General features: G+C 60.7%; 117 protein-coding genes (2 of these 117 running past the window's edge). 58 read left to right on the top strand and 59 right to left on the bottom strand.

All coding sequences use genetic code 11. The features are described from left to right. The 19 genes from FGKAn22_RS08150 to FGKAn22_RS08060 all read right to left on the bottom strand — a co-directional run. On the bottom strand, positions 1 to 1,189 hold the 5' portion of the coding sequence (locus FGKAn22_RS08150; RefSeq protein ID WP_212785158.1) for an esterase/lipase family protein. The gene continues 140 nt to the left of window position 1, outside the view; 1,189 of the gene's 1,329 nt are visible here — the first part of the coding sequence; the start codon lies at positions 1,187 to 1,189; the stop codon falls past the left edge of the window. Between the two features lie 55 nt (positions 1,190 to 1,244). After that, positions 1,245 to 1,901, bottom strand: a complete 657-nt coding sequence (locus FGKAn22_RS08145; protein WP_212785157.1) for a hypothetical protein — start codon at positions 1,899 to 1,901, stop codon at positions 1,245 to 1,247. Positions 1,902 to 2,055: 154 nt separating this feature from the next. After that, positions 2,056 to 2,571 (bottom strand): hypothetical protein, encoded by a 516-nt coding sequence (locus FGKAn22_RS08140; RefSeq protein ID WP_212785156.1) that lies wholly within the window; start codon positions 2,569 to 2,571, stop codon positions 2,056 to 2,058. A 2-nt stretch (positions 2,572 to 2,573) separates the two neighbouring features. Continuing rightward, the gene (locus tag FGKAn22_RS08135; protein ID WP_212785155.1) at positions 2,574 to 3,107 is read right to left on the bottom strand and encodes a glycoside hydrolase family 108 protein; all 534 of its coding nucleotides are present in this window, start codon (positions 3,105 to 3,107) and stop codon (positions 2,574 to 2,576) included. Between the two features lie 320 nt (positions 3,108 to 3,427). Continuing rightward, positions 3,428 to 6,709, bottom strand: coding sequence for an EAL domain-containing protein (locus FGKAn22_RS08130; RefSeq protein WP_212785154.1), 3,282 nt, complete (start codon positions 6,707 to 6,709; stop codon positions 3,428 to 3,430). 127 nt (positions 6,710 to 6,836) lie between these two features. Continuing rightward, positions 6,837 to 7,622 carry a peptidylprolyl isomerase gene (locus FGKAn22_RS08125; protein WP_212785153.1) on the bottom strand — a complete coding sequence of 262 codons (786 nt, stop codon included), beginning with the start codon at positions 7,620 to 7,622 and terminating at the stop codon, positions 6,837 to 6,839. A 34-nt stretch (positions 7,623 to 7,656) separates the two neighbouring features. After that, positions 7,657 to 7,920 carry a BolA family protein gene (locus FGKAn22_RS08120; protein WP_212785152.1) on the bottom strand — a complete coding sequence of 88 codons (264 nt, stop codon included), beginning with the start codon at positions 7,918 to 7,920 and terminating at the stop codon, positions 7,657 to 7,659. Then, complete coding sequence (locus FGKAn22_RS08115; protein ID WP_212785151.1) at positions 7,917 to 8,219, bottom strand: YciI family protein; 303 nt, start codon at positions 8,217 to 8,219, stop codon at positions 7,917 to 7,919. The genes FGKAn22_RS08120 and FGKAn22_RS08115 overlap by 4 nt, the downstream gene beginning before the upstream one ends. Continuing rightward, positions 8,220 to 8,762, bottom strand: a complete 543-nt coding sequence (locus tag FGKAn22_RS08110) for a septation protein A (RefSeq protein ID WP_212785150.1) — start codon at positions 8,760 to 8,762, stop codon at positions 8,220 to 8,222. Positions 8,763 to 8,787: 25 nt separating this feature from the next. After that, positions 8,788 to 9,180 (bottom strand): peptide-methionine (R)-S-oxide reductase MsrB, encoded by a 393-nt coding sequence (msrB, locus tag FGKAn22_RS08105; RefSeq protein ID WP_212785149.1) that lies wholly within the window; start codon positions 9,178 to 9,180, stop codon positions 8,788 to 8,790. Continuing rightward, positions 9,177 to 9,791, bottom strand: coding sequence for a glutathione S-transferase N-terminal domain-containing protein (locus tag FGKAn22_RS08100; protein ID WP_212785148.1), 615 nt, complete (start codon positions 9,789 to 9,791; stop codon positions 9,177 to 9,179). The genes msrB and FGKAn22_RS08100 overlap by 4 nt, the downstream gene beginning before the upstream one ends. Before the next feature lie 5 nt (positions 9,792 to 9,796). Continuing rightward, positions 9,797 to 11,212: a PhoH family protein gene (locus FGKAn22_RS08095; protein ID WP_212785147.1), complete on the bottom strand. Its 1,416-nt coding sequence runs from the start codon at positions 11,210 to 11,212 to the stop codon at positions 9,797 to 9,799. Positions 11,213 to 11,221: 9 nt separating this feature from the next. Next, a complete protein-coding gene (locus FGKAn22_RS08090) occupies positions 11,222 to 11,686 on the bottom strand; it encodes a peroxiredoxin (protein ID WP_212785146.1) in 465 nt (154 codons plus the stop codon). A gap of 81 nt (positions 11,687 to 11,767) precedes the next feature. Next, positions 11,768 to 12,298 carry a cyclic nucleotide-binding domain-containing protein gene (locus tag FGKAn22_RS08085; protein ID WP_212785145.1) on the bottom strand — a complete coding sequence of 177 codons (531 nt, stop codon included), beginning with the start codon at positions 12,296 to 12,298 and terminating at the stop codon, positions 11,768 to 11,770. A 309-nt stretch (positions 12,299 to 12,607) separates the two neighbouring features. Further along, a complete protein-coding gene (locus FGKAn22_RS08080; protein WP_212785144.1) occupies positions 12,608 to 13,042 on the bottom strand; it encodes an SRPBCC domain-containing protein in 435 nt (144 codons plus the stop codon). A 16-nt stretch (positions 13,043 to 13,058) separates the two neighbouring features. Beyond that, complete coding sequence (locus tag FGKAn22_RS08075) at positions 13,059 to 13,664, bottom strand: DJ-1/PfpI family protein (protein ID WP_212785143.1); 606 nt, start codon at positions 13,662 to 13,664, stop codon at positions 13,059 to 13,061. Positions 13,665 to 13,726: 62 nt separating this feature from the next. After that, positions 13,727 to 14,080 (bottom strand): nuclear transport factor 2 family protein, encoded by a 354-nt coding sequence (locus FGKAn22_RS08070; protein ID WP_212785142.1) that lies wholly within the window; start codon positions 14,078 to 14,080, stop codon positions 13,727 to 13,729. A 21-nt stretch (positions 14,081 to 14,101) separates the two neighbouring features. After that, positions 14,102 to 14,674: a cysteine hydrolase family protein gene (locus FGKAn22_RS08065; protein WP_212785141.1), complete on the bottom strand. Its 573-nt coding sequence runs from the start codon at positions 14,672 to 14,674 to the stop codon at positions 14,102 to 14,104. 81 nt (positions 14,675 to 14,755) lie between these two features. Then, a complete protein-coding gene (locus FGKAn22_RS08060) occupies positions 14,756 to 15,187 on the bottom strand; it encodes a GNAT family N-acetyltransferase (protein ID WP_212785140.1) in 432 nt (143 codons plus the stop codon). Between the two features lie 105 nt (positions 15,188 to 15,292). On the opposite strand from FGKAn22_RS08060, the gene FGKAn22_RS08055 reads away from it, so the two are divergent. Next, on the top strand, positions 15,293 to 15,691 hold the full coding sequence (locus FGKAn22_RS08055) for a hypothetical protein (protein WP_212785139.1): 399 nt from the start codon (positions 15,293 to 15,295) through the stop codon (positions 15,689 to 15,691). 103 nt (positions 15,692 to 15,794) lie between these two features. Here FGKAn22_RS08055 and FGKAn22_RS08050 read toward each other — a convergent pair whose 3' ends face one another. Beyond that, entirely contained in the window at positions 15,795 to 16,376 is a 582-nt protein-coding gene (locus FGKAn22_RS08050; RefSeq protein ID WP_212785138.1) for a peroxiredoxin, read from the bottom strand. A gap of 310 nt (positions 16,377 to 16,686) precedes the next feature. Between FGKAn22_RS08050 and tadA the strand changes: the two genes are divergently transcribed. From tadA to FGKAn22_RS08035, 3 genes are read left to right on the top strand one after another with little or no spacing between them, the layout of a single operon-like run. Next, a complete protein-coding gene (gene tadA / locus FGKAn22_RS08045) occupies positions 16,687 to 17,163 on the top strand; it encodes a tRNA adenosine(34) deaminase TadA (RefSeq protein ID WP_212785137.1) in 477 nt (158 codons plus the stop codon). Continuing rightward, positions 17,160 to 17,639: a L,D-transpeptidase gene (locus FGKAn22_RS08040; RefSeq protein ID WP_212785136.1), complete on the top strand. Its 480-nt coding sequence runs from the start codon at positions 17,160 to 17,162 to the stop codon at positions 17,637 to 17,639. The genes tadA and FGKAn22_RS08040 overlap by 4 nt, the downstream gene beginning before the upstream one ends. A gap of 45 nt (positions 17,640 to 17,684) precedes the next feature. Next, positions 17,685 to 18,113, top strand: coding sequence for a GNAT family N-acetyltransferase (locus tag FGKAn22_RS08035; RefSeq protein WP_212785135.1), 429 nt, complete (start codon positions 17,685 to 17,687; stop codon positions 18,111 to 18,113). A gap of 42 nt (positions 18,114 to 18,155) precedes the next feature. Here the strand turns inward: FGKAn22_RS08035 and FGKAn22_RS08030 are convergent, their stop codons facing one another. From FGKAn22_RS08030 to FGKAn22_RS08020, 3 genes are read right to left on the bottom strand one after another with little or no spacing between them, the layout of a single operon-like run. Continuing rightward, positions 18,156 to 18,824, bottom strand: coding sequence for an energy-coupling factor ABC transporter permease (locus tag FGKAn22_RS08030; RefSeq protein WP_212785134.1), 669 nt, complete (start codon positions 18,822 to 18,824; stop codon positions 18,156 to 18,158). Beyond that, on the bottom strand, positions 18,821 to 19,852 hold the full coding sequence (gene ygfZ, locus FGKAn22_RS08025) for a CAF17-like 4Fe-4S cluster assembly/insertion protein YgfZ (RefSeq protein WP_212785133.1): 1,032 nt from the start codon (positions 19,850 to 19,852) through the stop codon (positions 18,821 to 18,823). The genes FGKAn22_RS08030 and ygfZ overlap by 4 nt, the downstream gene beginning before the upstream one ends. Then, positions 19,852 to 20,139: a hypothetical protein gene (locus FGKAn22_RS08020; RefSeq protein ID WP_212785132.1), complete on the bottom strand. Its 288-nt coding sequence runs from the start codon at positions 20,137 to 20,139 to the stop codon at positions 19,852 to 19,854. Before FGKAn22_RS08020 ends, ygfZ begins: the two co-directional genes overlap by 1 nt. A 185-nt stretch (positions 20,140 to 20,324) precedes the next feature. On the opposite strand from FGKAn22_RS08020, the gene FGKAn22_RS08015 reads away from it, so the two are divergent. From FGKAn22_RS08015 to FGKAn22_RS07985, 7 genes are all read left to right on the top strand, one after another. Then, complete coding sequence (locus tag FGKAn22_RS08015; protein WP_212785131.1) at positions 20,325 to 22,136, top strand: extracellular solute-binding protein; 1,812 nt, start codon at positions 20,325 to 20,327, stop codon at positions 22,134 to 22,136. Next, positions 22,133 to 23,188 carry a microcin C ABC transporter permease YejB gene (locus FGKAn22_RS08010; protein WP_212785130.1) on the top strand — a complete coding sequence of 352 codons (1,056 nt, stop codon included), beginning with the start codon at positions 22,133 to 22,135 and terminating at the stop codon, positions 23,186 to 23,188. Before FGKAn22_RS08015 ends, FGKAn22_RS08010 begins: the two co-directional genes overlap by 4 nt. Before the next feature lie 71 nt (positions 23,189 to 23,259). Continuing rightward, positions 23,260 to 24,306: an ABC transporter permease gene (locus FGKAn22_RS08005; protein ID WP_246487370.1), complete on the top strand. Its 1,047-nt coding sequence runs from the start codon at positions 23,260 to 23,262 to the stop codon at positions 24,304 to 24,306. Then, positions 24,303 to 25,898, top strand: coding sequence for an ABC transporter ATP-binding protein (locus FGKAn22_RS08000; protein ID WP_212785128.1), 1,596 nt, complete (start codon positions 24,303 to 24,305; stop codon positions 25,896 to 25,898). Before FGKAn22_RS08005 ends, FGKAn22_RS08000 begins: the two co-directional genes overlap by 4 nt. Positions 25,899 to 26,132: 234 nt before the next feature. Then, positions 26,133 to 26,462, top strand: a complete 330-nt coding sequence (locus tag FGKAn22_RS07995; protein ID WP_212785127.1) for an ElaB/YgaM/YqjD family protein — start codon at positions 26,133 to 26,135, stop codon at positions 26,460 to 26,462. 2 nt (positions 26,463 to 26,464) lie between these two features. Then, positions 26,465 to 26,848 (top strand): phage holin family protein, encoded by a 384-nt coding sequence (locus FGKAn22_RS07990; protein ID WP_212785126.1) that lies wholly within the window; start codon positions 26,465 to 26,467, stop codon positions 26,846 to 26,848. Then, positions 26,841 to 27,149, top strand: a complete 309-nt coding sequence (locus tag FGKAn22_RS07985; protein WP_212785125.1) for a YqjK family protein — start codon at positions 26,841 to 26,843, stop codon at positions 27,147 to 27,149. Before FGKAn22_RS07990 ends, FGKAn22_RS07985 begins: the two co-directional genes overlap by 8 nt. Before the next feature lie 185 nt (positions 27,150 to 27,334). Here the strand turns inward: FGKAn22_RS07985 and FGKAn22_RS07980 are convergent, their stop codons facing one another. From FGKAn22_RS07980 to FGKAn22_RS07950, 7 genes are all read right to left on the bottom strand, one after another. Beyond that, positions 27,335 to 29,710, bottom strand: coding sequence for a DNA internalization-related competence protein ComEC/Rec2 (locus FGKAn22_RS07980; protein WP_212785124.1), 2,376 nt, complete (start codon positions 29,708 to 29,710; stop codon positions 27,335 to 27,337). A gap of 66 nt (positions 29,711 to 29,776) precedes the next feature. Continuing rightward, positions 29,777 to 30,364, bottom strand: coding sequence for a hypothetical protein (locus tag FGKAn22_RS07975; protein ID WP_212785123.1), 588 nt, complete (start codon positions 30,362 to 30,364; stop codon positions 29,777 to 29,779). Beyond that, complete coding sequence (locus FGKAn22_RS07970) at positions 30,352 to 32,430, bottom strand: S9 family peptidase (RefSeq protein WP_212785122.1); 2,079 nt, start codon at positions 32,428 to 32,430, stop codon at positions 30,352 to 30,354. The genes FGKAn22_RS07975 and FGKAn22_RS07970 overlap by 13 nt, the downstream gene beginning before the upstream one ends. Continuing rightward, the gene (locus FGKAn22_RS07965) at positions 32,379 to 33,065 is read right to left on the bottom strand and encodes a hypothetical protein (protein WP_212785121.1); all 687 of its coding nucleotides are present in this window, start codon (positions 33,063 to 33,065) and stop codon (positions 32,379 to 32,381) included. The genes FGKAn22_RS07970 and FGKAn22_RS07965 overlap by 52 nt, the downstream gene beginning before the upstream one ends. A 7-nt stretch (positions 33,066 to 33,072) precedes the next feature. Continuing rightward, on the bottom strand, positions 33,073 to 33,399 hold the full coding sequence (locus FGKAn22_RS07960; protein WP_212785120.1) for a transcriptional regulator: 327 nt from the start codon (positions 33,397 to 33,399) through the stop codon (positions 33,073 to 33,075). Positions 33,400 to 33,409: 10 nt separating this feature from the next. Further along, positions 33,410 to 33,805 carry a hypothetical protein gene (locus FGKAn22_RS07955; protein ID WP_212785119.1) on the bottom strand — a complete coding sequence of 132 codons (396 nt, stop codon included), beginning with the start codon at positions 33,803 to 33,805 and terminating at the stop codon, positions 33,410 to 33,412. A 17-nt stretch (positions 33,806 to 33,822) separates the two neighbouring features. Then, the gene (locus FGKAn22_RS07950) at positions 33,823 to 34,866 is read right to left on the bottom strand and encodes a hypothetical protein (RefSeq protein ID WP_212785118.1); all 1,044 of its coding nucleotides are present in this window, start codon (positions 34,864 to 34,866) and stop codon (positions 33,823 to 33,825) included. Positions 34,867 to 35,057: 191 nt separating this feature from the next. On the opposite strand from FGKAn22_RS07950, the gene FGKAn22_RS07945 reads away from it, so the two are divergent. The 7 genes from FGKAn22_RS07945 (at position 35,058) to FGKAn22_RS07915 (ending at position 39,648) form a co-directional block, all read left to right on the top strand. Then, positions 35,058 to 35,627 (top strand): DUF2062 domain-containing protein, encoded by a 570-nt coding sequence (locus FGKAn22_RS07945; RefSeq protein WP_212785117.1) that lies wholly within the window; start codon positions 35,058 to 35,060, stop codon positions 35,625 to 35,627. A 369-nt stretch (positions 35,628 to 35,996) separates the two neighbouring features. Continuing rightward, entirely contained in the window at positions 35,997 to 36,398 is a 402-nt protein-coding gene (locus tag FGKAn22_RS07940) for an RrF2 family transcriptional regulator (protein WP_212785116.1), read from the top strand. 106 nt (positions 36,399 to 36,504) lie between these two features. Beyond that, on the top strand, positions 36,505 to 37,053 hold the full coding sequence (locus FGKAn22_RS07935) for a hemerythrin domain-containing protein (RefSeq protein WP_212785115.1): 549 nt from the start codon (positions 36,505 to 36,507) through the stop codon (positions 37,051 to 37,053). Positions 37,054 to 37,095: 42 nt separating this feature from the next. Next, complete coding sequence (locus tag FGKAn22_RS07930) at positions 37,096 to 37,356, top strand: DUF2249 domain-containing protein (RefSeq protein ID WP_212785114.1); 261 nt, start codon at positions 37,096 to 37,098, stop codon at positions 37,354 to 37,356. Positions 37,357 to 37,364: 8 nt separating this feature from the next. Then, the gene (locus tag FGKAn22_RS07925) at positions 37,365 to 37,769 is read left to right on the top strand and encodes a hemerythrin domain-containing protein (RefSeq protein ID WP_212785113.1); all 405 of its coding nucleotides are present in this window, start codon (positions 37,365 to 37,367) and stop codon (positions 37,767 to 37,769) included. After that, complete coding sequence (locus FGKAn22_RS07920) at positions 37,766 to 38,926, top strand: NnrS family protein (RefSeq protein ID WP_212785112.1); 1,161 nt, start codon at positions 37,766 to 37,768, stop codon at positions 38,924 to 38,926. The genes FGKAn22_RS07925 and FGKAn22_RS07920 overlap by 4 nt, the downstream gene beginning before the upstream one ends. Continuing rightward, positions 38,842 to 39,648, top strand: a complete 807-nt coding sequence (locus FGKAn22_RS07915) for an HPP family protein (protein WP_425513843.1) — start codon at positions 38,842 to 38,844, stop codon at positions 39,646 to 39,648. Before FGKAn22_RS07920 ends, FGKAn22_RS07915 begins: the two co-directional genes overlap by 85 nt. 9 nt (positions 39,649 to 39,657) lie before the next feature. Here the strand turns inward: FGKAn22_RS07915 and lolD are convergent, their stop codons facing one another. Then, entirely contained in the window at positions 39,658 to 40,350 is a 693-nt protein-coding gene (lolD, locus tag FGKAn22_RS07910) for a lipoprotein-releasing ABC transporter ATP-binding protein LolD (RefSeq protein WP_212785110.1), read from the bottom strand. Further along, positions 40,343 to 41,587, bottom strand: coding sequence for a lipoprotein-releasing ABC transporter permease subunit (locus FGKAn22_RS07905; protein ID WP_212785109.1), 1,245 nt, complete (start codon positions 41,585 to 41,587; stop codon positions 40,343 to 40,345). The genes lolD and FGKAn22_RS07905 overlap by 8 nt, the downstream gene beginning before the upstream one ends. 79 nt (positions 41,588 to 41,666) lie before the next feature. Between FGKAn22_RS07905 and FGKAn22_RS07900 the strand changes: the two genes are divergently transcribed. Genes FGKAn22_RS07900 through tilS form a run of 4 tightly spaced genes read left to right on the top strand, consistent with a single transcriptional unit; the run spans position 41,667 to position 46,543 of the window. Beyond that, positions 41,667 to 42,665, top strand: a complete 999-nt coding sequence (locus FGKAn22_RS07900) for a hypothetical protein (protein WP_212785108.1) — start codon at positions 41,667 to 41,669, stop codon at positions 42,663 to 42,665. 24 nt (positions 42,666 to 42,689) lie between these two features. Then, positions 42,690 to 44,228 (top strand): mechanosensitive ion channel family protein, encoded by a 1,539-nt coding sequence (locus tag FGKAn22_RS07895; RefSeq protein WP_246487369.1) that lies wholly within the window; start codon positions 42,690 to 42,692, stop codon positions 44,226 to 44,228. Positions 44,229 to 44,265: 37 nt separating this feature from the next. Further along, positions 44,266 to 45,234 (top strand): acetyl-CoA carboxylase carboxyltransferase subunit alpha, encoded by a 969-nt coding sequence (locus FGKAn22_RS07890; protein WP_212785107.1) that lies wholly within the window; start codon positions 44,266 to 44,268, stop codon positions 45,232 to 45,234. Next, entirely contained in the window at positions 45,203 to 46,543 is a 1,341-nt protein-coding gene (gene tilS / locus FGKAn22_RS07885; RefSeq protein WP_212785106.1) for a tRNA lysidine(34) synthetase TilS, read from the top strand. Before FGKAn22_RS07890 ends, tilS begins: the two co-directional genes overlap by 32 nt. 29 nt (positions 46,544 to 46,572) lie before the next feature. On the opposite strand, the gene FGKAn22_RS07880 is transcribed toward tilS, so the two are convergent. Further along, positions 46,573 to 48,210 (bottom strand): methyl-accepting chemotaxis protein, encoded by a 1,638-nt coding sequence (locus FGKAn22_RS07880; protein ID WP_212785105.1) that lies wholly within the window; start codon positions 48,208 to 48,210, stop codon positions 46,573 to 46,575. Positions 48,211 to 48,461: 251 nt separating this feature from the next. Between FGKAn22_RS07880 and FGKAn22_RS07875 the strand changes: the two genes are divergently transcribed. The 11 genes from FGKAn22_RS07875 to FGKAn22_RS07825 all read left to right on the top strand — a co-directional run bounded on the left by FGKAn22_RS07875 (position 48,462) and on the right by FGKAn22_RS07825 (position 58,422). After that, complete coding sequence (locus FGKAn22_RS07875) at positions 48,462 to 48,746, top strand: hypothetical protein (protein ID WP_246487368.1); 285 nt, start codon at positions 48,462 to 48,464, stop codon at positions 48,744 to 48,746. Between the two features lie 55 nt (positions 48,747 to 48,801). Beyond that, complete coding sequence (ndk, locus tag FGKAn22_RS07870) at positions 48,802 to 49,227, top strand: nucleoside-diphosphate kinase (RefSeq protein WP_212785103.1); 426 nt, start codon at positions 48,802 to 48,804, stop codon at positions 49,225 to 49,227. A 15-nt stretch (positions 49,228 to 49,242) separates the two neighbouring features. Beyond that, positions 49,243 to 50,325, top strand: a complete 1,083-nt coding sequence (gene rlmN, locus FGKAn22_RS07865; RefSeq protein ID WP_212785102.1) for a dual-specificity RNA methyltransferase RlmN — start codon at positions 49,243 to 49,245, stop codon at positions 50,323 to 50,325. Continuing rightward, the gene (gene pilW, locus FGKAn22_RS07860; RefSeq protein WP_212785101.1) at positions 50,325 to 51,092 is read left to right on the top strand and encodes a type IV pilus biogenesis/stability protein PilW; all 768 of its coding nucleotides are present in this window, start codon (positions 50,325 to 50,327) and stop codon (positions 51,090 to 51,092) included. The genes rlmN and pilW overlap by 1 nt, the downstream gene beginning before the upstream one ends. Beyond that, positions 51,089 to 51,997, top strand: coding sequence for a RodZ domain-containing protein (locus FGKAn22_RS07855; protein ID WP_212785100.1), 909 nt, complete (start codon positions 51,089 to 51,091; stop codon positions 51,995 to 51,997). Before pilW ends, FGKAn22_RS07855 begins: the two co-directional genes overlap by 4 nt. Before the next feature lies 1 nt (position 51,998). Beyond that, positions 51,999 to 53,234 carry a flavodoxin-dependent (E)-4-hydroxy-3-methylbut-2-enyl-diphosphate synthase gene (gene ispG, locus FGKAn22_RS07850; protein ID WP_212785099.1) on the top strand — a complete coding sequence of 412 codons (1,236 nt, stop codon included), beginning with the start codon at positions 51,999 to 52,001 and terminating at the stop codon, positions 53,232 to 53,234. A gap of 71 nt (positions 53,235 to 53,305) precedes the next feature. After that, positions 53,306 to 54,574: a histidine--tRNA ligase gene (gene hisS, locus FGKAn22_RS07845; RefSeq protein ID WP_212785098.1), complete on the top strand. Its 1,269-nt coding sequence runs from the start codon at positions 53,306 to 53,308 to the stop codon at positions 54,572 to 54,574. A gap of 14 nt (positions 54,575 to 54,588) precedes the next feature. Further along, complete coding sequence (locus tag FGKAn22_RS07840; protein ID WP_212785097.1) at positions 54,589 to 55,227, top strand: YfgM family protein; 639 nt, start codon at positions 54,589 to 54,591, stop codon at positions 55,225 to 55,227. After that, a complete protein-coding gene (gene bamB, locus FGKAn22_RS07835; protein ID WP_212785096.1) occupies positions 55,224 to 56,387 on the top strand; it encodes an outer membrane protein assembly factor BamB in 1,164 nt (387 codons plus the stop codon). Before FGKAn22_RS07840 ends, bamB begins: the two co-directional genes overlap by 4 nt. Before the next feature lie 14 nt (positions 56,388 to 56,401). After that, positions 56,402 to 57,799, top strand: a complete 1,398-nt coding sequence (gene der / locus FGKAn22_RS07830) for a ribosome biogenesis GTPase Der (RefSeq protein WP_212785095.1) — start codon at positions 56,402 to 56,404, stop codon at positions 57,797 to 57,799. 2 nt (positions 57,800 to 57,801) lie between these two features. Further along, a complete protein-coding gene (locus FGKAn22_RS07825; protein ID WP_212785094.1) occupies positions 57,802 to 58,422 on the top strand; it encodes a cation efflux transmembrane domain-containing protein in 621 nt (206 codons plus the stop codon). A 116-nt stretch (positions 58,423 to 58,538) separates the two neighbouring features. On the opposite strand, the gene FGKAn22_RS07820 is transcribed toward FGKAn22_RS07825, so the two are convergent. Further along, positions 58,539 to 59,540: an MBL fold metallo-hydrolase gene (locus tag FGKAn22_RS07820; RefSeq protein WP_212785093.1), complete on the bottom strand. Its 1,002-nt coding sequence runs from the start codon at positions 59,538 to 59,540 to the stop codon at positions 58,539 to 58,541. Next, positions 59,537 to 60,109, bottom strand: a complete 573-nt coding sequence (locus FGKAn22_RS07815; RefSeq protein WP_212785092.1) for an alpha/beta hydrolase — start codon at positions 60,107 to 60,109, stop codon at positions 59,537 to 59,539. Before FGKAn22_RS07815 ends, FGKAn22_RS07820 begins: the two co-directional genes overlap by 4 nt. Before the next feature lie 109 nt (positions 60,110 to 60,218). Between FGKAn22_RS07815 and FGKAn22_RS07810 the strand changes: the two genes are divergently transcribed. The 14 genes from FGKAn22_RS07810 (at position 60,219) to FGKAn22_RS07745 (ending at position 77,312) form a co-directional block, all read left to right on the top strand. After that, positions 60,219 to 60,611, top strand: a complete 393-nt coding sequence (locus FGKAn22_RS07810; protein WP_212785091.1) for a DUF2946 family protein — start codon at positions 60,219 to 60,221, stop codon at positions 60,609 to 60,611. 172 nt (positions 60,612 to 60,783) lie between these two features. Further along, the gene (locus FGKAn22_RS07805; RefSeq protein ID WP_212785090.1) at positions 60,784 to 62,049 is read left to right on the top strand and encodes a TolC family protein; all 1,266 of its coding nucleotides are present in this window, start codon (positions 60,784 to 60,786) and stop codon (positions 62,047 to 62,049) included. After that, entirely contained in the window at positions 62,046 to 63,617 is a 1,572-nt protein-coding gene (locus FGKAn22_RS07800; RefSeq protein WP_212785089.1) for an efflux RND transporter periplasmic adaptor subunit, read from the top strand. The genes FGKAn22_RS07805 and FGKAn22_RS07800 overlap by 4 nt, the downstream gene beginning before the upstream one ends. 1 nt (position 63,618) lies before the next feature. Beyond that, positions 63,619 to 66,783 (top strand): efflux RND transporter permease subunit, encoded by a 3,165-nt coding sequence (locus FGKAn22_RS07795; RefSeq protein ID WP_212785088.1) that lies wholly within the window; start codon positions 63,619 to 63,621, stop codon positions 66,781 to 66,783. An 11-nt stretch (positions 66,784 to 66,794) separates the two neighbouring features. After that, positions 66,795 to 67,145, top strand: a complete 351-nt coding sequence (locus FGKAn22_RS07790; RefSeq protein ID WP_212785087.1) for a copper-binding protein — start codon at positions 66,795 to 66,797, stop codon at positions 67,143 to 67,145. Between the two features lie 65 nt (positions 67,146 to 67,210). After that, complete coding sequence (locus tag FGKAn22_RS07785; RefSeq protein WP_212785086.1) at positions 67,211 to 67,666, top strand: DUF411 domain-containing protein; 456 nt, start codon at positions 67,211 to 67,213, stop codon at positions 67,664 to 67,666. Between the two features lie 117 nt (positions 67,667 to 67,783). Next, positions 67,784 to 69,109, top strand: coding sequence for an SAM-dependent methyltransferase (locus tag FGKAn22_RS07780; protein ID WP_212785085.1), 1,326 nt, complete (start codon positions 67,784 to 67,786; stop codon positions 69,107 to 69,109). Further along, positions 69,109 to 69,663 carry a heavy metal-binding domain-containing protein gene (locus tag FGKAn22_RS07775; RefSeq protein ID WP_246487367.1) on the top strand — a complete coding sequence of 185 codons (555 nt, stop codon included), beginning with the start codon at positions 69,109 to 69,111 and terminating at the stop codon, positions 69,661 to 69,663. Before FGKAn22_RS07780 ends, FGKAn22_RS07775 begins: the two co-directional genes overlap by 1 nt. After that, positions 69,657 to 70,070 carry a hypothetical protein gene (locus FGKAn22_RS07770; protein ID WP_212785084.1) on the top strand — a complete coding sequence of 138 codons (414 nt, stop codon included), beginning with the start codon at positions 69,657 to 69,659 and terminating at the stop codon, positions 70,068 to 70,070. Before FGKAn22_RS07775 ends, FGKAn22_RS07770 begins: the two co-directional genes overlap by 7 nt. Then, positions 70,060 to 72,456, top strand: coding sequence for a heavy metal translocating P-type ATPase (locus FGKAn22_RS07765; protein ID WP_212785083.1), 2,397 nt, complete (start codon positions 70,060 to 70,062; stop codon positions 72,454 to 72,456). Before FGKAn22_RS07770 ends, FGKAn22_RS07765 begins: the two co-directional genes overlap by 11 nt. A 29-nt stretch (positions 72,457 to 72,485) precedes the next feature. Beyond that, positions 72,486 to 72,725: an SHOCT domain-containing protein gene (locus FGKAn22_RS07760; protein WP_212785082.1), complete on the top strand. Its 240-nt coding sequence runs from the start codon at positions 72,486 to 72,488 to the stop codon at positions 72,723 to 72,725. Positions 72,726 to 72,989: 264 nt separating this feature from the next. Then, positions 72,990 to 75,161, top strand: a complete 2,172-nt coding sequence (locus FGKAn22_RS07755) for a sensor domain-containing diguanylate cyclase (RefSeq protein ID WP_212785081.1) — start codon at positions 72,990 to 72,992, stop codon at positions 75,159 to 75,161. 279 nt (positions 75,162 to 75,440) lie between these two features. Then, positions 75,441 to 76,373, top strand: a complete 933-nt coding sequence (locus FGKAn22_RS07750) for an OmpA family protein (RefSeq protein ID WP_212785080.1) — start codon at positions 75,441 to 75,443, stop codon at positions 76,371 to 76,373. A 108-nt stretch (positions 76,374 to 76,481) separates the two neighbouring features. Next, positions 76,482 to 77,312 carry a DUF3025 domain-containing protein gene (locus FGKAn22_RS07745; protein WP_212785079.1) on the top strand — a complete coding sequence of 277 codons (831 nt, stop codon included), beginning with the start codon at positions 76,482 to 76,484 and terminating at the stop codon, positions 77,310 to 77,312. A 12-nt stretch (positions 77,313 to 77,324) separates the two neighbouring features. Here FGKAn22_RS07745 and FGKAn22_RS12595 read toward each other — a convergent pair whose 3' ends face one another. From FGKAn22_RS12595 to dapC, 10 genes are all read right to left on the bottom strand, one after another. After that, positions 77,325 to 77,456 carry a hypothetical protein gene (locus FGKAn22_RS12595; protein WP_281411862.1) on the bottom strand — a complete coding sequence of 44 codons (132 nt, stop codon included), beginning with the start codon at positions 77,454 to 77,456 and terminating at the stop codon, positions 77,325 to 77,327. 115 nt (positions 77,457 to 77,571) lie between these two features. Further along, positions 77,572 to 78,858, bottom strand: coding sequence for a hydroxysqualene dehydroxylase HpnE (gene hpnE, locus FGKAn22_RS07740; RefSeq protein ID WP_212785078.1), 1,287 nt, complete (start codon positions 78,856 to 78,858; stop codon positions 77,572 to 77,574). Positions 78,859 to 79,017: 159 nt separating this feature from the next. Beyond that, entirely contained in the window at positions 79,018 to 79,851 is an 834-nt protein-coding gene (gene hpnD / locus FGKAn22_RS07735) for a presqualene diphosphate synthase HpnD (protein WP_212785077.1), read from the bottom strand. Between the two features lie 6 nt (positions 79,852 to 79,857). Further along, positions 79,858 to 80,670 carry a squalene synthase HpnC gene (gene hpnC / locus FGKAn22_RS07730; RefSeq protein ID WP_212785076.1) on the bottom strand — a complete coding sequence of 271 codons (813 nt, stop codon included), beginning with the start codon at positions 80,668 to 80,670 and terminating at the stop codon, positions 79,858 to 79,860. Then, on the bottom strand, positions 80,671 to 81,588 hold the full coding sequence (prmB, locus tag FGKAn22_RS07725) for a 50S ribosomal protein L3 N(5)-glutamine methyltransferase (RefSeq protein WP_246487366.1): 918 nt from the start codon (positions 81,586 to 81,588) through the stop codon (positions 80,671 to 80,673). It lies immediately after the preceding gene. Between the two features lie 19 nt (positions 81,589 to 81,607). Continuing rightward, on the bottom strand, positions 81,608 to 82,741 hold the full coding sequence (gene dapE, locus FGKAn22_RS07720; RefSeq protein ID WP_212785075.1) for a succinyl-diaminopimelate desuccinylase: 1,134 nt from the start codon (positions 82,739 to 82,741) through the stop codon (positions 81,608 to 81,610). An 11-nt stretch (positions 82,742 to 82,752) separates the two neighbouring features. Continuing rightward, a complete protein-coding gene (locus FGKAn22_RS07715; protein WP_212785074.1) occupies positions 82,753 to 83,100 on the bottom strand; it encodes an ArsC family reductase in 348 nt (115 codons plus the stop codon). Further along, a complete protein-coding gene (locus tag FGKAn22_RS07710; protein ID WP_212785073.1) occupies positions 83,097 to 84,266 on the bottom strand; it encodes a PilT/PilU family type 4a pilus ATPase in 1,170 nt (389 codons plus the stop codon). Before FGKAn22_RS07710 ends, FGKAn22_RS07715 begins: the two co-directional genes overlap by 4 nt. A gap of 108 nt (positions 84,267 to 84,374) precedes the next feature. After that, positions 84,375 to 85,196, bottom strand: a complete 822-nt coding sequence (dapD, locus tag FGKAn22_RS07705; protein ID WP_212785072.1) for a 2,3,4,5-tetrahydropyridine-2,6-dicarboxylate N-succinyltransferase — start codon at positions 85,194 to 85,196, stop codon at positions 84,375 to 84,377. An 18-nt stretch (positions 85,197 to 85,214) separates the two neighbouring features. Continuing rightward, a complete protein-coding gene (gene dapC, locus FGKAn22_RS07700; protein WP_212785071.1) occupies positions 85,215 to 86,408 on the bottom strand; it encodes a succinyldiaminopimelate transaminase in 1,194 nt (397 codons plus the stop codon). A gap of 64 nt (positions 86,409 to 86,472) precedes the next feature. Between dapC and FGKAn22_RS07695 the strand changes: the two genes are divergently transcribed. The 4 genes from FGKAn22_RS07695 to FGKAn22_RS07680 are packed head-to-tail and all read left to right on the top strand — an operon-like array spanning position 86,473 to position 89,901. Beyond that, a complete protein-coding gene (locus FGKAn22_RS07695; protein WP_212785070.1) occupies positions 86,473 to 87,366 on the top strand; it encodes a DMT family transporter in 894 nt (297 codons plus the stop codon). 6 nt (positions 87,367 to 87,372) lie between these two features. Beyond that, complete coding sequence (locus tag FGKAn22_RS07690) at positions 87,373 to 87,765, top strand: SirB2 family protein (protein ID WP_212785069.1); 393 nt, start codon at positions 87,373 to 87,375, stop codon at positions 87,763 to 87,765. Between the two features lies 1 nt (position 87,766). Beyond that, positions 87,767 to 88,669 (top strand): cupin domain-containing protein, encoded by a 903-nt coding sequence (locus FGKAn22_RS07685; RefSeq protein WP_212785068.1) that lies wholly within the window; start codon positions 87,767 to 87,769, stop codon positions 88,667 to 88,669. Next, the gene (locus FGKAn22_RS07680) at positions 88,666 to 89,901 is read left to right on the top strand and encodes a TIGR03862 family flavoprotein (RefSeq protein ID WP_212785067.1); all 1,236 of its coding nucleotides are present in this window, start codon (positions 88,666 to 88,668) and stop codon (positions 89,899 to 89,901) included. Before FGKAn22_RS07685 ends, FGKAn22_RS07680 begins: the two co-directional genes overlap by 4 nt. A 52-nt stretch (positions 89,902 to 89,953) precedes the next feature. Here the strand turns inward: FGKAn22_RS07680 and FGKAn22_RS07675 are convergent, their stop codons facing one another. Then, positions 89,954 to 90,349 carry a hypothetical protein gene (locus tag FGKAn22_RS07675; RefSeq protein WP_212785066.1) on the bottom strand — a complete coding sequence of 132 codons (396 nt, stop codon included), beginning with the start codon at positions 90,347 to 90,349 and terminating at the stop codon, positions 89,954 to 89,956. A 68-nt stretch (positions 90,350 to 90,417) separates the two neighbouring features. Then, a complete protein-coding gene (locus tag FGKAn22_RS07670; protein ID WP_212785065.1) occupies positions 90,418 to 91,467 on the bottom strand; it encodes a class I fructose-bisphosphate aldolase in 1,050 nt (349 codons plus the stop codon). Between the two features lie 121 nt (positions 91,468 to 91,588). Here FGKAn22_RS07670 and purT point away from each other — a divergent pair, with 121 nt between their 5' ends. Next, positions 91,589 to 92,797 (top strand): formate-dependent phosphoribosylglycinamide formyltransferase, encoded by a 1,209-nt coding sequence (purT, locus tag FGKAn22_RS07665; protein ID WP_212785064.1) that lies wholly within the window; start codon positions 91,589 to 91,591, stop codon positions 92,795 to 92,797. After that, complete coding sequence (locus tag FGKAn22_RS07660; protein ID WP_212785062.1) at positions 92,797 to 93,174, top strand: VOC family protein; 378 nt, start codon at positions 92,797 to 92,799, stop codon at positions 93,172 to 93,174. The genes purT and FGKAn22_RS07660 overlap by 1 nt, the downstream gene beginning before the upstream one ends. Here FGKAn22_RS07660 and glgP read toward each other — a convergent pair. Both glgP and FGKAn22_RS07650 read right to left on the bottom strand, forming a co-directional pair. After that, the gene (gene glgP / locus FGKAn22_RS07655; protein WP_212785060.1) at positions 93,158 to 95,680 is read right to left on the bottom strand and encodes an alpha-glucan family phosphorylase; all 2,523 of its coding nucleotides are present in this window, start codon (positions 95,678 to 95,680) and stop codon (positions 93,158 to 93,160) included. The genes FGKAn22_RS07660 and glgP overlap by 17 nt on opposite strands. Before the next feature lie 125 nt (positions 95,681 to 95,805). After that, entirely contained in the window at positions 95,806 to 96,840 is a 1,035-nt protein-coding gene (locus tag FGKAn22_RS07650) for an NADP(H)-dependent aldo-keto reductase (RefSeq protein ID WP_212785058.1), read from the bottom strand. Positions 96,841 to 96,943: 103 nt separating this feature from the next. Between FGKAn22_RS07650 and FGKAn22_RS07645 the strand changes: the two genes are divergently transcribed. Further along, entirely contained in the window at positions 96,944 to 97,732 is a 789-nt protein-coding gene (locus FGKAn22_RS07645) for a DODA-type extradiol aromatic ring-opening family dioxygenase (protein ID WP_343214979.1), read from the top strand. Between the two features lie 45 nt (positions 97,733 to 97,777). Here FGKAn22_RS07645 and FGKAn22_RS07640 read toward each other — a convergent pair whose 3' ends face one another. Both FGKAn22_RS07640 and mnmH read right to left on the bottom strand, forming a co-directional pair. Continuing rightward, positions 97,778 to 98,497 carry a ZIP family metal transporter gene (locus FGKAn22_RS07640; RefSeq protein WP_212785056.1) on the bottom strand — a complete coding sequence of 240 codons (720 nt, stop codon included), beginning with the start codon at positions 98,495 to 98,497 and terminating at the stop codon, positions 97,778 to 97,780. Positions 98,498 to 98,589: 92 nt separating this feature from the next. Further along, a complete protein-coding gene (gene mnmH, locus FGKAn22_RS07635; RefSeq protein WP_212785054.1) occupies positions 98,590 to 99,630 on the bottom strand; it encodes a tRNA 2-selenouridine(34) synthase MnmH in 1,041 nt (346 codons plus the stop codon). 14 nt (positions 99,631 to 99,644) lie between these two features. On the opposite strand from mnmH, the gene selD reads away from it, so the two are divergent. Beyond that, positions 99,645 to 100,691: a selenide, water dikinase SelD gene (gene selD, locus FGKAn22_RS07630; RefSeq protein ID WP_212785052.1), complete on the top strand. Its 1,047-nt coding sequence runs from the start codon at positions 99,645 to 99,647 to the stop codon at positions 100,689 to 100,691. Between the two features lie 64 nt (positions 100,692 to 100,755). Here the strand turns inward: selD and fliD are convergent, their stop codons facing one another. The 8 genes from fliD to FGKAn22_RS07590 all read right to left on the bottom strand — a co-directional run bounded on the left by fliD (position 100,756) and on the right by FGKAn22_RS07590 (position 108,836). Further along, positions 100,756 to 102,270: a flagellar filament capping protein FliD gene (gene fliD / locus FGKAn22_RS07625; RefSeq protein WP_212785050.1), complete on the bottom strand. Its 1,515-nt coding sequence runs from the start codon at positions 102,268 to 102,270 to the stop codon at positions 100,756 to 100,758. A gap of 329 nt (positions 102,271 to 102,599) precedes the next feature. Then, positions 102,600 to 102,950, bottom strand: coding sequence for a nucleotide pyrophosphohydrolase (locus FGKAn22_RS07620; protein ID WP_212785048.1), 351 nt, complete (start codon positions 102,948 to 102,950; stop codon positions 102,600 to 102,602). After that, on the bottom strand, positions 102,944 to 103,354 hold the full coding sequence (locus tag FGKAn22_RS07615; protein WP_212785046.1) for a hypothetical protein: 411 nt from the start codon (positions 103,352 to 103,354) through the stop codon (positions 102,944 to 102,946). Before FGKAn22_RS07615 ends, FGKAn22_RS07620 begins: the two co-directional genes overlap by 7 nt. A 17-nt stretch (positions 103,355 to 103,371) precedes the next feature. Continuing rightward, positions 103,372 to 103,989, bottom strand: coding sequence for a ParA family protein (locus FGKAn22_RS07610; protein WP_212785044.1), 618 nt, complete (start codon positions 103,987 to 103,989; stop codon positions 103,372 to 103,374). 90 nt (positions 103,990 to 104,079) lie between these two features. Then, positions 104,080 to 105,129, bottom strand: a complete 1,050-nt coding sequence (locus tag FGKAn22_RS07605) for a glycosyltransferase family 2 protein (protein WP_212785042.1) — start codon at positions 105,127 to 105,129, stop codon at positions 104,080 to 104,082. Then, the gene (locus FGKAn22_RS07600) at positions 105,110 to 105,541 is read right to left on the bottom strand and encodes a GtrA family protein (protein WP_212785041.1); all 432 of its coding nucleotides are present in this window, start codon (positions 105,539 to 105,541) and stop codon (positions 105,110 to 105,112) included. Before FGKAn22_RS07600 ends, FGKAn22_RS07605 begins: the two co-directional genes overlap by 20 nt. 167 nt (positions 105,542 to 105,708) lie before the next feature. Further along, a complete protein-coding gene (locus tag FGKAn22_RS07595) occupies positions 105,709 to 107,316 on the bottom strand; it encodes a DUF2079 domain-containing protein (protein ID WP_212785039.1) in 1,608 nt (535 codons plus the stop codon). After that, positions 107,313 to 108,836, bottom strand: a complete 1,524-nt coding sequence (locus FGKAn22_RS07590) for a hypothetical protein (protein ID WP_212785038.1) — start codon at positions 108,834 to 108,836, stop codon at positions 107,313 to 107,315. The genes FGKAn22_RS07595 and FGKAn22_RS07590 overlap by 4 nt, the downstream gene beginning before the upstream one ends. 301 nt (positions 108,837 to 109,137) lie before the next feature. Between FGKAn22_RS07590 and FGKAn22_RS07585 the strand changes: the two genes are divergently transcribed. The 3 genes from FGKAn22_RS07585 to FGKAn22_RS07575 form a co-directional block, all read left to right on the top strand. Beyond that, positions 109,138 to 109,338 (top strand): Flp family type IVb pilin, encoded by a 201-nt coding sequence (locus FGKAn22_RS07585; RefSeq protein WP_212785037.1) that lies wholly within the window; start codon positions 109,138 to 109,140, stop codon positions 109,336 to 109,338. A 128-nt stretch (positions 109,339 to 109,466) separates the two neighbouring features. Beyond that, entirely contained in the window at positions 109,467 to 109,664 is a 198-nt protein-coding gene (locus FGKAn22_RS07580; RefSeq protein WP_212785035.1) for a Flp family type IVb pilin, read from the top strand. Between the two features lie 99 nt (positions 109,665 to 109,763). Further along, positions 109,764 to 109,791: the beginning of an A24 family peptidase gene (locus FGKAn22_RS07575; protein ID WP_212785033.1), read on the top strand. It continues 551 nt past the right edge of the window; the window shows 28 of its 579 coding nt (coding positions 1-28); it begins with the start codon at positions 109,764 to 109,766; its stop codon lies off the right edge, out of view.

The following is a 109,791-nucleotide window of genomic DNA, read 5'->3' as shown; positions in this document are numbered from 1 at the left end:
ACAGCGAAAGGTAACCGACCGGCGTCTTGGGCGGGTTGTACAGAGGTTGAGCGGTCAGGCTGATAAACAGGTTGTTGATGCCCAGCTGTTTTTGGATGTCATCAAGTTCGTCGAGGTTCAAATACATGGAACGGTAGGCCGGATTGTCTTCATAGGGATGGACCGCATCGATGAAACGCTCGTAGAGTTCCTTCTCGAAATGCTCGTCCGGCTTTCCCTTTCTATAGAACTCGACGAAATAGTCCCTGACGTCCTGATTCAAATCGTCCCGCAAGTAAGTGACGGTATTCTGGAAGCGGTCGCTCTGCTCATTAACGGTAGTGGCGTCTATCGTGGTTTGCCAGGGAAACGACGTGCCTGTCTCGCTGAAGGAATCATCTGTGGTGGTCAGGGCGCCGATGATCAGATCGACGGTATTCGGGTTGCGCGGCCCCTCATCCCTGAGGGTGATCGTGCTGTGGTTTTCCTGCTCCAGGATGCCGAAGGCGATGGAGCCGTTGACATCCTTGCGCTTGATGGACGTGACTCGCTGTCCTTCGTCCAGAACCATTTCCAGCTTGCTCGCATTCAGGTTGGCGGTACTGATGCGCACCGTACCGTCCGAACCCTCCTCGTTTGCGATCGCTGCAACGCCGCTGTAGCCGGTGTTACCCACCAGGACGGTCCCCAGTATCCGGCCGCGCCCATACCATCTGGCCTGATCGTCAAAGAGGTCGCGTTCGGCGAGGTTGAAGGTGTAGGGCGAGCCGAGCTCCAGTCCCTTCAATATCTGAGTCCCGGTCTGGAAATCGGGTTGTCCCCAGCCCTTGATGACCCGGCCGATGAAACTGCGTCCTTTGTGCGCAAGCGGCGAACCGAAGTTGGCCGGCGCAAGCATGAGAAAACGTTTGATGGGGACGGATTCCGGCGTGAAGTACTTCGTCATCCAGTCACGAGTGACCAGCGTGCCGGTGCTGTGCACCACCACGTTCACCGAACGCGGCGACGTCGGCAATCCGGACGCTGACCAGGCTCGTTGCATCGCCACGGCAAGATCGGCGTAGGTCACGTCGTTTTGCATGGAAAGCCAGTCGGCGAGCCGGATCGTGATAGGCGGAGTCCCCAGTCTTTGGCGAAGGACCGATGCCAGATTGATAAAGGATGCTGAATCGTCACTCCAGCCGTGGATGATTACCGTCGGTTCGGACATAAAGCCTCCTTTGCTGTTCACCGGGTCAAGAAGCTACAGGGGGGAGCATGAGGGATCAGGTAGAGAGGGCGACAAGCGCCACCATGATCATGCTGACCATGGACATGGAGGTTGTAAAGCCCAGGTTCCTAATGATCCCCAGATTGCCTGCCCGGCCAATGCCCCACAGCAGATAGAGAGGCCAAACCACGAAGAAGCAAAGCATCGCCGTAAACATGAAGATCACCTGACTTTGCAGCAGGTAGAATTTCGTCGGGGTCAGTTGCTCTGGAGTCACTATATGCGAGAGGGCAGCTTTGGATTCGGTCAGCAACGGCATACAGATCGAATAGACGACGGCCAGGAAGATGAAAGCGGCGCTTATGAAGTAAATCGCACTGGTCAGACATTGATCGTGGGTCAAGGCGCTGCGGAATGCGTGAAGCAGCATGTAGATGACAATGGCGATCAGCGTTATCGCGAACAATAGGGTTATGACCGAGTCCCAGCGGAGTTTCGATTCCATCTCCGACATCGAGGCGAACTCTCCGTAGAGTATGCGGGCGGTGGCAACGATGAAGCTGGCACAGAGGAACATCATCGCCTCCTTCGTCGCCCTCTTCTTGGAAAACTCGGACGCAAGGAAGGAGCTCGGCTGAGTTAACAGACGCATGAGCGAGCCGATGTATTGCGGTGCGTATGAAATAATCTGGCGAATCTCTGTGTTTGCCATCTTGCCCTCCTATCAGATGAGAATCGTTGTGATGCTAAGTCTGTGTACGGTCAGGACGAATGGCCTTTGCCGGCTGCATTCCTGTTTTTCCACCACCAGGCTATGGCGCTCGCCACCGTAAGAACGCAAGGCTTCAGGCCGCGCCGGCTTCCGCTCAGGTCTCGCTTTTTTTCACCAGGGCGTTGAGCGCCTTGCTCTTGTCAGCGCTGCCCGAGCTGGAACCGAAGAAATAGGACACCACCTGGGTGGCGACGGTGGTGAGCGCGCCCAGGATATAGATGACGATGTCTTTCATCGGCGAGTTCGGCGCCATGATCTTGTTGGCGCTTTCGTCGCTGAACGCGATGTACCAGTACATGAAGAAGGTAAGGCCGATGATGCTGATGGCCAGGAAAGAATGGACGTTCTTCGCCAGCCAGCTTGAATGTTCGGACTCCTGTACCCGGCTCTGGTTTACCCGCGCGCTGTCCAGGTCGGCCAGATAAGCCTGTTTCTCCTGCAGCCCGAGCGAGGCCATTTGTGCCTCGTGTTGCATGGTCGCCCTGGCGAGTTCGTTGTCGAGCTCCTTCCTTTCCTCGTCGGAGGTGATGACCTTGTCGATGGCGTCGCCGACGGCGGTAACGAGGGAGCTTGCGCCGGAACTGAAAAGATTAGTCAGGAAGTTTGCCATGATTACACCGCCTCCAATGTCCGTTTGACCCAACCGAAGAAGAATTTCTTGCTGTCCTGCCGCTTGTCGCAGATGTTCACGTAGCGGGCGATCTTGTTCAGTGCGAAGAGTGCGAGGAAGGCGCGCGGGTCATCGGCATTGATCTTCTGCAGCGTGACGGGGCCGATGACTCCATCAGGTTCCACGCCCACGGTGATCTGCGCCAGCTTCGCGCTGGTGATGGGACCGGCGTTGACGGCAAAATCGAAGATGGATTCGGCGATATGCTGGTTCGCGATCTCGTCACCGCGAACCTTGTCCCAGTAGTTGATCTCATAGAAGGTCCTGATCTTCTCCTGCAGTTGGGCATTGCTGTCCAGGTTGGCGGGGAAGTTCTTTTCTTTCTTCATCATGTCGATGATGATCCAGCCATCCCATTTCGAGTTCAGCTTGCGGGCAACGCCTTTGTAGGTCTCCCCGCCGGGATCCTGCGGATCGTTCACGTATCCGCCCTCGGTTTCCATGGTGGCGGCAAATGCGGATGCGAAGTCGGCCATATTCCCTCCTGAGTTGATTTGTCGTGATGATTAAAAATGGGGGGCTGGAAAGGACATGACATGGCTGCCGGAACGGTGCGCAGGAAAAGCGGCAAGGCATGCAACCATGGGAAGCTCCCTATTTTGAATGCGGCAATATCGCTTTCGCTTTATTTTTGTTCTAACTGACTGCTGGATTCAGCCTGCGAAAGGCTATGGCGGAGCATTCTAGGTGCCTGATTAGATTCGAACAATAGGCCGAAATGCATATATATTTCGGCCTATGTGGCAGACGTGGCCTTTGGGGGCAGGATGCTGCCGCGGTATCGGTTGGTGCAGGTTTATTGCGCCAGCGACTTCCCGCTGCGCAACAGTTCGGCAAAGTCATCCGCAGGGAGCGGTTTGCTGAAGTAGAAGCCTTGCAGTTCGTCGCAGCCGTTGGTGCGCATGTAGGCGAGCTGGTCTTCGGTCTCCACGCCTTCGGCGACGACGCGCAGTTTCATGCGGTGCGCGAGGCCGATGATGGCCGAGGAAATTTCGGCAGAGTCCGGGTCGGTGACGACGCCGCGCACGAAGGACTGGTCGATCTTCAGCGTGTCGATCGGGAAGCGGCTCAGGTAGGCGAGGCTGGAATAGCCTGTGCCGAAGTCGTCGAGCGAGATCTTGACACCGATCTGCTTGAGTTTGTGCATGGTCGCCACGGCCTGTTCCGGTTCATGCATCAGCATGCTTTCGGTCAACTCCAGTTCCAGATGGTGTGCTTCGATGCCGTGTTTTTCGAGCGCCTGTTCCAGCTGTTTGTCGAGGTCGCTGCTGCGGAACTGGCGGGCAGAAATGTTGAGGGCGACGCAGATGTCTTTCAGCCCCGCATCCAGCCAGGTACGTACCTGCATACAGGCCTCATCGATCACCCAGGCTCCGAGGTTCAGGATCAGGCTGGATTTTTCCGCAAGCGGGATGAATTCCGCGGGCGACACCATGCTGCCGTTCGCCAGCCGCCAGCGCGCCAGGGCTTCTGCGCCGCAGATATGTCCGCTGCGCAAGTCGACCTTGGGCTGATAATGCAGGGTCAATTCGTGCTTCAACAGGGTGCGGCGCAACTCGTTTTCCATCGCCAGCTTGGCGCGCGCATCGGCGTTCAGTGCCTTGGTGTAGAAGGAGAACTGGTTGCGGCCGCTTTCCTTGGCGAGATACATCGCGGCGTCGGCGTTCTTCATCAGCTCCGAGACGGTTTCGCCGTCCTGCGGGAACAGGCTGATGCCGATGCTGCCGCCGATGAACACCTCGCTGCCATCGGAGAGGTTGAACGGCTCGTTCAATGCGGCGATGAAATCGCGCGCTACCACCGCGGCATCCTGCGGGTCGCGCAGGGGCGAGATCAGCAGGATGAATTCGTCGCCTCCCAGACGCCCCAGGGTGTCCCCTTGGCGCAAGCGGGCCCCGAGGCGTTGTGCTACCGCGCACAGCAACTCATCGCCGATCAGATGGCCGAAGCTGTCGTTGACCTGCTTGAAGCGGTCCAGGTCGATGAACAGCACGCCGGCCTGATGGCCATGGCGATGCGCCTGTTCGACTTCCTGCTCCAGCCTGGATTCGACCAGCGCGCGGTTGGGCAGCTGGGTCAGCGGATCGTGGTGCGCCATGAATTCCAGTTGCGCCTGATTTTCCTTGAGCTGGGTGATGTCGGCGAATACACCGACGTAGCGTATCGGCTCGCTCTTTTCGTCATAGACGGTGCTGATGGTCAGCAGCTGCGGGTAGATTTCGCCGCTCTTGCGCCGGTTCCATACCTCGCCCTGCCAGTAACCGTCCTTCAGCAGGCTCTTCCACATCGCCTCATGGAACAATTTGTCCGCGCGCCCGGAACCGATGATGTTGGGGTTCCTGCCGATGACCTCGTCCGGGCCGTAGCCGGTGATGGCAGAATAGGCTGAATTGACGGCGAGGATGGCCGGGGTGGTGTCGGTGATTACCACGCCTTCATGGGTGCTTTGCATCACGGCGGCGGCTTCGAGCAACTGCTCCTCCGCCTCCATGCGCTCGGTGATATCACGGCCGATGATGACCAGTCCCTTGCGCCGGTTCTCGGCATCGAACACGGGCACCTTGCGTACCTCGAAATGGCGCGTCTTGCCGTTTTCCTCATGGACCGTTTCGGAAAACAGTGTCAACTTTCCGGCCTGCCAGGCAGTTTCATCGTCGACCAGGCAGGCCTCGTGGGCGGGGCGGAAAGCGGGATGCAGTTCGGCAAGCTCCATCTCGGTCTTGCCTTGCCAGTCGATCTCATGCAACCGGAACAGCTGCTTGGCCGGCTCGTTGGTGATCAGCCAGCGGCCTTCGCCATCCTTGAAGAAGATCGCATCGGGGATGGCTTCGACGAGCGCATTCAGGCTGTCATGGGTTTCCTGGATCGCCTTCTCGGCCTGACGGATGTCGGTAAGGTCGCGCGCGACGGCAACGAGGTAAGGCCGGTCGCCTTCCTCGATCAGGCGCCCGTTGATCTCTACCGGAAACAGGCTGCCATCGTAGCGGCGGTGCTGCGATTCGATGATCTGCGGCTTGCGGCGCAATGCTTCGACGATGTCCCGCCAGGCATCCGGGGAGTGTGCCGCTGTGGAGATGTCGAACACGCTGAGTTTCAGCAACTCGTTGCGGGTATAACCGAGGTTGCGGCAGGCCTGGTCGTTGGCGTTCAGTATCTTGCCGGTTTCGGCATCCAGCAGGTAGATGGCGTCGCTGATCTGCTCCATCAGGCTGTGGTAGACCAGCTGCTGGCGGGACTGTTCGATCTGGGCCTTTACCTTTACCAGTTCCTTGTGTTGCCGCTCCAGAGTCTCATGCAGGAATTCGATATAGCGTCCCTGCATGGTCTTGACGATATCGTGGCGGGTGATGATACCGGCGAGTATCTCGCCTTCTACCACCACGAGCCGGCGGATAGAGGCATGCTTCATCTGCTTCATTGCCTGTTGCACTGGCAGGCCGGCTTCGATGGTTTGCACAGGGGACTGCATCACGCGGGTGATGTGCACCTGTGCCGGGTCGCTGACGGTACGAGCAAGAGCAACGGTATCGCGCTCGGTGAGGATGCCGACGGGCTTGCCGTCGTTGGCGACGACCACGCAACTGATCTTGTTCCGTGCCATCAGCTCCACCGCATCCGCCAGCGTGGCGCTCTCGGCCAGGGTGGAGACACTGCGCGTCATGGTCGATCCGACGGTCTTGAGCTCCACCAGGTACTCCATGCCCATGTGGTGCATGAAATCGGCCTCGCTGACCACGCCGGCCAGCCGTCCCTCATCATCCACCACGACCAGGTGGCGGAAACCCTTTTCGGAAATGAGGCGGTAGCCCTCGCGGAAATCCGTATCGAGCGGGGCGGTCAGCGGCGACGAACTCATGACATCCGCCATGCACGATGATTCGACAGGCTTGCGTTCCGCCATCAGGCGGATGGCGTCCTGTTCGGTGAAGATGCCTAGCGGGATGCGGGCCTCATCCACGGCCACGATGCAGCTGACGCGCATCGATTCCATGCTCGCGAGCACGTCGGCGAGTGGCGCGTCCGGTGAAACGGTGAACACCGAGGGGGCGATTATCGAATGTAGTGTCAGGTTTTGCATGTCAGCGATAGTACAGCGAAGCCCCATGGTAGCCAAAGGGAGGCGGGAAATTGATGATTTAAATCAAACAGGCAAAAAAAAGGCATCCGCACAGGGATGCCTTTTTGGGTCTGCATGGAGGCCAGACTTACTCGATCTTGGCCTTGGCACGCAGGTCGTCGATCGCCTTCTTGATCGATTGCTGTTGCAGGCGCTGTTGCAGTTGCGGCTTGAGTTCTTCGAACGGCGGCACTTTCAGGTCGCGCACGTCGTCCAGCTTGATGACGTGCCAGCCGAACTGGGACTGCACCGGCTCCTTGGTGTACTCGCCCTTCTTCAGGCTGAGCAATGCATTGGCGAAGGGAGGCACGAAGTTGCCGGGAACAGCCCAGCCCAGCGAGCCGCCGCGTTCGGCAGAGCCGGCATCCATGGATTTCGCGGCGAGCTTCTCGAACTTGGCCTTCTTGCCCAGTTGCGCGATGATGTCCTTGGCCTCGGCTTCGGTTCCGACCAGGATATGGCGCGCGTTGAATTCTTTGTCGCCGAGCTTGGTCTTCAGCTTCTCATACTCTTGCTTGAGCTGGTCTTCGCTGATCGGGTGGTTCTTGGCGTAGTCCTGCACGAATGCGCTGACCAGCACCGATTGCTTGGCCAACTCGATCTGCTGCACCACTTCCGGATTCTTGTCCAGGCCGAGCTTGCCGGCTTCCTGAGCCATCACTTCGAGGTTGATCATGTCCTCGCGGATCGCCTTGCGCAACTCGGGGCTGTCCGGTTGGCCCTGCATGGTTGCGGCCTTGACGCGCATGTCGATGCGGGCCTGCGGGATGGAAATGCCATTCACCAGCGCGGCGGATTTCTCTTCGGCGAAGGCCGGATTGATCGCCAGTAAGCCCAGAATCGCCAGTGCCGCAAATTTTCCAGATTTCATCATGCTGAATCCTCTTCAAGAAATTAATAAACGATGGTCAAATTTCATCCGGCGTTTTCGCCTGTATGTTGAGGGCGTGGATGTCGCGCCTCATCAAATCTCCCAGCGCTGAATATACCATACGGTGGCGCGCCACCGTGTTCCTGCCGATAAATTGCGCCGAGACGATACGCAGCGCAAAGTGCCCGCCGCCTCCGCTCGCCCCGGCATGTCCGGCGTGCTTGTGGCTGTCGTCGATGATGTCCAGCGAGACGGGATCGAGCGACGCGAGGCCGGCGTGAATCGCCTCGATGCGGTTCATGTGGGCAGCACTTTCCTGAATGGCTGTACGGTGATCTGCTTGAACACGCCGGTGGCGACATACGGGTCGGCATCCGCCCATTCGTGCGCGGCATCGAGCGAGGCGAATTCGGCGACGATCAGGCTGCCCGCGTATCCCGCGGCGCCCGGGTCGACGGCATCCACGGCGGGGAAGGGGCCCGCCAGCAGCAAACGGCCGTCCTCCTGCAACGCCTGCAGGCGCGACAGATGCGCCGGGCGAGCTGCCATGCGCTTGTCCAGGGTGCCCGGGTTGTCCTGTCCGATGATCGCGTAAAACATTTAATTGTTCTCCTTCTTCTCGTCCACATACTTCGCCAGCCAGGCGCTCTGCGCCAGGATGAACACCACCATCATTCCGGTGAAGCCGAACAGCTTGAAGTTCACCCAGGCATCGGTGGAGTAGTTGAAAGCCACATACAGATTGATGAAGCCCAGCACGGCGAAGAACAGGCTCCACATCAGGTTGAGTCGGTGCCACACATGCACCGGCAATGCGATCTTCTCGTGCAACAGCGCGCGCATCAGGTTCTTGTTGAACAGCACGCTGGAGAACAGCAGGATGGCGGAGAACAGCCAGTACAGGACGGTCGGCTTCCACTTGATGAAGGTCTCGTCGTGCAGCAGCAGCGTCGCGCCGCCGAACACGGCAATGATGGCGAAGCTCACCCACAGCATCGTATCGACCTTGCCGTGCCGCCACTTGGTCCACGCGATCTGTACGACGGTCGCGGCGATAGCCACACCCGTGGCGACATAGATGCCCGCGAACTTGAAGGCGATGAAGAACAGGATGACGGGGAACAGGTCGAACAGCAGTTTCATGGGAAGCCGATAAGGTTGGTGGAAATCAGGAACGGTCCAGCGCCAGCGAGGTGGAGTTGATGCAGAAGCGCAGCCCGGTGGGCGGCGGGCCGTCCGGGAATATATGACCGAGGTGCGCGCCGCATTGCTTGCAGACCACTTCCACGCGCTGCATGCCGTGGCTGGTGTCGGCGCGTGCGGTGACGCTCTCCGGTTTGTGCGGCTTGGTGAAGCTCGGCCAGCCGGTGCCCGAATCGAACTTGTCCTCGGAATCGAACAGCGGGGCGCCGCAGCACACGCAGCGGTAGATGCCGGGGTCTTTGCAGTCCCAGTACTCTCCGCTGAATGCAGCCTCGGTATCCGAGCAGCGGCACACCGCATACTGTTCCGGCGTCAGTTCCTCGCGCCACTCGGCATCGGTCTTTTCGATCTTGTTCATGGTTGTGCACTCAGGGTGGCACGCACGCTGGGGCGCGCGGCCATCCGTTCGAACCAGGCGGCCAGGTTGGGATGGGCGCCGCGCCAGTCGCGTTCGGGCTGGCGCAGGTTCAGGTAGACCAGGGCGCTGGCCAGCGCCAGGTCGGCCAGCGAGAGGGCCGATCCTTCGCACCATTCGCGCTCGCCCAGCAGTTCGGCGGCGTGTGCCAGCGCGCGGGTGACGGCATTGTTGTGGAGCGAGATATTGGTCGGCTCCTGTTTTTCTTCCGACCGGACGCACTCATTGCGCACCGCCACCGCCGAGTCCATGATGCCGTCCGCCAGAGCCTCCCAGCGTCGCACCCGCATCCGCGCCAGCGCATCATTGCGCGGAATCAGGACGGGCGTGTCGTTCAGGGTGTCGAGGTATTCCGCGATCACCGGCGAATCGAACACGCAGGTCTCGTCGTCCAGGATCAGCGCCGGGATCCGTCCCAGCGGATTGACCCGCGCCACCATACTGCCGGGTTCGCGCGGGGGATCGACGAGGTAGGTGTGGGCGATGTTCTTTTCCAGCAGCACCAGGCGCACTTTGCGCACGTAAGGGCTGGTGTCGGTACCTAGCAACTTCATGGCGGTTACAGCACTTCTGCTGCGTGATCGGCCAGACGCGACCGCTCGCCGCGCATCAACGTGACATGGCCGCCGTGCTCCCAGCCCTTGAAGCGGTCCACCACGTAGGTCAGGCCGGAGCTGCCTTCGGTGAGGTAGGGCGTGTCGATCTGCGCGATATTGCCCATGCACACCACCTTGGTGCCGGGGCCGGCGCGCGTGACCAGCGTCTTCATCTGCTTGGGCGTCAGGTTCTGCGCCTCGTCGATGATCAGGTATTTGTTGAGGAAGGTGCGGCCGCGCATGAAGTTGAGCGATTTCACCTTCACGCGCGAGCGGATCAGGTCGCGCGTCGCTTCGCGTCCCCAGTCTCCGCCTTCCTCGTTGGTCTTGTTCAGCACGTCCATGTTATCTTCGAGCGCCCCCATCCAAGGGGTCATCTTCTCTTCCTCGGTGCCGGGCAGGAAGCCGATGTCTTCGCCCACCGGCACCGTCACACGGGTGATGATGATCTCGGAATACAGCTTGGTCTCCAGCGTCTGCAACAGGCCCGCCGCCAGTGTCAGCAGCGTCTTGCCGGTGCCCGCCTGGCCCAGCAGCGTGACGAAATCGATCTCCGGATTCATCAGCAGGTTGAGCACGAAGTTCTGCTCGCGGTTGCGCGCGGTGATGCCCCACACGTTGTTCTTGCTGTGGGTATAGTCGGTCAGCGTGCGCAGCAGGGCGGAATCGCCGCTTTGCTCGCACACCACGGCATAGAACGGCGAGGCGTCGTTCTCCAGATAGACGAACTGGTTGACGAACATCGCGCCGCATAACGGGCCGCTGACCTGGTAGAAGGTGTGGCCTTCCTTCTGCCACGACTTCATGTCCTTGCCGTGGCGCTCCCAGAAATCGCCGGGCAATTGCAGGACGCCGGAGTAGAGCAGGTCGGTGTCTTCCAGCACCTTGTCGTTGAAATAGTCCTGTGCCTCCAGCCCCAGCGCGCGCGCCTTGATGCGCATGTTGATGTCCTTGGAGACCAGGATCACCGCGCGCTCCGGCTGCTGGTGATGCAGATGCATCACCACCGCGAGGATGGCGTTGTCCGCCTTGCCGTGCGCCATGGTCGCCGGCAGCTCGCGGCTGATGGACTCGGTCTGCAGGAACAGGCGGCCGGTGCAGTTCTTGCGGCTGTCCGAGGTGAGCTCGATGCCCTCCGCCATGTTGTGCGGTGCGTCGCTGACGATCTCGTCGAGGAATCGGCTGGCCTGGCGCGCGTTGCGGGCCACTTCGGTCATGCCCTTCTTCTTGTCGTCCAGTTCCTCCAGCACGAACATCGGCAGGCAGATATCGTGTTCCTCGAAGCGGAACAGGCTGGTCGGGTCATGCAGCAACACATTGGTGTCCAGCACGAACAACTTGGTGTCGGTCTTATTCGCCGCTTTCTTGCGTGTGGGCATGACGTTCCTTTATTGGTTGAGGGAGTTGACGAAATCCAGCACTTCCTGCGCGTGCCCGTCGGCCTTGAGCCCGCGCCATTCGCGGCGCAGCGCGCCGTCCTTGTCGATGACGAAGGTGCTGCGCTCGATGCCGCGCACCTGCTTGCCGTACATCATCTTCTGCTTCATCACCCCGAACAGGTTGCACGCGGTCTCTTCGGCATCCGACAGCAGCTCGAAGGGCAGGGTGAACTTCGCCTTGAAGTTCTCGTGCGACTTGATGCTGTCGCGCGAAACGCCCACCACCTCGCAGTTTGCCTTCCGGAACCGGTCATACAGGTCGCGGAACTGCTGCGCTTCAGTGGTGCAACCCGGCGTGTTGTCCTTGGGGTAGAAGTAGATCACCAGATGCTTGCCGCGTGCGGCGGAGAGGGTAAAGGTCTGACCGCCGGTGGCGGGAAGGGTGAAATCTGCGATGCTGTGATGCTGTGACATGAATGGACTCGCTGAACGTTGGCGACATTCTTGTCAAAAAAGCCGGCGAAGGCAAGCGTCATGCAAGGGAATCGTTCGTGGTCAGCTGCGCCTGACGATGTATTCGTCCTGCGCCGTTGGCGATGGGGTGGATTCCGGATGAAAAGCGGGATATTTTCCGGTCTTGTGCAGGATGACCTCGTTGTCGACTGAAACCAGCCGTTGAGCCATCAATTGCGCCATGTTGCGGAACAGCAGGGCGGCGGCGCGGTGCTCAGACATGATTGCGTGTTTCGACAGGCGGATCACCGAACTGGAGAGGGTCGCGCGCACCGAGGCGCTGCGCGGCCGGTTCACCAGCAGCGCGATCTCGCCGAAGTGCTCGCCGGGCTCGATGCTGGCTATGTAGACGGGATTTCCCGCGACGTGCCGATAGACCTCGAACATCCCCTTGGTGACGATGTACATCGAGTGTCCCTCGTCGCCTTCTCCGAACACCTGTTCGTCTGGCTCGAAATCGATGCGCATCGACTGGCGCAGCAGCGCGGCGACATCGTCCGGCTCGATCTTTCTGAACAGATCCACAGCGCTGATGAAGCGCACCAGCAATTGATCGATTTCAGTGACGGACATAGCGACTCCCTGGGATGGTTGCTACCGGACATACGCCGATTCTTCCAGCAGGCGTGGACGCTTGGCGCTTTGGGCGTCTCGCTTGATGGGCGGGTATTCTGGCGCGCAGTGTTTCAGCATTCCTGTAGAGGGTCAATATGCCGAACGGCCTATATATTTTCTGCATCGAAGCAATGGAAGTTGGCGTGGTTGTTAATAGCCATATCAGGCATGGGGCTAACCCATTGTCTATTCAGGGGGACGGATGGAGAGGGAGGACGTTGAGGCCAAGTCCACCTTGGCTGTAGTGCCTGATCGCTGCGGCGGCCATCATGGTTTCTCCGCCTCGCGTTTGAGCGCCTCGTTCATGGCGATGAACCCTTGTCTGGTGGCCCCGTCCAGCGCGCGTGCAAACAGCGGCACAAGGATTCCCGAGAACGTTTCTCCCTGGTGGAAGGTCAGTCCGCCTTCGGGTCTGCGCTCAAGCCGGAAGTAGTGTTCGCCATCGAACAGTCCGGGCAGGAGGAATCTGCCTTTCCACCGAAGCTCACGATTCGGCTCCACCGTGAGCACGGTCGGCCGGAAGCGCATGCCGCTCGCGCCCGGCGGCTGGATGAACACCGTCAGCGACCGGCCAACTTCTAGGGGGCCCTCGATGGATCGAATGAAAGGGTTCCACCGGGAATACGATGCGAAGTCGGTGAGCAGCGACCAGACCCGCTCGGCAGGGGCCGCGATTTCTATCTGGGTTTCGAGTCGGTGCATATGAAGATGGCTAACGTTAGGCGTTGTCATGCCATTCGACTTCCAGCTGACGGGCCGTTGCGAGGGCTAGCTCTCGGCTGGCAAGGCGCTCGACAAGGTGAAGACACATGTCGATGCCAGCAGATATCCCTGCGGAAGTAACGACGGCGCCCTCGTCGATCCAGCGCCGATTCTCTCTGACCGGAAGGTCCGGGAACATGGCACGAAGATCGGGGATGTCTTCCCAATGAGTTGTGGCAGACTTCCCCCGCAATAGTCCCGCTTTTGCGAGCAAGAAGGCCCCTGTGCACACTGAGGCGGTCAGCATGGTCTTGGAATGTTGGCTGGCGATCCAGTCGATCACTTCGCGTCGTTCCAGTTCGGCGGTTATCACGCCGCCCGGCACGATCAGCACATTGATTACCGGATGAGACTCGATCGTGAAATCTGGTTTCACCTCCAGTCCGGCCCGTGCACGCAGTAACCCGGAGTCGCGGGCAACGGTGAACACTCGAAAGATGTCCTCAGCCTCAGGGTGCAGTCGTTTGAATACGCGGTTGGCGCAAGTGAAGACCTCGTAAGGTCCCGCGAAATCTAGAACCTCGGAATCCGGAAATAGGTAGATCGCAACCGCAACAGTCATATGAACGTCTAAAGTGGGGCTAATGGGCTGCGCGCTTTTGCGCAGTCAGTTTGAGCGCAGGGTCAGACGTAATGTGCATATGCGCTCGTAACCTTGCCATCTTGGTTGAAGTGAAACACCTCTGCGGATGGGCCACGGACACCATTGTAGTAAAGAGTGATGCTGTTAACTCCGACAAGCGTGGTAATCAACTCAAAATGAAGATTCGGAACCAATTGAAGCGCTTTAGCCCAATAGGCACCCACAGCCTCCTTGCCCTTTAGTGTTCCTGATGGTTCGCCGGCCACCTTGATGATTACAGGAGATGACATTTCAAAATCGTCGGTGTAATGCGACAGAACACGAGCAAGGTCATGCTGATTCCAGGAATCTATCCAGTCAGCTGCGAAATGCTCGGCGAACACATTGTCGATCATGATTACCTCTAACGTATCGAATTAGCCCCGATTACTGACATGCCGCTCAAGGTCCTCAAGCACTTCGGCAGTGATCAGAACTTTGCAGAATTCCCTATTGAGACTCGCCAAATGAATTCTTTGGATTTCATGGGCCGGTATATTTACTCCGTTAATGTCATTCCTATCAAATGTTGCCGTGGCATCGGAAACCAAAATAACGGAGTAACCTAGATTCCCCGCCATTCGGGTCGTAGTCGATACACAGTGATCCGTGGTAAACCCGACAATTACGAGGCTAGATATACCGTGTTCACGGAGGTATGTTTCTAAAGAAGTCCCGATGAAGGCGCTATTCGTATTTTTCCTGAAAACAACTTCGCCAGGTTCCGGCATGGCTTCCGGCTTAAATTCAAAACTAGGACGATCGGGTCGCAAAGGTGAGTCGGGCTCGGTTGATCGGTGCTGTATGTGGATTATCTGCTTCCCGGATTCCCGCCATTTTTCAAGAAGCAAGCTGATGTTTTTCTCGGCATCCAGATTGTTCCGGACACCCCATTGGGGGGCATCAAACCCTTTTTGTACATCGACCAAAATAAGTGCAGTCGTTTGCATTGATGGCTCTTGAGACCGGCTAACGTTTGAATTCAATGGCCTTGAACGGCTTTTCGCGCAAGGTCCGTGTTGACCGTAGGGTTAGGTTTCATTGACATACCCCCGCTCCAGCGCCCCAGCCTGATTTTCAAAGATGGCCATTGCGGTGCTCATGCGCTTAAACCCCAGCTTCTTGTAGAACGACTCCTTGCCGGGTACCGAGTAGAGAATGATCTTCTTGTGCCCTCTGGACAACTCCAGAAGTTTGGCAACGATCTGCTTACCGAGGCCAAGACCTTGATGGCTCGGAAGCAGCGCCACGTCGCAGATGTAAGAGCAGTCGACTCCATCAGCAAGTGCTCTCCCAACACCAACAAGCTTTCCATCTTCGCACACGAAACACTTGAACATGCTGTTGGTGAATGCGGTCTTCAGATCGCTCGGATTCTTGTTTCCGAGCGGCGCCGCATCATAAAGGGCAGAGAGTTCATCCCAGTCGAGACCGTCGATTGAATACGACCAAACTAGCGTCACGGTGTGCTCCTATGAACGTAAAGTTGAGGAGCTGCCCCGCTTTTGGGCAGTCCCTCTCGAATGACAGGTTAGCCCGCTCATATTGGCGCAAACGAAATTGTGGCTATGATTGTTCCGGCACTGCCAACGAAGAAGCCAAGCGTCGTTTTGACCAAACCACCTGCTCTCGCGACTCTTTTAGCATTGGATGAGAATAAAAACACTGGTAAAGATATAAGAAGAACAAGAGCCGAGATTGCCGCCGCAACAGAGCAAAATGCAATACCGAAAATTACAGCGGGTTTATTTGCGATGCCTCCCGCACTAAATTCCAACACTGTAGGCGAAGGCTTTGATGGTTCAACTGATGCAGGGTCGCGACCATCGTGTTCAGAAGAGACAGAAGCGCTTGGTGCTATTACCATCTTGGGGCTTTCTGAACTTAAAAAGTACAGAGAAAAGCCCGCCAATAGGAATCCTGCAACAAGGAGTGCAACAAACCATCGTGGCATCACGGCTTTGTAAGCTAACAAGTTCCGACTAATTTCTGCCATATCATCCCCTGGATTGGGCTAACGTTCAAATTGAGGGGCAGGCCGCTTCTGGCCTGTCCCTCTCGAATGCAGGGTTAGGCTTGGTTTTCGGAGAGCCAAGCTATCACCTCAACAACATTCTTATCTGGTGGAAATACAGGGTAGAAGCACTTTTTGACCACGCCATCCTTCAGAATGAGCGTCAGCCTTTTGATCAGTCTTAAACCGTCAACTTCAAGCAGAGGCAATTTCAAAGCTGTGGAAAAAGAATGATCGGCATCGCTCAAAAGCGGATAAGGCAACCCTAGACGATTAGAAGCTTCTTTTTGTGCTTCTGATGTTTGAGTGCTTATGCCGTAAACGCCAACGCCATTACGTTTTAGTTCGGCGTGATTGTCACGATACGAACATGCTTGTGGCGTACACCCAGCAGCACCGGGAATTTGAACCCAGCCTTCGGGGATGGAAACTCCTGGGCGACCTGTCATTGGATAACAGAAAATTACGTTCCAACCGGGCAAGCTGAATAGATTGATTTCTTGATCATCGGTTGACCATAGGGAAATGTTGGGTATCCGCATGTTTTTCAAATGCTCACACGCACCATCATCTGAAGGAATTGGCAAATCCGCAGGAATGGAAAATATTACATCTGGAGGAGATTTAGTATTTTGCATTTTGATTATCCAAAGAGCCTAACGTGTAGCTAAGGGGCGCGCCGAAGGCGCGTCGTAAATAATGAGGTCGATGTCTTTAGCCGCGAGTTCAAAATCCACCAGTAAGGAATAAATGGGGACAGACCACGGTTTCTCTGGTAACGCATTTCGCCATTTGCCCTATGGCGCAGTGTTTCAGTAATGCGGCTAAGGGTCAATATGCCAAACGGTCTAGATATATTCTTTGTTCAAGGCGAGGAATGGCGCAGGTCGATGGCCGTATAATTTGCACCATTCTGATATTACTTCCAGGACAACGGGTGTCGGTCCGATGACTGATGAGATGAACGACGAGATTTTCATGCGGGAAGCGCTGGCGCTGGCGCGCCAGGCCGAGGCTGCGGGCGAGGTGCCGGTGGGGGCGGTGGTGGTGAAAGACGGCGAGATCGTTGGGCGCGGGTTCAACGCGCCGATCTCGCGCAGCGATCCTTCCGCCCATGCCGAGATGATGGCGCTGAGAGACGCTGCCAAGCGGCTGGGAAACTACCGGCTGGTAGGCTGTGAGCTGTATGTGACGCTGGAGCCGTGCATGATGTGCGCGGGGGCGATCATGCATGCACGCGTGGCGCGCGTGGTGTACGGTGCGCGCGACCCGAAGACCGGGGCTTGCGGCAGCGTGCTGGATGCGTTCGCCGAGTTGCGGTTGAACCATCATGCGTCAGTGACAGGGGGCGTGCTGGCGGAGGAGTGCGGCGCGATGCTCAGCAATTTCTTTGCGATGCGCCGTGCGCAGCAGAAGGCTCAATGAAGATCGACATCCATATTCCGGCGCAGACCCTGACCCTGTTCGACGATGAGGGCAAGGTGTTGCGCCGTTATTCCGTTTCTACCGCGCTGCGCGGGGTGGGAGAGGAGAACGGAAGTTATTGCACACCGCGCGGCAAACATGTCGTCCGGGCCAAGATCGGCGCGGGGCAGCCGCCGAACGCCGTGTTCATCCGGCGCCGCCCGACCGGCGAGGTCTACGCGCCGGAACTGGAAGAGCGGTATCCTGAACGCGACTGGATACTGACGCGCATCCTGTGGTTGTCGGGTCGGGAGCCGGGCTATAACCGGTTCGGCTCTTGCGATACCATGCGCCGCTACATCTACATCCACGGCACGCCGGATTCGGTGCCTATGGGCGTGCCGGGTTCGCACGGCTGTGTCAGGATGCGCAACACCGAGCTGGTCGAACTGTTCGATCTGGTGCCGGCAGGAACGGAAGTCGAGATCTTCGCTTGACGGTGGTTCCGACACGAGGACCATTTCAGATAAAGGAGAAGCAGCATGAGCAATCCTTTTACGGTTAGCCTGATTTCCTGGCACGACGGCGAGCCTTTGCTGTGTGCGGTGCGCGAAGCGGTGTTCATGCGCGAGCAGGGCGTTCCGGAAGAGCTGGAGTGGGACGGCCAGGACGAAGGTTGCCGCCACGCCCTGGCGCTCAGTCTTCAGGGGGAGGCTGTGGGTTGCGGGCGGCTGCTGCCGGACGGACACATCGGGCGCATCGCGGTGCTGCCGGAGTGGCGCAACCGGAAGGTCGGCACGGCGATCATGGAGATATTGCTGGCCGAGGCGCGTGCGCGCGGATTGCCGCAGGTGGCGGTGGATGCGCAGACCCAGGCGGTGCCGTTCTATCACGGTTTCGGTTTCGTCGAGCGGGGTGATGTATTCATGGATGCGGGCTTGCCGCATATCAAGATGGGCTTGAAGCTCTAGGAGAGTTCCATACACAAGCGCTCCGTTCGGAACTGCCTTGTGCTATTTGCCGTTGATGTATTCCTCGTCGCTGAAATTCAGCACCGCCTGAGGCTGGAACACAGTGAAGGCGGTGATCATCATGCCTGTGGTGAAGGCTTCGGTCAGCATGATGATGGGCGTGGCGATCAGGTAATTGTGCTGGATCGATTGCCAAGTGTGAGGAGTCAGCGCGACCATCAGCAGGGTGGCGGCTGCCACGGTGAGCATGATGGCAAGGCCGCCGCACAGGAAGCCGTTGCCCAGCACATACAGGAACAGGTTCTTCGGGAAACGCTTCCGGCTCAGGCGCAGCACCCATTCGCTGAACAATACCGGGATGACGATCATTATCAGGCCGTTGATGCCGAGCGAAATCGGCGTGATGCCCATGCGTATCCAGGTGGCGAACATTATCAGCGAGATGGCCGCGATGGCGATCTGCCAACCGAACATCAGCACGAACAGCGTCGCGCCGAGGATGTGATGATTGAAGCCGGGGCGGAAGCCCGCGTTGAGTTGCCACAGGACGAACGCTCCCATGGTCAGCGCGACCAGCGCATTGGTGCGAGCCGCGTTGGACAGCAGGTCGCGCCATGGCGCGAACCAGATGGCGCGTCCGAGCAATGCAACGAATATCAGGTTGCCGAGCCACAGCCAATCGCTTGGAAATAGCTGGGCTGGCAGGTTCATGGCAGCGGGTAGGGCGGCGGCTGGAATTGCAGGCGTGCGCCTGCGGGGGAGCCGAGATGCACCTGGTGCGCATCATGGCTGGCGATCTGCACCACGGCCAATACGTCGTAGCCTCCGCCTGGCGCGGTTGCGGCGTTGGCGACCATGCCGCTGGACTGGCCTTCCATGTCCCCGCTGAACAGGGCATCGCCCGGCTGCGGCACGGCGCCGCCGTCGATGTGCGCGAGGTACATGCGGCGCTTCAGCTTGCCGAGATATTGCATGCGCGCCACGATCTCCTGTCCGGGGTAGCAGCCTTTCTTGAAATTCACTCCGCCGATGACCTCGAAGTTCGCCATCTGCGGCACGAACTGTTCCTGCGTGGGGGGAAGGATAACGGGGACCCCGGCGCGGATGTTGAGCCAGTCCCAGCAGGCGCTGCCGGCGGGGTGCGCGTGCTGTGCGAGAGTCTGCCAGATGGTGGGTGCGTATTGCGCGGCGGTGGCGATCTGGAATCGGGTGTCGCCCAGCCTGATCACGCAGGCCTCGCCGGTGGCGGTGAGGCTGTTGGGCGTCTGCGGCAGTTCGCCGAACAGCCTGGACAGCAGTTCCTGCGCCGCCGGACCGGACAGCCCCAGCGCAACGATCTCGTCGCTCGCGTCGGCGATCTTCACCTTGGCGCGCAGCACGTACATGGAAAGTTTCTTGCGAATAGTCTCGCACAGCGGGCGCGGCAGTTGCAGCAGGTAGCCGCTGTCGTCGCGCCAGATCAGCATGGTCGCGAGCATGCGGCCCTTGGGATCGTTCAGGCTGCTCAGCTGCGCGCGGTTGGAGGCGACCTCGCGGATGTCGTTGCTCAGCAGGTTCTGCAGGAAGGACTGCGCCTCCTCGCCGGAAACGCGCAGGACGCCGAACTGCGACAGGTCGCATAGCACGGTGTTGTTCTGCGCGGCGAACAGCTCGGACGGAAGGTCGCCGAAGTGCTGCACGACGCCGCCATCCAGTACGGCGCCTTGCTGCTGCAGGAATTGTTGCCAGGTGAGATTCATCAGGCGTAGGTGTTGATGCGACCGTTGCGCTCTTCGCCGGCCATGAACTGGATGCCGGGAGGCTCCTTCATTTCCTGCGGGCGGGTTTCGGCGCGTTCGGTGTTGATGTTGGTCTGCGTCTCGGCACGATTCATCTGTTGCGCCTGGGCGGACAGCTTCACCACGCTGGAATCCTGTTGTCCCTGTGCCGGTTTGGCGCTTTGTGGCGCGGGAGTCCGCGAGGCTGCGGGTTGCGGGGTATTGACCGGTTGGCTGAGCGGGGTGGCCGTGGCGTTGTTGATGACCATGATCGGGCTCCTGAGTAATCGATATTATTTATGCGCGCAACAGTACTTGTTTTTTGCGCCAGCAGCAAGGCGGGGAAAGCAGTAGTTGAGGGCTTGTGCCAACGTAACTGCTGCGGCGTGGAGACTGCATGCCCTATAATCCGGAAAAATATCGATTCTCATCCCGTTCAATGCCAGCCTGCCTGTTGCGTCGCCTCCTGCTGCTCGGTCTGACCTGCTGTTTCTCACAGGCAGCGTTGGGGGCGCACGCCATTGCCCTGCACGGGCAGCCCAGATACCCGGCCGATTTCCGCCATTTCGACTATGCCGATCCGCAGGCCCCGCAAGGCGGAGAGTTGTTCACTTCGAGCATGGGCAATTTCGAGAAGCTCAATCCCTATACCCTGAAGGGGCGTGCCGCAGACGGTCTGCAGGACCTGGTGTTCGAGACCCTGGCGGTGCCTTCATGGGACGAGCCCGACACCATGTACGGCCTGCTTGCCGAGGACATCGCGCTGGCTCCGGACGAGCTGTCAATGACCTTTCGCCTGGACCGCAAGGCGCGCTTTTCCAACGGCGACCCCGTGACGGCCGCGGATGTGAAATATTCCTTCGACCAGCTGGTGAGCAAGCAGGCCGCGCCGCTGTATCGCCAGTACTGGTCCGATGTGAAGCAGATGGTGGTGGTCGACGATCACACCGTGCGCGCCGAGTTCAGGCGCAAGAACCATGAGCTGCGCATCATCGTCTGCCAGTTGCCGGTGTTCTCGCGCAAGTGGGGCGGCGGCAAGTCCTTCGACAAGATCACGCTGGACGCGCCCATCGCATCCGGCCCGTACGTGGTGGAGTCCTTCGATCTCGGCAAACGTATCACCTATCGGCGCAACCACGACTACTGGGCGAATGAACACCCGGCGCGCAAGGGCATGTTCAACTTCGAGCGCATCACCTACCGCTATTACCGGGACACGCTGGCGCGCATGGAGGGCCTGAAGGCCGGTGAGATCGATCTGATCCAGGAGAACTCGTCCAAGAACTGGGCGCGCAACCATCAGGGCAAGCACTGGGATGACGGCGATTTGATCAAGGCGCTGTTCCCTCACCGGAACGGGGCCGGGTGGCAGGGCTTCGCGATGAATACGCGCCATCCACTGTTTCAGGATCGGCGCGTGCGACAGGCGCTGGGGCTGGCGATGGATTTCGAGTGGATGAACCGCCAGCTGTTCTTCAACCTGTATACCCGCAGCCCCAGCTATTTCACCAACACCGAGATGGCGGCTACCGGCAAGCCCGATGCGAAGGAATTGGCCGTGCTGCGCGAGCTGCAGGCGCGCTTCGGCGACAAGGTGCCGGCTGAGGTGTTCGACGAGATCCCTCCGCCGCCTACCACGCTGCCGCCGCATTCGCTGCGCGACAACCTGCGCAAGGCGCGCGAGCTGCTGGCCCAGGCCGGCTGGACCTACCGCGACGGCGCGTTGCGCAATGCGCAGGGTGAGCCCTTCCAGTTCGAGATGATGCTGGAGGACCGCATGCAGGAGCGTGCATCGGCACCCTATGCGCGCAACCTGGAAAAGCTGGGCATCGAGATGAACTACCGCATTTACGACCCCGCGCTATACCAGCGCAAGGCCGAGAACTTCGATTACGACATGGTATGGGCGCTGATGCCCGGCTCGCAGAGCCCCGGAAACGAGCTGTTCGATTACTTTGGCTCCGCCAGTCGCGACCAAGCGGGCTCGAACAACGCCATGGGTGTGGCCGATCCGGTCATCGATGCGCTGCTGGCGCGCATCGTCCAGTCCGAGCACCGCGACGAGTTGGTGACGCTGGTGCGCGTACTCGACCGCCTGCTGCGCTTGGGCTATTACATCGTGCCTCATTTCTACAGCAACGCGCACCGTGTCTCCTATCGCAGCACCTTGGCGTATCCCAAAGTGCTGCCCAAGTTCTACCGCATCGAGGACTGGTCGGTGGCGACCTGGTGGAAGAAGCCTGCGGGAGAGGGGAGCCGCCGATGATCCATTACGTGGCCAAGCGCCTGCTGCTGATGATCCCCACCTTGCTGGGCATCCTCCTGCTGACCTTCACCGTCATCCAGTTCGTTCCCGGCGGGCCGGTCGAGCAGATGGTCAGCGAGTTGCGCGGCAAGGGGCACGGCAGCCAGGAGGCGGGCGGCGGTGGGCAGAGTTTCTATCGCGGACAACAGGGTATCGATGCGGAGCGTATGGCCGAGATCAAGGCGCTGTACGGTTTCGACAAACCCGCGCCCGAGCGTTTCTGGATCATGCTCAAGGGCTTTGCGACCTTCGACCTGGGCACCAGCTTCTTCCACCAGAAATCGGTGTGGGAGCTGATCAAGGAAAAGATGCCGGTGTCGATCTCGCTGGGCTTGTGGACGCTGGTCATCACCTATCTGGTGTCGGTTCCGGTGGGCATCGCCAAGGCGGTGCGTGAAGGCTCGCGCTTCGATACCGCGACCAGCTTCCTGATCCTGAGCGGTTACGCCATCCCCAGCTTTGTGCTGGGCGTGGTGCTGCTGGTGCTGTTCGGCGGCGGCAGCTTCCTGCAATGGTTCCCGCTGCGCGGGCTGACTTCGGATAACTGGGAGCAGCTCTCGCTGGTCGGCAAGGTGACCGATTACCTGTGGCACATCACCCTGCCGGTGTTCGCCGAAGTGGTCGGCGCTTTTGCTGTCATCACCATGCTCACCAAGAACACCTTCATCGAGGAGATCCGCAAGCAATATGTGCTCACCGCGCGCGCCAAGGGATTGCCGGAGCGCGCCGTGCTGTACCGGCACATCTTCCGCAACGCCTTGCTGCCGCTGCTGACGGGTTTTCCCGCCGCCTTCATCGGCGCATTCTTCACCGGCAGCCTGCTGATCGAGACGCTGTTCTCGCTCGACGGTCTGGGGTTGCTGTCGTACAACGCCATCATGCAGCGCGACTATCCGGTGGTGATGGGGATGCTGTTCATCTTCACCCTGGCCGGTCTGTTCGCCAAGCTGGTATCCGACGTCAGCTACGTGCTCGCCGATCCGCGCGTGAAGTTCGAGGGAGTGGGGCAGTGAGCGGGAAAGACGTAGACGTAGGTCGGGTTTCAACCCGACAGGCAGTCCAAGCGCCTGAGGAGATGGTCGGGTTGAAACCCGACCTACCGGCGCTGTCGCCAAACCAGCAGCGCTGGCGGCGTTTCCGCCGGAACCGCCTGGGTTATGCCAGCCTGCTGATCTTCTCCGCGCTGTTCGTGCTCAGCCTGTTCGCCGAGGTGCTGTCCAATGATCGCCCGCTGGTCGCCTCCTACGAGGGCGAACTGTATTTCCCGCTGTGGAATGATTACCCGGAAAGCACGTTCGGCGGCGACTTCCCGACACCCGCCGATTACCTCGATCCCTTCATTCGCGAGCAGTTTTCCCGTCCCGGCAACTGGGCGGTCTATCCGCCGAACCCGTACCGTTACGACACGCTCAATTATTTCGCGACACGGCCCAATCCGGCTCCGCCCAGCTCGGAGAATTGGCTGGGCACGGATGATCGCGGGCGCGACGTGCTGGCGCGCTCTCTCTATGGCTTCCGCGTGTCGGTGCTGTTCGGCATGGCGCTGACCATCATCGGCGTGGTGTTGGGCGTATTGGCCGGCGCCATCCAGGGCTACTTCGGCGGGCGCGTCGATCTTTACCTGCAGCGCTTCAGCGAGATATGGGGGTCATTGCCCGAGCTTTATTTGCTGCTCATCTTCGCTTCCTTGTTCCAGCCCAGCATCTCCCTGCTGCTCATCCTGCTTTCGCTGTTCGGCTGGCTGGCGCTGGCCGACTACGTGCGTGCCGAGTTCCTGCGCAACCGCCAGCTCGACTACGTGCGTGCGGCGCGCGCACTCGGGCTGGGCAACCGCCAGATCATGTGGCGGCACATCCTGCCGAACAGCCTGACGCCGGTCATCACCTTCCTGCCGTTCCGCATGAGCGTCGCCATCACCGCGCTGACCAGCCTCGACTTCCTCGGTCTCGGCGTGCCGCCCTCGACCCCCAGCCTGGGCGAGTTGCTGGCGCAGGGCAAGGACAATCTCGATGCCTGGTGGATAGGACTCGCCGCGTTCGTCGTGCTGTTCGTCACGCTGCTGTTGCTGGTGTTCATTGGCGAAGCGCTGCGCGACGCATTCGACCCGCGCAAATCGGGGAGCGTGAGATGACCGACTTACTTGAAGTCCGCAATCTTGATGTCAGTTTCGGCGATCAGGCTGATGCGCCACGCGCCGTCGACGGCGTTTCGTTCACGCTGAAACCGGGCGAGAAGTTCGCCCTGGTCGGCGAATCGGGTTCGGGCAAGAGCGTCACGGCGCTCTCGTTGCTGCGGCTGGTCGCCAACGCGCGCTCCAGCGGCGAAGTGCTGTTCGAGGGCGAGGATCTGGTGAGTGCCAGCGAACGGCGGCTGCGCGGCATACGCGGCAAGGACATCGCGATGATCTTCCAGGAGCCGATGACTGCGCTGAATCCGCTGATGCGCATCGGCGAGCAGATCGTCGAAGTGCTCTCGCTGCACGAGGGGATGGACTACACCGCCGCGCGGGCGCGCGGCATCGAATTGCTCGGCCACACCGGCATCACCGAGCCGGAGCGGCGTTTCTCAAGTTACCCGCACGAGCTCTCCGGCGGCCAGCGGCAGCGTGCCATGATCGCCATGGCGCTGGCCTGCCGCCCGAAACTGCTGATCGCCGACGAGCCGACGACCGCGCTGGACGTGACCATCCGCACCCAGATCATGGATCTGCTCGATGGGTTGCAGCGCGAATACGGCATGGCCATCCTGCTCATCACCCACGACCTCAACCTGGTGCGCCGCTTCGCCGACCGGGTCGGTGTGATGCAGTCCGGGCGCCTGGTCGAACTGGCGGAGACCGGACAATTGTTCGCCTCGCCACAGCATCCCTATACCCAACGGCTGCTCGATAGTCGCCCAAGGAAGATGGTGCGGCCGCTTTCGGCAGAACAGGAGGCCGCATCCGATCTTCTGCGCGGCGACAGTCTGCGAGTCGAATTCTCCTATCCGGTCGGCTGGTTCAGGAAAAAGACATTCACCGCGGTCGACGACGTCAGCTTGACCCTGAAACGCGGCGAAACGCTGGGTATCGTCGGCGAATCCGGTTCCGGCAAGTCGACACTGGCGATGGCTTTGCTGGTCTTGCAGTCGCTCGCCCAAGGCGACTGTTTCTTCGACGGGCAACCCATGCCGCGCGTACCATCGGCAAAGTTGCGCGCACTTCGAGCCCGCATGCAGGTGGTGTTTCAGGACCCCTTCGCCAGCCTGTCGCCGCGCATGACCATCGAACAGATCGTCGGGGAGGGCTTGGCGCTGCACCATCCCGGCATGCCGGTTTCCGAGCGCCGCTGGCGCATTGCGCAGACGCTGCAGGAAGTGGGGATGGGGGCTGAGGTGCTGGTGCGTTATCCGCATGAATTCTCCGGCGGCCAGCGCCAGCGTATCGCGATCGCGCGCGCCCTCATCCTCGAGCCGCAACTGGTCGTGCTCGACGAGCCGACCAGTGCGCTCGACGCCTCGGTGCAAAAGCAGGTGCTGGAACTGCTTGCCGGCCTGCAGGCCCGGCACGGCATGAGTTATCTCCTGATCAGCCACGACCTCGAAGTGATCGCCGCCATGTCGCACCGTATCGCCGTGATGCAGGCCGGTCGCATCGTCGAACAAGGGCCGGCCGAAACCATCATCAACTCTCCGCATCACGACTACACCCGTCAGTTGCTGTCCAGCGTTTCTCCGCAAGACTGAACGTCCGCCGGCCTTGCCCGCATCTCACCGATGCTTGCCGTTGCAGCTTTCCTTGATCGGCCACCCTCTGCGTGGCTTTGCCATGGCTATGGAGGGAAGGAACGAATAGGCAATAGTCCTGATTGACGTTCCGGGTTTTTAGGAATACAAAGGTGATAAGTTATCCGGAAGTCGCCGGGCAGCTGAGCAGCATCCAATCGCAGTTCTTAATTTACTGTTCTAAAGGAGTCGATCATGAGCACAAAATTGGCAGGCGTGGAAGGTGAAGTCAGCAAGGAAAGACTCATGCAGGATTTGCGCGTGATAGTGGCGGATGCTGAGGAGTTGTTGCGCGCAACGGCCGGTCAGGCTGGCGACAAGGTCGCCTCGGCGCGCGAGCGCATCCAGGAAAGTCTGGATGTCGCCAGGGAGCGTCTCGCTTCCGCTGAACAAGCGGTGGTCGAGAAGACCAGGCTGGCGGCCAAGGCGACCGACGAGTATGTGCACGAGAATCCGTGGAAGTCCATCGGCATCGCAGCCGGGGCGGGCCTGCTTATCGGCATGCTGATCTCGCGTAGCCGCTAACGATGCAGGAGACCGGTGCAGGTCTGCTGGGGTCAGCCAAGCGGTTGTTGTGCACGCTGACTTCGATCGTTTCGACGCGGCTTGAACTGCTGGCGAACGAGTTGCAGGAAGAGCGTCTGCGGCTGACGCAGATGCTCTTTTTTGCTTTGGCCGCCTTGTTCTGCTTCGGCATGGGCATACTGCTGCTCACCGTATTCATCGTGGTGCTGTTCTGGGACGATCACCGCCTCGCGGTAGTCGGGGGGCTCACTGTGCTCTTTTTTGCATCGGGTACGGTGATGGCGATGCTGCTGCGCAGCAGGGCGAAGGCCAAACCCAAGCTGTTCTCCGCCAGCCTCAGTGAACTGGCCAAGGATAGAGCCCATCTGGGGGCGAACCATGAATAGGCAATTGTTCGCCGTGATGCAACGTCGCGGCGAGCTGCTGGCGAAGATCGATGCGCAACGCGAGCAGGTTGCCCAGATCGGCGCTCGATGGCAGGCGCCGCTGGCGCTGGCCGATCAGGGAATGGGAGCGTTGCATTTGTTGATCTCCAGGCCGGTGGTGGTCGCCAGTGTGGTTGCGTTGGTGGTATGGCGGAGGCGCAGCCTGACGGGGTTGGCAAAAACCGGCTGGAAATTGTGGAAGGGATATCGCTCGCTATCGGCGCTTTCAGCAAGGCTGTCGTCACGGCAATCCGGATCCTGAATCCCGTGGGCAAAAAAATGCCCCTGAGCCAAAGGGGATCAGGGGCAAAGGTCTTAACCAACAGAGAGAAAGTTAAGACTACACGCTCAGGGAGGAGAAACGTGTGGCAGCTTTCGCTACCTGTAGCTGAAGACAGGGGCATTTCGAAATAGTTCCGGACTAACTCAAAAAATTTCAGTTGAGGCTCATACCCCCTCGCCGGGATGGTGCTGCCAGTATCTCGCGTGAGTCTTGCGGTAGCGTTCTACCTTGATTCCCCGTGTATCCATCTCGACCAAGATCGCTCCGTCCTCGTCCGAGCGCAGCAGTTGCGCGCCGGTATCGGTGTAGCGTTGCAGCACTTCTTTCCGGGGATGGCCGAAGCGGTTGCGGTAGCCGACGGTGAATACCGCGTAGTCGGGCAGCGTGGCCGCGATGAAATCGTGACCGGATGAACTCTTGCTGCCGTGGTGGGGCACGACCAGCAGACTGGTAGCAAGCTGGTCGGCATGCAGCCTGAGCAGTCGTTGTTCGGTTTCTTTCTCAATATCCCCCGCCAGCAGGATGTGTTGACGGCCGGCGCTGATGCGCAGCACGCAGCTCTGGTCGTTGTCGTGAGGCTTCGAGCCGGTTCCGCCGGGCTCCGGGTGCAGCACCTCGAACCTCACCCCGTCCCAATCCCAGCGCAGGCCGTCCTGGCAAGGCCGGGCATCCGTTGTTTGTTGCAACAGCGCATGGTTCGGGTTCATGGGGGCGGAGATCCAGCCGATTGGTATGGCCTGCATGACGGAAGCCGTGCCGCCTGTGTGGTCGAGGTCGTCGTGGCTAAGCATCAGGCCGTCCAGTTTGGCTATGCCTGCCGCTCGCAGGGCTGGGACCAATATGCGGTTCCCGCTGTCGGCTTCGCCGCTGAAATCCGGGCCGGTGTCATACAGCAGCGCGTGGTCGTTTGTCTGGGCGGCGACGGCGAGTCCCTGTCCGACGTCGAACACGATCAGGCGCAACATGCCGGGCGGGGGCGGCTCGGGGGCATTGAGGAACATCGGCAGCATCAGGGGCGCACCCAGCCAGCGCGCCGGAAAGCCTCGCGGCAGCAGCAGCCAGAATACGCCCAGCATGGCTGCGGCGATGGTCCAAGCCGGCGGCGCGTGTTGCGTCCACACCGCTTGCGGCAGGGCATTGAGCCATTCGAGAAAATGCATCGTGCCGTCCATCGCGATGTGTGCCAGCCATAACGGCATTTCAATGGGCAGCGCTGCGCCGAGCAGGGTGAGCGGCACGACGATCAGGCTTACCAGCGGGATAGCGAGCGCGTTGGCCAGGGGCGAGACCAGAGATACCTGCTGGAACAGTGCGAGCAGCAGCGGGGTGAGGCCGACGGTCATGGCCCATTGCACCGTAGCGTATTGCGACAGCCAGTGCGGCGGGCGGACACGGTGTGCCGTCACGAGGAGGATGAGCGCAACCGCGCCGAACGACAGCCAGAAACCGGCCGATAGCACTGCCCAGGGATCGGGAATGAGAACGCCGATCAGCGCGATGGAGAGCAACTGCCCGAGCGAGAAGTTGCGGTTCAGCCACAGCGCGGCGGCGACTGCGCCGACCATGTACACGGTGCGTTGGGCGGGGACGGCGAAGCCGGATAATAGCGCATAGGAGAAGGCGGTGAGCAGTGCGGCCAATGCCGCGACCTTGCGTGCGGGCAGCCACAGGGTCAGCCGCATGCTGCGCCGCCACAGCCAGCAAACGACGGCGAAGGCAAGGCTGGCGAGCATGGTGATGTGCAGGCCGGAGATGGACATCAGGTGGTTCACCCCGGTGCGGGTGAATACCTGCCATTGATCGGGCGGGATACTGTGCTGGTCGCCGACGGCCAGCGCGGTCAGCACGCCGGAATAGGGCGCGCTGCCCAACGTGGCTGCGAATTTGTCGCGCACCGCTTCGCGCCAGGTCTCGAGGCGATAGCCAAATCCTTCCGCCAACTCGTCGAGCCGCACGTTGTCGCCCTTCGGGTGCCCGGCCACAAGCTTTTTGGAGTTGTGCACATAGCCAACCGCGCGAATGCCTCGTTCCAGTGCCCATGCCTCGAAATCGAAACCCGACGGGTTCGCCGTGCCGTGCGGTTGCTTGAGGCGCACGGTGAAGTGCCAGCGTTCGCCGGCATGCAGGATCAGTGGCGGTGTCTTGTCGTCCTGATAGGTGCTGAGAAGGATATGCGGCGGCACGACGGCTTGCGGCGTGAGCGTGCGTTCGACATCGAAGGTGAAGCTCAGTCCTCGCTCATGGGCGCGCGGCAAGTCGGCGATGACGCCGCTCACCACGATGTCGCGCCCTTGCCATTCGTCCGGCAGGCTAATAGCCAGGCGTTGTCCGGCTTGCCAAGCCGAGTAGTAGAAACCGATCCCGCCGGCGAAGGCCGCGATCAGCAGGGCATGGATCATCCGTGCGGTGACGTTTCGGCGCGGCACGAACAGGACGAGCGGAGAAGCGGCCAGCAGCCATGCCCAGGCAAAATCCGGCAGCACTGCCTGCTGTTGCAGCAGCCAGATGCCGAACGCGAAGGAGATGGCGAAAGTAGCCATGACGCATAGAGTAACGCCGAATCGGCATGGCGTTAACAGCCTGTTAATGCGGATGACCTGAAGTCATCAAGGACAGGTCATGGGAATGCCGTACAAACCCGCCTGGTCGCGCGCGAAATACGGGACAGGTTGAAAGCAGACCGAGCCCGCCTCGGTGGTGATCTTCAGCATGCCGTTGGCGAGGCGTTGTTCCTTGTGGGATTGCCGCAGATATTGCTCCAGCGAGCCGAGCGGTGTGTTGAGATTTTTCTTTTCCTGGGCGGCAAGTTGCTGCTCGGTTTTTCTGGCTTCGTCACGCGCCATGCTTTTGGCCGACTCGATCAATTGCTGCGGGTTGAAATCCGGTTGATCGACAGTATTTTTCGCAGCGGAAGGCGATGCCGAACCCGCTTGCCCGGCAAACCGGGCAACATGCGTCCGGGCTGCGTGGTAGCGAGGTTCTGTGGCGGGCACCGTGTCTGCGCTACGGGCCGGTACGATAACGGCGGGCAAGGTGAAGTAGACTTCCAGCGGATGCGGCTTGGCGATGGGGTTGTTGGTCGGCGGACGCACGACCAGCAACAGCGCGCCATGCAGCAACAGCGACAGAAAAATGAAAGGCGCGAGTTGGCGTAGTGCGGGGCGCGATGGTAATTCGCCTGCTAAAAAAGCCATGCCCCTAACTGGTAGAAATCGAAACCGCCGCTTCTGCCGCCCAGGCAGCCGGACAGGAAGTCTTCCGTCCGCCTGAACTGTTCCAGTCTGTGCGGCCAATGCGTGATGCCATGGCCTTCGTCGGGAACCAGCCAGAAATCGACTGTTTTGCCGGATTGCCGCAACTTGTTTACCAGCATGATGCTTTGCTCGGGTTTCACCCTGACATCCCGTCCGCCCTGGATAACCAGCAACGGTTTGGTGATGCTGTCCGCCTTGTACAACGGGGACTTTTCCTGCATGGCTAAACGATCTGCCGGTTTGCCCGGGTCGCCCACATAGCGATGCCAGAGATTCATTTCGAGTTTCCAGTAAGGCGGGAAATCTTCGACGAGTTTCGCTAAATCGGTCGGGCCGAAAAGGTCGATGCCGCAGGCAAAAGTTTCTGGCGTAAAGGCCAGTCCGACCAAGGCCGCGTAGCCGCCGTAGCTGCCGCCCGCAATGGCGATTTTGTCCGGGTCGGCGATGCCTTTATCGATCGCCCATTTGATCCCGTCCAGCAGGTCGTCGTGCATCTTGCTCGCGAACTCGCCGACAGCCAGTTCTTGAAAGCGGCGGCCATAACCGGTCGAGCCGCGATAATTGATTTGCAGCACCGCGTAACCGCGATTGGCGAGGAATTGCACCTCGCTGTTGTACTGCCACTCATCGCGCCACCAAGGGCCGCCGTGTACCAGCAGCACCATGGGCAAGCGACCCGGAGGCGCACCTTTGGGCAGCGTCAGGTAACCGCGCAAGGTTACGTTATCCCGGCTGGCGATTTCGATGGGCGTCATGTCCGCCAGCGTGTCCCTGAAGGCCATGCTCGGCGTGGCTCCCAGCTTTTCAAGCCGATCGCGCTCTACATCGTAGAGATACCATTCGGTGCCTTTGTCGGTGGACGAAGCGAGCGTCAGCCGGTGAAACCGGGCGTCGCTGCCAAGTATGTCGAATCGCGCGGAAGGATGGTTATTCAGGAAACCGAAAGATGCCTTCAGGGACGGAGCGAGTATCGCCGCCTCGGGGTAGCCCGGTTCGGTGCTGGCGATCAGCGGCTCTCCCGTGAGCGGATGCGCGTATATGCCCGAGACATCGACCAGCGGGGCGTCGTAAACCAGTTTCTCTTCGCCCGATGCGGTGGCGAGTTCGATCAGGGCCAGCCGGTCCCGGTTTTTATTGGAGAGCAAATAGAGTTTGGCGCCCGCATCGGCGATGCTGACGAACCGCACCTCGTCGCGTGCCGACCATCGGTAGAGCGGCTGGTAGCTTGCCGTGTCCGGCTGCCGGAATTCGAGTGCGGATGCGTCCTCCTGTTTGACGATGCGCCCCTTCAGTTCGCCGTGCGGGTCGGTCAGCCATTCGGACACATTGCCGGGATTTTCCGCAATCAGGGTTTGCTGGAAGGTATCGATGTTGACCCGGAATAAATCGAACACGGTCTTGTCGCGCTGATTGTGGGCGATCAGGACATGCGCCGGATCGTTGGGGATGGTGCGGGCGAATTGCGCCTTCACGCCATGCCCCGGCGAAATGAACACGACCTGCGGATTGTCATCCGGTTGTTCGGTGTCCAGCGTGACATACATCATATTTTCATCGCCTTGATGCCGGGCGAAAATAATGCGGCGGCTGTCCTGCGCCCATTCGAACTCGCCATAAAAATTGCCTGCCGGCAAGGTGCGCGTGGTGTCGCGCTCGAGGTCTTTGATGAAGATGTGGAGTGAAACGCCTTTGACGGCAATCCATGCCAGCTTCTTGCCGTCCGGCGAAATTCTATAGCCGAAATTGCTGCCGCGATTTGCGACAAAGTCCCGCACCGGAATCAACTCCGGCAAATTGCCTGCCGCATTCAGTGCCGGGTGTACGGCGGTCGTCGAGCATCCCGAGATCAATAGCATTCCGGAAAATATCAGTGCCGAAATTGTCCTGTGCGAAGCGAAAGATGGGTTCTTTTCCATGATCGATGTGTCGATGGTTATGAGTCTGATGAGCCGGTCTACTCGTGACGTCCCGCAAACGAGCCGCGGCCTATGCCTGCCGCCGACCATGTGCCGGTCACTTCACGGGTTTTGACATTGAGTTGACCATCGAATCTGGCTGCGCCGGCCATTCCCTTGCCGTACATTTGTACGTGTCCGTCCCCGGTTGCGTTGCCTGCAATGACAAAGCTGATGCCGTGGATGCCGGATTGTCCTGTTCCGGAAGCATGTCCTTCTTCATTGAGATGGAAGAAGAATGTGCCGCTATCGTCTCCGGTGTAAGTGCCGTAATAATCGCCATTCGGCATCCGTGCGGGTGCTGAGCCATGGTATTCATGGGCGGCATACTCGCGGGCCTGGCTGAGCAATTGACTGGTGTCGAGATGGTTCGCGGCTCGGGGCGGCGTGTGCGCTTCAGGCATTTCGATTTTTGGTGTGGCAGGTTCTGATGGGGGGCGGGAGATCGCTTTGAGCGTGGTTTCTTGCGCGGGTCGCTCCTCACGCTGATTCCGATGGGCCGGGGCCACGGACATGGAATCTAAACTGATCGTCAAGTCGGGCTTGTGACTTGCGGGACTTGGGACGCTATTCCAAATCACTGGCACCAGCACGATGCTGTGCAACAGCAAGGAAAGCGCGAACGGCCAGGCGAGGCGGCGCACGCCGGAATTATTCACTTCCGAGGTCGAGGCGTGTTCCATCAATACCGTCTCAGGTCGTGCGCAGCACTGGTTTCGAGATGTTGGTTTTCTTGTCATCGAACGGCAGCAGCTTCTGCAAGGCCACGACGTAGACGTGCAATGCCTCCCGCCCCGCGGGGGTGAGCGCATAGTACGACTGGGTGCGTCCGCCGCTGTCGTCCTTGCGGACTTTCACGTAATCGGCGGCAATCAGTTTCTTCAGGTGCGAATCCAGGTTGCCGTCGGACACATCCAGTTGCCGCTTGAGTTCGGTGAACGTGACTTCACCCGCGCCCGCCAGGAAGGCGGCGAGCTGGGTGCGTAGCGGCTGGTGTAGCAGGGGGTCGAGTATGTCCATGATTGGGGGGCTATTTCTGATCCATTTGGATGTGCAGGTATCCGGCATTGCTGCCGTCTTTCTGCGGAATCCGGAGTTCCAGGTGAGTTTCGATCAATTTGCGAGCGGGCTGCCAGTTCTGCCCATCGAAGCTGGCGAACTGCCGGAACATATACACATCGCGCTTGAGCGTGACATGCAGCGTTGCCTGTCCTTCATGCTCGAACAGGTTGCCGTCTACCACGGTGGATACCGGCAGCGGCGTGCCTGCCGGGAAATGCAGGACGTAGTTGTCGCCTTCCGGGAGCGTCTGGCCAAACTGGATTTTCGGCGCTTTGGAAATTTCGGCAGTGCTGGGCGGTAGCCCGGCGCAGGCGGTGAGGGTGGCGCAAGTGGCGGCGGCGAACAAAATGCGGGCGAGTTTCATGCGTGTCTCCTTGGCGGTTAGTGGGTGGACTGATGATGAGTCTCGACGACCAGGCTGGCGCGTATTTCCGGACCGGTTTGCGGAAGCAGTTCTGCCTTGATCCAAGGTATGCGAATCCAGTTGGTTTCGTGCGCCAATGCCCAGCTATCGCCGGGAAAGCGCCAGTCGCCGGTGGGCTGGCCGTTGTTCATCATGATTTCGAGCGGCTCGTTCAGCACCAGCGGCAGTACCGATGCGTTGCTGGCGCGGAACACGTTGCCGGAGACTTCGACCTTGACCGGAATGCTGCTGCCGGCGGGCAGGAGGATGACCTGTTGCGCGACGGGCTGTTTGCGGAACTCTTCCAGCGACACCAGCGGCGCCTCGGTCGGTACGCTGGCGCTGGCTAGTCGTTGCGCCAGCAGCGGCGGGATCAGCACGCACAGCAGCCAGCCCACGGATTGCACCATCCGCAGCCACGCGGGGCGTTCCCGTCCGCGATCCAGCATGGCGGCCAGCAACGGCAGCCCCAACCCCAGGGTGGAGGCTGCGACCCATTGCGAGGCGATGAAGTTCAGGCGGAAGGCGAGCATTCCGATGCCGATGGCGATGATGAGCGCGCCCGACCACTCCAGTAATTCTTCGGAAAACAGGCCGTGGACGTACAGGCCGAGTCCGGTCAGCACCACCCATGCGGCGAAGATCATGTAGCCGCCGCCGTAGAAGAATGTGGCGAAGGTCAGCAGCACGCCGACCGACATCAGCAGCCACCACACCTTGAGAACTTGCCTGTGGATGAACGACCAGGCTTCGTCGCGTGCCTGCTTGGCGCGGCGGGTGAGATGCCAGTCGAACAGGCTGACGCCGGAGAGGGTGAGCGCAAGCAGGATCAGCCATGCTATCGCCCGTTGCTCCAGCACCGGGAATTGTTCGGGGGTGAGAATGCTGTTGCTGGCCAGAATCAGCCCACCGCTGCTCGCGCCCCATAGCACCAGGCTATGCCGTTCGATGCGCAGGTTGCGGTGTCCGGCGGACAGCATGGCATGGATGGAGTCGAGTTGTTGCGTGGCAAGTTGCGGCATGTAACCCCCTGTTGGTAACTCTGTTTTGCAGAGTGTACTTCTCTGCAAAACAGAGTGTCAACGTCGGCGAGGTTCGATGCCGCGTATGGAGAGCGGGGCTGGCCCGGCGGGAACTGCATATGGAAGCCGAAAACGCAGATAAGGTAACCATGGCATGGCTAGCTGCGAAGCGTCTGCCGTAGAATGGCGCCATGCGCAAATTCTTCCGCAAGCTGTTGCCGCATCACGATACGGTGAAGGAACATCGTTGGCTGAAACCGTTCGGCGGCTGGCTGCACCATCCAAACCTGTGGCACCTGCACCGCCGTTCGGTGGCAGGCGGCATCGCGGTCGGGCTGTTCTGCGGCCTGATTCCCGGGCCGTTGCAGATGGCCACCGCGGCATTGCTGGCGGTGCTACTGCGCGTCAACCTCCCGCTGGCGTTGCTCACCACGCTCTATACCAATCCCATCACCATCGTGCCCTTGTATCTTGCGGCCTACGAGATCGGAGCCTGGGTGATCGGCGCACGCAACGGCGGGGCAGCCGAGCATCCGGCTTTACCGGAATTCCATTGGGGTAACTGGCTGGGCGAGTTATGGACATGGGTGGCGACGCTGGGCGAGCCGCTGCTGGTCGGCTTGCCGCTGCTGGCGATGGGGTTGGCGCTAGGCGGCTATCTCGTCGTGCGCCTGGCATGGTATGTGGCGGTGGTTTACAAGTGGCGCAAGCGGCGGCGCAGCAGGGCGACCTCTTCGCGCCGCAACGATTCGGGAATGTGAAGGTTTTGTTAACGACGGAACTCGGTTTCGGCACCTCGGTCTGAAGTAACGTTCGGTCGCAGGGATGGCCGAGCGCTTGTTTCAACTTCCACGAGGTGACAAAAATGAAAAAGGCTTATGACAGTATCGCAAAGTTTGTTCGTTGGGTTGTAGCGGCCGTGGTGTCATTCATCGTCGCGCTGCCGGTGTTCACGTCCTTTACTGCCAGCCATATGTAGTTTTTCGGAATCATGCGCCCCAGTATTTGTGCCGTCAGGCACGGACACTGGGGCGTTTTCATTGGGCTTTCGCTCAAAAAATGCCCAATGCGCCTTACCCCTAAACCTTATAATCAGCCCCGGTTATAACCCTCTTCGGGATATCGTTTTCATGCAACTGATGGTCTCTACTGACATTGCTCTGCGCACCCTGATCTACCTTGGTCAGAAGAATGCAACCGCCACGATCCAGGAAGTCGCTACCGCGTGCAACATCTCCAAGACCCACCTGATGAAGGTCGTCATGACGCTGGTCGGCGCCAATCTGCTCGTCAGCGAGCGAGGCAGAAACGGCGGCGTCCGACTGGCGCTGGAACCCCGCGACCTTTCCATCGGCACAGTCGTCCGGCTGATGGAAAACAACCTTGCGTTGGTCGTATGCATGAAGGGCGACGCCCCAACCGATTCCTGTCCCCTGTTGCCCCGTTGTCGCCTGAAAGGGGTGTTCAGTCAGGCCCAGGATGCTTTCCTCGCCTCGCTCGATCAAAGCTCCCTGGCCGATCTTCTCGCGTAATCATTTATCAACCCTTCAAGGGCAAGGGTTGAGTTTAATCGTTGTCGCCAATATGATTCGCAAATAATGAATGTATATATCCACGAACAATCCGGGAGAGCAGCGCATGAGTGAAATTAACGCCAATCAATCTGACAGCAACTGGAACGAAAGCAGTCTGAATGCCTTGATCGACCACCTGCTGCAGAAGCATCACGCCTATACCAAGACTGCTCTCGAAGAGTTGTATCCATTGCTCGAGAAGGTGGTGCGCGTCCATGGCGGAAGCCATCCGGAGTTGGCCGAACTGCGCGATCTGTATGTCAGGTTGCGTGACGATATGCACATGCACCTGATGAAGGAGGAGAATATCCTGTTCCCCTACATTCGCACTCTGGAAGCGGAAGGGAACGTTCCGGTCCCGCCTTTCGGTACGGTCGCCAATCCCATCCGCATGATGATGAGTGAGCATGAGACCGATGACCTTATCCTGTGCAGGATGTTAAAGATCACCAACGAATTCAGCCTGCCGCCCGGTGCCTGCACCAGTTACACAGCGCTGTATGCGGGGTTGCGCGAACTGGTGAGCGATCTGTTCCAGCACATGCATCTGGAGAATACGATCCTTTTTCCCAAGGCCATCAAGACTGAAAAAAGCGCATTGGAACTATCCTGATATTTTCCATGCGATAGCAAATCATCTTCACAGGAGGCTGGCATGACACACGACTGTTCCAACACGATTTCCTTCGATATGCGCTATCCCTTTGATGCGCGCGGCGTCGCCAAGCGCTTCCGGCACGCGGCGATATTCGGTGCACTGGATTCGCTGAATGCCGGGGAGACCATGCGTTTCCTCAACGACCACGATCCGCTGCCGTTGCTCGCGCAATTGCAGCAGCGTTACGGCGACAACATCGAGATCAGTTACGTCTCCCGCGAACCCGGCCAGATCGCACTCGATTTCAAACGCGTCTAGTCAGTTCCATGCAACGCAGTCCGGCACTGCAACCGCTGTCCCGCGAACACCATTCAGCGCTCAAGCTGGCGAAAGCGTGCGAACGGGCGGCGGGTTCGTCCGATGAGGCGGAAGTGGAGCGGGCTTGCCTGCGCGCATCGGTCGCCTGCGCAAGCGAACTGAAAGCCCATTTCGAGATGGAGGAGCAGACGCTGTTGCCGCTCCTGACCGGGACGCGCGAACAGCCGCTGGCAGAGCGCACGCTGTCCGAACATCGGCAGTTGTACGCCATGCTGGATGGACTGCAACGTAACGATGCGGCAACGCTGGGCCACTTCGGCAAGTGTCTGGCGGCGCATGTGCGCTTCGAGGAGCGCGAGCTGTTCCCGGCGCTGGAGGCGAACCTCGCGACCAGGCACGAGCAATCCGAATGAAACTGTCCTCGCATCCCTTCTGGTCGGTAGGTTTCCGTCCGTTCTTCACTCTGGCTATCCTCGCAGGCATGACGCTGCCTATGCTGTGGGCCATGATCTATGCAGGCGTCATTCCGGCACCGGCCCACACGTTCTCCATCGTGCAGTGGCATGCGCATGAGATGTTCTTCGGTTTCGGCTGGGCGGTGCTCGGCGGCTTTCTGCTGACCGCGACCAGGAACTGGGTGCAGGTTCGCGGTTATCACGGCCGTGCGCTGATGTTCCTCGTCGCAGCCTGGCTGTTTGAAAGAGTGGGCATGTGGTACGAGGGAACATGGCCGTCGCTGCTGTTTTACGTCTCGAACAACCTGTTCCTGGGGAGCATCGTGGCGGCGCTGCTGTGGACATTGATCCGCAACCGCAAGACCGACTCTTATCGCGACAACTTCTTTTTCCTGCTGATCCTTCCGGCCTTCCTGCTGGCCAAGAACCTGATGCTGAGTGCCGATCATTTCCAGGCCGGAGCGAGCATGGCGGTGGGACTGTTTCGCGTGGCCTTTCTGGTGATGCTGGAGCGGACGCTGTGTCACTTCATGAAGGGCGCATTCCAGGTCGAGATATTGCGCAATGCACCGCTGGATATGGCGATCAAGCTGCTTGCTCTGCTGCTGGTCTTCGCCGACCTGTTGCCCGCCCAGGTAACAGGAGTCATCGCTTTGCTGCTCGCCGTATTGCTGGCAGGGAGGCTGGTCTACTGGAAGCCGCAACTGGCGATGCGCAGGCTCGACATCGGCATCATGTATCTGGGCTATCTCGCCATCGTCGCGCAATTGGCGATCGAATCCTTCAGATTGGCAACCGATTCCGTGTGGCTTGCCTCCATGTCCATCCATGTCTTCACCTTCGGTGCGATGGGACTGATCATCCCGGCCATGCTGGTCAGGATCAGCAAAGGGCACACCGGCAGAAAGGTGACGTTCGACGCCATCGACAAGCTTGCGCTGTATCTCATGATGCTGGCGTTCGTGTTCCGCATCTTCGCGCCCCAGATATATCCGGCCAGCTACACGGTCTGGATATCGCTCTCAGCATCATGCTGGTTCGCCTGCTTTGCACTGCTGGGATGGCGGTACATCCCGATGCTGATGCAGCCGCGCGTGGATGGCAGGGAGCATTGAGATGGCTGATCAGCGCTTGTCTTGGGGGCAGTGTGCGCATTAACAACATAATCCGTTCATTCAGACCCCATATCGCTCATGTCCCTATTTCGGAGAAATTTCGCAACGGCCTGGCCGGCGGCATGGCCATTCTGCTGTTGGGAATGACACTTCACTATATGCCGCAAGTCCATTACCCGCTGCTCATGCTGGGTTCGATCGCGGCCTCCGCGGTGCTGCTGTTCGCCGCGCCGCACAGCCCGGTGGCGCAACCCTGGAACCTGTTCGGCGGGCACCTGGTCTCGGCGCTGGCCGGGTGGGGCTGCAGCCTGCTTATCCCGGATCCGGTATTCGCGGCGGCTGTTGCGGTCGGCGCTGCCATCCTGTCAATGCAGCTGATGCATTGCCTGCATCCGCCAGGTGCCGCCACGGCGCTCACGCTCGTGCTCAGCGCTGCGCAATTTCACGGCATGGGTTGGCAGTGGGCAATGTACGTCGTGGCGACCAACGCCGGCATTGCCCTGTTGCTGGCGTTGCTGATCAACAACCTGTTGCCCGACAGGAAGTATCCGGTGCCGCCGGTCACCGCAACGCACGATCCGTTCGCGGCTATCGAGCAGGCCGACATCGAACTGGCGCTCAGTCAGATGGGCAAGGAAATCGAGGTAGGGAGGGAGGAACTGGCCGAACTTTACCGGCTGGCGCTGCAGCACGCGAAGAAGCGTGCCTCTGTACGTCCTTAAGCTTGCGCGTCAGCCGGCTTGCAGCACGCCATCCAGCAGGTGCAGCTTGCGCTGCATCCTGTTCGCAAGATCGAGGTCGTGGGTGACTACGATGAAACTGGTGTTCAGCCGCGCATTCAGTTCCTGCATCAGCTCGAACAGCGCCTGGGCGCTCTTGCGGTCGAGGTTGCCGGTCGGTTCGTCGGCCAGCACGCAGGCCGGCTCGGTGACCAGAGCGCGCGCCACTGCGGCGCGCTGGCGCTCGCCGCCGGAAAGTTCGGCAGGCTGGTGCTGGAGGCGGTGCGCCAGCCCTACCTGTTCCAGCATCGCGGCAGCTCGAGGTTCGGCATCGGCGCGCTTCATGCCGCGGATCAGCAGCGGCATAGCGACGTTCTCCAGTGCGGTGAATTCCGGCAGCAGGTGGTGGAACTGGTAGACGAAGCCGAGCGCGCGGTTACGCAGCTCGCCGCGCTGTGCCTCGTTCATGGTCTGTAGCGGTTGGCCGAGTATTTGCACGCTGCCGCCGCTGGGCTGATCCAGTCCGCCGAGCAGGTGCAGCAGCGTGCTCTTGCCCGACCCGGACGCGCCGACGATGGCGAGACGCTCGCCGCGCTGCACGTCGAGGTTCACGCCCTTGAGCACCGGCACGTCCGTCTTGCCGATGACATAGTTCTTCGCCAGATCGCGGCAGGAAATGACAATTCCAGTATCCTGCTTATTCATAGCGCAATGCCTCCGCCGGTTGGGTCTGCGCAGCACGCCAGCTGGGGTAGAGCGTGGCGAGCAGGCTGATAAGGAAGGAGATGCCACCGACCAGCATGACCTCCGTGTAGCGCAGATCGGAGGGAAGCTCGCTGATGTAGTACACGTCTTTGGCGAGGAACTGGATGCCGAACAGGTGCTCGATGAAGGAGATCACCGCGCTGATGTTCAATGCCAGCAACACTCCGCCGACCACGCCGAGCAGCGTGCCTATCAAGCCGATCATCACGCCCTGCACCATGAAGATGCGCATGATGCTGCGCGGCGATGCGCCGAGCGTGCGCAGGATGGCGATGTCGGCCTGCTTGTCGGTGACCGCCATCACCAGCGTGGAGACGATGTTGAACGCAGCCACGGCGACGATCAGCGACAGGATGATGAACATCATGCGCTTTTCCATCTGCACCGCGCGGAAGTAGTTGCTGTTCTGCTGCGTCCAGTCGCTGGCGTACAGCTCGGGCGGCAATTCATTCTGCAATTCTCGCGCGACGCGAGGGGCGAGCTCGATGTCGCGGAGCTTGGTGCTGATGCCGGTCACCGCGTCGCCGAGTTGGAACAGCTTCTGCGCATCGTTCATGTGGATCAGTGCGAGGGTGCTGTCATAGGGCGCCATGCCGATCTCGAAGATGCCGGTGACGCGGAATTGCTTGAGGCGCGGCATCATGCCGGCGGGCGTAATCTGCCCCTGCGGGGCGATCAGCAATACTTTGTCGTTGACGCGTGCGCCCAGCGCACGCGCGAGATCGGATCCGATCACGATGCCGAATTCGCCGCTGCGCAGGTCGCTCAGCGAGCCCACTTTCATCTTCTCCGCGAGTTCGGTGATGGCGCTTTCGCGTTCCGGTTCGATGCCGCGCACCATCACGCCCTGTACGCTCTGGCCGAAGGACAGCATGCCCTGGCCGTTGACGTAGGGCGCGGCGGCGGCGACCTGCGGGTGCTGCGCGACTTTCGCCAGCACGGACTGCCAGTCGTACAGGCGGCCTCCATCGGCGACTACTTCGAGGTGCGGCGACGCTCCCAGCATGCGTGCACGGATCTCCTTCTGGAAGCCGTTCATTACGGACAGCACCACGATCAGCGCCATCACGCCCAGTCCCATGCCCAGCACGGAGATCAGCGAGATGAAGGAGATGAAATGGTTGCGGCGCTTGGCTCGGGTGTAGCGCAGGCCGATGAGGAGTTCGAAAGGTTGCAAGGCAAGGATGTCGAAGTTTGGAACGGGCGTAAGTGTGCCACAAGCAGGAGTCGCGTGTCAGGGATGATAAACTCGCCGCATGAGAAGCGTCCGACTGGTTGTTCCCGATCTGTTCCTCCCCCGTGAGTTCGCCGCCGAGGTTTGCGCCGGCCTGAGGCTGCCTGCGCTGGAGAAGATGCTTTCGCGCGGGCGCAGCGAGACCGTCGGGGCGATGACGCAGGAGAGCCATCTGGCCGGATTGTTCGGTCTGCCTGCCAGTGCCGGGACCGCCTCGCTCGGCGCCGCCTTCGACGGCCTGGCTGAGGGGCATTGGCTGCGCGCCGATCCGGTGCACCTGCAGCTGCACCGCGACCGGTTGGTATTGCAGGAGGTGACACTGGGCGCGGACGAGGCGAACGAGTTTTGCGCCAGTCTGAACCGGCATTTCTCCGGCGAGGGGATCGAGTTCTTCGCGCCTCACCCGCAACGCTGGTATGTCCGCCTCGCCACCGAGCCGGCGATCGAGACAGTGCCGCTGTCCCAGGCGGTTGGACGCAACGTTCGCGGCCTGTTGCCGCAAGGGGCGGACGCGGTGCGATGGACGCAGTTGTTCAACGAGATCCAGATGCTGCTGTTCGCACACGAGCTGAACGAGCGGCGTGAGGCACGCGGCGAAATGCCGGTCAACAGCGTGTGGCTGTGGGGTGGCGGCCATGCGGCAATGCCGCAGCCACGTTATCGCGATGTATGTTCCGATGATGTCCTGGTCGGCATGTTCGCTGCCGCGGCCGGTGTGCCGTTCAGCGGATGGTCAGACCGGTGGCCGGATGCGGCCGGCGATGGGGAGCAATTGCTGGTCTGGAACGGTTTGCGCCATGCCTTGCAGCGTGGCGACCTGACCGCTTGGCGTGAAGCGTTGCAGGCGTTCGAGGCCGGTTACCTGCAGCCGCTGTGGCAGGCGTTACGTGGCGGGAGGATCGGGAAGTTGCGGCTGGATGTCCTTGCTGCGGATGGCGTCCATCATGTGACATTGACCCGTGTCGACGCGTGGGCATTTTGGCGTCGTGCCAAGCCATTGGCGGCTTATCCGATGGTGTAGAATGCCTCGCACAACGTTTCAGGGATGAATATGGCTTATTGGGATGCAGCGATGAAGTTCTTCTGGCGGGAGGAATCCCTGCCGGTGCTGGTGATGGCACTGGGACTGGCGTTCCTGCTGCTCCACTTTCTCCGGGAAGATCGCAAGAGCGTACTCAACACGCTGGTCTTCTTTCTCACTTGCCTGTTCCTGCAATTCGTCAGTAGCCTGATCCATGCCCTGGGGTTCACCTATGCCGCCTCGGTGTTCCACGAGTTCGCACTGGTCGGAGCCGGCATTGCGGTGATCCGTCTGTGGGGGCTGCTGGCGTTCCGCATTTTGTTGCCTTTGTTGCGCATCAAGCCGCCGCGCATCGCCGAGGATATCTTCGTCATCATCGGTTACGTGGTGTGGTTCCTGGTGCGTCTGCGCTATGCCGGCCTTGAATTGGGCAGCATCCTGGCGACATCGGCGGTGATCACGGCGGTGATCGCTTTCGCCATGCAGGATACACTGGGCAACATCCTCGGCGGTCTGGCCTTGCAGTTGGACAATTCCATCGAGGTCGGCGACTGGATCAAGGTGGATGATATCGCCGGCAGGGTGGTGGATATCCGATGGCGCTCCACGCTGGTGGAAACGCGAAACTGGGAGACGGTGGTGTTCCCCAACAGCCAGCTGATGAAGAACAAGTTCCTGGTGCTGGGGCGGCGCACCGACCAGCCGGTGCAGTGGCGGCGCTGGGTGTGGTTCAACGTCACGCTGAATACGACGCCGACCAAGGTGGTCAATGCGGTGGAAAGCGCCATTCTGCAGGCGGAGATCAACAATGTGGCCAAGTATCCCGCGCCCAACTGCGTGCTGATGGAGATGGACAAGGGCTGCGCGCGCTATGCGCTGCGCTACTGGCTGACCGACCTGGCGGCAGACGACCCCACCGATGCGGCGGTGCGCTGGCATGTCTATACCGCGCTGGAACGCGCCAGCATCAAGCTGACGGTGGAAGAGCAGAACGTCCATTACATCAAGGAAAGCGAAAAATACGAAGAGGCTTTGCACCAGCGCGAGCTGCTGCGCCGCCTCAAGACGCTCAAGCGTGTCGAACTGTTCTCGCAGATGACCGACGACGAGTTGCGCAAGCTGGCAGAGCGCCTCAAGTATGCGCCGTTCGCCAGGGGCAACGTCATCGCCAGACAGGGCACGCCGGCACAGCACTGGCTATTCATCATCATCAACGGCGAGGCCGAGGTCTATCTCGAGGGGGCGAATGGCGAGAAGCGCGTGCTGAACGTACTGTCCAAGGGCGATTTCTTCGGCGAGATGAGCCTGATGACTGGTTCTCCGCGCGTCGCTACTGTCATTGCCCGGACCGACGTGGAATGCTACCGGCTCGACAAGGACGCCTTCGAGGAAATCCTGCGGGAGCGACCGGCCATTGCCGAGGAGGTGTCGCATGTGCTGGTGACGCGTCGCGCGCAACTGGACAGCGCGCTGCAAAACTTGGACGAGGCAACGCTGAACAGTGAAATACACCATCGGCACAACGAGGTGCTGGCAACCATCAAGCGGTTCTTTGGTTTGTAGTATCATCGCGCCGCTTTTTTGCAGGGAACCAAGGATTATGAAAGTCACATTTCTGGATTTTGAAAACCCCATCGCCGAGCTGGAAGACAAGATCGAGCAACTGCGTTACGTTCAGGACGACTCCGCGCTCGACATCGCCGACGAGATCGGGCGTTTGTCGAAGAAGAGCGAGTCCCTGACCAAGGACATCTACGCCAAGCTCACGCCCTGGCAGATTTCTCAGGTGTCGCGCCACCCTCAGCGCCCCTATACGCTGGATTACATCGAGCACCTGTTCACCGATTTCGAGGAACTGCACGGCGACCGCGCCTTTGCGGACGACAAGGCCATCGTTGGCGGTCTGGCGCGCTTCAACGGCCAGAGTGTGATGGTGATCGGTCACCAGAAGGGGCGCGATACCAAGGAGAAAATCGCGCGCAACTTCGGCATGCCGCGTCCGGAAGGCTATCGCAAGGCGCTGCGCCTGATGAAGCTGGCGGAGAAGTTCGGCATTCCGATCATGACATTCATCGATACACCCGGCGCCTATCCCGGCGTCGGCGCGGAAGAGCGCGGACAGTCCGAGGCGATCGGCCGCAACCTGTACGAGATGGCCGAACTGCGCGTGCCCATCATCTGCACCGTGATCGGCGAGGGCGGCTCCGGCGGCGCGCTGGCGATCGCGGTGGGCGACGCGCTGCTGATGCTGCAATACAGTACCTATTCGGTGATCTCGCCGGAAGGCTGCGCCTCCATCCTGTGGAAGAGCGCTGAGAAGGCGCCGGATGCCGCCGAGACGCTGGGCATCACCGCGACGCGCCTGAAGACCCTGGGGCTGATCGACAAGATCGTCAGCGAGCCGCTGGGCGGCGCGCACCGCGACTATGCGGGCACCATGCAGAGCGTGAAGAAGGCCCTGCAGGATGCGCTCAAACAGGCGCAGAACAAACCGGTTGCCAGCTTGATGCAGGACAGGTTCAACCGCCTGATGAGCTATGGCAAATTCAAGGAAGTCGAAGTCGGCTGATCTTTCCCTGCGGACCGCGGCGCAGCTTGCGCCGCTGCTTCCCGCGCACAGCTCCATTCTTATCGGATTGAGTGGCGGGGTGGATTCGGTGGTGCTGCTGGATCTGCTGAGCAGCCTTGCGCCGCGATTCTCCTGGCGGCTTTCCGCCTTGCACGTTCACCACGGCATCAGCCTCAACGCCGATGCGTGGGCGGATTTCTGCGCCGCACTCTGTGCGCGCCACGACATTCCCCTCACTATCGAGCGAGTCGACATCGCTCCGTTGCGCGATCACGGCATCGAGGCGGCCGCTCGCAAGCTGCGCCACGCGGCGTTCGCGCGCCAGCCGTGCGACTTCGTCGCGCTGGCGCACCACGCCGACGACCAGGCGGAGACGCTACTGCTACAGCTACTGCGCGGAGCAGGCGTCAAGGGGGCGGCGGCGATGCCCTTCCTCGCGCGGCGCGAGGGCGCTCCGGCACTGCTTCGTCCGTTGTTGCATTGCTCGCGGCAGGATATCCTCGATTACGCCGCGGCGCACGAGTTGCAATGGATAGAGGATGAGAGCAATGCGGACGACAGTTATCCGCGCAACTTCCTGCGCCATCGCGCGCTGCCGCTGCTGGAGCAGAAGTTTCCCGAGTGGCGTTCCACCCTGTCGCGCAGCGCGCAACATTTCGCCGAAGCGAGCGGATTGCTGGACGAACTGGCGCAACAGGATGCCGTGCAGGCGGTGCACCACGGGACACTGGATATCTCCGCATTGCAGGCTTTGAGTCTCCCTCGTGCCAAGAATCTGCTGCGCTACTTTCTGCATCGCATCGGCGCGCCGATGCCGCAGGCCGTCCAACTGGATGACATGCTGCAACAATTGTGCGATGCGAGGCGCGATGCCGCCGTGTGCGTCAATTTCGGCGACTGGCAGGTGATGCGTTACCAGGGCAGGGCATATGCGATGCCTGCTATGTCTGCTTTTGAACACAACTTCATGCAGCCGTGGAATGGAGAGTCCGAACTGGATTGGCCTGCGCTAAGCGGGCGGCTGAAGTTCGAGCAAGTGCCGGGAGCGGGAATCAGTCTGGCGAAATTGCGGCACGCGCCGGTCACGCTGCGTCTGCGCAGTGGCGGCGAAACGCTGTGTCCGCATTTGCATGCCGCGACACGCACGCTGAAAAAACTGCTGCAGGAGCACCAGGTGCCGCCCTGGCGGCGCGAGCGCCTGCCTTTGCTGTATTGCGGCGATGAACTGGTCTGCGTGGCGGGCGTAGCGATCGCGGCGGGATATCAGGCCGGCCCGAAAGAGGCCGGGGTGAGGTTGTTGCTGGTGTGAGCTAGCAGCCCCTGGAGGGGCTGCATGTCTCAGCACCTGAAACGGTTGATCGCCGTGCGCATGCCGTCCGCCAGTTGCGCAAGGGTGGTGGCCGAGCCGGAGGTTTCTTCGGCCGCGGCACTGTTTTCCTCGGTCATTTGCGCGACCTTTTCGACGTGGCTGGCGATGTCGTTGCTGGCGGCGCTTTGTTCGACCAGCGCAGAGGATATGTCGCCGACCGTCCTGAGTACTTGCTCGGAGCCATCCTTGATCTGGTTGATGGCATCGCCGGCCTGCTGCGCCAGCGCGACACCGCTGTCGACCTGATTGACCGCCCCGGACATGCTGCCGACCGCGACGCGGGCGGTGTTCTGGATGGAGTCGATCATCTGGGTGATTTCCTCGGTGGCGCTGGAGGTCCGCTCCGCCAGTTTGCGCACTTCATCGGCTACCACGGCGAAACCGCGCCCCTGTTCGCCTGCGCGTGCCGCTTCGATGGCGGCATTCAGGGCCAGCAGGTTGGTCTGTTCGGCGATTTCCTTGATGACCTGTACGATGGAAGATATCTGGGTCGATTGCTGGCCGAGCTCTTCGATGGAGATGGAAGTCTGGCGCACCGTGTCGGCGATCTGCCTCATCTCGGCCGCGGCATTGTGGATGATCTCGCCGCCTTGGCCGGACAGTTCGCCGGACTTGCGGGATAGCTGCAGTGCTTCGCGCGCGCTTTCCGAAACATGGTTGATGCTGACCGTGACTTCTTCCACCGTGGCCGCCATTGCGGATGCGGCCTCGCTCTGGTGCGCGGAACTGGTGGCGACCTGATGAGAGGAGGTCGACAGTGCGCGTGATGAGTCGAATAGCCTGTCTATGCCGTCATGCAGTTCATGCAAGGTGGCTTGCAGGTTGCCGATCAGTTCGTTGAACGAACGCGCGGTCTGTCCGATCTCGTCCTTGCTGTCGACCGCGATGCGTCGGGTAAAGTCCCCGGTCTTGCCGATCTCGACCATGGTCGATTTCATCGCGCTTACGGGGCGGATGATGGATCTGGAGATCAGGGCGGAGAAGATGGTGGCCAGCAGGGCTGCGATCAGGCCGCCGCCCGCCATTTCTTTCATGGTCAATTCGGCAGAGCTTACGGTGTTTGCGACAATCCCGTTGGCCTCGGCGATCTGCTGTTCGCGGAATTTTGCCAGTTCGCCGGAGATGGTCTCACTGTCTTTGTCGAAGCCCTCCATCGCGGTATTGCCGGCATCCAGCCCCTGGGTGATGTAGGCCTCCGCCATGGCCTTGCCGTTGGTGTAGAAGGTGTTGAAGCTCGCTTCGATGTCCTGGATTTTCTTCAGGTTGTCGGTGTCATGCTCCAGCTGGTACATCTGCTTGTACTTTTCCACGCCGGCCAGGAAGCGTTTGGCCGCAGCGTCGGCATCCTTGTAACCGTCACGGTCATGGGTGGCGGAAACGTCCGTCAGCCACTGCTGCACTTCGGAGCGCGCCGTGTCCATCTCATCCACCGACAGGACGTACGGCAGGGTTTCTTCCTTGATCAGCTGGATGTCCTGCATCAGGTGGGAGAACGATACGCCCACCATCAGCAAGTTTGCCACGAACAGTACCACCACCACGATGAAGCCGGCGGCAAGTCTTGACCCGATGCTCATATTTCCCAATGGCCCACCCGCTGTCGACATAATTTTCTCCCCGAACAAATTTTTTAAAGTATGAACTGCCAGTATCGGCAGGAACCGATTTTTCTTTAGGGCGACGTTCCATCGTATCTTATCCCCCGTTCTCGCTTAGAGGCAAAACTGCCGGAAGCAATCGCCATGTCTTCCGCGCTACAATGGCTTTGGTTTGGGCATGGTTGATCCTCGAGAGATAGGGAATGTTGCGGCCAATCTGCAGTAAATGTCTTTCCCCTTTGCGAAACAGGTGGGCAAGCGTGCGCTCGGCACAGGCGGCCCATCGCCGGTATGTCCGGAAAGAGCTATCCAAAGTGCGCGGACTGATGCCGCTGCTGATGAAGCATCGCAATGGCGAGCGTTGGAGCGAGGAAGAGCGAGCGGTGCTGCTGCGCGACCTGCGGGCCTTGTCCAATCTGAGTCCCTACCTTGTTCCGCTGGTCATGCCCGGCGGCGTGCTGTTGCTGCCGGTATTGGCCTGGTGGCTGGACCGGCGGCATCACCGCCGGGTCGCTGCCGGTGCAGACCCGGCGGACAAAGCCTGATAGAATTGCGGACTCAGAATTTTCTGATTAACTTTAATCATTTGGAGAAAGAAGCATGGCTGTTGAACGTACCCTGTCGATTATCAAACCCGATGCCGTGGCGAAGAATGTCATCGGCCAGATCTACACCCGTTTCGAGAACGCCGGCCTGAAGATCGTCGCTGCTCGCATGGCCCAATTGTCCCGCGCCGAAGCCGAAGGCTTCTATGCCGTGCACGCAGCACGCCCGTTCTTCAAGGACCTGGTGGACTTCATGGTCTCCGGCCCGGTGATGATCCAGGTGCTGGAAGGTGAAGGCGCGATCCTGAAGAACCGCGACCTGATGGGCGCAACCGATCCGAAGAAGGCCGAGAAGGGAACCATCCGCGCCGACTTCGCCGACAGCATCGACGCAAATGCAGTGCACGGTTCCGACTCGGCTGAGAACGCCGCGATCGAGATTGCCTATTTCTTCCCGGCACTGAACGTCTACTCGCGTTAATTCACGACTGACTAGATGAAGCAAAACCTCCTCGACTTTGATGCTCAGCAACTGACTGCGTGGTTTGCGGAACACGGCGAGAAGCCGTTCCGCGCCAAGCAGGTGCTGCGCTGGATATACAAGGCCGGGGAGTCCGATTTCGACGCGATGAGCGACCTCGCGGTCTCTCTTCGCGAAAAACTCAAGCAGATCGCCTGTGTGGAAGCGCCGAAGGTGATGCGCGAGGAGCTGTCCGGCGACGGCACGCGCAAATGGCTGCTGGACATGGGCACGGGGAATGCGGTCGAGACCGTGTACATCCCCGAGGAGACGCGCGGCACGCTGTGCGTTTCGACCCAGGCAGGGTGCGCGCTGGATTGCGCTTTCTGCTCCACCGGCAAGCAGGGCTTCAACCGCAACCTGTCGGTGGCGGAGATCATCGGCCAGCTCTGGTGGGCGAACCACCAGGTCGGCAAAGATGCCGAGGGAAACTGGCAGATCAGCAACGTGGTGCTGATGGGAATGGGCGAGCCGCTGCTGAACTTCGACAATACCGTCAGTGCGTTGCGGCTGATGCTGGACGATCACGCCTACGGTCTGTCCCGCCGTCGCGTGACGGTGTCCACCTCCGGCATCGTGCCGGCGATGGACCGCCTGCGCGACGAGTGCCCGGTGGCGCTGGCGGTATCGCTGCACGCGCCGAACGACAAGCTGCGCGACGAGTTGGTGCCGATCAACCAGAAGTATCCGCTGAAAGAGCTGATGGCGGCCTGCAAGCGTTATTTGGAAAAAGCGCCGCGCGACTTCATCACGTTCGAGTACGTGATGCTGGACGGCGTCAACGATCGCGAACAGGATGCTCGCGAACTGGTGAAGCTGGTGCGCGACGTGCCCTGCAAGTTCAACCTGATCCCGTTCAATCCGTTCCCGCAGTCACCTTACCGTCGCTCCGGCCCCGAGGCGGTTCGCCGCTTCCGCGACCTGCTGATGCAGGCGGACATCGTGACCACGATACGCAAGGTGCGCGGCGACGACATCGCTGCTGCGTGTGGGCAATTGGCAGGGCAGGTGCAGGACAAGACCAAACGAACTACACAACGCTTAGTCGAGGTGCGCTGATGAAGAAAACAACAACCATATTGTTCCTGTTGGCGCTGTTGGTAGGTTGCGGCACGCCATCCGGTGGCCAAAGCGCTGCGCCGGATCAGCTCAAGTCCCGCGCCAATGCCAGTGCCAAGGTGCATACCGAGCTGGCGGGGATGTATTACGAACGCGCACAGCTTGGTGTTGCGCTGGGAGAGGTCGAGCTGGCCCTGCAGGCCGACCGCAATTATGCACCCGCCTACAGCATGCGCGGCCTGCTGCATATGACGCTGCGCGAGGATAAGGAGGCGGAAGAGGATTTTCAGCAAAGCCTGCGCCTGGACAAGACCGACTCCGAAACGCACAACAACTATGGCTGGTTCCTGTGCCAGCGCGGCAGGGAAAAGGAATCCATCCCCCACTTCATGGCGGCCCTGAAGAATCCGCTGTATCAAACGCCGGAACGTGCCTACCTGAACGCTGGACTGTGTTCCAGGAAAGCGGGTAACAGCAAGGATGCAGAAGAATTTCTCCAGCGCGCGCTGGTGGTGCAGCCAGGGTTGACGCAGGCTCTGCTGGCGATGGCGGAACTGAGCTTCGCCAATGGCGATTACGCCGCGGCGAAAAAGTATTTCGCGAACTATGCGGAAAGATCCGACAGTCTGACGGCTGAGCAGCTGTGGATGGCGGTGCGTATCGAACGCAAGATCGGCGACCGCAATGCGGAGGCCAGTTATGGAATGCAGTTGCGCAAACGTTTCCCGGATGCGCCCGAAACCCAATTGTTGACGCGTGGTGAATGATGGAGCAGCTTCCTGAAAATAGTGCCGCTCAAGGCGACAGTTCTGCGGTGATCCCTTCGTTGGGAAGGATTTTGCGCGAAGCGCGAGAACGCCTCGGATTGAATGTGACGGATGTGGCGCACCAGATCAAGCTTGCGCCGCGCCAGATCGAAGCACTGGAGGCCGATGATTATCAGCGCCTGCCGGAGATGGCTTTTGTGCGAGGGTTCGTGCGCAGCTACGCCAAGATATTGCATCTGGATGCGGAGTCGTTGCTGGCTGTACTGCCACAGCCAGAGGCAGCAGCAGTACAGCCGATTTTACCTTCGGTCGAAGTGCCGTTCCCGAGTCCGCTTTCTCCTCAGCGCCAGAATCTGATCCTGCTTGGCGCGGCGCTGCTGCTGGCGGTGGTGGTCGTGGCCTTTGCCGTGTGGCATTTGACGACGCCGCAAGAAAAGACCGAAACGGCGCAAGTCGAAACGCCGCTGGCCTTGCCCGCTGATGTGCAGGTCATTCCGGCCTCGCCCGTGGCGGAAGCCAGCACGATGGCGTCTGCCGTGCCCGCTGTTTCGGCACCCCAGCCATTGCCGGTTGCGGCACAGTCTTCGGTACCGGCAGCGAAGACTGCGGTCGCCCCGACTGCAACGGCAAAACCTGTGCCCCAGCCCGACACTTCGGCCAAGACCGGCGTGCTGCGCCTGGTGTTCGGTGAAGAGTCCTGGACGGAGATCAGGGATCGTGATGGCAAGCTGATCTCTTCACAGATCAATCTGCCGGGCAGCGAACTGCGGCTGGACGGTCGTGCGCCGTTGTCGCTGGTGATTGGCCATGCCGCATCGGCACACCTGTACTACAAGGGCAAGGAGGTGGATCTGAAGCCCTACACCAACGCCACTAGCGAAGTGGCGCGCCTGACCCTGGAATAATATGAGCGAAGTTGTGATCAAACGCCGCCCGTCGCAACGGGTGAAGGTGGGCAAGGTCGTGCTGGGCGGAGGTGCGCCTGTCGTGGTGCAGTCGATGACCAACACTGACACCGCCGACATCGAAAAGACCGTGCAGCAGGTGTTCGAACTGGCGCAGGCCGGTTCGGAACTGGTGCGCATCACCGTGAACACGCCGGAGGCTGCCGCTGCCGTGCCGGAAATCCGCAAGCGCCTCGATGCGCGGGGATGCGACGTGCCGCTGATCGGCGACTTCCACTACAACGGACACCGCCTGCTGACTGAGTTTCCGGATTGCGCGCAGGTGCTGGCGAAATACCGTATCAATCCCGGCAACGTGGGGCGAGTGCGCGAAGAAGCTGACCCGTTCACGATCATGATCGAAACCGCGATACGTTATGGCAAGCCGGTACGCATCGGCGTGAACTGGGGCAGCCTGGACCAGAACGTCGTGGTGCGAATGATGGACGAGAACTCGCGCCTGCCGCAGCCGAAGGACGTGGGCGAGGTCACTCGCGCCGCGCTGATCGCCTCCGCACTGGAGAGCGCGAAACGCGCCGAACAGTTGGGCATGCCGCATGATCGCATCGTGCTGTCCTGCAAGGTCAGCGAGGTGCAGGACCTGATCGCGGTGTATCGCGCGCTGATGCAGCAGTGCGACTATGCGCTGCACCTGGGCCTGACCGAGGCGGGCATGGGCTCCAAGGGCATCGTTGCCTCTACTGCGGCGCTTGCGGTGCTGTTGCAGGAAGGCATAGGCGATACCATCCGCGTGTCCCTGACGCCGCAGCCCGGCGGTTCGCGCACAGAGGAGGTGATCGTGGCGCAGGAGATCCTGCAGACCATGGGGTTGCGCGCGTTCGCGCCCATGGTCACCGCCTGTCCCGGCTGCGGCCGCACCACCAGCACGTTCTTCCAGGAACTTGCGCAGCGCATCCAGTCCCACTTGCGCGAGCGCATGCCGGAGTGGCGCAAGCAATACGACGGCGTCGAGAACATGACCGTGGCGGTGATGGGCTGTGTGGTGAACGGACCGGGCGAGAGCAAGCTGGCGAACATCGGCATCAGCCTGCCGGGCACGGGCGAGAGTCCGGCCGCGCCGGTCTACATCGACGGCGAGAAGGCGATGACCCTGCGTGGCGACAACATCGCGGAGGAGTTCGTGCAGATCGTGGACGATTATGTGGCAAGAAAGTATGTGAGGAAGAGCAGCTCGTAGCGGGGGGCGTGTAGCTCGTAGCCGGACTTTGCTACAAGCTACAAGCTACAAGCTACAGGCTCAGGATATTTATGAGCAACGAAACACTACAGGCCGTACGCGGCATGAACGACATCCTGCCGGACGAGGCGGGGCTTTGGCTATGGTTCGAGGACACGGTGCGCGACTGGCTGCAGGGCTACGGCTACCGCAACATCCGCATGCCATTGGTCGAGCCGACCGGCTTGTTCAAGCGCGCGATCGGAGAGGTCACCGACATCGTCGAGAAGGAGATGTACAGCTTCGAGGACAGCCTCAACGGCGACCACCTGACGCTGCGTCCCGAGGGCACGGCCTCCTGCGTGCGCGCCGTGCTGCAGCACAATTTGCTGTACAACGCGCCGCAGCGCCTGTATTACAGCGGCCCGATGTTCCGCCACGAGCGCCCGCAGAAGGGGCGCTACCGCCAGTTCCACCAGGTCGGCGTGGAGGCACTGGGCTTCGCGGGACCGGACATCGATGCCGAACAGATCATCATGTGCGCGCGGCTGTGGAAGAAGCTGGGCATCCGCGACGTCTCGCTGCAACTGAACACGCTGGGAGATACTGCTTCGCGCCATCGCCACCGCGAGAAGCTGATCGCGTATTTCGAACAGCACAAGGACGTGCTGGATGCTGATGCGACGCGCCGTCTGCACAGCAACCCTCTGCGCATCCTCGACAGCAAGAACCCGGCGATGCAGGAGATCATTGCGGGCGCGCCGAAGCTGATGGACGAGCTTGAAGAGGATGCACTGAAGCATTTCAACGATCTGCAATCCATACTCAAACGCCACGACATTGCATACGAGATCAATCCGCGTCTGGTGCGCGGGCTGGACTATTACAATCGCACGGTGTTCGAGTGGGTCACCACGCGGCTCGGCGCGCAGGGTACTATTTGCGCGGGCGGACGCTATGATGGCCTGGTCGAACAGATCGGCGGCAAACCCGCCCCGGCGATGGGCTTCGCGATGGGCGTGGAGCGCCTGCTGGCGCTTGTGCAGGAAGACGGCATGGCGCTGCCGAAGCAGGAGGTGGACGTGTACGTAGTGCACCAGGGCGAGCTGGCCGGCCAGTTGGCGAGCCGCGTCGCCGAGCAATTGCGCGACGACCGGTTGCGCGTGCTGCTGCACTGCGGCGGCGGCAGCTTCAAGTCGCAGATGAAGAAGGCCGACGGCAGCGGCGCGAGCGTCGCAGTGGTGATCGGCGACGACGAGGCTCAGGCGAACGAGGTCAGCGTCAAGCCGATGCAGGGCGGAGAACAAGTGCGTGTGGGCGTTAGCCAGCTCATCGCAACGATCAACAACATTATCAAGTAGAGACGGGGTAGAACATGGCAGCTTTGGACTTGCAGGAACAGGAACAGCTCGACACGATCAAGGCGTGGTGGAAAGACAACGGCAACAAGGTGCTGGGCGCAGTGCTGATCGTGGTGGTCGCAATGGGCGGCTGGCGCGGCTGGCAGTATTACCAGAACAAGCAGGCCGCCGAGGCTGCGACCTTGTACGCGGAGTTCGTCAAGCAGATGGAGAGCAATGATGCCAAGCGCATCAATGATGCCGCCGCCGCGGTGATGGACAAGTATGCGTCCACCGCCTATGCCTCGCGCGCCGCATTACTGGCCGCGCAGGTGAACGAGAATACGAAGGACGTGGCGCGCGCCAAGACGCAACTGCAATGGACGCTCGACCATGCCGGCGAGGCGACGCAGAAGGACGTGGCGCGTCTGCGCCTCGCGGCGATCCTGCTGGACGAGAAGGCTTATGATGCCGCGATGAAACTGCTGAACGCCGTTCATCCGGATTCGTTCAATGGCCTGTATGCCGACCTGAAGGGGGACGTGCTGAGCGCGCAGGGCAAAACCGATGAAGCGCGCACCGCTTACAAGCTGGCTTACGAGAAGACCGACGCGAAGAGCATGTACCGCAACCTGATCCAGATGAAACTGGATGCGCTCGGAGCCGCAAAATGATTTCGGCACGCCAGCATCTTTTCAGACTCACGCTGTTGCTGGCGCTGTTTGCACTCGGCGGCTGTTCGGCGGTGGATACCGTGCAGGGCTGGTTCGGCAAGTCGGGAGCTGTCGAACCGGCGAAATTGCAGGACTTTGCCGAGACTGCGAAGTTCGAGGTGCGATGGCATGCTGATGTAGGGAGTTCCGGCGCGAATGTGTTGCAGCCCGCGCTGACGGCTGATGCGATCTATGGAGCATCCGGCGACGGTATGCTGACGCGCATCGATCGCGCCAGCGGCAAGCAGGTGTGGCGCATCGAGAGCGGCATCACGGTAAGCGGCGGAGTGGGCGCGGGCGAAGGATTGGTGCTGATCGGCAGCAACAAGGGCGACGTGCTGGCCTACGACGAGGACGGCAAACTACGCTGGAAGAGCAAGGTGTCGAGCGAAGTGCTGAGCACGCCGCAGGCCGCCGACGGAATCGTTGTGGTACGCAGCGGAGACGGACGCATCGCCGGACTTGATACGTCCGACGGCAAGCGCGTCTGGGAGTACGAACGCAGCACGCCCGCGCTGGTAGTGCGCAGCCATGCGGGCGTGACCATCCAGCGCGGCGTGGCCTTCGCCGGTTTTGCCGGCGGCAAGCTGGCCGCACTGAAGGTGAAGGATGGCTCGGTGCTATGGGAAAACTCGGTGTCGCAGCCGCGCGGCAACACCGAACTGGAACGCATCAGCGACATCACCAGCAATCCGGTGGCGGACGACGAACAGGTCTGCGCCATCGCTTTTCAGGGACGCGTGGCCTGCTACGATGCGGCACAGGGCAGCCCCTTGTGGAACCGCGACATCGGAAGCGACAAGGGCATGATGCTGCTGCGCAAGTATCTCTACCTCACCGATGCCAACGGTTCTGTCATGGCGCTGGACAAGGTCAGTGGCAGCACACTGTGGAAGAACGAACAGCTGTTCATGCGTGACACTTCCATCCCGTATGCCATCGGCAATTTCGTGGTGGCCGGGGATTATGAAGGCTACCTGCACGGCCTGAGCCGTGAAGACGGCAGCTTCGCCGCGCGCATCAGGCTGGACGGTGCGATCCAGGCAGCGCCTCAGCAACTTGACGACGGTCTGCTGGTGCAGACACGCGACGGCGACTTGTACTCGCTGTCCTTAAAATAAAGAAGGTATTTGAAATGTTGCCCACCCTGGTATTAGTTGGTCGTCCGAATGTGGGCAAGTCCACGCTGTTCAATCGTCTCACCCGCAGCCGCGATGCGCTGGTCGCCGACCAGCCCGGCCTCACGCGCGACCGCCATTACGGTCGCGGCAGGGTAGGGACCAAGCCCTATCTGGTGGTCGATACCGGCGGCCTGGAACCGGTCGCCAAGGACGGCATCCTGTACGAGATGGCTCGGCAGAGCCGCCAGGCGGTGGACGAGGCCGACGTGGTGCTGTTCATCGTCGACGGCCGCGCCGGCTGCACGCCGCAGGATACGATCATCGCCGAACAGCTGCGCAAGACCGGCAAGCCCATCCTGCTGCTGGTCAACAAGGCCGAAGGCATGCAGCGCATGCGCGTGATCGCCGATTTCTACGAACTGGGACTGGGCGAGCCGATACCGATCTCCTCGGCGCACGGCGATAACGTGAACGAAGTGATCGAGATCGCGCTGGAGGACTTCGCTCCGGAGAGCGAGGAGGAAGACAAGGAAGAGCATCCGCCCAAGCTGGCCATCGTCGGACGCCCCAACGTCGGCAAGTCCACGCTGGTGAACGCCATCCTCGGCGAACAGCGTGTGATCGCGTTCGACCAGCCGGGCACCACGCGCGATTCCATCTACATCGACTTCGAACGTGACGGCAAGCAATACACCATCATCGACACCGCCGGCGTGCGCCGCCGCGGCAAGATCGACGAAGCGATCGAGAAGTTCTCTGTGATCAAGACCATGCAGGCCATCGAGGACGCCAACGTGGTGGTGCTGGTGGTGGACGGGGCCGATCAGATCACCGAGCAAGACGCGCATGTGGCCGACTTCGTGCTGCAGGCCGGACGCGCCCTGGTGCTGGCGGTCAACAAATGGGACGGCCTGGATGCGCACCAGCGCGACATGGTCAAGCGCGACATCGAGCGCAAACTGCATTTCCTCGACTTCGCCAAGCTGCATTTCATCTCCGCGCTGAATGGCACCGGCATCGACAAGCTGCTGAAGTCGGTGGACGAGGCCTACGCGGCGGCGATGATCAAGCTGCCGACGCCGAAACTCACCCGCGCGCTGATGGCCGCGCTGGAGAAACAGCAACCGCCGAAGGGCGCGCGCTTCCGTCCCAAGATGCGCTACGCCCACCAGGGCGGCAGCAACCCGCCGCTCATCATCATCCACGGCAGCGGCCTGGACGACGTGCCCGCCAGCTACCAGCGCTATCTGGAGCGCGCCTTCTGCGAGATGTTCCGCCTGCAGGGCACGCCGCTCAAGATCCAGTTCGTCTCCAGCAAGAACCCGTTCGAGGGCAAGAAGCGGGTCCTTACCGAAGAAGAACAGCGCCGCGCCCACCGCGCACGCATCATCGGACGCAAGCGCTACGGCTAGCCATGGCCAATTGTTGCCACGACAAAGCCTGCGAGCTTGATGCACTCCGCGGTCGCCAGAGCGCGACCCTCAAATGGGTGCTGGGTATCAATGCCGTAATGTTCGTGGTGGAACTGGCTGCCGGACTCATGTCGGGCTCCCTGTCGCTACTGGCGGATTCGCTGGACATGCTGGGCGATGCACTGGTGTATGGGTTCAGCCTCTATGTGGTCGCCCGCGGCGCGAGGATGAAGGCGCGCGCCGCCCTGCTCAAAGGCGGCATCATGGCTGCGTTTGGCCTGTTCGTCCTCGGACAGGCGATATACAAGATACTTTTCCCGCAGCTTCCCGTATTCGAGGCCATCGGCGCTGTCGGTCTGCTGGCGCTTGCCGCGAATGGCATCTGTTTCGCCTTGCTCTGGAAGCATCGCGCTGAAGACATCAACATGAGTTCGGTCTGGCTGTGTTCCCGCAATGACATCATCGCGAATGTCTCGGTGCTGTTCGCCGCTGCTGGAGTATGGTTGACCCATTCGGGCTGGCCCGACATCCTGGTTGGACTGGCGCTCGCTGCACTTTTTCTGAGATCGGCGATGCTCGTACTGCGCGGGGCGGTTGCCGAACTCCGGTCTCTCAAAGACTGAACAGGGGCGCTTTTGAAGGGGGCAGCTTCGCATTGTTCTCCTGAATCACACCCATTTCTCAATTCCTCTGGAAATTAATTCGAAGCTGCCCCCGTTTGACCCGACCACGTTTGACCCTAGGAACGACCGATAATTTCCTCGTCCATGGCCGTCGACGCGTTGTGATCAGTGTCGGAAATGGAGCGTGGCGTGGCGCCCAGGGCGAAGATTGTACCTAACCCAGCATAGAGATAACGATCACCAAATGCCTTCTTGAGTGCCGTGAAGGTGGGCTCGCCAGTGCAGTGGCCAGGTGCCACGAAGGCCACTTTGAAGGTATCGTGCAGAGTCGCGACGATCTTCTCGATTTCCTGGTCGTTGGATACCACCAGATGGAAACCGCCGGCGAGGAAGTGGATTCGTGGGTTGATCGCGGCTGCGGCTGCGACGGTCTTGTCGATGCCCGGATGCGAGCAGCCCACCACCATCACCATGCCGTCTGGCGTGTTGATCGCGAGCGACAGCTCGCGCAACTCCAGCGTCCCCGGTTTGTCCGAGACCAGCGCGATCAGATGGATGCCGGGGGCGATCTCCGTGCTCTTGTCGATCAACTCGAAGTTGACGCCGGGCCAGGCGGCTCCGAACCGCATCACTGCCGGTGGCGCGCCGTCGTAGTAGCGCTGCTCAGGGGGCAGAGAGGCATCCTTGCGATAGAAGGTGCTTGGCAGGTCACCGCCATACACGCCGAAGCCCTCCTTGGGCGCGTAGATTTTCACCTTGGGATTCACGCTCAGGAGATAGGCCATGCCTCCCATGTGATCGCCATGGCGGTGGGACATGACGACGAAGTCGAGTTTGGATAGATCGATGCCTTTCGCCTTCGCGTTCTGCGCTAGGATGTCGGAGTTGTTGCCGGTATCGAAGAGGATGCGCTTGCCACCATATTCAATGAGCGCGGCATACCCCCAGTCCTTCTGCATGGCGGAAGACTTGCCGAAGGCGTCGTAGAGAACGGTGATCTGCGCCTTGGTCGAGTCGCCACCCGCCGCAGCCGGTGGCGAGGTCGTCGTGGCGCATCCGGCGAGAAGCTTAGCCAGTGCGGCAAGACTAAAGTAACCCCCCCAGAACTTTGCTTTCATTTCGGTCCTCCTTTCTCACCTTCCACCTCCAACACGCCGGGCCTTCGCCCAGCACCTGCTGCACCTTCGTAAACCACTGCCATGCGCGTCGTTGCGCCGCCTAGCGATTCGCCGAACATCACGATGCGTGCGGGCGCGATGCCGCGCTGATGCATGAGATATTGCCATGCGGCTTCGGCGTCCCGGTAGGTGCCTTCCTCCGAGGGCTTGCCGGTGCTCTTGCCGTAGCCGCGATAGTCGAAGATGAACACCGACAGCCCCATGTCGTGGAACAGCCGGATGGCATCGATCCGGTGCGAGATGTTGCCCCCGTTGCCGTGGGCGTAGAGCAGCGCGCCGCGCGCATGTTCCGCGGGCACATACCAAGCCGCCAAGCTGACGCCGTCGGCTGTGACCAGGGTGACGGCTTCGTAGGGCAGGCCTGCCTGTGCGGGCGTGGCCTCGTATTCGCGGCCGCCCAGGTCCGGGTAATAGACGAGGCTGTCCTGCCGCAGGAACAGCACGAGCATCATCGTGCCATACGCCGCGGCGGCAATGATGAGGGCGTGCTTGGCGATCTCCCAGGACATGATCGTCCTCCGGAACGTGGGTGGGCGACACTATCTCACAACCGGGTGGAACTTCGTCAGCGGTGTTTGTCCGATTGACAGCCCCCTCCTGATTTGCGAAGCTGCACGTATGTCTCGCCTGTCCAGAAAACTCGTCGCTGTACTGATGCTGCTGTGGCTGCCGCTGTCCGGCGGCAGTGCGCTCGCGGCCACAGTGTCCATGCAGGCGCAGAGCGGCGCATGTCATGAGGCCGCGATGCAGGAGATGCATCATGCGGACGCTGGCGATCACCAGCATCATCACGATGCTCCCGCGGCGCAAGATCAGAACGCTTCGAATGATCAGGACTCTTCCTGCAACGCCTGCGGCGTCTGCCATCTGGCGTGCAGCGGCTACCTGGCCGTGCCGGCTGCAGTTCCCCCGGGCATACAGGCATCCGCCCAGCCGGCCACTCCTTACCTCGTTGTCTTCGATTCAATCACGTCAGTCCCGCTTCTTCCACCGCCTCTCGTCCGTGCCTGACGCGGGACGAGTGTGTCTGTTGTTTCGTAATCTGATCTAGTTACCGATCTCGTCCCGAATCGTTCGGCGGCCCTTGATATAACCACTAGCCATTCGACTAGGCTGCCAAAAGACGACAGCCAAGTCGCTGGTTATGCGGCTGTCCGATTGCATATGCACGAGGATTCGGAACATGAAATTATCTTTACCGATTTACACCCTGCTGCTCGGCATGTGGCTATCGCCTGCCGGTGCAGAGGAGCGCGCGCTGGGCAGCGATGTCGCGGGCCTGCTGGCCTATGCGCGCGAGCACAATCCGGAACTGGCGGCGGTGCGCCACGAGGCGGATGCCGTACGTCAGCGCGTACAGCCCGCGGGCGCTTTGCCGGACCCTGTGTTGCGTACCGAACTGATGGACGTCACCAATCAGGGGACGAACAAGGCTGCGAGCCTGCTGCCGTCTCAGGTTGGCAGTACGCGCTATCTGCTGATGCAGGAGGTGCCTTGGTTCGGCAAGCGCAGCCTGCAGCGCGAGGTGGCCGAGGCGCAAGCCGCGCAGGCTGACGGTCAGTCGGCTTCGACCTGGGCTGAACTGTCGGGCCGCATCAAGGCGGCCTACGCCATGTACTACTACCTCTCCGGCAGCGAGCATTTGGCGCGCCAGACACTGGAATTGTTGGACAACCTGGAGCGGGTCGCGCAGACGCGCTATGCCAACGGACTGGGCTCGCAGCAGGATGTCATCCGCGCGCAGGTAGAGCAGACCACTCTGCGCGCCGAACTGATCGAGCTCGAGAGCGAGCGCCATCACGAGCAGAGCCGCCTGAACGCATTGCTGTCGCGCCCCGCGATGGCGGAACTGGCGGAGCCTGCGCAGTTGCCGCCATTACCCACTGCGGCGCAACTGGACTATCCGGCACTGGAGCAGAAGCTGCGCGCGCGCAATCCGCAGTTGCAGATCGCCGAGGCGCAGGTGCAATCCGCCGAAAAGGGGCGCGACCTTGCCTACGTCAATCGCTATCCCGGCTTCACGCTGGGCATCGCGCCGAATCAGTCCGGCAATTCGGTGAAAAGTTGGGACCTGATGGTCGAATTCAACATCCCGCTGCAGCAGGAATCGCGCCGTTCTCAGGAACGCGAGGCGGAGGCGCAGTTGGCGGCATCCGAGTCGCGTAAACATGCGTTGCTCGACCGCATGCTGGCCGAGTTGTCCGAAAACGTTTACGGGCTGGAGACCGCGCGGCGCACCGAGTCGCTTGCGGCCAATCGACTGCTGCCGCAGAGCGAACTGACCTACCAGTCCGCACTCGCGGGCTACGAGACCGGCAGGGTGGAGTTCGCCATGCTGATCGAGGCGCAGCGGCAAATCCTAAAGGCAAAACAGCAACGCCTCAAGGCGCAACTGGATGCGCAACTGCGCCTCGCCGAGATCGAACGTCTGTTGGGAGAAGAGTCATGAAAAAAGTTTACGGAATCGTCGTCGTGCTGACACTGCTGGGCGTGGCGGCAGGCGGTTATTGGCTAGGCGCGCGCACTGCTGTACCAGCAGTCGCAGCAGATGCGGCCAAGGCAGAGCGCAAGGTGTTGTATTACCGCAACCCGATGGGCTTGCCGGACACCTCACCGGTGTCGAAGAAGGACGCGATGGGCATGGACTATGTGCCGGTGTACGAAGGCGAGGCGGAAACAACCAACGGCAAGCAGATCGTTATCAGCACCGACAAGGTGCAGAAGCTCGGGGTGAAGAGCGAGGTAGCGGCGATGCGCATGCTCGACAAAACGTTGCGCGTAGCGGGACGCATCGAGATCGACGAGCGGCGCACCTTCGTCATCGCGCCGAAATTCGAGGGCTGGGTGGAACGACTCTACGTGAACACCACGGGGCAGGCTGTCGGCAAGGGCCAGCCGCTGTTCGAGGTATACAGCCCCGACCTGGTCTCGGCACGGCGAGAACGTGAACTCGCTGCGCAAGGCATCGCCGCGCTGAAGGATGCGGACGAGGAAGCGAGGGACGGCATGCGGCGGCTCGCGGAATCCAGCGCCGCGCGCCTGAAGAACTGGGACATCGCGGACGGTCGAGTGAACGGTAACCGCGTAACCTTCCATGCACCCGTCTCCGGCATCGTGCTGGAGAAGAACGCGGTGCAGGGCATGCGCTTCATGCCCGGCGAGATGCTGTATCGCATCGCCGACCTGTCCTCGGTGTGGGTGGTGGCCGATGTCGCCGAACAGGACATCGGGCAGATCAAGGCAGGTGGGCGCGTTCAAGTCAGCGTGGATGCGTACCCGGAAAGGCAGTTCGACGGCAAGGTGGACTTCGTCTCTCCGACGCTGGACAGCGCAACGCGCACAGTGCGCGTGCGCATCGAGATCCCCAATCCGCAAGGTCTGCTGAAGCCGGCGATGTTCGCGCAGGTCGTCTTGCCGGTGGGTAGCGCAAGCCCGGTGCTCACTGTGCCGGTCTCTGCCGTGATCGACAGCGGTCTTCGCCAGATCGTGCTGGTGCAGCTTGCGCAGGGACGCTTCGAACCGCGCGAAGTGAAGCTGGGCAGCCGCAGTGACAGGTACGTCGAGGTGCTGGAAGGTATCGCGGAAGGCGAGCAGGTGGTGACTGCCGCGAACTTCCTGATCGATGCGGAGAGCAACCTCAGGGCGGCATTGGGCGGCATGAGTGGGCCCGTTCGACAAGCTCAGGACAGGCAGGCTACACCTGCAGCGAGCGTGCAGTCGCCTGCTGCGGAACCGGGTAAGGCAACCGCGCAGCTCAAGACCGCCGTGGTCGGTCATCAGGCGCAGGGCACGCTGGAAGCGGTCAATGCCGACGGCACGCTCAGCATCACCCACGGGCCGATCGCCTCGCTGGGCTGGCCCGGCATGACCATGGATTTCGCACTGGCCAATTCGGCGTTGCTGGATGGCATCCAACCGGGCAGCGCGATCAGCTTCGAGATCGTCGAGCGCAAGCCGGACGAATGGGTGATCACCAAACTGCAAGCCCGCACGCAGCATCAACACGAAGGACACTGACATGCTGTCGAAACTCATCGAATGGTCGGCGCGCAACCGTTTCCTGGTGTTGCTCGCCACCCTGTTCATCACGCTGGCGGGCATCTATGCCCTCATGAAAACACCGCTGGATGCGCTGCCCGACCTGTCAGACGTGCAGGTGATCGTCTATACCGAATACCCGGGACAGGCGCCGCAGGTGGTGGAAGACCAGGTCACTTATCCGCTCACCACGGCGATGCTGTCCGTGCCGAAATCCAAGGTGGTGCGCGGCTTCTCGTTCTTCGGTGCTTCGTTCGTGTACGTGATCTTCGAGGACGGTACCGACATCTACTGGGCGCGTTCGCGTGTTCTGGAATACCTCAACAGTATCGCGGGGCGCATGCCCAAAGGCGTGTCACCGCAACTGGGGCCGGATGCGAGCGGTGTGGGCTGGGTGTACCAGTACGCCGTGCTCAGCGAGAAACACAATCTGGCCGAACTGCGCACGATGCAGGACTGGTATCTGCGCTACCAGCTCACCAAGGCGCATGGCGTTGCGGAGGTGGCTTCCATTGGCGGTTTCGTGCAGCAGTACCAGGTGACGGTCGATCCGGTGAAGTTGCGTGCCTACGGTATTTCGCTGAACAAGGTCACGCAGGTGATTCGCGAATCCAATCGCGATGTCGGCGGGCGCGTGGTGGAAATGGCCGAGACAGAGTACATGGTGCGCGGCAAGGGCTATCTGCGCGGCCGTGGCGACCTCGAAATGCTGGTGGTGAAGGCGGAGAACGGCACACCGGTGTTGTTGCGCGACATCGCCGCAATTTCACTTGGCCCGGACGAGCGGCGCGGCCTCACCGAACTCAACGGCGAAGGCGAAGTGGTGTCCGGTATCGCCATGGCGCGCTACGGCCAGAACGCGCTGGAAGTGATCGAGAACATCAAAGCCAAGATATCCGAAGTGTCCGCCGGATTGCCGGAGGGGGTGAGCATCAAGGCGGTCTATGACCGCTCCGAGCTGATCCAGCGCGCCATCGCCACATTGAAGAAGACGCTGTTCGAAGAAGGGCTGATCGTGGCTCTGGTGTGCATGGTGTTCCTGATGCATGCGCGCAGCGCGCTGGTCGCCATCGTGATGCTGCCCATCGGCGTGTTGATCGCCTTCATCGCGATGCGCGCGCTGGGCATGAACTCCAACATCATGAGCCTTGGCGGTATCGCCATCGCTATCGGCGCGATGGTGGACGCGGCCATCGTGATGATAGAGAACGCGCACAAGCACCTGGAGCGGATGAAAGAGGGGGAATCGCACTTCGATGCGATGCTGACGGCATGCAAGGAAGTCGGACCTGCGCTGTTCTTCACACTGCTGATCATCACGGTGTCCTTCCTGCCGGTATTCTCGCTGGAGGCGCAGGAAGGGCGGCTATTCGCTCCGCTGGCCTATACCAAGACCTTCGCCATGGCGGGCGCGGCGCTGCTGTCGGTCACGCTGGTACCGGTGCTGATGCTGCTGTTCATCCGCGGGCACATCATGCCGGAGGCGCAGAATCCGCTGAACCGCTGGCTGATCGCCGTGTACCGCCCGGTCATCGATGCCGTGCTGCGCCGCAAGCAGACCACCATCACGGTTGCATTGCTGGCGATGGGGCTGACGCTCTATCCCGTGTTGCGGCTGGGCAGCGAGTTCATGCCGACGCTGAACGAGGGCACACTGTTCTACATGCCTGCGTCATTGCCCGGCATGTCGGTGACCAAGGCGGCTGAGTTGTTGCAGACTCAGAACAAGATCATCAAGAGCTTTCCCGAAGTTGCTTCGGTGTACGGCAAGGCAGGGCGCGCGCAGACCGCCACCGACCCGGCGCCGCTGGAGATGTTCGAGACGGTGATCAACCTCAAGCCGCAGGAGGAATGGCGGTCCGGCATGACCACCGACAAGCTGATCGCCGAGATGGACAGGGCGCTGCAATTCCCCGGCGTGGCGAACTCGTGGACCATGCCGATCAAGGCGCGTATCGACATGCTCTCCACCGGTATCCGCACGCCCGTCGGCATCAAGGTGTTCGGCAAGAACCTGGAGGAGATGGAGCATCTCGCCAGGGAGATCGAAGCCGTGGTCAGGAAGGTCCCGGGCACCAGCAGCGCCTTTGCCGAGCGCATCACCGGCGGTTTCTATCTCAATATCGAGCCGGACCGTGCTCAGCTTGCGCGATACGGCCTGACGGTGGGAGAGGTGCAGGAGGTGATCGCTACCGCGCTGGGCGGCGAGACAGTGACCACCACGGTGGAAGGGCTGGAACGCTTCGGCGTGAACGTGCGTTATCCGCGCGAGCTGCGCAGCACACCCGATCAGATCGCGCGCGAGGTGCTGGTGCCGACCATGGACGGTGCGATGATCCCGCTCGGCCAGCTAGCCAGGGTGAGCATAGGCAAGGGCGCGCCCTCGATCCGCACCGAGAACGCGCTGCTCTCCGCCTACATCTACGTGGACATCCGCAACCGCGACATCGGCTCTTATGTGGCCGAGGCCCGCAAGGCGGTGGCCGAGCAGGTGAAGTTCCCGCCCGGCTACTACGCCACCTGGAGCGGGCAGTTCGAGTACATGGAGCGCGCCGCGGCGAAGATGAAGATTGTCATCCCAATCACCTTGCTACTTATATTCCTGCTGCTCTACCTCAATTTCAAACGCGTCACCGAGTCGCTGATTGTGATGCTGTCCGTGCCGTTCGCATTGGTCGGCGGCGTGTGGCTGCTGTGGCTGCTGGGTTACAACCTGAGCGTGGCGGTTGCGGTGGGCTTCATCGCGCTCGCTGGCGTGGCGGCGGAGACTGGCGTGGTGATGCTGATCTATCTGGAAAACGCATGGCAGGAGCAGCAGGCGCGCTGCGCGGCGGAAGGGCGCGAGCCGGTGCCGGACGACCTGCATGCCGCCATCATGGAAGGAGCGGTGGAGCGCGTGCGCCCGAAGATGATGACCGTGACCGCGATCATGGCCGGCCTGTTGCCGATCATGTGGAGCAGCGGCACCGGCTCGGAAGTGATGAGCCGCATCGCGGCACCGATGGTCGGCGGCATGGTGTCATCGACAGTGCTGACGCTGGTGGTGATTCCGGTGATCTACGCGCTGGTTAAACAAAGAAAGATATCGTCCGCCAACCGGGATGCGGCGGGGCGAACGGACTTATCGGCATCCCGCGATGCATGAAAGGAAGAACGATGAAAGCAGTCAATTTGTTCGTGGCGCCGATTATTGCCATGGCCGCAACGGTGGCGATGGCGGGAACGGCATATACCGCAACGCCATCACTCAGTCAGGAGGTATCGCGTGCTACCAGCCAAGCGAAGCATGAAGGTTTTGGTGTGCTTAAGGCGGTAAATCCGGAAGGGAACAAGGTGCAGATTGCGCACGAAGCGATACCCTCGCTGCAGTGGCCGGCGATGACTATGTGGTTCTCGCTGCGTGGTCCGTTGCCCAAGGGAGTAGAGGCGGGTGACAGCGTGCTTTTTGAATTGGACCAAAACCGGTCAAACGAATGGGTAATTACCCGTATTGAGCTCAAGCGCTAAACGATGTTACACATGGCCACATGGAGCCAGTCCATGTTCGACGAGGAAAAAGGACTAGGGGAAAAATGACGTTTCGTAAGGGGAAAATTGCCGGACTATGGCTGCGCATCTGCACTGCAGCCTTATTGCTGAATGCACCACTCGCCCTCGCTGCAACGGAAGTGACCGTGTACAAGAGCCCGGCATGCGGTTGCTGCGAGGAATACGTGAAATATTTACGTTCAAACGATTTCGCGGTAAAGGCTGTTAATGAATCCGACATGGATGCCATCAAGAAGCGTCATGGGGTATCCCATGTCGCCAGTTGCCACACGGCGCTGGTCGGTGGCTATGTGGTCGAGGGGCATGTGCCGGTCGGCGCCATCCGAAAGCTGCTCAAGGAGAAGCCTGCGATCACCGGCATCAGTGCACCCGGCATGCCGATGAATTCGCCGGGGATGGGCGAGATAAAGAAGGGAACCCTGACGATCTATGCCGTTTCTAAAAACGGGAATGAGCCGCGAGTGTTCTCGGTTGAATGATTGCCAGGCATATATGAGGAAAGGTTTTTTGCCGGGTAAATAGGTTGGCAGCCATGTCTGCCTTTGAGTTCGCTTGATCAGAGACTCTCTAACCAATTGAGGAAGGAGTTCGGTGAAATGGCAACCATTTACGGAAGCAACTCTGTAGCCTGCAATCCCGATACCGATCCGGCCAGACAGATCCTGTATCGCCTGTTCCGGAATTTCGATGGGAGCATCCGCATCTGCCTTTGGGACGGCTCAGAAGTGCAACTGGGCCACGACTGTCCCGATTTTTCGCTGATCTTCCGGTCTTCAAGAGCTTTCCAGGATATGGTCCTGTCGCAGAGTCCGTTGCGCCTCGTCGAGTCTTATTTTCAGGGGCTCATCGACATCGACGGCGACCTCTACAGTGCGCTCAAGCTGCGCCATTATCTGACTTCGTTGCAACTGTCCCTCCCCGAGAAGGCCATGCTTGCGACCAAGGCATTGACGATCAAGCCGGAGAAAACCGAGTCGAACGGCAGCCGCAGGTGGGCAAAAGACCTCAGGCAAAAACTGGGATTGGAAGCCAGCAAAGAGCTCAATCGCGATGCCATTTCCTTCCACTACGACGTATCCAACGATTTCTATGCGCTGTGGCTGGACGAGCAAATGGTCTACTCCTGCGCTTATTACGAGGATGCCGGCCAGAGCCTGGAGCAGGCGCAATGCAACAAGCTCGATCATATCTGCCGCAAATTGCGACTCAAGGCGGGCGAGCGGATGCTCGACATCGGCTGTGGCTGGGGGGCCTTGGTCTGCTGGGCCGCAGAGCATTATGGAGTGAATGCACATGGCATCACGCTGAGCCGGAACCAGTATGACCATGCTCAGCGCACGATCAAGCGCCGCGGACTCGAAGACAGGGTCACGGTAGAGTTGATGGATTACCGCGACCTCAAGGGCGAGGCAGAGTACGATAAGGTGGCGAGCGTTGGCATGTTCGAGCACGTGGGCCTGAAGAACCTGCCGACGTACTTTTCCGTCGCCCACCGGGCTCTCAAACCCGGCGGGCTGTTCCTGAACCATGGCATCACCAGCGAGGAAGGTGGCTGGAAGAAAGGCATCGCGACAGAATTCATCAACCGCTATGTGTTTCCGGACGGGCAACTTGAAAACATCAGCACGGTGCAGCAGCTCATGGAAGACGCGAAATTCGAGATCCACGACGTCGAAAGCCTCAGAAAACACTACGAGCTGACATTGCGCGAGTGGGTGAGACGCCTCGAAAGTCGTCGCGAAGAAGTGCTGGAACACGTGCCGGAATCGGTCTACCGTATCTGGCGGCTTTATATGGCGGCCTGTGCCATGCAGTTCGAAGAAGGCAATACCGGGGTGTATCAGATACTGGCTTCCAAACGCGCGCCTTTTTCAAATCCGGTCCCGCTCACGCGGCGCGATCTTTACCCGCGCCCAGGCTGATGAAAGTGGGCTACACCTGTCCGATGCATCCGGAAATAAGGCAAACGTCTCCGGGAGCTTGCCCCAAGTGCGGCATGGCGCTTGTGGAAGAGTCATCAGCCGCCGTGTCGGTGGGATATGCCAGGCCGCTGCAATTCGGAGTGGGAGCATTCGTATTGTTGCTCACCGTCTATTTCGGCATCGTGAGCCTGATTTCCGGCGGGAGCTTCGCTCTCGAACAATTTTCAAAATACTGGTACTTCATCGTGGCGCTCGCGGTGGGCTTCGGTATTCAGGTCGGGCTTTACACATACCTCAAGAACCTGGTCGGGCGACACGGTGCATCGGGCAGAATGGTTGCCGTGTCCGGCACGACCTCTACGGCGGCGATGGTTTCCTGCTGTGCCCATTACCTGGTCAATATTTTGCCCATACTGGGCGTCACGGGATTTCTCACAGTGGTTGCGGAATACCAGGTCGAGTTGTTCTGGCTTGGGTTGGCGTTTAACGCTGCGGGCATTCTGTATATTGCGGCCAAGGTCACCGAAGCTGCGCGGGAGCATGAAAGATGCTGAGACCTATTTTGATCGGATTGGGGCTTGCATTCGTAGCCGTGACCAATGCGGCGGAGCCTAGATATGCGCCGCAAACAAGCGATGAAGGGGGATTAAAGGTCATGGTCACCCCGCAGGATGTTTCGAGTGGGGCGAAAACGTGGGATTTTGGCGTAGTCCTGGAAACCCATACGAAGTCTCTGAACGATGACTTGTCCAGGTCTTCCGTGCTCATTGCGGACGGAAAGCGATACTCGCCGCTGGGTTGGGAGGGCGCGCCGCCCGGTGGTCATCACCGCAAGGGGTTGTTGCGATTCAAGGCGGTCAAGCCGGTTCCCGCATCCATAGAGTTGCAGATCCGCTTGAATGGGGAGGTCGCCCCAAGAAGTTTTCGATGGATGCTGAAAGGAAAAGGTTATGGCAATTGATCCTGTGTGCGGCATGACGGTGAAGCCGGACTCGCCGCATCACTTCGAATACCGCGGCATCGAATACCACTTCTGCAGCGCGAAATGCCAGATCAGGTTCCAAGCATCCCCATCAGATTACCTCGATAAATCCGCAGTGCCAGAAGTTCCCATGGCGCGACACAGCGGTGTCGTTTACACCTGTCCCATGCATCCTGAGGTACGCCAGCCCGCGCCGGGATGCTGCCCCAAGTGCGGCATGGCGCTGGAACCGGAATCGCCGGTAGCAGCAGGGTCGGTCGAATACACTTGTCCCATGCATCCGGAGGTCGTGCGCAATGAACCGGGCAGTTGCCCGATCTGCGGCATGGCGCTGGAGCCGCGCAACGCACCCGCGGAAGACAACACCGAATTGAACGACATGAGCCGACGCTTCTGGGTGAGTGCGGCACTGGCCTTGCCGGTATTCATCATGGCGATGGTTTCCGAACTGACACCGCAATTCGTGCCGGATTTTGTTTCGATGACTGTGCTGCAATGGCTGGAATTCGCGCTGTCCACTCCTGCTGTGTTGTGGGGCGGCTGGCCGATATTCCAGCGCGGTTGGGCTTCCGTCATCAATCGCAGCCTCAACATGTTCACCCTGATCGCGCTGGGTGTCGGCGTGGCGTGGAGCTACAGCGTGGTGGCCATGCTGCTGCCGGGCATCTTTCCTTACGCGATGCGCAGCATGATGGGGACGGTACCGGTGTATTTCGAGGCCGCCGCGGTGATCATGGCGCTGGTGCTGCTCGGGCAGGTGATGGAATTGCGCGCGCGCAGCCAGACCAGTGCCGCGATCAAATTGCTGCTAGGCCTTGCCCCTAAGACTGCACGCATCGTGCGCGCCGATGGCAAAGAAGAAGACATTCCGCTGGAGCAGGTACGGCCGGGCGATGTTCTGCGAGTACGTCCCGGCGAAAAGGTGCCGGTGGACGGCGTGGTGCTGGAAGGCACGAGTGCGCTGGATGAATCCATGGTGACCGGCGAGTCCATCCCGGTGGAAAAAGTCACTGGCGCGCGATTGATCGGTGCGACGGTGAACGGCACGGGCAGTTTGCTGATGCGCGCCGAGCGTGTCGGCGCCGACACCCTGCTCGCGCAGATCGTGCACATGGTGAGCGAGGCGCAGCGCAGTCGCGCTCCGATCCAGCGGCTGGCCGACGTGACTGCAGGTTATTTCGTTCCGGTGGTGGTACTGGTCGCGCTCATCACGCTGGCGGTATGGGGCATCTGGGGGCCGGAGCCGCGTCTCGCGCACGCCATCGTCAACGCCGTTGCGGTGCTGATCATCGCCTGCCCGTGTGCATTGGGGTTGGCTACGCCGATGTCCATCATGGTCGGCACCGGGCGCGGTGCGCTGGCCGGTGTGCTGATCAAGAATGCCGAAGCGCTGGAAACTATGGAGAAGGTGAACACGCTGGTGGTGGACAAGACCGGCACCTTGACCGAAGGGAAACCGAAACTTACCTCGGTCGTTCCGCTGCCCGGGTTCGATGAAGGCGTCGTGCTGTGGCTGGGCGCCAGCCTGGAGCGCGCCAGCGAACACCCGCTGGCCGCGGCGATCGTGAGCGGCGCACAGGAAAAAGGCATCACGCTCACCGCGGTGAGCGAGTTCCGCTCGTTCACCGGCAAGGGCGTGGCGGGGACAGTCGAGGGCCGTGCGGTCGCGCTGGGCAATCTCAAGTTGTTCGAGGAGTTGCACATCGATGCGGACGAGCTGCCCGTACGAGCCGAGGCGTTGCGCGGAGAGGGGCAAACGGTGATGTTGCTGGCGATCGACGGCAGGGCCGCAGGCCTGCTCGGCGTGGCCGATCCGGTCAAGGCTTCCACACCGGAGGCGATCCGCGCCCTGCACAAGGAGGGCGTACAGCTCATCATGCTGACCGGCGATAACCGCATCACGGCCGAGGCAGTAGCTCGCAAGCTCGGCATCGACCGCGTCGAGGCGGAAGTACTGCCCGAGCAGAAATCCGCCATCATCAAACAATTGCAGGCGCAGGGACGCTTCGTGGCGATGGCTGGCGACGGTATCAACGACGCACCGGCCCTGGCGCAGGCTCAGGTGGGCATCGCCATGGGCACAGGCACCGACGTGGCGATGGAAAGCGCGGGCGTCACGCTGGTCAAGGGCGACCTGAACGGCATCGTGCGCGCCGTGCGTCTCTCCCGCGCTACCATGGGCAACATCCGCCAGAACCTGTTCTTCGCCTTCATCTACAACGTACTCGGCATCCCCGTTGCGGCGGGTGTGCTTTACCCGTTCTTCGGACTGCTGCTGTCGCCCATCATCGCGGCGGCGGCAATGAGCTTCAGTTCGGTGTCGGTGATTACTAATGCGCTGCGGTTGCGTCGCGTGAAACTCTAGGCCGTAGTGCGGCCAGGAAGGAGTAAAAAATGTGGGGGCATATGAATGATTACGGCTGGGGTTGGGGCGGCATGGGGCTGGGTATGCTGCTGTTCTGGGGGCTGTTGATTGCCGGCATTGTGATGCTGGTGAGATGCTCTCGTGGCTCAGGCACTTGCGGCAAGGGAGAGCGGGAAAAGTCCCCAGTCGATCTGCTCAAGGAGCGCTACGCGCGCGGGGAGATCGAACGCGATGAATTCGAGCAGAAGAAGCGCGATCTGGAAGGCTGATGCGGCTGCGGCATGAAAGACAAATGCAGGGAGTGGCTTGCCGCTTTTCTCCAGCATCACGATATGAGCAATGGGTTTCAGCAGGCCGGTGGTCACTCATGCGCCGGCTGAATCGGGTGCAAATGTGAGAAGCATTATTGTGGCGGATGTTGTACCTGATTGTGTCCGGCGGCGATACACTTAACACTGTGTGCAGACCTTAGGCTGCTTAAGCACTAAGGCTTGCAACATTCTTCCCTCCATATTCAGGCAACACTTCCTCAGATGCTAGAGACCGCACAATTCCTCAAAAGCCAGATGGATTACATCTTCTTCGTCTATGGGCTGGCCTTCATGGTCCTGGGCGTGGTCTGCTTTACCCGGCAACGGTCGCCGCAGGAAGTATTGCCATGGCTGTTCATGGGACTATTTGGCTTTACCCATGGGCTGAATGAATGGCTGGATCTGCTGGCCTTGACCGCAGGCGACACGCCGCTTTTTTCTTCGGTGCGATTGGCGGTGATGGCTGCCTCATTCGCTTTTCTGGTCGAGTTCGGCCGGGTCGCTACGATCAAGCTGGGCATGCGGACTGTGGGGCGCTGGATATTGCCGGTCCTGCTGCTTGTTGCACTGCTGCTCGGCAGCTTGCTGGGCGGCCAGAGCGGGTTGAATGGCGGTTTCCGGTATGCGCTGGGTCTGGTCGGTTGCCTGTGGGCGGCCTTCGCGCTTTTCGCCAAGGCTAGCACGCTTGAAGGACTGAGGCGCCGCTGGCTGATCTCTGCCGGCATCGGCATGGGGTTGTATGGCATCGCCGCCGGTGCCGTAGTGCCGGCGGCCGCCTCGTTCCCAGCGAACTTCCTGAATCAGGAGACTTTCTTCGCCGCTGTCGGCGCGCCCATCCAGCTGTTTCGCGCTTTCTTCGCGTGCTGGATCATGCTGGCCGTCTGGGCCTATGAGCAGAGCCGATTTGAAGAATCGCACCTGATGATGAAGCGGCGCTGGTATTTCCGCGCCACCGTTGCCGTGCTGGTCATGACCATCGGTTTGGGCTGGACGCTTACGAACAACTTGGGCAAGCTCTATCAGGAAGACCTGCGGCGGGACATCGATGCAGGGACATCGCTGCTGGCTCACCGGCTCTCGGTCGATACCACAGTTACGCAAGGATTGGCGACGGCGATGTCGACCTCGAATGCTCTTGCCGGAATGCCCGGTACCGCACCCGATACGCTTGCCCAGGCCAACCTGTTGGTGGATCGCTACAGCGCCGTCCATCCCGGCCTCATCGCCTATGTGATGGACCGAAACGGGACGGTCATTGCCGCTTCCAATCGCCATCAGCCGACCAGCCTTGCCGGGAGGAATTACAGCTTCCGCCCATACTTCCAGGAGGCACTCGCCGGGAGACTGGGCAAGTTCTTCGCCATCGGGGTCACCACGGGGGAGGCGGGCTTCTACGCCAGTGCCCCCATCCGCAATGGCAGGCAAGAGATCACCGGCGTGGCCGTGGTGAAACACACACTTGATCCGGAAGCACTGGGGCTGACGCACTTTCAGGATGCGTTCCTGGTCGATGCGAATGGCGTCGTGCTGCTTTCCGGCATGAAGGGCGCGCCGTATGGCCTGTGGCCGTTGCCGCCGGATCTGCTCCGGCAAACCCAGGCATCGCAGCAGTTCGCCGGAAAGGAGGTTACTTCTCTCGCGCAGCAACGCTTCGGGAACGGCGAGTGGATCAGCATCGCCGGCAAGAAATTCCTGGCCGGGCGGCAGATGGTTGGGCAGGAAGGCTGGTCCATCGTGTTGCTGCGACAGGAAAAGGCCTCGTTGGTAAATCGCCTGTTCGGCATCATCCTGACATTGATGATCAGTGTGCTGATCCTCGTTTCGCTGCTGGTACTCCAGCGCGAATTCGGCACTGAAATACTGCTGCACCAGAACCAGAAACGTCTGGAAGCACTGTCGCACGAGCTGGAACGGCAGGCCACCACCGACACCCTGACAGGCGCCTTGAACCGGCTGAAGTTCAACGCCATCCTCGGCCAGGAAATCAAGCGTTCGCAACGCTACCATACGCCACTGTCGCTCATCATGTACGACATCGACCACTTCAAGCGTGTCAATGACACTTATGGTCACCAGGTGGGCGATAGCGTGCTGGTTCAGCTGACAAGTCTGGTGGCTCCACGTATCCGGGAGACCGACAGCCTGGCTCGGTGGGGCGGAGAGGAGTTCATGGTCGTGGTGCCGCATTTGAACAGCAGCGAGGCCGCAAAGCTGGCTGAGAAACTGCGCGAACGAGTTGAAACGACTGCGTTCACCGGGGTGGGCAGACTGAGCTGCAGTTTCGGTGTGGCGCAATTCGCTCCGGATGACACGGCAGACACCTTGACCGGACGTGCCGATCAAGCTTTGTACCTGGCCAAAGCCGGTGGCAGGAATCGCGTTGTAACCGCATGAACCAGCAGTCAGCCACGCAGCGCTTTGAATTGACCGTTCAGCAGGTAGAGGCCGACGGTGAGATTGGAAAAGATAGAGTCTGCAGAATGTTGCTACATGTTTTGCCTTATTGCGTGTGAAGTTCAGACGAATGATACTGACACAGTGTCTGCACCCCTAACCATTGCAATGGAGGTCGTCATGAATAATTTCCCATGCCCGAACCAAGCATCACGGAAAACGTTGCTGAACCTGGTTGTTGTCGCGGCTTGTGCGGCGGCCATTTCTCCGGCGCAAGTCATGGCCCATAACGAACCGCGGACGCAAGGCTATCTGGTGGACAGCCAAGGCGAACTTGTCAAAAGCGGTGCGGGGCAGTGCTGGCGCACGGGCTACTGGACGCCGGGGATGGCGATCGAGGAATGCGACCCGGATCTAATCAGGCAAGGGGAAGCTCCTGCCGGCGAGGCGGCACCGCTTCCGGGATATCCGGAGCGGATCAAGTATTGCACCACACTGGATATCCAGTTCGAGATCGATCAGTATGCCATCCAGCATGAATACGAGGCCTCGGTAGAAAGGCTGGGTGCATATCTGAGGAAATATCCGGACACCACGGCCGTGATCGAGGGACATACCGACGAGGTCGGGACGGACGAGTACAACATGCAGCTGTCGCAGCGCCGTGCAAACAGCGTGGTGGAATACCTCGTGAATCGTTCCGGCATCGACCGTTCCCGCTTGAAAGCCGTGGGATACGGCAAGACGCGCCCCGTCGCGGACAACCGCACCGAGGAGGGCAAGCGGCAGAACCGCCGCATCGACTCCATCATCGACTGTGCGATGGATGTGAAGGAAGGCTTCAAGCCGGTTCCCGGACGTATCACCAAGGTCGGACTGGAAATGGAATTCGACAGGAACCGGGCCGACATCAAGACGCGCTACCACGACGAGCTCTCCAGGGTGGCGGATTTCCTGAAAGAGAATCCAAACGCCTCGGCAACGATAGAGGGGCACGCCAGCAACGCGGAGGGGACCAGGGGGCAGGGTATGGAGCTCTCTCGGCGCCGCGCCGAGAGTGTGGTGAACTATCTGGTGGATAAATTCGGCATCGCGCGCAGCAGGCTCTCCGCCACCGGATTCGGACAGACCCGGCGTGTCGCTTACAACTGGAGCGAAGAGGGGCGGCGCGAGAACCGGCGGGTGAATATCTACCTCGATTACGGAAAATAACCGCCAAGGGGGCCGATGGTGATCGGCCCCTGTTTCTCCAGCAAGCCGGACTTTTGGCATCAAGCATGACGCTACCCGGCAAACCCGCCGGTCAGCTAAACTTGCGGCATGAATCCGACTCCCATATGGAATAAAGACGCGTTATTGCAATCGCCGCTGTTCTTCCCGCTGCACCCCATCATCTCGCGTCTCGGCACAACCGGCTTCCCGACGTTACAGGACTGCAATGCGCTGCTCGATGGATGCCATCCCGCCATCGCCACGCAGAGCGGCCACCTGTTGCGCTTCGTCGCGCAGGAATATGGAAAACTTGCCTTCGAGGCGCAATACGAACCGCGCTGCTATCTGAAAGGCGAGGTACCGACGCGCGCGGACAACTGGCATGATCTGCTCAATGCACTGGTGTGGCTGACTTTCCCCAAGGCCAAGGCCGCGATCAATGCGCGGCATTACCAGGCGCTGACGGATGGAAGAAAAGAGGCAAGTCGCAGCGAACGCGGCGCGGTGCGTGACACCAATACCCTGCTGGACGAGTCAGGGGTAGTCGTTCCGTACGCGGACGAGGAACTGGCCAAACTGTTGCGCGACTTTCAGTGGAAGGAATTGTTCTGGGGGTGGCGAGCCGAGGTAGATGCGCAGATGGGTTTCTACCTGTTCGGCCATGGCCTGTACGAGAAGGCGCTCAATCCTTATATCGGCATGACCGGTCAGGGACTGTTGTTGCCGGTGGAAGCAGATTTCTTCGGCTGGCCGTTGGAGCAACGTCTGGTACATCTGGATAAGTTGCTCGCGGACTATTTGAGTGCGCCGGCGCATTGTCTCAGCACCCGGGAGCTGGCTCCCGTGCCGCTGCTCGGTGTGCCGGGATGGGCGGCGGACAATGAAGATTCCGCGTATTACGACAACAGCGCCTACTTCCGCCCCGGCCGGTGCAGGTAGGCGGCCAACGGTTCAGCGCCGAGTATTGGCCGGAACCTTGACCTTGACGTAGAAGCCCTGCTGCTGCAAGTCGCGCACCCGATCCCAGTCGCCCAGAACGGAGTAACGCAACACATCGTGGTAGTAGACAAGTATTTCCAGCATGATAGCCCCCATTCGAAATTGAGCGTCCGGCGGCGGAGCCGCTCTTCCAAATGCTCAAACGCGACGCTTGATTACATTATCGGCAAAGCTGAAGAAAGCTTGAGCTGAGGAGGCTTCAGGAAATCAGTGCGGCGCAGCGCACGCCGCTGAGCACGGCACCTTCCAGCGTGGCGGGATAGTCGCCTGCGGTGTAGTCACCCGCCAGCAGCAGGCGAGGTAGGGCGGTCTGCTGCGACGGGCGCTGCAGGTTCGGTGCGCAGCAGAAGGTGGCACGCTTTTCGGCGATAACCTTGAACCATGCCGGTGCCTCTGTGATACCGAATTCCTCGCGCAGTTCGGCGATGACCTTCCGGGCCAATTCTTCCTGGCTCAACTCCTGATGGATGCCTTCCGCGCTGATGACGCTGGCGAGCAGGCCCGATTGGCCAGCGATCCGCCCCTTGTCGAACAGCCACTGGCTGTAGCGCCGGTGCAGGCCGAGCATGGCATGGGGCAGGATCACATGCGCCGGATATTGCAGGTACACGGTGTAGATCGGCTGGTGTTCCAGCGAGTCGATCTGAGTAACGGCGCTTCCGAGTTCTGCGATCGGGCGCAGCAGCTTCGCGGCGACTGTCGGCGGCGCGGCGCAGATGACGTGGCTGAACGAGTGCGTTCCCTGCGCCGTGACCAGGCTGAGGCCTTCATCCTGTGGAACGATTGCTTCTACGCCACTGGAAAGGAACATCTCACCTCCCTGTCGTTCGACATAGGCCGCGGCACGTTGCGGGAACAGGTCGGTGAAATCGATGCGCGGCAGCAGCATGTCGCTGTCGGCGCGGGCGCGGTTCAGCGCATCGCGCAGCACGTTGAGCAGCACCTGTGCGGAAGCCTTGCGGACAGGAGTGTTCAGCGCGGCGATGGTGAGCGGTTCCCATAGCTTGAGCGTCAGATCGGTGCCTTGCCCGTGTTGGGCGAGCAGCTCGGCGACGGTCATGTCGCGCGGAAGGCGGAAGTTCATGTGGCGCAGCGCGAGCATGAAGCGTGCGGCCTTGATGCGCTCGCGCCAGGTCAGCCCTTGCGCGTTGAGCAGAGCGAACAAGAGATGAAACGGCGCGGGCAGGCGAGGCGCCTTGAAGGCGAATTCGTTATGCAGGTCGAGTTGCAGCGGCAGGCGCAGGAAATCCTGTCCGATGTCGCCGCCGACCAGTTCGATCAGGCGGAGGGTCTCGCGATAGCAGCCGAGCAGCAGGTGCTGGCCGTTGTCGAGCTGTGTGTCGTTGTGCCGCACGCCGCGCGCGCGTCCGCCAAGCTGTCTGGCGCTTTCGAATACGGTGACGGGGATGTTACGCGAGGCCAGTTCGGCTGCTGCTGCCATGCCGGCATAACCGCCGCCAATGATGGCGACGTTAATTTTATTCATTGTGACCTCGCTGCTCCGGGAACCTCGAAAAACCGTAGCGAGCGGCTTGAGTGCAAGGCGCACGGAGCGCAGCAACCGAGACATACCCTGTGGGTAGGCGAGGTTGCGAGCACCGCGCAACGCCGCAATCGAGTCGCGCAGTAGGTTTTCCGAGGTTTCTCAGTTCTTCAGCCATGCCTTGAAGGCTAGCCACAGCTTATAGGTCGGCGTGAGCGACACGCGTTCTTTCAGCACGTGGCAGCCGCTGCATACGACCTCGTTCAGCGTGGCCTGGTAGATCTCGGCCATGATGAGTCCAACGCGCTGTGCCTTGCGGTCTACGGCGGGCAGATGCTCGAATGCCTGCTGGTAGTAGCGCTTCGCGCGCTCAACTTGGAATGCCATGAGCTTGTGGAAGTTCTCTGTTTCGCGCGCGTTGAGGATGTCGCTCGCGGGAACGCCGAACTCCTGCAGCTCGTCCATCGGCAGGTAGATGCGGTTGCGCCGCGCATCCTCGCCGACGTCGCGAATGATGTTGGTCAGCTGGAAGGCGATGCCGAGGTCGTGCGCGTACTTCAGCGTCTGGCGGTCGGTGTAGCCGAAGATCTCGGCCGACAGCAGGCCGACCACCGAGGCGACGCGGTAGCAATACAGTTGCAGCGCCTTGAAGTCGGGGTAGCGCGGCTGGTCGAGATCCATCTCCATGCCGTCGATGATCTCCAGCAGGTGTTCCTGAGAGAGATTGAACTGCTGCACGATCGGGACCAGAGCCTGTGCGACAGGGTGCTGTGGCTTGCCTCCGTAGATGGCGGCGACTTCGCCGCGCCACCAGTTGAGCGTGGTACGCGCGACGTTCGCGTCCGAGCACTCGTCCACCACGTCATCCACCTCGCGGCAGAAGGCATACAGCACGGTCATGGCCTGCCGTTTCTCTCTGGGCAGGAAACGGAAGCTGCTGGTGAAGCTGGAGCCGCTGGAGGCTGCTTTGTCTACGCAGTACTGGTAAGGATTCATTGCTGTTCAGAAGGGGGCTGATTTCGCCAGCATGATAACCCAGTCGAATGGGCGCAACACCGGGCGGCGGTTGAACATGTCGTAGTCAGCGGCTTCGATCTTGTCGAGGATACGCAATCCGCCCGCGATGATCATGCGCATCTCCAGGCCGATGCGTCCGGTCAGGATGGTGCCGAGCGGTTTGCCGTACAGCATCATCTCGCGCGCGCGTTGTACCTCGAGCCGCATCAACGCACGCCAGTTGTCGTCGACGATGCCCTGCGCGATCTGTGATTCGCTCACCTTGTGCACAGCCAGATCGTCCTGCGGCAGGTAGACACGGGCTATGGCCCAGTCTTTCGATACATCCTGCCAGAAGTTGATCAGTTGCAGCGAGGTGCAGATGGCATCGGAGTAGGCGAGATTGACCGGTGTGGCTTCCCCGTATAAGTGCAGCAGAAGGTTACCCACCGGGTTGGCAGAGCGGCGGCAGTAGTCGAGCAACTCGTCGAAGTTCGCGTAGCGCTTCTTCATCACGTCCTGCGAGAAGGCATCGAGCAAGTCGTACAACGGTTGCATCGGAAGACCGTGTTCGCGAATCTCGGCGGCGAGGTTTTCGAATAGCGCGGTTCGTGGCACCTCATGCGCTTCGATGCGTTTCAGTTTGGCGCGGAATTCATCCAGTTGCTTCAGGCGCTCTTCATCGGAAAGTTCGCCTTCGTCCGCGATGTCGTCCGCTGCGCGCGCAAAGTGGTAGATCGCCGCCACCGGCTTGCGCAGCCGCTTGGGCATGAGGATGGAGGCGACGGGGAAGTTTTCGTAATGCTCGATGGACGACATTTAGAGCAAATCGTTGCGGTGCAGCATGAATACGAACTGGTCGCCCGCGCTGACGTCCAGCCAGGTGAATGGCAGGTCGGGGTAGGCGGCTTCGAGCACCTCTCGGTTGTGGCCGATCTCGACCACCAGTATCCCGTTTTCGGTGAGGTGTTCGGCGGCGTGCTTCAGGATGACGCGCGTGGCATCCAGCCCGTCGTGGCCGCTGCCCAGCGACAGCTTGGGCTCGTGCAGGAATTCCCGTGGCAATGCTGCAACCGATTCGGCGTCGACGTAGGGCGGGTTGCTGATGATGATGTCGTATTGCTTGCCGCCGAGCTTGGCGAATAGGTCGGATTCGACCAGGTGCACGCGGTCCTGCAACTCGTAATCGGCGACGTTGCGCTGTGCGACGGCCAGCGCGTCCGCCGACAGGTCCACCGCGTCGATCTCTGCGAACGGGAAGGCATGCGCGGCGAGGATGGCGAGGCAGCCGCTGCCGGTGCACATATCGAGCACGCTGCCTATCTCTTCCGGTTCGGCGATCCACGGCGAGAACTGGTTGCGAAGCAGTTCGGCGATGAATGAGCGCGGTACGATGACGCGTTCGTCGACATAGAAGCTGAAGTCGCCGAGGAAGGCCTCGTTGGTCAGGTAAGCGGCCGGGATGCGCTGCTCGACGCGACGCTGGATGATGCTCATCACCTCGCTGCGCTCGTTGTCGGTCAGGCGAGCATCCAGGAACGGTTCGAGTCGGTCCAGCGGCAGGTGCAGCGTGTGCAGGATCAGGTAGGCCGCCTCGTCATAGGCCTCGCTGCTGCCGTGGCCAAAGAACAGCCCGCCCTGCTTGAAGCGGCTCACCGCAAAGCGCAGCCAGTCGCGAACGGTATGTAGGTGCTGTATCGCACCGGAAAAATAATCGCTAGTTTGTGTTTTCATCATCAGTCGCCTCCGCGGTACTTCATTCGGCCAGCAGCTTGCACAGGGTGAGGTAATAGATTTCCGACAACGCATCGAGATCGGCCACCGACACGCACTCGTTGATTTTGTGGATCGTCGCGTTGAGCGGGCCGAGCTCGATCACCTGGGGGCAGATGTCGGCGATGAAGCGCCCGTCGGAAGTGCCGCCGCTGGTGGAGAGTTCGGTCTCGATGCCCTGCACCTGCTTGATGGCCGAGGCTACCGCATCGACCAGGTCGCCGCGCGGGGTGAGGTAGGGCTTGCCCGAGGATTTCTCCCATTGCAGGTCATATTCCAGCCCGTGCTGGTCGAGGATGGCATGGACACGCTGCTTCAGACTGTCCACCGTGCTCGCGGTGGAATGGCGGAAGTTGAACAGGACCTCTACCGTGCCGGGCACGACGTTGGTGGCACCCGTGCCGCCATGGATGTTGGATATCTGCCAGGAGGTCGGGGGGAAATATTCGTTGCCCTCGTCCCATACCGTCGCGGCCAGTTCGGCGATGGCGGGCGCGGCCATGTGGATGGGGTTCTTCACCAGGTGAGGGTAGGCGATATGGCCCTGCACGCCCTTGACGGTCAGTGTGCCGGAGAGCGAGCCGCGCCGCCCATTTTTGATGGTGTCGCCGGTCTTGCTGACCGAAGTGGGCTCGCCGACGATGCAGTAATCCAGTTTTTCGTCGCGGTCCTGCAACGTTTCGACCACGCGCACAGTGCCGTCCACCGCGATGCCTTCCTCGTCCGAGGTGAGCAGCAGGGCGATGCTGCCCTTGTGCTGTGGATATTCGGCGACGAACTTCTCGATGGCGGTGACGAAGGCGGCGAGCGAGCCCTTCATGTCCGAAGCTCCGCGTCCGTACAGCATGCCGTCGCGTACCGCAGGGGTGAACGGGTCGCTGTCCCACTTGTTGACGGGGCCGGTCGGCACCACGTCGGTGTGCCCGGCGAAGCAGACCACGGGCGAAGCATTGCCGCGCCGCGCCCACAGGTTGTCCACTTCGCTATGGCGCATCATCTCCAGGCTGAAATCCAGCGGCGCGAGGCGTGCGCCGATGATGTCGATGCAGCCGTCATCCATCGGCGTGAGCGAATGGCGCGAGATGAGTTGTTTGGTTAACTCGAGGGTGTCGCTCATTTTTGTCTTGTTCAAAAATCCAGATTTTTGTAATCGGTTTCGTTGAATCCGGTCGCCAGCACCTTGCCTTTGTGCTCCAGCACCGGACGTTTGATGACGTTGGGCTTTTCCAGCATCAGGGCCAGTGCGGAAGCATCGTCCTTGATCGAGGCTTTCACCTCGTCGGGCAATTGCCCCCAGGTCGGGCCGGTCTTCTTCAGCAGTTTCTGCCAGCCGACCTGCTTGAGCCAGCCGGACAGCATGGTTTCGGTGACGCCGAGTTTCTTGAAGTCGTGAAATTCGTAATCGATGCCGTGCGCTTCCAGCGAGGCGCGTGCCTTTTTGACGGTTCCGCAGTTGGGGATACCGTACAGCTTCATTTCTGCTCGTCCAGATTGAGCTTGATGCCGCTGAAATCAGAATGCGGCTGGGGTTCCTGCGGCGAGACCCTGGCGGGGTCGAATACCGGCACCTTCATGGTGCTGGTGCGCTCGGAGAAGTCGATCAGCGAGGCCAGGTTGCTGGCCGAGTCGGCGTTGCGCATCGCTTCCTCCTTGGTAATCTGGCCGGTCTTGAACAGCTTGTATAGGGCCTGCTCGAAGGTCTGAGAGCCGGCGGACACGCTCTTCTCGATGGCCTCGCGGATCTTCTCGATCTCGTCGCTCTTGATCATGTCGGCGATCAGCGAAGTATTCAGCAGTACTTCCACTGCGGGCACCTGCTTGCCATGCACGTTGCGTACCAGGCGCTGCGAGATCACGGCGCGCAGGCACATCGACAGGTCGGACAACACGCCCAGGCGCGACTCGTAGGGGAAGAAGTTAACGATGCGGTTCAGCGCATGGTAGCTGTTGTTGGCGTGCAGCGTAGTCAGGCACAGGTGGCCGGTCTGCGCGAAGATCAGCGCGTGCTTGAGCGTCTCGCGGTCGCGCACTTCGCCGATCATCAGCACATCCGGCGCTTCGCGCATGCCGCTGGCGAGTGCCTTCTCATAGCCCTGTGTATCGGTACCGATCTCGCGCTGGTTTACGATGGATTTGCCATGTTGAAAGATGTATTCGATCGGGTCCTCGATGGTCAGGATGTGGCCGGTCTGCGTGCTGCTGCGATGCTGGATCATCGAGGCGAGCGTGGTGGACTTGCCGGAACCGGTCGCGCCGACCACCAGCACCAGGCCGCGCTTTTCCATGATCAGCTCTTTCAGCACGCTGGGCAGATGCAGGTCTTCGACCTTGTCGATCTGGCCCTTGACGTAGCGCACCACGATGGCGATGTCGCCGCGCTGGCGGAAGATGTTGACGCGGAAGCTGCCGATGCCGTCGAAACGGAACGAGAAGTTCATCTCCATCTCGGCCTCGAATACAGCGATGCGCTTTGGCGACATCAGCTCGTAGGCGATGCGCTTGATGATCTCCGCATCCAGTATCTGGGCATTCACCGGCATGGTGATGCCGTCGATCTTGATGTTGACCGGCGCGCCGACCGAGAAGAACAGGTCGGAGGCTTGCTTGTCGGCGGCCAGTTGCAGCAACGGAGTGATGATCATCGTGTTCCCCTCAACATCAAATAAAGAATCCGGGATTCAGGACGCCGGGCTTGGGATCGGAATCGGGTATTAAGCCCGATTCCTGCATTCCGGGCCCGATTCCCCGGGTTAAATGCCTCGTAGCAATTCGTTGATGCCGACCTTGCCCAGGGTCTTCGCATCGACCTTCTTCACGATTACCGCGCAGTACAGGCTATAGCTGCCGTCCTTGGAGGGCAGGCTGCCGCTCACCACGACGGAACCTGCGGGAACGCGGCCGTAGTGCACCTCGCCGGTCTCGCGGTCGTAGATCTTGGTGCTCTGGCCGATGAAAACGCCCATCGAGATCACCGCGCCGTCTTCCACGATCACGCCTTCGACGATCTCGGAACGCGCGCCGATGAAGCAGTTGTCGCCGATGATGGTCGGGTTGGCCTGCACCGGTTCCAGCACGCCGCCGATGCCGACGCCGCCGGACAGGTGCACGTTCTTGCCGATCTGGGCGCAGGAGCCGACGGTCGCCCAGGTGTCCACCATGGTGCCTTCATCGACATACGCGCCGATGTTCACGTAGGAAGGCATCAGCACCACGTTCTTGGCGATGTATGCGCCCTTGCGCGCTGCGGCCGGAGGCACCACGCGGAAACCGCCTTCGCGGAAATCGCGGCTGTTGTAGTCGGCGAACTTGGACGGCACCTTGTCATAGTAGTTGGTGAAGCCGCCCTTGATGAAGGCGTTGTCTTCGAGGCGGAACGACAGCAGCACGGCCTTCTTCAGCCACTGGTGGGTGACCCAGTCGCCATCGATCTTTTCGGCGACGCGCAGCTTGCCTTGGTCGAGCTGGGTGATGACGGTGTCGACCGCTTCCTTGAGCTGTGCGTCAGCATTGCGCGGGGTGATCTCGGCGCGGCGTTCAAAGGCTTGTTCGATGATTTGCTGCAATTGATTCATGATGGTTTCCAGTCGAGTTTAGTTGAGCGATGAAACGAAACGGGCGATGCGCTGCGCGGCCTCCACGGTCTCTGCTACGTTGGCGACCAGCGCCAGGCGCACGAAATTCTCTCCGGGATTTACCCCTTGCGCAGTGCGGGCAAGATAACTGCCCGGCAAAACGGTCACATTATAGTCGCGATACAGGGCCTGCGCGAAGGCGGTGTCGGCGATGGGCGTGCGTATCCAGAGGTAGAAGCCGGCATCCGGCAGCGTAACCGGCAGTACCGGTTTCAGTATGTCGACCACCTGCGCGAACTTCTCGGCATACAGGCGGCGGTTCTCCGCAACATGAGCTTCGTCGTTCCAGGCCGCGATGCTGGCGGCCTGGATCACCGGGTTCATCGCCGAACCGTGATAGGTGCGGTACAGCGCGAATTTTTCGAGCACCCTGGCATCGCCCGCGACGAAACCGGAGCGCATGCCCGGCACATTGGAGCGCTTCGACAGGCTGGAGAACACCACCAGGTTGCGATAATCGCTACGCCCCAGTTGCTGTGCGGCTTGCAGTGCGCTCAACGGCTTTTTCTCGCCAAAATAGATCTCCGAGTAACACTCGTCCGAGGCGATGACGAAACCGTAGCGGTCGCTCATCTCGAACAGCGTCTTCCATTCCTGCATCGGCATCACGCGTCCGGTCGGGTTGCCCGGTGAACACACGTAGATCAGTTGCGTGCGTTGCCAGACCTCATCCGGCAGTTGCGCGAAGTTCAGCGCATAGTTGTCTTCCGGCAGATTGTTGAGGAAGTAGGGCGTCGCACCCGCGAGCAGCGCCGCGCCTTCATAGATCTGGTAGAAGGGGTTGGGGCAGACCACGGAGGGACTGTTCTTGCTGCGGTCGATCACCGTCTGCGCGAAGGCGAACAGCGCCTCGCGGCTGCCGTTCACCGGCAACACCTGGGTCTTCGCATCGGGCAGGGGGATGCCGTAGCGCCTGCCCAGCCACTCGGAGATGGTGTTGCGCAGCGCGTCGCTGCCTGCGGTTGTGGGATAATTCGCCAGACCGTCGAGATTGGCGGTCAGCGCGTCCTTGATGAACTGCGGCGTGGCATGCTTCGGCTCGCCGATGGACAGGCTGATGGGCCGGTAATCCGGGTTCGCTTGCACTTCGCGGAACAGCGCGGCGAGTTTCTGGAACGGGTAGGGCTGGAGTTTCTGTAGATCCGGATTCATCTGCGGTCTCTTTAAATCTGCGGTATGGCGCGAAATAACAGCGTGCATTATAAAGGGCGGACTAGTGCCATCAAAACAAAATCTGTTCACGTTCGCGGGCGTGTTGAGCGGTTCGCTGGTGTGGGGGCTGATCTGGTTTCCCTATCGTGCGCTGCAGGATGCCGGCATCTCCGGCCCGCTGGCGACGCTGATCACCTATGTGATGGCGATCCTGTTCGGCGCGTTCATGCTGCCGCGCGTCTGGCGCGAGCGGCATCGCGCGGGCTGGTGGCCGCTGTGGCTGTTGCTGAGCGCGGGCTGGACCAACTTCGGCTTCGTGCTGGGGATGCTCGGCGGCGAGGTGATGCGCGTGCTGCTGCTGTTCTATCTCGCCCCGCTGTGGACGATATTGTTCTCCTACTGGCTGCTCGGCGAGCGCCTCAACCATTACGGCTATCTCGTCATGGCGCTGTCGTTCGGTGGCGCCATGGTCATGCTGTGGGAGCCGCAGCTCGGCCTGCCGCTGCCGCAGAACCTTGCTGAATGGAGCGGCCTGTCAGCTGGCGTGGCTTTTGCGTTGTCCAACGTGGTGGCGCGCCGCGCGGCCCATATGAGCCTGGAACTCAAGACAACCAGTGTCTGGTTCGGCACGGCATTGCTGACCGTGCCGTTGCTGTGGTGGCAAGGAGGTGTTGCCGGGCAGCTCCAGATCATTGGTGCCCAGCAATGGCTGATTCTCGGTGCGCTGGGGCTGACGATCTGTGCGACCAGCTATGCGGTTCAATACAGTATCGCCCATCTGGACGCCAACCGCGCCATCATCCTGTTTCTCTCTGAACTGGTGTTCGCTGCGGTTTCCTCGTATCTGCTCGCCGGCGAAGTGATGGAACTGCGGGACTGGATAGGCGCGCTGCTGATCGTGTCCGCCACCTTACTGTCCGGGAAGCTGCATGAGCCGGAAAGGGTACACCGGGACTGAGAACCTATGGAAGCCGTCCTGCTCAAACACCTGCACATCAGCTGCGTCGCGCTGAGTTACTCGCTGTTCTTCGTGCGCGGCGTGTGGATGTTGCGCGGCACGCTGGCACAGCAAGGGCGCTGGGTGAGGATCGTTCCGCACGTGATCGACAGCGTATTGCTTGGTAGCGCGGTGGCGTTGGCCGTACAGCTTGGCATCTCGCCCATGAGTGCGCCGTGGCTGCTCGCCAAGATCGTGGCACTGCTGCTGTATATCGCGCTCGGCGCGGTTGCACTGAAGAGAGGCACGACGCAGCGTATTCGCCTCGCTGCATGGCTGGCCGCGCAGGCGGTATTCTTTTACATAGTGAGCGTGGCCGTGACGCACGATCCGGCACCATGGCATGCAATGGGAGACTGATATGACGAACTTGCTCGGCGGCGCTGCCGCCCCCGGTTTCGATGACCCTCTGGAAATGCTGGAGGCCTGTCACGGCCGCATACAGTCGCAATGCGCGACGTTGACCAAACTGCTGACCTACCTGCCTAAACACGGCTGCGACTTGCAGGCGCAACAGGCGGCGCAGGCCATCCTGCGCTATTTCGACACGGCCGGGCAATACCATCATGAGGACGAGGAGTGCGACCTGTTTCCCTGTCTGTGCGAAACATCCAGTATGGAGGCCCGCGAACTGGTGGCATGCCTGCTCGAGGAGCACAAGGGCATGGAGGCGGCGTGGCAGCGCCTGCGCCCTATGCTGCTCGCCATTGCGGACGGCCAGTCGGCCGAACTGGATGCGGCTGTGGCGCAACATTTCATCGACGTGTATGACCGCCACATCGAGCAGGAGAATGGCGAATTGCTGCCGCTCGCCGAGCGCCTCCTGTCCGCTGCGCAACTGAAGACGTTGGGGCAGAACATGGCGGCACGACGCGGCGTGACGATCAGCCCGGTTCATGCCAAGCCCGCGCTCGTCGCCTTCGCCGATGCCGTCGGTACGCCTGCCTACGACCATCCCAAACCGGAGCGGCTGGTGAAGGGCAATCCCTTGCGCACTACCTGGGAGCACTACTGCAATGCCACCGGCGAAGTTTCCAGCGGCGTGTGGGCGTGCGAACCGGGTGCGTGGCGCATCGTATTCGACGAATGCAGCGACGAGTATTTTTACGTGCAGGAAGGCCGTATCCGCATCACCGACACCGATGGCAATGCGCGCGAATTCGGCCCCGGTGATGCCTGCGTGATCCCGGCGGGATTCACCGGTACCTTCGAAGTGCTGGAGCCGGTGAAGAAACATTACGTGATGGTCAAGCGCAAGGCATGACCGAATCCCATCTGAATACCTTGCCCGTTGCCGTCATCGGCGGCGGGCCGGCCGGGCTAATGGCAGCGGAGGTGCTCACGCAGCAGGGGGTGAATGTGGAGCTCTATGACGCCATGCCCAGCGTGGGCCGCAAGTTCCTGATGGCGGGCAAGGGCGGTATGAACATCACCCATGCCGAGCCGCTGGAAAACCTGTTGTCGCGCTACGGCAGCCGTCGCGGGCAGCTTGAGCCGCTGGTGCGCGCGTTTTCTCCTCAGACGTTGCGCGAGTGGATGCTCAGCCTCGGCATTGAGAGTTTCACCGGTAGTTCCGGGCGCGTGTTCCCTACCGGCATGAAGGCCGCGCCGCTGCTGCGCGCCTGGCTGCACCGGTTGCGCGAGCTGGGCGTGCGCTTTCATGTGAGGCATCGCTGGCTGGGCTGGAATGCCGAAGGCGCGCTGCGCTTCGATACGCCTCACGGTGAGATCGGCGTATCGAAGCACAGCGCGGTGGTGCTGGCGCTGGGCGGCGGCAGCTGGCCGCAACTCGGCTCGAATGGCGCGTGGCTGCCGATGCTGGCGCAGCGCGGCGTTGCCGTAGCATCCCTGCGTCCAGCCAACTGCGGCTTCGAGGTGGCGTGGAGCCCGTACTTCCGCAGCCACTATGCCGGCGAACCGCTGAAATCCGTCGCCGCTTTGTGCGCCGGCGTCGCGGCGCAACGCGGCGAGTGCGTCATCACCGAACACGGCATCGAGGGTGGGCTGATCTATGCATTGTCCGCCGCACTGCGCGACGAGATCGAACGCGCGGGCCATGCCACGCTGCAACTCGACCTGCTGCCGGACTGGACGCTGCAGCGGGTATTGGACGAGGTGGCGCATCCGCGCGGCTCGCGCTCGCTCTCCAGCCACCTGCAGAGCCGCCTCGGACTCAAGGGCGCGAAGGCCAATCTGCTGCGCGAAGTGCTGGGTGTGGACGGGATGAACGATCCCGTTCGTCTCGCGGAAGCCATTAAGGCGCTACCGCTGAAGCTGGTTGCTCCACGCCCGCTGGATGAGGCGATCAGCAGCGCGGGCGGCGTAGCCTTCGATGCGCTCGATGAAAACCTGATGCTGCGCGAACTGCCCGGCGTGTTCTGCGCGGGCGAGATGCTGGACTGGGAAGCGCCGACCGGCGGCTATCTGCTCACGGGCTGTTTCGCGAGCGGCAGGGCGGCGGGGCAGGGCGTGCTGGATTGGCTGAAGGGAAAATAGGCTGCGCTGATTCAACTCGGCCCGCTTCGGCGGAATGCCAGGGCGCCTTGGGTCAGCGACCGCCGCGGGGTTCCATGCCACCTCCCGGACCCATCATCCCACTACCAGGGCCCATTCCGCCTCCCGGTCCCATGCCTCCATCACCAGCGGGCGGCTCGTCGGGCAGTGTTACGCCACGCTGTTTAGCGCGCTCTTTCATGCGCTCGTGATGCTCCTTCCGGATCTGTTCGCGCTCCTCGGCGGTTTTCGCGGCGCGCATTCTGGCGTGATATTCGGCGCGCTCCTGCCGGGTCATCATCTGGCTGCCGTAGATCCGCTCCTTCTTTTGTGTTTGAGTCTGTTTCTGAACCTGAACCTGAGCCTGTTCCTGAGTCGCCGCCCATGCTCCCCCAATGGACAGGGATAGGGCCATTGCCAATGCGGATGCCATTACTGTTCGTTTCATCATAATTAACTCCTTCTAATTGATGTTTAACCGATTAAAGGTTGGGCTTCTTCCGTTTGCAAAACGCGACACTACGCCACGGTCACATCTTTCGACGCATATACGTCCTGGATCGCATTCAGCAACGCCACACCTTCCAGCATCGGCTTCTGGAACGCCTTGCGCCCGGAGATCAGTCCCATGCCACCGGCGCGTTTGTTGATGACGGCGGTGCGCACGGCCTGGTGCAGGTCGTCCTTGCCGGATTCGCCGCCGGAGTTGATCATGCCGACGCGACCCATGTAGCAGTTCGCCACCTGGTAGCGCACCAGGTCGATGGGGTGGTCGGTGGTGAGTTCGTTGTACACCCTGGGGCTGGTCTTGCCGAACTTGATGGCGTTGTAGCCGCCGTTGTTCTCGGCCATCTTCTGTTTCACGATGTCGGCGTTGATGGTCACGGCGAGATGGTTGGCCTGGCCGGTGAGGTCGGCCGACACGTGGTAATCCTTGTCGGCGGTCTTGAACGCGGGGTTGCGCAGATAAGCCCACAGGAAAGTCGCCATGCCGAGGTTATGCGCATGCTCGAACGCCTCCGAGACCTCCAGTATCTGGCGGCGCGATTGTTCGGAACCGTAGAACACTGTCGCGCCGACCGCCACCGCACCCATGTCGAACGCCTGATCCACGCTGGCGAACAGCGTCTGGTCGAATTCGTTGGGGTAGGTGAGCAACTCGTTGTGGTTGATCTTCACGATGAAGGGGATCTTGTGAGCGTAGCGGCGCGCGACCGAACCCAGCACGCCTAGCGTGGAGGCTACGCCGTTGCAGCCGCCTTCGATGGCGAGCCTGACGATGTTCTCGGGGTCGAAATAGATGGGGTTGGGTGCGAACGAGGCGCCGCCGGAATGTTCTACGCCCTGGTCGACCGGCAGGATGGAGAGATAGCCGGTGTTCGCCAGTCGACCATGTCCGTACAGGGCTTGCAGGCTGCGCAGCACGCCGGGTTTGCGGTCTTTCATCGCTACCACGCGATCCACGTAATCCGGCCCCGGCAGGTGCAGCGATTCTTTGTCTATGCCCGAGCATCGATATCCCAGCAAATGCTCCGCTTCATCTCCCAACAATTGCACGATGTTCGTCATGATCCCGCTCCCTGTGGTTGAAATGGCCGGTGCATACTACCCCTATCCCCATGCGAGAAGAATACGTAGTTACCCGCATGTGTATAATTCCGCGCAGTTCAACTTCACCATCTGATACACCATGAAACAGCTCACCATCGGTACCCCCCTCAGCCCCTCCGCCACCAAAGTCATGCTGCTCGGCAGCGGCGAACTCGGCAAGGAAGTCCTCATTGCATTGCAGCGTCTCGGCGTGGAAACCATCGCCGTGGATCGCTATGCTGACGCGCCAGGCCATCAGGTCGCGCACCGCGCGCATGTCATCAATATGGCTGATGGCGCGGCATTGCGCGCACTGATCGAGCAGGAGAAACCCGACTTCATCGTGCCTGAGATCGAAGCCATCGCCACTGACATGCTGGTGCAGATCGAAAAGGAAGGCCTGGCGCGCGTCATCCCGACCGCGCGTGCGACGCAGCTCACCATGAATCGCGAAGGCATCCGCCGCCTCGCCGCCGAGACGCTGGGCTTGCCGACCTCGCCATACAAGTTCGCCGACAGTCTGGAGGAATTGCAGGCGGCCATCGACGGCGGCATCGGTTACCCGTGCGTCGTGAAGCCGGTGATGTCTTCCTCCGGCAAGGGGCAGTCGAAAATCGACGGCCCTGCTGAAGTGAAAGCCGCATGGGACTATGCCGCGAGCGGCAGCCGCGTGAACCAGGGCAGGGTGATCGTCGAGGGCTTCATCGATTTCGATTACGAGATCACCCAGCTCACCGTGCGGGCCATTGGTGCGGACGGCAAGATAGCGACGCATTTCTGCGAGCCCATCGGGCACGTACAGGTGAGCGGCGACTATGTCGAGAGCTGGCAGCCGATGGCGATGACGCCGATGGCCTTGCAGCGCTCGCGCGACATCGCGAAGAAGGTGACTGACGACCTGGGCGGGCAGGGCATCTTCGGCGTCGAACTGTTCGTGAAGGGCGACATGGTGTGGTTCAGCGAGGTCAGCCCGCGCCCGCACGACACCGGCATGGTCACCATGTGCAGCCAGCGCTTCAACGAATTCGAACTGCATGCTCGCGCCATCCTGGGGCTGCCGGTCGATGCCAGCCTGCGCGCACCGGGTGCATCGGCGGTGATCTACGGCCAGATGGACGAGACGGGTATCGCGTTCAAGGGCGTGGACGAAGCCTTGCGCGTGCCGGAATCCGACATCCGCCTGTTCGGCAAGCCCGAGTCGTTCAAGAAACGGCGCATGGGCGTGGCGCTTGCTACAGGCCGCGACACCGACGAGGCGAGGGCGCGCGCGAAGCTGGCGGCAAGCAAAGTGGTTCCCGTCAAAGCCTGATGATCCTGGGCATCCACCACGCCACGTTCCTTACCAGTGACCTCGCAAGATCGCGCGCCTTCTACGAAGGTGTGCTCGGTCTGCGAGCCGATCCGAACCGCCCGCAACTGGGCTTCGAGGGGGTGTGGTACGACGTTGCGCCCAACCAACAAATACATTTGATGCTGCTGCCGAATCCGGAAGCGGGATTGCAACGTCCTGCCCACGGAGGTCGCGACCGTCATGTCGCGCTGGGTGTCGACGACATGGATGACTTGAAGGCGAAACTGGACGAAGCGGGGCTACCCTATACCTTGAGCCAATCGGGACGCCAGGCGCTGTTTTGCCGCGATCCGGACGGCAATGCGCTGGAGTTCGTCGTCACTTGTACCAGGTGATGAAAGCCGCCTCCAGCGGCACCAGTGCCGAGGGATGCGAGGGGACGATGCGCGACGTGTAGTCCGAGGCGGGGCGGTCTTGGGCGACCGTGCCCTCGTACAGGTAGGCGTTGTTCACCCCCAGCAGCGCCGCAGTGCGTGTCAACGGCCGGCGTAACGGTTGCCCGCCGGCCGGATCCTCCGCATAGAGTTCCACACTGACAGCGTCGGGCGGGAGGCCGTCGAGATAGACCTGCACCTGGAAACGGATGCCTTCTGCGATGGCCTCTGCCGTGATATTTCCGAAATACAGCTTGTCCCAGTGTTGTCTCAACAGCGTGTGCCACTCCTCGATACCGGCGGCGAGCGCGGCGTTGTCGTCATGGCGCTGTTTGCAGGTTTCCGCCATCGGCACGTAGAAACGTTCGGTATATTCCCGCAACATGCGGTTGCTCGAGAACTGCGCCGACAGTTGCGCCATGCTTTCGCGCATGCGAGCGATCCATTCGTGCGGCAGGCCGTTCACGTCCCGCCGGTAGAAGCTCGGCACGACCTCTTCCTCGAGCAGACGGTAGAGTTGTTCGGCTTCCGCCGCATCCCAGGCGGCGGTATCGTGGTGCTCCTGACGGTCGCCCAGTGCCCAGCCAAGTTCGGGCCGGTAGGCCTCGGCCCACCAGCCGTCCAGTTCGGACAAGTTGAGCCCGCCGTTGACCAGTACCTTCATGCCGCTGGTGCCGCTCGCCTCCCACGGACGGCGAGGGGTATTGATCCAGATGTCCACACCCTGCACCATCTCAGCGGCGACCACCAGGTTGTAGTCCTCCATGAACACCACACGGCCTTGCAGCTCCGGTTGGCGCAGGTAGTCGGTCCACTCGCGGATCATGCGTTTGCCCTCGCTGTCTTGCGGATGCGCCTTGCCGGCGATGACGAGCTGTACCGGACGGTCGCGGCTGGTCAGCAAACGGGTGAGGCGCTGCGGGTCGTGCAGCAGGAGGTTGGTGCGCTTGTAGCCGGTGAAGCGCCGGGCAAAACCCAGCGTCAGGAAATCGGGAGCCAGTCCCTTGGTTTGTTCGTGCAATCCTTCGTGGTTGTCGTTCTGGCGAACGAGGCGAGGATTCAGGAATTCGACCAGCGCGTGGCGGCCCTGGCAGCGGAAGTCCCACAACGCCTGGTCGTCCACGCAGCGCAGGGCGCTTTCGATGGTCTCCAGTGTGCCCAGCCAGCGCATCTTGCCGCAGGCGTTGGTCCACAGCGTGTCCGCCACGGCGGAATCCCACGTTGCCGCATGTACGCCATTGGTCACGTACGCGACCGGCACTTCCGCCGTTGGCCAGCGCGGGAACAGCGGCTGGAAGATGTGGCGGCTGACCCTGCCGTGCAACCGGCTCACGCCGTTGACGGCCCCCGCGCCGCGGAACGCTAGATAGGCCATATTGAAGGGCTCGCCGTGGTCGTAGGCATCGCTGCGCCCCAGCGCTAGCAACTGGTCCTCGGAGATGCCCAGCTGCTTCGCATAATCGCGGAAGTAGCGGAGAAGCAGTTCGGGTGGGAAACGGTCAAAGCCTGCCTCCACCGGCGTGTGCGAGGTGAACAGGTTGCCCGCGCGTGTGGCGCGCAGCGCCACATCGAAAGGCAGTTTGCTGTGGAGCATGAAGCTGTGCGCGCGCTCCAGGATGGCAAAGGCCGCATGCCCTTCGTTGAGATGGCACACCGGGCACTCGATGCCCATTTTTTCCAGCAACCGCCAGCCGCCGATGCCGAGCACTATCTCCTGCTGCAGGCGCATTTCCTGTGCACTTTTCTGGCCGCTGCCGTACAGCTCGCTGGTGATGCCGCGATCGCCCGGATTGTTCAGCGGGTCGTTGCTGTCGAGCAGGAACAGCGAGCGCCTTCCCACCTCGACATGCCAGACGCGCAGGCGCAACAGCCGTCCCGGCAGCTCCACCGTGACGTTGACCCACTCGCCGCTGTCGTCCGTGAGCGGCACCACCGGCAGCATGGTCGGGTCGTTGTAGGGATAGAACTCGATCTGTTCCCCCTGTGCATCCAGCGCCTGGCGGAAGTAGCCCTGCTGATACAGCAGGCCGATACCAACTAACGGCACGCCCAGGTCGCAGGCGGTCTTCATCAGGTCGCCCGCGAGAACTCCCAGCCCGCCCGAATAGATTGGCAGCGACTCGCTCAAGCCGAACTCCATGCTGAAGTAGGCCACGTAGCCCTGAAAGGTGGAGCCGTACTGGGAGGCGAACCAGGTCTCGCCCTGAAAATGTTGTTCCTTCATTTCGAGCTGCTGCCGCAGCGCCTCGATGAATTGCGCATCGGCGGCCAGGTCTTCGAGCCGCTGATCGGAGACGCTTTCGAGAATCAGCCAGGGGTTGCGGGTCTCCTCCCACAGTTGAGGATCGACCGTCCTCCACAGGGTGTCCGTACCGTGGTGCCAGCTCCAGCGCAGATCGAGCGCGAGCGTGGTCAGTCCGGCCAACGGTTCGGGCAGGGCACGCGGGAGATAGTGGGTAATGTGCATGGCGGCTGGCCTCCTTACACAATCGGCGCGCGCCCTTTGGCGGCAACCGGGGATGGCGGCTAAATGACTGGTGCCATCTTATCCGGATTCAAGGCCGCTGCCTCTACGGTGAATCGCTTAGCCGGCTAGGGCGCCGGATTCGGATACAGCTTGTGCACGGCCTCGATCTGCTCCAGCACTTCCTTCGATAGCGTGACCTTCCCGCTGTCCAGATTCTCTTTCAGCTGTTCCAGCGAGGTCGCGCCGAGCAGGACGCTGCTGGTGAACCAGCGGGTGCGCGCGAAGGCGAGGGCCAGCGTTGCGGGACTGAGCCCCGCTTCCTGTGCGATGCGCACGTATTCCTTGGTTGCGGCGGGCACGTTGGGCTTGTTGTAGCGCTGGCCGAAGTTGGGGAACAGCGTGATGCGGCCATGCTCCTTCGGGTCGGCGAGATACTTGCCGGTGAGATGCCCGAAAGCCAGCGGGCTGTAGGCGAGCAGGCCGACGTTGGCGTGATGGCAGATTTCCGCGAGGCCGCTCTCGAAGGTGCGGTTCATCAGGTGGTAGGCATTCTGGATGCTGGCGATCTTCGGCAACCCAAGCTGCTCCGCGCAGCGCACGAATTCGGCGGCGCCCCAGGGTGTTTCGTTGCTGATACCGATGTGCCGTATCTTTCCTGCTTGCACCAGTTCGACCAGCACTTGCAGTTGCTCGGCGATGGGCACGCTGTCGCGTTCCTGTGTCACGTCGTAACTGGTCGCGCCGAACATCGGGACGTACCGGTCCGGCCAGTGGATTTGGTACAGGTCGACATAGTCAGTCTGCAATCGGCGCAAGCTGGCGTCTATGGCCGCATTGACCTGCTCGCGGTTGATACGCGGGCCGTTGCGTATCCACGCGAAGCCGCGTCCCGGACCGGCGATCTTGGTGGCGACGATGAGCTTGTCGCGTTGCTGATGCTTGAGCCAGTTGCCGATATAGCTCTCGGTGCGGTGCACCGTCTCGGCGCGCGGCGCGACCGGGTACATCTCGGCCGTGTCGATGAAGTTCACCCCGCGCGACACGGCATAATCGAGCTGCGCGTGCGCCTCCGTCTCGCTGTTTTGTTCGCCGAAGGTCATCGTGCCGAGGCCCAATGCCGAGATGTGCAAATCGCTTTCGCCCAGTCGTCTGTATTCCATATTTGCTGCTCCTGTTGTTTTGGCCTGCATTTTAGCCGGATGCGTTTCAGCGTGCCGGGTGCTAGGATGAACCCGTGGTTTCATACGCTCAGGAGGTGTTGTGATGATGCCAGTCCTGTTTCTCTCACACGGCGCACCCACGCTGCCGCTCGACGCCGGCGAGACGGGCGCGGCGTGGCGGCGGCTCGGCGAGCGCCTGCCCAAGCCTTCTTCCATCCTGATGATCTCGGCGCACTGGGAAACGTCCGTCCCGACCGTCAGCCGCGCCGTGCGGCCCGAGACCATCCACGACTTCAGCGGCTTCCCCGCCGAGCTCTACCAGTTGCGCTATCCCGCGCCCGGCGCACCCGAGATGGCGCGTGCCGCCGTTGCCGCATTGCAGCAGGCGGGAATTTCTGCGCAGCTGGATGAGTCGCACGGCCTCGATCACGGTGCCTGGGTGCCGCTGAGTTTTTTGTTTCCGCAGGCGAACGTGCCTGTCGCGCAGCTTTCGATCCAGCCGGGCATGGGGCCGGCATGGCATGTCGCGCTGGGCCGCGCGCTGCGGCCGTTGCGAGAACAGGGCATCCTGATCGTCGGCAGCGGCGCCATCACTCACAACTTGCGTGCCATCTTCCGGCATCCGCAGGACGAGCCTGCGCCTGCGTGGGTGACGGAATTCCGCGACTGGGTCGCGTCGAGGATACGGGAGGGAGACCTGCAGGCGCTGCTCGACTACCGCAGCGGCGCGCCGCATGCCGCACAGAACCATCCCACCGACGAGCACCTGCTGCCGCTGTTCGTGGCGCTCGGTGCAGCGGATGACATTAGCAGCGCGCAGCACCTGAATGCCGTGATGACCTTCGGCCTGCTGGCGATGGATGCCTGGTTGTTCGATGCGCCGGTCGAGTGAACCGGCACGCCCCAACCCGGTGAGGGCTGGATAGCGTGTCGGCCCTTATCGCCCCAGCAGTTGAATGCTCCAGAATGCCAGAAATCCGCCGAACAGCACCAGAGTAGAAACCGGTTTTTCCTCGACTTCGTGCGCTTCCATCAGCAATTCTTCGGTGACCAGGTAAAGCAACGCCGCCGCACTGAATGCCAGCGCGCCTCCGATAACCGCATGAGATGCGCCGGCCAGCAACACATTGCCGATCAGTGCGAAGGCCATCACCGTGCCGCCCAGCGCGCCGGAAATGGCGACGATGCGCCAACCGGCTGTCGCTGCGGAAGCCAGCGCCAGGCCTAGGAACAACAGCTCAACCGACAGACCCAGTGCCAGAATGGTGCCGGTCTCGCCGCCGGCGGCGAAGCCCGCACCGATGATGAAACCGTCGGTAGCCACGTCGATGAAGGTGGCCAGCAGCAAGCCGGTGTTTAGTCCGGTAGCCTCGTTTGTCGCCGATGCCCGATGCTCCAGCCGCATCGTCCACAATTTCAACCCGTACATGAACAGGCTGCCCAAAGCGAACGAACCGACCAGAACCAGGCCGGGCGCATGTTCGCGATCAATCTCGGGCAGCAGTTCGACAGCCAGCGCCGCCAATACGACCCCGGCTGCAAAGTGCTGGATCAGGCTGCGCATCTGGTGGTTCGGGTTCCAGACAGAAGCCAGTATGCCGCCGCCAAGGGCGACCAGGGCGGGAATCGCCATGATCAACAAGTCATGAGTGTTCATCGTGATGTGCTGTCGGGAAGATTGGGAAGGATGTGCATCATAAGTCATAAGCACCGGCCGATGAGTTACATCGCCGCAATGCCTGGAAAGTCTTAAGTCTCCAGTCCGTGCGCGACCTCGCACAACGCTGCATGCGACAAGTCGTTCAGCACCAGGGTCTGCCCCGAAGACAGGTTCGCGTAGTGTTTCGACAGCGCGCGGAGGTAGGTGGGGTCGTAGTGCAGCATGAGCAGTTCTTCGACCAGCGCGGGGAAATCCCCGGCGCGGATCAGCCCGCTCCAGTGTTCCAGCTTCTCGCTGCCGTGGAATTGATGCAGTGACTGCAGCTGCGCGATCAGCGCTTCCGGATCGTTGATGTAGTGGAGGTAGTCTTCCTGCAGTCCCGCGACGCGCACGTCCATCGGCGTCTCGAGCAACAGGCAGGCGCTCGCATGCATTGCATCGAACAGCACGGCGGGCAGGGCGATGCTGCCGATCTTTTTGCTTTCCGATTCCACGTACACCGGGCGCGCAGGATCGAATCCGCGCAAGGCCAGCAGCAACTGGCTATCGAACCATTTCTGCGAGGGCTGCGGCTTCTGCGGCAGCTTGCCCAGCACTGAGCCTCGATGCTGCGCCAGCCCCTCGAGGTCCAGCACCTGATGGCCGGTCTCTGCCAGTGCGGCGAGCAATCGGCTCTTGCCCGAGCCGGTCGGGCCGCAGACTACGCGGTAGTTCAGGCTCTGCGGCAGCGTATCGAGTTGTTCCAATACGTCGCGGCGATAGGTCTTGTAGCCGCCTTCCAGCTTGTGTGCGGCCCAGCCCACCTGCGCGAGGATGATGCTCATCGCGCCGCTGCGCTGGCCTCCGCGCCAGCAGTAGATCAGCGGCTTCCAGGACTTCGGGTGACCGTGGAATCGCGTCTCCAGATGGTGCGCGATGTTCTTCGCCACCAGCGCGCCGCCGACCTTGCGCGCCTCGAACGGCGAGACCTGTTTGTACAGCGTGCCGACGGTGATGCGCTCCTCGTCGGACAGCACGGGGCAGTTGATCGCGCCAGGGATATGGTCGTCGGCGAACTCGGACGGCGTACGCACGTCGATAATTTCGTCAAATTCGGCCAGCTGTGATAGGTTCGCGGTTTTGAAAAGCATTGGCGGGTAAGGTAATGAGTGCATCTGAAGTGAAGTTGACCCAATTGTCTCACGGTGGCGGCTGCGGCTGCAAAATAGCGCCGGGACTGCTGCAATCCATCCTCGGCGAAGTGAAGGAAAAGCTGCCGTTCCCCGACCTGATGGTCGGCACCGAGACCAGCGACGACGCGGCGGTGTATCGCCTCAACGACCAGCAGGCGATCATCGCCACCACGGATTTTTTCATGCCCATCGTCGACGATCCGTTCGACTTCGGGCGCATCGCCGCGACCAATGCGCTGTCCGATGTGTACGCGATGGGCGGAACGCCCATCATGGCGCTGGCCATCGTCGGCATGCCGATCAACAAGCTGCCGGTCGAGACCATCCGCTCCATCCTGCAGGGCGGCGAAGCGGTGTGCAAGGCTGCCAACATCCCGCTCGCGGGCGGACATTCCATTGACTCCGTCGAGCCGATCTACGGCCTCGTGGCACTGGGCATCGTCCATCCCGATAAGTTGAAGAAGAACAGCGGCGCGCAGGCCGGCGACATGCTCATCCTCGGCAAGGGCATCGGCGTAGGCGTGCTGGCGGCGGCGTTGAAGAAGGACATGCTCTCCGCCGAAGGCTATGCGCAGATGGTTGCGACCACCACCAAGCTCAATGTAGTGGGCAGCGCGCTGTCCGCGATGGACGGTGTACATGCGCTTACCGACGTCACCGGCTTCGGCCTGCTCGGCCACCTGCTGGAGATCTGCCGAGGCTCGGCGCTGGGCGGGGAAGTGAAGTTCAACCATGTGCCGGTGTTGTCCGAAGCCCTGCCGCTGGCACAACAGGGCATCGGCCCCGGCGCCATCGACCGCAACCTCGCGAGCTATGGGCATGACGTGGACTTCGCCCCGCAAGTGGAGACCTGGAAACAGCGCTTGCTGGCCGATGCGCAGACCAGCGGCGGTCTGCTGGTGAGTGTCGCGCCCGAGGCAGCGGACGAAGTGCTGCGCCGTTTCAGGGAAGCCGGGTTCGAGCAGGCGGCGGTGGTCGGGACGATGCGGCAGGGGGCGGCGAGGGTGGCAGTGAGTTGAGTGTACCGAGGGGCGGGAATGAATAACTGATTTGAGCCTGGCCCCTTTAATTTTTAAAAGACACTCAGGCTTGGTTGCCCGTGTTTAACACGGGAGATGGTTCGTTGTATTGGGTCGCGAGGTTGTTCATCAGCGTTTCAAGCGATGAAACGCCGGGGGTGATGTTCAAGCGGTTCGACTGCCAGGTATTGCTTGAACCGGTTCCCATGCCAACGGGAAATGACATTCCAGATGTTTTCTCCGGAGCCCGGTTGGTCTGAGGCGAAACGCCTTGCATGAACTGATTTACGATGTCCGTAACGATCATCATCGCCAGTTGCTGCGCATACTGGTGTGCGGAAGACTGCAGGTCCTGGATAGAGTTATATTCAATGCTGCTCTCCATTTGCTGGTTATCCTGGATCTTCGTCAACAGCTGATCGATGGTTGATGAGATGCCGCCGCTCGGTTGAAGGACGTTCTGGAGCTGTTTTGAGATCTGGTCGGCGAGGCCGGTTCCATTGTCGGTGAAGAGACGGGCGACGCCTGCCGGATCCTGGGCGTAAACATCCTGAAATACCTTGGCATCGAATGCCAGGGCTCCATCCTGATTGCGCGTGATGCCAATTTGCTCAAGCGAGCCAGTTGATGGGTTCGATCCTGATTTCAGGTCATCTGAAAGCTGATTGCTGAGCGCCGGCAACGTCCGGTCGCCCGACAGTTCCCCTGTCTGGTATGTGGCCAGATCGCTTTGCACACGGTTGTAGGTGTCCACGAATGATTGCACTGCGCTGGTGATTTGCACCATGTCGGTGGCAACGGTGATGGCCGCATCGCCCGTCTTGCCCAGATTGAGCGTAAGTCCTCCCGCTATACCCTTAACCACGTTGCTATAGCCGGTGAACGGTGTGCCGTTTATGCTTCCCAGTGAATCCTGGGCCGCCATGGTTTGTGTCATCGCATTGTTTGTGGCGCCGTTCGAATAGGACAGAAGATGAGTGACGGCTTCATCTCCGCTCCCCCCGATGTTGAAGGCATTCGAGCTGCCACTGGGGCCGTTGAGCACAAGCTGAAAGGCCGAGCCATTGAATGCAACCGAGGCAGAGATGCCGATGTCCGCCTGGTTGATGCTGGCGGCGATCCCCGGCAAGGTATTGTTGCTTTTGTCGATCGTGACACTTTGACTGGCGCCGTTCACGAACTGGAAATTGATCGTCGAAGGAGAGCCGCTGCCAATGGCTGCAGACGGGTTCTGTCGGGCGGCGGATACCAGCGTTTCGCCTTGAGCCAACTGGCTAACCCTGATGTTATATGTACCTGGGGGTGCATTTTTTTGCGCAGATGCGGTGAGGATCGCCGAATCCGTAGATTTTGCACTGTAGAGGGAAAATGCATCGATCCCACTGATTTTTTGTGCCGCCGATTGCAGATTGGACAGATCGCTCTGAATCATTCCGTAATCCGATATCTTGACTTCATAACTTGCCGAGAGCCGGTGCAGTTCATCAATGGAGCGCTGCGCGGCGGCCGACTGGGAATCCAGCTGACTGGTGATTTTCTCTATGTAAGGCTGGTAAACAGAAACACTGGAAACGTTCACGACGGCCTCCAATTTGTTGCCGGTCCTGTGCCTTAGCCAGGAACCGATTGATCAGGGCATGCTTTGGGAAGATATGAACAAATCTCAGTTGCCAGGAATGATGCGAGAATACGGCGTCGTCAGACCCAATGACATTAAGCCAATTGCGTAATTTGTCCTGGGGTAGGTATTAGGACAGGTAGGGGGCTGCTCTACGGCTGGCAGAGAGGGAAAGGCAGCCGCTAATGCGTGATGAAGCCCGTTACGTCTGGGCGACGCCGGCTCGAAATGGCTGGTTATGCGGAAGTCGAGGTGCCGTTTGCTGCAACACCCCACCCCGTGCGTGAGGATTATCTCTTCTTCGCGCTGCCGCGCACCTGCTCCGCGGGGTACTTCGTCGCGTTCTTCTCCAGCTTGTGCAGTGCCGCCTCGCGCAGGTCCACGCCCAGCCGGTCGGACAGGCGCACCAGATAGAGCAGGCAGTCGGCCAGTTCCTCGCTGACGGCCTGCTGCGTTTCCGGCGTCAGATCGGCCGACTGCGCTTCAGTCAGCCACTGGAAGTGTTCCATCAGTTCGGCGACCTCGACCATCAGCGCCATGCTCAGGTTCTTGGGCGAGTGGAATTGCTCCCAGTCGCGTTCCGCGGCGAAGGCGCGCAGCCTGTCGCGCAGCAACAGCAGGTCGGACTCGCCGGTCACCATGCGCCGCTGCGGTATTTACGCAGAATGGTCCAGATCTCCTGCGCATTGCCGTCCTTGAAATGTTCCTGCTCGCCGGCGAAATAGTAGTTCGTGCCGTCGCCATTCTTGATGTGCAGCAACGAGTCTGCCGCAGCGGGCGGCTCCTTCAGCGCGGCGGGCGAGCGGACCGCCTTGGGCGCGAGTTCGACGATGCGGAAGAAATCCTGGGGCGAAATCTTTTCACGGGCGGACGTGCCTTGCGTGCTGTCGCCGCTGAGGTTGCCCTGCTGGTCCAGCATGCGGTAGGCGTGGGGCACCGCAGGCATGCGGATGTCCACTTCGGCCCAGTTCGCCGGCGGCTTATTCAGCCCGCCGGCAAGCCCAGCCACGAGAGCCGCACCAATGAGGGTTGCATTCGATGCCATAAAGTCATTCTCCTGATTCAGCCGCGCGTTTCCATCCAGCGCAGCAGGTAGGCCCATTGTTCCAGTTCGCGCTCGGCCAGGTGCGCGGGCAGGTCGAACAGCGTCTTTCCCTCGAACGCCGCGTTGACGTATACCTGCGCCTCGCGCAGGTAGGCCAGCACCGGCAGCCCCAGCCCCTGGAGGAATTGCTCCAGCGTCAGCGCCGCGCGAGTGCGCGGGTCCATGCGCATGCCCACGACGCCGACGAAGGTCTTGCCCTTGCGCACCGACTTGTCCTCGCTCAGTAGTTGCAGGAAGTCGCGGCTGGCCTGGATGTCGAACAGCGATGGCGCGATGGGCACGATCACCTTGTCGACCAGGTGCAGCGCGTGCTCGAGGTTCTTGCCGTGCAGGCCCGCCGGAGAATCTATCACCAGCCAGTCCGCCCGCTTGTCCGATGCCGCGTGCTCATGCAGCATGGAAATGGGGGGGAGGTTGGCCGGACGGCTGGCGAGCCATTGCGTGGACGATTTCTGCCGGTCGAGGTCGAGCATCGCGACCCGCTTGCCCTGCGAAGCCAGATAGCCGGCGATGTTGGTCGACAGCGTGGACTTGCCGCTTCCGCCTTTCGGGTTGGCGATCAGGATGGATTGCATGGCGTTTCCCTGGAGTGTCTGAGCGGGTCGAACTATAGCAGGAAAGGAAAAAACGGCGTACCGGCGGGGCAACGCAGCGGGATGTGGGTGCTATGGCAGGGGGGACAAATAGGTCTCAGGGATATCGCTTATGCGGCGGTCGTGTTTTTTTACTGCCGGCGCCGGCACATAGTTCTTGATGAAGTACAACGGACGCCGCTTGCTTTCATCGAACATGCGGCCAAGGTACTCGCCTATTATTCCGAGGGTGATCAGTTGTATCCCGCCCAGAAACAGCATGGTCACGATCAGCGAAGGGTAGCCCGCAACCGCGTTGCCGTGCGCCAGCTTGTCATACGCCATGTAAAGGGCATAGACAAAAGCACAAAAGGCGACAAAGAAGCCCAGATAGGAAGCCAGGCGGAGCGGGGCGGTGGAGTGCGAGGTGATGCCTTCCAGAGCGAAATTCCACAAGCGCCAGTAATTCCACTTTGACTTTCCTGCGCTGCGCGGATCGCGCTTGTAGAGAACCTCCTTGCGCTCGAAGCCCACCCAGTTGAACAACCCCTTCATGAACCGGTGCTGCTCCTTCAGTTGCTTCAGGGAATCCACCGCGCGGCGGCTCAACAGGCGGTAGTCGCCGGTGTCGGGCGGGATATCGACATTGCTCAAGGCGTGAAGCAGCCGATAGAACAGGTGCGCCGTCGCCCGCTTCATGAGGCTCTCGCCATCGCGCGACGCCCTTTTGGCATAGACATCGTCGTAGCCGTCCCGCCAATGCCTGACGAGTTCATGGATCAATTCTGGCGGGTCTTGCAGGTCGGCATCGATGACCACCACGGCATCGCCAGAAGCGTGATCGATCCCCGCCGTCATGGCGATCTCCTTGCCGAAATTCCGGCTCAGGTCGACGATGGTCACCCGGGGATCGTTTCTTTGCAGGGCATGCAGGATGACGACGGTGGCGTCCCTGCTGCCGTCGTTGACGTAGATGATCTCGCTGTCGAGATCCAGCCCGCTCAGGGTCTGCGATAGTCTCCGGTGGAACTCAGGCAGGACTTCGGCCTCGTTGTAAGCAGGAACGATCACCGAAATGAGTGCAGTCGAAGGGACTGACGTCTCGAGCGAAAAAAAGGCGGGATCAGGCGTTTCCTGTTTCATCGGCGAATGTCCAGAAACGGTTTCCGAGGAAATTCCAGAACAGGACGATGCCGGTTGCGGCAACCTGCGCCAGGAAGTAATGCATGCCTGCAATCGTGACCAGTACGTACATGATCGCTGCATTCAGCATCATGCCCAGTCCTCCTATGGTGAGGAATTTAGACAGGGTCTCCGAATGCCTGCGCTGGCTGTGGAACACCCAGTGATGGCTGAGCAGGTAATTGACCAGGGCGCCGGCCACAGATCCGATAATCGAGGCGGCGACCGGATACATCGAAAGCGCTTCTACGAGAATGAACAGCAGCGCGTACTGGATGAGCGTGCCTGTAGCCCCGGCGGATGCGAATGAAATGAACTGAACAAGGAACCGTTCAGTTCGTGCGGCATAGATTCCATTTGCGTTATCCCTCATGTCAGGAAATGCTGCCCTCGGTTGGATTCGTGCCGATGGTAACGAGTCGAAAATGGGAAGGCTATTGGGGGAATACTGTAGTCTGAAGATGGATCATTCGGGGCGCGAGGTACGCGAGTTGACCTGAACGCGAGCTTGTTCCGGCCAGTACCGGTCCGGGAATTTTATTACTTAGGGCAGGTTTTCAATGCGGCAATGTACTCATCCGCATTTATTCTCCATTCTTGCCGGAGCCGCAGGAGCTTCAATTCAATTTCACGCCGCACCGTGGCGTCCATCATGGCGTTGCGCGAAAAGACCAGCCATGGATCCTCCCACAGTGCTACTTTGAAATCCTCACGGGAAAGCAGGCATTCGATCGAGGCGAGGTACTCTGCCGGCCGCATTTGCAGATGCGATGCAAGGGTGGCTGTTTCTCCGGGATCGGATGAGGAAATCTCTCTTGTAGGGCTCTCCAGCCTGAGGACGATCGCCTCTACTCCCTCCGGTTTTTTCGGGTAAGTATTAATTTGGCTGCGCTGGGAAAAATGCGCGCCGACGTTGCCTTGGACGGAAGCGGAAGCGTTGCCCAGTGCCGCCCGGATTGCGGCGGGTGCCGGATCGGGAACAACCGGGAAGCGGGCGGGGGCCCAGAAGTTGACCGCGCCTGCGATGGGCAGGGGAGCCAGAGCATAGCCCATGACCAGGCTGGAGACGAGAGCCAGCCCGCTGATCTGTGCGTTGGACAGCCATTCCCACTGCCGCGAGATGCACCGGGCGCTATAGGCCGCAGCTATGGTGAGTACGGGCACCAGCGTTACGCTGTGGTAGGCGAACACGCTCCTGGGCATCGGGTTGGACGAAAGCAGGTTGGCCGCGAGATCCGGAAGCGCAGGCAGCAGGTAAACAGTTGCCGCGAGGGGGAACCCGAAAAAGGGCAAGAGCAACAAGGTCAGGTAAGTCCAGCCCAATCGATCGAACAATACCGCCTGAGCGATCGACCAGGGATGGTGCAGCAAATTGGACGTCATATCGCCAGCAGATTTTCCCAGCCATCCATAGCGGCTGAGGTGTCCCAATTCGCTGGCAAACATCACATGGGAGCCGGTGGGTGAGAGCGCTGGCATGATCACTCCCAGCACCAGCGCGGTATGCGTTATGCCCACCAGAACAAGGCCGACAGCAATTTTCCACTGTCGGTTGCGCAACCACCAGAGAAGTCCAAAGGCGGTAACCGTCAGTCCAAACTGCTCCTGAATCAACAACAGCGGCAGGCAAGAAACGAACAACAGGCGGCGATCCATTTTTTCGACGGACAGCAAGGCAAGTGCAATGAGGGGCACGGCCAGAGAGACGGGGTGAAAATCCCATGCCGCTGCGTTCAATAAGAACGGGTTGGCCAGATAGGCGACTACCCATAACAGCCCCGCCGTTTCGGACCGGCAGATGCGGCTTGCGAGCAGAAAGATCGGCCACGCCGCAAGTGAAAGCGCGAGCGCTTGGGCGAGCGTGAACCATTCTGGATAGGGGGCGATGGCATAGAGAGGGACAAACAGCAGGATCACGGGATTGAAATGAAAACCGAGCCAGTTGATCGGTTGATCGAGCTGGCTGGTGTTAAGCAGGAACTGGCCGTGCATCGTTCCCCACACCGCCTGGTCGAATACCCCGAGGTCGTTGATGGATGTGATGTAGCCCCAGTGGCGGGACAGGCCGAGAAATAGTGCGAGCAGGAAATATAGCGATATGACAGCCAGGGCCAGCCACTGCCGGCGGGTCGCGGGCAAACGGCTCAAGGCATTTCTTCCTTTTTACGCGCCGTATTCCTGACGTGGACCACGACGACTTTGTCTGCATGCAGGCGGCTCCATTCCGGCAGCTGATCCAGCAAAGCCACCGCGGCAGTATCTGGAGGCAGAAGCGTCCATTCGATGCGGTACTTCTGCAGTAGTTTTTGCAGGCCGTCCGAGGTCGTCAGGTTGATAGATTCGAAATACGTCTTCATGAACTCGTCGCCATACATATCCGCACGTCCGTCAATGAAGGGCGGGATGCCGGCATAGATGAGATATCCGCCAAAACTATATTCGTTCAGCACAGGCCCGGTCAGGTTCGCGTTTCGCACTGCCTGAAGTGCACCGGCAGGCGAGATGTCTTCTTTCGGAATCGCCGCACTCTGTTGTACGGACAATGGCGTGATCAGCAGCAGTCCCATCATCGTCAGAGTCGTTGCGCGGCGGCTCGCTACTTTGGCCAATTCATGGAACATTCGATCCACGTTCGCGAGCTGACGTCCCGTGGCGGCCCGTTCCTGCCATTGCCTGGCGAACGGTGCCGACACAAATAATGGGACCAGCAAGCCGATCAGCTCGACATTGCGCATGTGTTTCAGTGCAAGGTGAACCAGCGCCAGCAACAGCAACAGCCGGAGGGCCGGCAACCGGAGGCCTTGGTGGAAAGCCACGGCAAGACCGGCCAGCAGCCAGATCTCCAGGGGCTGGACACGGTGAAAGCTCGGCGATTGCCATTCAGAAATGTGATCGAGGGCATAGCTTCCGCTCAGAAGCTGTCCAGTGAACAGGATGCCCTTGATTCCGTGGGGCGTGAGCAGCGCGCTTATCAGGGAAAGACCGACAAAGAGAGACCAGGATTTTGCAGCCTTGAAGGTTTCATTCTTCTGCCGCGCATTGAGGACACCCTCCACCGCGAAGAACAGTGCAAGTGCAAGCCCGAGGGTGAACCCGCCGTGGAGATTGGCCCACAGGGTCATGACGGGCAGCAGCCAGAGGCTGGGTGCGCGTCCTTGTTCTGCGCCGCGTACCAGTTGGGCTGCCCACAGGACCAGTAGCGGCATGGCGAGCGCATGGGGGCGGGCCAGCAAGTGCGGCGCCGTCATCATCACGGCCAGGGCCGCGAATATCAATGCGTGAACGGGTTCAAAGTCCTTCAGCAGGAAGCGCGTCAGGATCGCCATGGTGCCAGCAAAGGCGGCGGCCGTCAACGCGATCACTCCCGCCCAACTGAAGGCTTGATAGGCGAGGGCCATGATCACTTCGGAAAGCCATTCGTGCGCCGTCCATGGCGCCCCCCGCATGGTGTGGGAGAAAGGGTCGTAAGCGGGTATGACCGCATGCTCGATGATCCATCGGCCGGCGCCGATGTGCCAATAGGAGTCCCCATCTCCCAGCAGCAGGTTTCCATAGGCCAATAAGCCCAGATAGGTCAACGCGCCGATGATGAGCGGCCATGACAGGCCTGAGTATCTGCTGGTGCAGGGAATTGCGGAGGAAGCTGGAGATGCCATCTGTATTGACAATTGTGATAGCTGCTGGACGACTCGAATCTACTCCAGGCTTTGTACGTCGAGCCATACGGTCAATTACTGATTTTCTTCGCGCTCCCCGGTGCTCAGTTCAAGGCCGCCTTGAATTACGTATTTGACAGTATTGTCCCGGCCGCACCTGAAGCCTAAATTCCACACCGAAGTCTGCAGCACAGGGGTTGTGGTGACGTGTAGTTCGGACAGCTGCTCAAGGTGTCATGTGTCACAGCACACGATGTCGTTGAGGGCGGCGGTCAGGGGTGACTTTAACAGGTACTTAACTAAGGAGATCGTGATGAAGAATTTTTTCTCGCCGTTGACAAATTTTATCCGTGAAGAAGAAGGCGCGACTGCCGTGGAATACGGCATCTTGGTGGCGGCCATTGCCGCGGTGATCGTTATCGTCACTCTGATTGTCGGTGCCCAGGTTGAGAACGCGTTCAACAGGGTCTGCCAGGCACTTGGCGGCATTAACGGCGCAAAAGCTTGCTCGTAGCTGCAAGACAGTGCTGTATCTGTTTCGCGAGCGGGCCACATTCGGCCTGCTTGCGCAACAGTCAGAGTGCGCGGACAAGCGATGCGGATGATTTTCGCTATAGGGCTTAATCTGGTGAGGGACCTGTGATGAAAAACTTTCTATCGTCTGTGGCGAATTTTGTAGCTGAAGAAGAAGCCGCGACTGCAGTGGAGTATGCCATCCTGGTAGCAGCCATCGCTACGGTGATCGTTGTCATCACTCTGATTGTCGGCGCTCAGGTGGAGAACTCCTTCAATCGGCTTTGTAAGTTGCTGGGCGGTATCAATGGCGCAAAAGCCTGCTGAACACGGATGTTTCATGAATTCACGATGATCATCGCGCAGGATTTTGTTTCGGGATTGACCGGTTACTTTGAAGAGGTGTGATCGCTTATGACTCCTCGCATGGCTGCGCTTATTGCCTTGTTGCCGA

Origin of the sequence: Ferrigenium kumadai (assembly GCF_018324385.1) — a bacterium.
Classification (GTDB): domain Bacteria; phylum Pseudomonadota; class Gammaproteobacteria; order Burkholderiales; family Gallionellaceae; genus Gallionella; species Gallionella kumadai.
The sequence above is the reverse complement of the archived record's forward strand: the minus strand, read 5'-3'. Positions and strand labels throughout refer to the sequence as shown.

What these genes read in the sequence shown, in the direction of transcription:
- FGKAn22_RS07895 (WP_246487369.1), top strand. Translation starts at nt 42,690, where the DNA reads ATGAATATGGCTTATTGGGATGCAGCGATGAAGTTCTTCTGGCGGGAG.
- FGKAn22_RS07745 (WP_212785079.1), top strand. Translation starts at nt 76,482, where the DNA reads ATGAATCCGACTCCCATATGGAATAAAGACGCGTTATTGCAATCGCCG.
- FGKAn22_RS07990 (WP_212785126.1), top strand. Translation starts at nt 26,465, where the DNA reads ATGCAGGAGACCGGTGCAGGTCTGCTGGGGTCAGCCAAGCGGTTGTTG.
- lolD (WP_212785110.1), bottom strand. Translation starts at nt 40,350, where the DNA reads ATGAATAAGCAGGATACTGGAATTGTCATTTCCTGCCGCGATCTGGCG.
- FGKAn22_RS08090 (WP_212785146.1), bottom strand. Translation starts at nt 11,686, where the DNA reads ATGTCACAGCATCACAGCATCGCAGATTTCACCCTTCCCGCCACCGGC.
- FGKAn22_RS08095 (WP_212785147.1), bottom strand. Translation starts at nt 11,212, where the DNA reads ATGCCCACACGCAAGAAAGCGGCGAATAAGACCGACACCAAGTTGTTC.
- FGKAn22_RS08145 (WP_212785157.1), bottom strand. Translation starts at nt 1,901, where the DNA reads ATGGCAAACACAGAGATTCGCCAGATTATTTCATACGCACCGCAATAC.
- FGKAn22_RS07605 (WP_212785042.1), bottom strand. Translation starts at nt 105,129, where the DNA reads ATGAAACAGGAAACGCCTGATCCCGCCTTTTTTTCGCTCGAGACGTCA.
- FGKAn22_RS08030 (WP_212785134.1), bottom strand. Translation starts at nt 18,824, where the DNA reads ATGAACCTGCCAGCCCAGCTATTTCCAAGCGATTGGCTGTGGCTCGGC.
- ispG (WP_212785099.1), top strand. Translation starts at nt 51,999, where the DNA reads ATGAGCGAAGTTGTGATCAAACGCCGCCCGTCGCAACGGGTGAAGGTG.
- FGKAn22_RS07775 (WP_246487367.1), top strand. Translation starts at nt 69,109, where the DNA reads ATGAAAGTGGGCTACACCTGTCCGATGCATCCGGAAATAAGGCAAACG.
- FGKAn22_RS08035 (WP_212785135.1), top strand. Translation starts at nt 17,685, where the DNA reads ATGAGCAATCCTTTTACGGTTAGCCTGATTTCCTGGCACGACGGCGAG.
- FGKAn22_RS07980 (WP_212785124.1), bottom strand. Translation starts at nt 29,710, where the DNA reads ATGGCTACTTTCGCCATCTCCTTCGCGTTCGGCATCTGGCTGCTGCAA.
- dapC (WP_212785071.1), bottom strand. Translation starts at nt 86,408, where the DNA reads ATGAATCCGGATCTACAGAAACTCCAGCCCTACCCGTTCCAGAAACTC.
- FGKAn22_RS07645 (WP_343214979.1), top strand. Translation starts at nt 96,944, where the DNA reads ATGATGCCAGTCCTGTTTCTCTCACACGGCGCACCCACGCTGCCGCTC.
- FGKAn22_RS07955 (WP_212785119.1), bottom strand. Translation starts at nt 33,805, where the DNA reads ATGAAACTCGCCCGCATTTTGTTCGCCGCCGCCACTTGCGCCACCCTC.
- dapE (WP_212785075.1), bottom strand. Translation starts at nt 82,741, where the DNA reads ATGAGCGACACCCTCGAGTTAACCAAACAACTCATCTCGCGCCATTCG.
- FGKAn22_RS07670 (WP_212785065.1), bottom strand. Translation starts at nt 91,467, where the DNA reads ATGACGAACATCGTGCAATTGTTGGGAGATGAAGCGGAGCATTTGCTG.
- FGKAn22_RS07680 (WP_212785067.1), top strand. Translation starts at nt 88,666, where the DNA reads ATGACCGAATCCCATCTGAATACCTTGCCCGTTGCCGTCATCGGCGGC.
- FGKAn22_RS07810 (WP_212785091.1), top strand. Translation starts at nt 60,219, where the DNA reads ATGTCTCGCCTGTCCAGAAAACTCGTCGCTGTACTGATGCTGCTGTGG.
- FGKAn22_RS08125 (WP_212785153.1), bottom strand. Translation starts at nt 7,622, where the DNA reads ATGATGAAATCTGGAAAATTTGCGGCACTGGCGATTCTGGGCTTACTG.
- FGKAn22_RS07960 (WP_212785120.1), bottom strand. Translation starts at nt 33,399, where the DNA reads ATGGACATACTCGACCCCCTGCTACACCAGCCGCTACGCACCCAGCTC.
- hisS (WP_212785098.1), top strand. Translation starts at nt 53,306, where the DNA reads ATGAGCAACGAAACACTACAGGCCGTACGCGGCATGAACGACATCCTG.
- FGKAn22_RS07805 (WP_212785090.1), top strand. Translation starts at nt 60,784, where the DNA reads ATGAAATTATCTTTACCGATTTACACCCTGCTGCTCGGCATGTGGCTA.
- FGKAn22_RS07615 (WP_212785046.1), bottom strand. Translation starts at nt 103,354, where the DNA reads ATGGCATCGAATGCAACCCTCATTGGTGCGGCTCTCGTGGCTGGGCTT.
- FGKAn22_RS07640 (WP_212785056.1), bottom strand. Translation starts at nt 98,497, where the DNA reads ATGAACACTCATGACTTGTTGATCATGGCGATTCCCGCCCTGGTCGCC.
- FGKAn22_RS08065 (WP_212785141.1), bottom strand. Translation starts at nt 14,674, where the DNA reads ATGCAAACGACTGCACTTATTTTGGTCGATGTACAAAAAGGGTTTGAT.
- FGKAn22_RS07890 (WP_212785107.1), top strand. Translation starts at nt 44,266, where the DNA reads ATGAAAGTCACATTTCTGGATTTTGAAAACCCCATCGCCGAGCTGGAA.
- FGKAn22_RS07755 (WP_212785081.1), top strand. Translation starts at nt 72,990, where the DNA reads ATGCTAGAGACCGCACAATTCCTCAAAAGCCAGATGGATTACATCTTC.
- pilW (WP_212785101.1), top strand. Translation starts at nt 50,325, where the DNA reads ATGAAGAAAACAACAACCATATTGTTCCTGTTGGCGCTGTTGGTAGGT.
- FGKAn22_RS08140 (WP_212785156.1), bottom strand. Translation starts at nt 2,571, where the DNA reads ATGGCAAACTTCCTGACTAATCTTTTCAGTTCCGGCGCAAGCTCCCTC.
- der (WP_212785095.1), top strand. Translation starts at nt 56,402, where the DNA reads ATGTTGCCCACCCTGGTATTAGTTGGTCGTCCGAATGTGGGCAAGTCC.
- FGKAn22_RS07915 (WP_425513843.1), top strand. Translation starts at nt 38,842, where the DNA reads ATGCTGGTTCGCCTGCTTTGCACTGCTGGGATGGCGGTACATCCCGAT.
- hpnC (WP_212785076.1), bottom strand. Translation starts at nt 80,670, where the DNA reads ATGTCGTCCATCGAGCATTACGAAAACTTCCCCGTCGCCTCCATCCTC.
- FGKAn22_RS08120 (WP_212785152.1), bottom strand. Translation starts at nt 7,920, where the DNA reads ATGAACCGCATCGAGGCGATTCACGCCGGCCTCGCGTCGCTCGATCCC.
- FGKAn22_RS08055 (WP_212785139.1), top strand. Translation starts at nt 15,293, where the DNA reads ATGATTGTTCCGGCACTGCCAACGAAGAAGCCAAGCGTCGTTTTGACC.
- FGKAn22_RS07940 (WP_212785116.1), top strand. Translation starts at nt 35,997, where the DNA reads ATGCAACTGATGGTCTCTACTGACATTGCTCTGCGCACCCTGATCTAC.
- FGKAn22_RS07935 (WP_212785115.1), top strand. Translation starts at nt 36,505, where the DNA reads ATGAGTGAAATTAACGCCAATCAATCTGACAGCAACTGGAACGAAAGC.
- FGKAn22_RS07770 (WP_212785084.1), top strand. Translation starts at nt 69,657, where the DNA reads ATGCTGAGACCTATTTTGATCGGATTGGGGCTTGCATTCGTAGCCGTG.
- mnmH (WP_212785054.1), bottom strand. Translation starts at nt 99,630, where the DNA reads ATGCTTTTCAAAACCGCGAACCTATCACAGCTGGCCGAATTTGACGAA.
- FGKAn22_RS08130 (WP_212785154.1), bottom strand. Translation starts at nt 6,709, where the DNA reads ATGCAAAACCTGACACTACATTCGATAATCGCCCCCTCGGTGTTCACC.
- FGKAn22_RS08110 (WP_212785150.1), bottom strand. Translation starts at nt 8,762, where the DNA reads ATGAAACTGCTGTTCGACCTGTTCCCCGTCATCCTGTTCTTCATCGCC.
- FGKAn22_RS07880 (WP_212785105.1), bottom strand. Translation starts at nt 48,210, where the DNA reads ATGTCGACAGCGGGTGGGCCATTGGGAAATATGAGCATCGGGTCAAGA.
- FGKAn22_RS07820 (WP_212785093.1), bottom strand. Translation starts at nt 59,540, where the DNA reads ATGAAAGCAAAGTTCTGGGGGGGTTACTTTAGTCTTGCCGCACTGGCT.
- FGKAn22_RS08070 (WP_212785142.1), bottom strand. Translation starts at nt 14,080, where the DNA reads ATGATCGACAATGTGTTCGCCGAGCATTTCGCAGCTGACTGGATAGAT.
- FGKAn22_RS07900 (WP_212785108.1), top strand. Translation starts at nt 41,667, where the DNA reads ATGAGAAGCGTCCGACTGGTTGTTCCCGATCTGTTCCTCCCCCGTGAG.
- bamB (WP_212785096.1), top strand. Translation starts at nt 55,224, where the DNA reads ATGATTTCGGCACGCCAGCATCTTTTCAGACTCACGCTGTTGCTGGCG.
- FGKAn22_RS07690 (WP_212785069.1), top strand. Translation starts at nt 87,373, where the DNA reads ATGGAAGCCGTCCTGCTCAAACACCTGCACATCAGCTGCGTCGCGCTG.
- FGKAn22_RS07685 (WP_212785068.1), top strand. Translation starts at nt 87,767, where the DNA reads ATGACGAACTTGCTCGGCGGCGCTGCCGCCCCCGGTTTCGATGACCCT.
- FGKAn22_RS07840 (WP_212785097.1), top strand. Translation starts at nt 54,589, where the DNA reads ATGGCAGCTTTGGACTTGCAGGAACAGGAACAGCTCGACACGATCAAG.
- rlmN (WP_212785102.1), top strand. Translation starts at nt 49,243, where the DNA reads ATGAAGCAAAACCTCCTCGACTTTGATGCTCAGCAACTGACTGCGTGG.
- FGKAn22_RS07795 (WP_212785088.1), top strand. Translation starts at nt 63,619, where the DNA reads ATGCTGTCGAAACTCATCGAATGGTCGGCGCGCAACCGTTTCCTGGTG.
- FGKAn22_RS08115 (WP_212785151.1), bottom strand. Translation starts at nt 8,219, where the DNA reads ATGTTTTACGCGATCATCGGACAGGACAACCCGGGCACCCTGGACAAG.
- prmB (WP_246487366.1), bottom strand. Translation starts at nt 81,588, where the DNA reads ATGATGAAAACACAAACTAGCGATTATTTTTCCGGTGCGATACAGCAC.
- FGKAn22_RS07650 (WP_212785058.1), bottom strand. Translation starts at nt 96,840, where the DNA reads ATGGAATACAGACGACTGGGCGAAAGCGATTTGCACATCTCGGCATTG.
- FGKAn22_RS07790 (WP_212785087.1), top strand. Translation starts at nt 66,795, where the DNA reads ATGAAAGCAGTCAATTTGTTCGTGGCGCCGATTATTGCCATGGCCGCA.
- FGKAn22_RS07780 (WP_212785085.1), top strand. Translation starts at nt 67,784, where the DNA reads ATGGCAACCATTTACGGAAGCAACTCTGTAGCCTGCAATCCCGATACC.
- FGKAn22_RS08080 (WP_212785144.1), bottom strand. Translation starts at nt 13,042, where the DNA reads ATGCACCGACTCGAAACCCAGATAGAAATCGCGGCCCCTGCCGAGCGG.
- purT (WP_212785064.1), top strand. Translation starts at nt 91,589, where the DNA reads ATGAAACAGCTCACCATCGGTACCCCCCTCAGCCCCTCCGCCACCAAA.
- FGKAn22_RS07985 (WP_212785125.1), top strand. Translation starts at nt 26,841, where the DNA reads ATGAATAGGCAATTGTTCGCCGTGATGCAACGTCGCGGCGAGCTGCTG.
- FGKAn22_RS08010 (WP_212785130.1), top strand. Translation starts at nt 22,133, where the DNA reads ATGATCCATTACGTGGCCAAGCGCCTGCTGCTGATGATCCCCACCTTG.
- FGKAn22_RS08040 (WP_212785136.1), top strand. Translation starts at nt 17,160, where the DNA reads ATGAAGATCGACATCCATATTCCGGCGCAGACCCTGACCCTGTTCGAC.
- FGKAn22_RS08000 (WP_212785128.1), top strand. Translation starts at nt 24,303, where the DNA reads ATGACCGACTTACTTGAAGTCCGCAATCTTGATGTCAGTTTCGGCGAT.
- FGKAn22_RS07585 (WP_212785037.1), top strand. Translation starts at nt 109,138, where the DNA reads ATGAAGAATTTTTTCTCGCCGTTGACAAATTTTATCCGTGAAGAAGAA.
- FGKAn22_RS07975 (WP_212785123.1), bottom strand. Translation starts at nt 30,364, where the DNA reads ATGGCTTTTTTAGCAGGCGAATTACCATCGCGCCCCGCACTACGCCAA.
- msrB (WP_212785149.1), bottom strand. Translation starts at nt 9,180, where the DNA reads ATGAACAAGATCGAAAAGACCGATGCCGAGTGGCGCGAGGAACTGACG.
- FGKAn22_RS07995 (WP_212785127.1), top strand. Translation starts at nt 26,133, where the DNA reads ATGAGCACAAAATTGGCAGGCGTGGAAGGTGAAGTCAGCAAGGAAAGA.
- FGKAn22_RS07970 (WP_212785122.1), bottom strand. Translation starts at nt 32,430, where the DNA reads ATGGTCGGCGGCAGGCATAGGCCGCGGCTCGTTTGCGGGACGTCACGA.
- FGKAn22_RS08135 (WP_212785155.1), bottom strand. Translation starts at nt 3,107, where the DNA reads ATGGCCGACTTCGCATCCGCATTTGCCGCCACCATGGAAACCGAGGGC.
- FGKAn22_RS12595 (WP_281411862.1), bottom strand. Translation starts at nt 77,456, where the DNA reads ATGCTGGAAATACTTGTCTACTACCACGATGTGTTGCGTTACTCCGTT.
- FGKAn22_RS08100 (WP_212785148.1), bottom strand. Translation starts at nt 9,791, where the DNA reads ATGAAGTTGCTAGGTACCGACACCAGCCCTTACGTGCGCAAAGTGCGC.
- FGKAn22_RS07710 (WP_212785073.1), bottom strand. Translation starts at nt 84,266, where the DNA reads ATGATCATCACTCCGTTGCTGCAACTGGCCGCCGACAAGCAAGCCTCC.
- FGKAn22_RS07620 (WP_212785048.1), bottom strand. Translation starts at nt 102,950, where the DNA reads ATGGTGACCGGCGAGTCCGACCTGCTGTTGCTGCGCGACAGGCTGCGC.
- FGKAn22_RS07800 (WP_212785089.1), top strand. Translation starts at nt 62,046, where the DNA reads ATGAAAAAAGTTTACGGAATCGTCGTCGTGCTGACACTGCTGGGCGTG.
- FGKAn22_RS07765 (WP_212785083.1), top strand. Translation starts at nt 70,060, where the DNA reads ATGGCAATTGATCCTGTGTGCGGCATGACGGTGAAGCCGGACTCGCCG.
- FGKAn22_RS07855 (WP_212785100.1), top strand. Translation starts at nt 51,089, where the DNA reads ATGATGGAGCAGCTTCCTGAAAATAGTGCCGCTCAAGGCGACAGTTCT.
- FGKAn22_RS07785 (WP_212785086.1), top strand. Translation starts at nt 67,211, where the DNA reads ATGACGTTTCGTAAGGGGAAAATTGCCGGACTATGGCTGCGCATCTGC.
- FGKAn22_RS08085 (WP_212785145.1), bottom strand. Translation starts at nt 12,298, where the DNA reads ATGTCCGTCACTGAAATCGATCAATTGCTGGTGCGCTTCATCAGCGCT.
- ygfZ (WP_212785133.1), bottom strand. Translation starts at nt 19,852, where the DNA reads ATGAATCTCACCTGGCAACAATTCCTGCAGCAGCAAGGCGCCGTACTG.
- FGKAn22_RS07675 (WP_212785066.1), bottom strand. Translation starts at nt 90,349, where the DNA reads ATGATGAAACGAACAGTAATGGCATCCGCATTGGCAATGGCCCTATCC.
- FGKAn22_RS07580 (WP_212785035.1), top strand. Translation starts at nt 109,467, where the DNA reads ATGAAAAACTTTCTATCGTCTGTGGCGAATTTTGTAGCTGAAGAAGAA.
- FGKAn22_RS08020 (WP_212785132.1), bottom strand. Translation starts at nt 20,139, where the DNA reads ATGGTCATCAACAACGCCACGGCCACCCCGCTCAGCCAACCGGTCAAT.
- hpnE (WP_212785078.1), bottom strand. Translation starts at nt 78,858, where the DNA reads ATGAATAAAATTAACGTCGCCATCATTGGCGGCGGTTATGCCGGCATG.
- FGKAn22_RS07610 (WP_212785044.1), bottom strand. Translation starts at nt 103,989, where the DNA reads ATGCAATCCATCCTGATCGCCAACCCGAAAGGCGGAAGCGGCAAGTCC.
- FGKAn22_RS08075 (WP_212785143.1), bottom strand. Translation starts at nt 13,664, where the DNA reads ATGACTGTTGCGGTTGCGATCTACCTATTTCCGGATTCCGAGGTTCTA.
- FGKAn22_RS07660 (WP_212785062.1), top strand. Translation starts at nt 92,797, where the DNA reads ATGATCCTGGGCATCCACCACGCCACGTTCCTTACCAGTGACCTCGCA.
- dapD (WP_212785072.1), bottom strand. Translation starts at nt 85,196, where the DNA reads ATGAATCAATTGCAGCAAATCATCGAACAAGCCTTTGAACGCCGCGCC.
- FGKAn22_RS07945 (WP_212785117.1), top strand. Translation starts at nt 35,058, where the DNA reads ATGCGCAAATTCTTCCGCAAGCTGTTGCCGCATCACGATACGGTGAAG.
- FGKAn22_RS07950 (WP_212785118.1), bottom strand. Translation starts at nt 34,866, where the DNA reads ATGCCGCAACTTGCCACGCAACAACTCGACTCCATCCATGCCATGCTG.
- hpnD (WP_212785077.1), bottom strand. Translation starts at nt 79,851, where the DNA reads ATGAATCCTTACCAGTACTGCGTAGACAAAGCAGCCTCCAGCGGCTCC.
- FGKAn22_RS07925 (WP_212785113.1), top strand. Translation starts at nt 37,365, where the DNA reads ATGCAACGCAGTCCGGCACTGCAACCGCTGTCCCGCGAACACCATTCA.
- FGKAn22_RS08050 (WP_212785138.1), bottom strand. Translation starts at nt 16,376, where the DNA reads ATGCAAAATACTAAATCTCCTCCAGATGTAATATTTTCCATTCCTGCG.
- ndk (WP_212785103.1), top strand. Translation starts at nt 48,802, where the DNA reads ATGGCTGTTGAACGTACCCTGTCGATTATCAAACCCGATGCCGTGGCG.
- FGKAn22_RS07760 (WP_212785082.1), top strand. Translation starts at nt 72,486, where the DNA reads ATGTGGGGGCATATGAATGATTACGGCTGGGGTTGGGGCGGCATGGGG.
- FGKAn22_RS07920 (WP_212785112.1), top strand. Translation starts at nt 37,766, where the DNA reads ATGAAACTGTCCTCGCATCCCTTCTGGTCGGTAGGTTTCCGTCCGTTC.
- FGKAn22_RS07600 (WP_212785041.1), bottom strand. Translation starts at nt 105,541, where the DNA reads ATGAGGGATAACGCAAATGGAATCTATGCCGCACGAACTGAACGGTTC.
- tilS (WP_212785106.1), top strand. Translation starts at nt 45,203, where the DNA reads ATGGCAAATTCAAGGAAGTCGAAGTCGGCTGATCTTTCCCTGCGGACC.
- FGKAn22_RS07825 (WP_212785094.1), top strand. Translation starts at nt 57,802, where the DNA reads ATGGCCAATTGTTGCCACGACAAAGCCTGCGAGCTTGATGCACTCCGC.
- glgP (WP_212785060.1), bottom strand. Translation starts at nt 95,680, where the DNA reads ATGCACATTACCCACTATCTCCCGCGTGCCCTGCCCGAACCGTTGGCC.
- tadA (WP_212785137.1), top strand. Translation starts at nt 16,687, where the DNA reads ATGACTGATGAGATGAACGACGAGATTTTCATGCGGGAAGCGCTGGCG.
- selD (WP_212785052.1), top strand. Translation starts at nt 99,645, where the DNA reads ATGAGTGCATCTGAAGTGAAGTTGACCCAATTGTCTCACGGTGGCGGC.
- FGKAn22_RS07715 (WP_212785074.1), bottom strand. Translation starts at nt 83,100, where the DNA reads ATGAAGCTGTACGGTATCCCCAACTGCGGAACCGTCAAAAAGGCACGC.
- FGKAn22_RS07750 (WP_212785080.1), top strand. Translation starts at nt 75,441, where the DNA reads ATGGCCCATAACGAACCGCGGACGCAAGGCTATCTGGTGGACAGCCAA.
- FGKAn22_RS07815 (WP_212785092.1), bottom strand. Translation starts at nt 60,109, where the DNA reads ATGTCCTGGGAGATCGCCAAGCACGCCCTCATCATTGCCGCCGCGGCG.
- FGKAn22_RS07930 (WP_212785114.1), top strand. Translation starts at nt 37,096, where the DNA reads ATGACACACGACTGTTCCAACACGATTTCCTTCGATATGCGCTATCCC.